Here is a 112851-nt window from a genome sequence, read left to right as displayed (position 1 = left end):
AAGACCGCGAGCGACATGCGCTCCTGGACGGCGAGGACGCGGCGGACGCTGCGCTCGCGCCACATCCAGTCCTTGGTCTCGGGCCGGTCGAAGAACGCGGGCACCGGGAACTCCTCGACGTCGGCGTCGAAGGCCCTTCCGAAGCGCCGCATGATCTCGCTCGCGTAGCCGAGTCCCATCGTCTGGGTGTTGGCGGCGCCGTTGAGCTGGACCACGGTCGTCCCGTGGGTGGGCTTGCGGTTGAGGTAGCGGCTCATGGCGCTCAGCGTCGAGCCCCAGGCGATCCCGATGACGGTCCTCGACGAGACGAAGGGGGTCAGCGTCCGGGCCGCGTACATCGCGACGCGGTCCAAGGTCTCCGCCTCGTTGAGGTTCTCGACCTGCGGGACCACGTGGACCGAGGACGGCGCCATGCCGAACTGCTCGGCCACCGCTGTCTCGAGCTCCACGGCCGAATCGATCGGGCTGTGGATCTGGATCTGGACGAGCCCAGACTCCCGGGCCAGCGTGAGCAGGCGCGACACGGTCGAGCGGGAGGTGCGCAGCTGGCGCGCGATGCCGTCCATCGTGAGGTCCTGCAGGTAGTACAGGCGAGCAGCGAGGAGAGCGTCCTGGTGCCGCCGGGAAATGGTCCCGGGTGAGCTTTGTCTCACAGACGCCCGGTGCGGATCGGTATCGGAGGGTCCCACGGCGGTCCTTTCTGCACGTTTGTGCAGACTGCTTGAACTTCTTTCGCAGCCCTTCCAAGAATAGCGGGAGCGCCACGCACAACCTAGGCCAAGGAGGTCCACGTGCCCCAGAATCCCCACCACGCCCAGCCCACCCCCCGAGCAGGCGTCGCATCGCTCAAGGCCGCGCCCCACGCGAAGGTCCTGATCATCGGCGGCGGCATCAACGGCGTCGGCACTTTCCGCGATCTTGCCCTCCAGGGCGTCGACGTGGCGCTGGTGGAGCGCGGCGACTACTGCGACGGCGCCTCCGGTGCGTCCTCGCACATGATCCACGGCGGCATCCGCTACCTCGAGAACGGCGAGTTCCGGCTCGTCAACGAGTCCGTGGTCGAGCGCAACCGGCTCCTGCGGATCGCCCCGCACTACGTCAAGCCGCTGCAGACCACGATCCCGATCTTCTCCACCTTCTCGGGCATCCTGAACGCCCCGCTGCGCTTCCTCACCCACCGCTCGGGGAAGCCGCAGGAGCGTGGCGCCGTCCTGATCAAGCTCGGGCTGAGCCTCTACGACGCCTTCTCGCGCAACGGCGGCACGGTGCCGCGCCACCGGTTCCTCGGCCGGAAGAAGGCCCTCGCGGAGCTCCCGCGCCTGCGGCCGGACCTGAAGTACACGGCCACCTACTTCGACGCCTCGGTGCACAACCCCGAGCGGCTCACCCTCGACGTCCTGCGCGACGGCCTCGCCGCCGGCGCCCACGCGCGCGCCACCAACTACGTCTCGGCGGTCGGCCTCACCAGGCGCTCGGCCGGTTCGGCGCACGACGGCGCGGCGGTGCGGCTCCGCGATGAGCTCACCGGCGAGGAGTTCGACTTCACTGCAGACGTGGTGGTCAACACCACCGGTGCCTGGGTCGACGCGACCAACGGCTCCGTCGGCGCCCCGACGAAGTTCATGGGCGGTACGAAGGGCTCGCACATCGTCCTCGACCATCCTGAGCTCCTGGCGGCCTGCGCCGGACGCGAGATCTTCTTCGAGCACAGCGATGGCCGCATCGTCCTGATCTACCCGATGGGGGACCGCGTCCTCGTGGGCACCACCGACATCGACGCGGGCGACGACCTCACGCCCACGTGCACCGACGAGGAGATCGCCTACTTCTTCGACCTCATCCACCACGTCTTCCCCACCATCGAGGTGGGCAGGAACAGCATCGTCTACACGTTCTCCGGCGTCCGCCCGCTCCCGCGGCACGACGACACCGCACCGGGGTTCGTCTCGCGCGACTACCGGATCGAGCGAGCACCCCTGCCGGGCGGCTCCGGGCAGACGATGCTGAGCCTCGTGGGCGGGAAGTGGACCACCTTCCGTGCGCTCTCCGAGCACCTCGCGAACGAGGTCCTCGGCCTGATCGGGCGCACCCGGAAGGTCAGCACCGGCGAGCTGCCGATCGGGGGCGGGCAGGGCTTCCCGTCGACGCCCGAGGCGACAGAGCGCTGGCTCAAGGCCCACACCGGCGAGGGGATCGACGCGGCCCGCGCCGAGGTCCTCCTCGCCCGGTACGGAACGCGTGCTTCGGAAGTCATTGAATTCCTCCGCGGTGGGGAGGACAGTCTGCTCCAGAGCACCAAGGAGCTGAGCGTCCGCGAGCTCGAGTGGATGGCGCTGCACGAGCAGGTGGGGCACGCCATCGACATCCTGATCCGCCGGACCTCTCTGGCCTTCCGGGGACTGGTGACGGCCGAGCTCATCGACGAGGTGGCCGGACACTGCGCCCGGTTCCTCGGCTGGGACGCGCAGCACACCCGGCGGGAGGTCGAGCGGGCCGTGGCCACGCTGGCCGACCGCCACCGCGTGGAGGTCGACCACCTGGTCGCCTGAGGCGCATCGCACCATGCCCCGGGCCGGCCGGCCCGGGGCAACACCTGAATACTGCAAGGAGTCAAAGATGTCTCTAGGGATCGTCTTCTTGTCCGAAGTGCTCGGCACCGGGATGCTCACCCTCCTCGGGTGCGGCGTCGTCGCGAACGTCGCGCTGAGGGGCACGAAGGGGAATGCCGGCGGCTTCCTGATGGTGACGTGGGGATGGGGAATCGCCGTGTTCTCCGGCGTCTACATCGCGGCGAAGTCGGGCGCGCACCTGAACCCCGCCGTCACCCTCGGCCTGCTGCTCAACGGCAAGGGCGAGTACGCCCCAGGTGTCAAGGTCGACGTCGCCTCGACCCTGACCTACTTCGGCGGCGAGCTGTTCGGCGCGTTCCTCGGCGCGGTGGTGTGCTGGCTTGCCTACAAGCAGCACTTCGACCACGAGGAAGACCCGGCCAACAAGCTCGGCACCTTCTCCACCGGCCCGGCCATCCGCAGCAACGGCTGGAACCTCATCACCGAGATCATCGGCACCTTCGTGCTCGTCGAGGTGATCCTCGCCTTCGGAGGGACCCCCTCGGGGCTCGGTCCGCTCGCCGTGGCCCTGCTCGTGGTCGGCATCGGCGTCTCGCTCGGCGGCCCGACCGGGTACGCCATCAACCCGGCCCGCGACCTGGGCCCCCGCATCGCCCACGCCGTCCTGCCGATCAAGGGCAAGGGCTCGAGCGACTGGGCCTATGCGTGGGTCCCCGTGGCCGGGCCCCTGATCGGCGGCGCCCTCGCCGGGCTCTTCGCCCGCGTCCTCCCGGACATCTTCGCGGTCGTCGCGAAGTAGCAAGTCCCCAGCACCCGTCACTGCAGACTCATCCAAAGGAGCCATGAATGTCTGATCAGGCGCAGAGCGCACAGCAGTTCGTCATCGCGATCGACCAGGGGACCACGAGCACCCGGGCCATCGTCTTCGACCACTCCGGCTCGATCGTCTCGACCGGCCAGCTCGAGCACGAGCAGATCTTCCCCCAAGCGGGCTGGGTCGAACACGACCCGAAGGAGATCTGGGGCAACACCCGCGAGGTGATCGGCCAGGCGCTCTCGAAGGCGAACCTCACCCGCCACGACATCGCCGCCGTCGGCATCACCAACCAGCGCGAGACCGCGGTGGTCTGGGACAAGAACACGGGCGAGCCCGTCTACAACGCGATCGTGTGGCAGGACACCCGCACCCAGAGCATCGTCGACGAACTCGCCAAGGACGGCGGCGTCGAGCGTTTCAAGCAGAAGGTCGGCCTGCCCCTGGCCACCTACTTCTCGGGCACGAAGATCAAGTGGATCCTCGACAACGTCGATGGAGCCCGCGCCAAGGCCGAGGCCGGAGACCTCCTCTTCGGCAACACGGACGCCTGGGTCCTGTGGAACCTCACGGGCGGCACCGACGGCGGCGTGCACGCCACCGACGTCACGAACGCCTCCCGGACGATGTTCATGGACCTCGAGACCCTCTCCTGGGACCAGGAGATCCTCGACGCGTTCGGGGTGCCGGCGTCGATGATGCCGGCGATCAAGTCCTCCTCCGAGACCTACGGCACGGTGCACGGCTCGCAGCTGCTGCGGGAGACGCCGGTCGCGGGCATCCTGGGCGACCAGCAGGCGGCCACGTTCGGCCAGGCGGCGTTCGACACCGGCGAGGCGAAGAGCACCTACGGCACGGGCAGCTTCCTGATCTTCAACACGGGCGAGGAGATCGTCCACTCGAAGAACGGCCTGCTCACCACGGTCGGCTACAAGCTCGGCGACGCGGCCCCGCACTACGCCCTCGAGGGCTCGATCGCGGTCACCGGCTCGCTCATCCAGTGGCTGCGCGACAACCTCGGGATGATCGGCAGCGCCCCCGAGGTCGAGACGCTGGCCAAGACGGTCGAGGACAACGGCGGGGTGTACATCGTGCCCGCGTTCTCGGGCCTCTTCGCGCCGTACTGGCGCCCGGACGCCCGCGGCGCCATCGTGGGCCTGACCCGGTACGTCAACAAGGGCCACATCGCCCGCGCTGCGCTCGAGGCGACCGCCTTCCAGACGCGCGAGGTGCTCGACGCCGTCAACGCCGACTCCGGCGTCCCCCTGGCCGAGCTCAAGGTCGACGGCGGCATGGTCGCCAACGACGCGCTCATGCAGTTCCAGGCGGACATCCTCGGCGTGGACGTGGTGCGGCCCAAGGTCATCGAGACCACCGCCCTCGGCGCCGCGTACGCCGCCGGCCTCGCCGTCGGGTACTGGAAGGACCTCGGCGAGTGCTCGGCGAACTGGGGCGAGGACAAGCGCTGGAGCCCGCAGATGGACTCGGCCGAGCGCGACCGCCAGATGCGGCTGTGGAAGAAGGCCGTGTCCAAGTCGATGGACTGGGTGGATGCCGACGTGAAGTAGCCCGGCGGCACCCTGCGCGCGGCGCACGGCGGCCACCCGCCGTCGTGCGCCGCGCCTGCGGTAGCATGGCTTCCATGCGCGGCGTCCTCCTGCTTCGATAGCCGCTTGCAGCGCGGGCCCCCGGTGTCCCGACAGCAAGCGGCCGCCCCTCCCTGTGCGAGGGGCTTTTGTGTGTCAGGGGAAGGAAGCAGGCGGACGCCTGGACGAAGAGAGACGTGGAGAGAGATACGGTGAGCGAAGAGCAGGTCGCTGAACAGTCGGCAGGGGCGGCATACAGCTTCGCCGCGATCGAGGCCAAGTGGCCCGCGGTGTGGGACGAGCTGGGGGTGTTCACCCCCAAGGACGACGGCAGCCGCGAGCGCCGCTACGTGCTCGACATGTTCCCGTACCCGTCCGGCGACCTCCACATGGGCCACGCCGAGGCCTTCGCGATGGGCGACGTCGTGGCGCGCTACTGGCGCCTCAAGGGCTACGACGTGCTGCACCCCATCGGCTGGGACTCCTTCGGCCTGCCCGCCGAGAACGCCGCCATCAAGCGCAACACCCACCCGGCCGAGTGGACGTACAAGAACATCGAGACGCAGGCCGCCTCCTTCAAGCGGTACGCGCTCAGCCTCGACTGGTCGCGCCGCCTGCACACCTCGGACCCGGAGTACTACCGGTGGACGCAGTGGCTGTTCCTGCGCTTCTACGAGCGCGGCCTCGCCTACCGCAAGAACCACCCGGTGAACTGGTGCCCCAAGGACCAGACCGTCCTGGCGAACGAGCAGGTCGTCAACGGCGCGTGCGAGCGCTGCGGCACCCCCGTGACGAAGAAGTCCCTCAACCAGTGGTACTTCAAGATCACCGACTACGCCGACCGGCTGCTCGAGGACATGGCCGAGCTGGAGGGTCACTGGCCCGAGCGCGTGCTGGCCATGCAGCGCAACTGGATCGGCCGGTCCGAGGGCGCCCACGTGCGGTTCGCCATCGAGGCGACCGACGCACGCCCCGAGCGCGAGGTCACCGTCTTCACGACCCGCCCCGACACGCTCTACGGGGCCACCTTCTTCGTCGTCGCGGCCGACGCCGAGCTCGCCGGCGAGCTCGTGGCGCCGGAGCAGGCGCAGGCGCTCGCGGACTACCAGGACCGGGTCAAGGCGCTGAGCGAGATCGAGCGGCAGAACACCGACCGCGAGAAGACCGGCGTCTTCCTCGGCCGCTACGCCGTGAATCCCCTCAGCGGCGAGAAGCTGCCCGTGTGGGCCGCCGACTACGTGCTCGCCGACTACGGCACGGGCGCGATCATGGCCGTGCCGGCGCACGACCAGCGCGACCTCGATTTCGCCAAGGCCTTCGGCCTGCCGGTCCGGGCCGTGCTCGACACCGGCGAGGAGGACCCGGCGGCCACCGGCGTCGCCACGAGCGGCGAGGGCACGATCGTCAACTCCGGGCCGCTGGACGGCCTGTCGAAGGCCGAGGGCATCGCCAAGGCCATCGAGGTGGTCGAGGCGGCCGGCACGGGCGAGGGCACGGTCAACTACCGGCTGCGCGACTGGCTCCTGTCCCGCCAGCGGTTCTGGGGCGCACCGATCCCGATCATCCACTGCCCGGCGTGCGGCGAGGTCCCGGTCCCGGACGACCAGCTGCCCGTGCGGCTCCCGGACAACCTGCGCGGCGAGCAGCTCGCGCCCAAGGGCACCTCTCCGCTCGCGTCCGCCGAGGACTGGGTCAACGTCACGTGCCCCGCGTGCGGCGGCGCCGCCCTGCGCGACACGGACACCATGGACACGTTCGTGGACTCGTCCTGGTACTACCTGCGGTACCTCTCGCCCGACTACACCGAGGGGCCGTTCGACCCCGAGGCCGCGCGGCGCTGGATGCCGGTGGCGCAGTACGTGGGCGGGGTCGAGCACGCCATCCTGCACCTGCTGTACAGCCGCTTCTTCACCAAGGTCATGAAGGACATGGGCCTGATCGACGCGGACGAGCCGTTCGCGGCCCTGATGAACCAGGGCCAGGTGCTCAACGGCGGCAAGGCCATGAGCAAGTCCCTCGGCAACGGCGTGGACCTCGGCGAGCAGCTGAACACCTTCGGGGTCGACGCCGTCCGCCTCACCATGGTGTTCGCGTCCCCGCCGGAGGACGACGTCGACTGGGCCGACGTCTCCCCGTCCGGCTCGGCGAAGTTCCTCGCCCGTGCCTGGCGCCTCGGACAGGACGTCACGAGTGCCCCCGGAGCGGACCCGGCCACCGGCGACCGCGCGCTGCGCGCCGTGACGCACCGGACGATCGCCGACGCCACCGAGCTGCTCGATGCACACAAGTTCAACGTGGTGGTCGCCAAGGCCATGGAGCTCGTCAACGCCACGCGCAAGGCGATCGACTCCGGCCCCGGAGGCGCCGATCCCGCTGTGCGCGAGGCGGTCGAGACCGTGGCCGTCATGCTCAGCCTCTTCGCCCCGTACACCGCCGAGGACCTCTGGGCGGCCCTGGGCCACGAGCCGTCGGTCTCGAACGCGTCCTGGCCCGCGCACGACCCGTCGCTCCTCGTCGAGGACACCGTGACCGCCGTCGTCCAGGTCCAGGGCAAGGTGCGGGACCGCCTCGAGGTTGCCGTGGACATCTCGGAGGAGGACCTGCGCGAGCTCGCGCTCGCCTCGCCGAATGTCCAGCGGGTCCTCGACGGCCGCGGGATCCGGACGGTGGTTGTCCGGGCGCCCAAGCTGGTCAACGTCGTCCCCGCCTGACGGATGACTCCGCGTGGCTGAGGGGCAGGCACAGGAGCTTCCGGCGATCGCGTGGCTGCGGCGGCGGTGGGGCAGGCTCCGCCCGGGGCCTGCCCCGGCCGCCCCGCCGGCGCCGCGGCCCCGCGTCGCGATCGTCACCGATTCCTCCGCCGCGCTGCCGCCCGCCTGGACCGAGGAGTTCGAGCGGGCGGGGTGCTTCGCCTGCATGGTCCTTCCGGTCATGGCCGGCGAGGAGATCTTCACCGAGGGCGAGGACGTCGACACGGCCCTGGGCCTCGCCCTCGCCGCGGGCCGGCAGGTGCGCACCTCGCGCCCCGCGCCGGGCCAGTTCGAGCGGGCCTACCGCGCCTTCGAGCAGGCAGGCTTCGAGGCGGTCCTCTCGCTGCACCTCTCCGGGAAGCTGTCCGGGACCGCCGACGCCGCGCGGATCGCCTCGGCGCGCGTGGGCATCCCCGTCGAGGTGGTCGATTCGCAGACCGCGGGCATGGCGCTCGGCTTCGCGGTCCAGGCGGCGGTGCTCTCCGCGGCGGCCGCTGCCGGTCCCGCCGAGGTGCGGCAGGCCGCCGAGGAGCGGCTGGCCGGGGCGGAGGTCCTCTTCTATGTGCCCAGCCTCGAGCAGCTGCGCCGCGGCGGCCGGATCGGGGCAGCCGCATCGCTCGTGGGGACGGTCCTCTCGATCAAGCCGATCCTGACCCTGCGCGACGGGCTGATCGTGCCGCTCGAGCGCGTCCGCACGGCGCCCCGCGCCGTGTCCCGGCTCCGGGAGCTCGCGGTGGCCAGCGCGGCCGCCCACGAGCCCGCAGTCCTCGCCGTGCACTACTTCGGCAACCGGCCCGAGGCAGAATCGCTCGCTCAGGCCCTCGCAACGGAGGTGGGCATGGCCCCGGACGCTGTGGTGGTCTCCGCCATGCCGGCAGTCCTCGCCGCGCACACGGGGCTCGGGGTGCTGGCCGTCGTCGTGTCCGGGCCCTTGGACGCGGCCGCCCTCCCGCCCGCCCCGGCTCCTGGCCCGCCGCCCCGCTAGCCCGCCGTCGCGGCGCTCGGCTGCGGGCGGTTACTGGCCCTCCACAGGGTCGCCCTCCGTGAGTCGTGCACATAGCGGGTCCGCCACCGCGGGCTGGCCACGGCCGGTGGCAGCGTGGAGACCGTGCGCGGATGGGGGAGGGGAACCAGCAGGCGGCGGGCGGCTGCCCACCGCTGGGACGCGCTCTTCCCGCCGGACGACGCCCCGCCCGGCCTCCTCGACCTGGGGGCCTCCGACGACGCGGCCGCCTCCGCCGAGCCTGCGGACCCGGCGGCGGACCCTGCAGCGGCCGATCCTGCAGCAGGAGCCGAGCCGGGAGATCCGGGCGGCACCCACGGGAGTGCCCGCGGACAGGCTGCCGATGCCCCGACCCGGGGGCGGGAGGACCGTCCGAGGCTGGCCGTCTCGGTGCGGCTCGGCGCGGTGCTGACACTGCTCCTCGCCGCAGCGTGCGCCAGCTGGTGGGGGATCGCCCACGGGGCCGCGCCCGCCGCCGTCCCGGTAGACGCGCCGCCCCCGCGCACAGGGAGCGCGGACCCGCGGGCTCCAGGCCCCCAGGCGCCGTCGGGATCTCCGGCGCCGGCGGCAAAGGATGGCCCGACGGTGCACGTCGCGGGCGCCGTCCTTGCCCCGGGCGTCTACCGCCTCGCCCCGGGGGCGCGCGTCCACGAGGCCATTGCCGCGGCCGGTGGCGCGAAGCCGGGGGCCGACCTGGACCGGCTCAATCTCGCTGCGCCGGTGGAGGACGGAACGCGCCTCAAGGTTCCCCTCCGCGGCGACCCCGAGGACGCGCAGGCCGGCGGCGGCACCCCCGCGGCACCGCGCCAGGCTGGTGGCGCCGCGGCCGGCGGTTCCGGCCCGGCAGGCAAGGTGGACCTCAACACCGCGACGGCCGAGGACCTCGGAGCGCTTCCCCGCGTCGGCCCGGTCCTCGCCCAGCGCATCGTCGACTACCGCACGGCACACGGCCGCTTCACGGCCCCTGAGGACCTCGACGCGGTGAGCGGGATCGGACCGAAGATGCTCGAATCCCTGCTCCCGCTGGTGACGGTCGGATGAGCTCCCGCCGCGGCGCCTGGGACCGCTACCGCGCTGCCGCCGTCGAGGGACCGGCACGGGAGCGGCCAGCAGGACCCGACGCCCGGGCGGGGCGCCTCCGGGCGCTCGCCTCTGACTGGTGGAGCGCGGATCCGGCCCCGCCCGTGGCGGCCGCCGGCCGCTGGAGGGACCTCAGGCTCGTCCCGCTGGGCGCGGCGGCGTGGCTCGGGGCCGCGGTGGGCCCGTTCGCAGTGGCACCGGGTCTCCTGACGGTCCTCCTCGCGTGCTGCCTGGCCGGGGCCGCCGCGGCGGCGACCCTGGCGCTCGGCCTGCGCAGGGTGCACCTGGCAGGGCGTGGTTCAGGCCCGCACCGTGGCGCCGGCCCGACCCAGGCCGGCCCGGCAGGGGTCGCTGTCCTCGCCGCCTGCGCCTGCCTGGCGGCCGCCGCGGGCCTCGCCGCGGCCGCCGGCCACGGGGCAGCAGAGCGCGCGGGACCCGTGGGCGAGCTGCTGGCCCACGGCGGCAGCACGGTGGCGACCGTCGAGGTCGTGGCCTCACCGACCCCGCTGCGGAGTCCGAGCAGGTTCGGGGCGGAGCCGCGCTTCACCGCGGAGGGGAGAATCCTGCGCGCCACCGACGCCGGGCGCAGCTTCGCGGCATCCTCCGCGGTCCGCCTCGTCGGCGGCAACGAGGTCGGCCGACTCCGCCCGGGCACGACCGTCGAGGTGGCTGGCCGAGTCGTCCCCGCAGCGCAGCCGGGACGCCCGCCCCTGCTGAGTGCCTCGTCCCGCCCGCGCGTCGTCGGTGGCAATCCCGCTGGCCTGCTGGTGGGGGGCGTCAAGGGTGCACTGCGTGCCTCGAGCGCGTGGCTCTGGCAGGACGCCGCGGGCCTCCTGCCCGGCATGGCCGTCGGGGACACGGCGGACCTGCCGCAGGAGCTCGGGGACGCCATGCGCCAGGTGGGGCTGGGCCACCTCACCGCGGTGAGCGGAGCGAACTTCACTCTTCTGTCGGCCAGTGTGCTCCTGGCCCTGCGCGCCGTCCGTGCACCGCGGGCGGTGGCGTCGTGCTCCAGCTGTCTGGTCCTCGCGGCCTTCTCGTTCGTGGTCGGGCCCGAGCCGAGCGTCCTGCGGGCGGCCGCCATGGGCGCCGTCGGCCTCGTGGCCCTCATCAGTGGCAGGGCCGGGAGGAGCTGCTCCGCGCTGTCCGGGGCCATCCTCGTCCTCGTCCTGCTCCAACCGGACCTCGCCCTGAGCATGGGCTTCCTGCTCTCGGTCTCTGCCACCCTCGGGATCGCGCTGTTCGGTGCGCCCCTCACCAGCATGCTCGCGGCGCGCATGCCCGCGTGGCTCGCCGTGGTCGTCGCCGTGCCCCTGTCAGCCCAGCTGATGTGCGGGCCGCTCATCGTGCTCATCCAGCCCGCGTTCCTGACCCTGTCCCTCGCTGCCAACATCGCCGTGTCGCCCTTCGTCCCGATCGTGACCGTGGCCGGGACGCTGGCCCTGGCCACGTGTACCTGGTGCCCGCCCCTCACGCTCGTGTGCACGGCGATCGGCGGCGCGGCAGCCCAGTCGGTCGCCACCCTCGCGCGCCTCCTCGCCTCGTTTCCGGGCGCCGCGCTGCCCTGGCCGGAAGGCCTGGTCGGAGCCGGAGCGATGGCGGTCATGTCCGCGGCCAACTCCGCCTTCCTGTGGGCTGCCTTCTCACCGGGAGGCCGGCGCGCGGCCCTCCGGCTCGTGCGCGGCCCCGCGGACTGCGCCCGCGGGGCCGCGGCCTCCGCGTCCGGAGTGGGTCCTGGGGCGCCCCGTGGGCCACGACGCCCTCCGGGTCGTGGCCCACGGGGCAGTGGGTGACGACGTACGAGCAGGACAGGGGAAGGGGGGAAGAGTCCGTGGCCCCGATGCTATGTCGGCCCTCCGACAGCGGGGACGCTCACCGACCAAGCGCTGTTCAGACCGCGGCGAGCGCGAGCTCTACAGCCAACTCATGGCGGGGCAGGCAGTCTTCACGTCCTCGTGCCCCAAGTCCGCGGGCGGATGAACGAGCCGAGCGGTCCGCGGGATCTGAACTCGAGCGGGTTCACACTGACCTTGAGGCGGATCAGTGGGATGGTGTCGCTGATGTCGTTCGAGAAGGCGGCGTCGCCGACTCGAGCTTCGGTGCGTGCGCGGCCGAATCTTTCCTCATGATCGGGGTGGAGGCCTTTGCCGTCCAATGCAATCGGCTCGAACCGCCGTAGGAAGTCTTGTTCAAGCCGCTCCGGATGCAGCGCCGGGGCGCAGGCGGAGCCTTTGCCCTCTCTCTGCTCGAGTGGGCGCTATAAGGAACCAGATCATCACGGCGGCGCTGGCCGCGCCAATGATCAGGTGCACGACGACCACGGCGGGGTCTGTGCGTATTCCTTCGAAGAGGTTGTCGGCGACGGCAGCGACGGCGAAGATCACTCCGCCGAGTGCGGACACCAGCAGCAGGCCGGGAGCGGCGGTGTAGCCGAAGGGGCGCTTGGCCCACAGCAGCACCCCGCCCATGATCAGAACAGGGGCGCCGAGGATCCAGTCGGCAACCCAGTGCCCGCGCCACGCTTCCTCTGTCGCGCTGTTGCCAAATGCGCCGATGGCGGTGGACACGAGGCCGGCGTATGCGAGCACGCCGATCACCGTCAGAATGGTGCCGACCGCCTTCGCCGGTGCGTGGGCGAACCGCTCGGCGAGGACGGTCCCGTCCGTCCCCGTGGCGAGCGATGCCAGGGCGTAGGCGGCCGCTAGGAATGCTACGACGTCGACGAACAGCAGTGGCGTGAAGGGAGCGCCGATGAGGTAGGGGACGTCTGCGTAGGTCATGTAGAAGAGGGCCCCGGGCCACAACAGAAGCGCATTGATCGACCCACGGTGCGCGAGCCAGAGGGCAACCAGCACGAGCAGGACGGCGATGAGGTTCGCTGCGTCCGCGCCCTGGGAGACCAGGACGGACTGTGATTGGAGGTACCTGTCCGACCCGGCCGCCAGCCCCATTGCCGAGGCCAGGACCACGGCTGCTGCGGCTACAGCGGATGCGACGGTTGCGGGCCCCAGCCCGTGCACAAGCGGAAGGGTGGAGCCGGGACCCACCGCGGGTGACGGCCGGGAGTGCCCGTGAGCGGGTGCCATCATCCCTCCTTCCCTCGAGGGATCCAATCCTTCTGACGAGTCTCCAGCGGCCTCGCAACGGGCCGCTAGAGCAGAAGGGCACCCGGACTAAGACACCTAGCCGATGACGATCCTGACGTGTGTCGTTCTTGTCCAGAACGTCAGAACCGTGTGTCCGGAACATCTGAAGGAGAGGGCGGTGGGACACGGCTCAGCGCGCCCATTGGACTCTATGAAGAGCGGCGAAACATCCGAGGAACGGCTCGAGGAGGTGTGCAACGCATGGTGGCGCTTCTTCCATCCTCGGTGCTCGGGCGGTCGACGGCGGGGCTGCCGCCCGGTGGGGAGGGGCGGCGGCGGCGGTGGTGTGGCGGGGTCAGTGGCGGTCGAAGGTGAGGCCGCCGGGGACTTGGAAGGTCGGCATGATCTCGAGCATGCCGATGTTGACGTGGCGCGGGGTCTCGAGGGCGTAGTCGATGGCGTTGACGATGTCGTCGGTCGTGAGGGACTCGTAGCCCTCGTAGTACGTCTTCCATGCCTCTTCCATGGCCTCGGGGGATCCGCCCAGGTTCCGGCCGAAGATCTCGGTCTCCACCCGTCCTGGGCAGATCTCGGTGACGCGGATCCGCTTGCCGACGGTGTCGTTGCGCAGCTGCCGGGAGATCTGGTGCACGGCGGCCTTGGTCGCGTGGTAGGCGGTGTGCCCGTAGAAGTTGTAGACGCCGGCGATGGAGCTGATGTTGACGATGTGGCCCCGGTCGCGCTCGACCATCCCGGGCAGGAGCAGGCGGGTGAGCTGGAGCAGGCCGCGCAGGTTCACGTCGATGATCTCGTCGAGGTCCTCCTCGGAGGAGTCGAGGATGTTGCCCGGCCGTGAGACGCCGGCGCAGTTGACGAGGACATCGATCTCGAGGCCTCCGAGTTCGCGGGCCACCGCTGGGGTGTCGGTGAGGTCGAGGACGTGGGGGAGGGCGCCGGCGCGGTCTGCGAGTTCCTTGAGGCGCTCTGCGTTGCGGGCCGTCGCGTGGACCTCGAGGCCGCGCTTGGCGAGGAGCTCGGTGATGGCTGCCCCCATGCCGGTCGAGGCCCCGGTGACGAGGGCGGTCTTGTAGTCGGCGAAGGTCATGGAATCTCCTAGGAAGGACGGGGCAGGACGCTAACGGCACGGCCGTGCGGGGTGGTGTGGTCAGTGGTGGAATCAGGTTGGGCGTCGCCCTGCAGAGAGCGTCTGGGAGACCCGCAGGGTCGACGCCGGCTCGAGACGCCGACGTCGACCCTGCTGACGGTCTGTGGGGTTGGACTCAGTTCAGGCCCTTCCCAAGCCTGGGTGGCAGGCTGTCACTCGAGGCCGGGCTTGGCGGCGAGGCGTCGTGGGGTCGGGTTCGGGAGGTCGATGGCGGCGGTGATGACGTCCTTCTCCCGTTCGCTCTGCTGCACCTCGTCGAGCTCCTTCAGCGTGTACTTTCCGGTCTCCTTGGCGGTGAGGGCCGCCACCCCCGCGAAGACCATGAACCCGATCGCGACCATGGACGGCCCGACCCAATCCTTGAGGTTGGCGCCCGCGAGTGCCGTCGCGAGTACCGGGCCGATGACACCCGAGAGGGCGAAGCCGATCTGGGTTCCAAGGGCGAGCCCGGAGACGCGCAGCCGGCCGGGGAACATCTCCGCGAAGAACGAGGGCCAGGACGCGTTCACCATCGAGTAGAAGAACGAGTAGTTGATGATGCCGAACAGGAAGATCAGGGCCCAGTTGCCGGTCGTGATCGACCAGAGGTAGGGCGCCATCGTGATGCCGACCCCGACCGTTCCGATGAGGAACATCGTCTTGCGGCCAATCTTGTCCACCAGGAACCCTGCCACGGGGGTGATGGCCAGGGCGATCACGGCAGAGACCGTCGTCGTCAGAAGCATGGTCGGCTTGTCCAGCTTGTACCCGGAAGTTCCGAACGCCACCGAGAACGTCTGCATCATGTAGCTGGTGCCGGCGATGAGTGCGCAGAAGACGATCCGGACCACGGCTCGCCAGTGGAAGCGCAGGACGTGCCTGAGCGGGGCGACGTTCACCTTCGTGGCCCTGGCCTCGATGAACTCCGGCGGCTCCTGGACGTGGCGGCGGATCAGGTAGGCGACGACCACCACGACGGCGGAGAACCAGAACGGAACCCGCCAGCCCCAGGACAGCAGCTGGGCCGAGGGCATCGCGGCGATCGGGATGAAGAACAGCAGCGTGAGCAGCGTCCCGGTGGCGGAGCCCAGGGTCGTGAAGCTCGTGATGAACCCGCGACGGCGCTCGGAAGAGTGCTCCAGGCTCATCGTGATCGCGCTCGGCTGCTCCCCGGAGAGGCACAGTCCCTGGACGACACGGATCGCCACGAGCAGGATCGGAGCAAGCGAACCGATCTGGGCGAACGTCGGCAGACAGCCGACCAGGAAGGTGCAGCCGCCGATGCCGAACAGAGTGAGCATCATGACGAATTTGCGGCCGAAGCGGTCGCCCATCGGGCCCAGGATGAGGGAGCCGAGAGGGCGCACCGCGTAGCCGACCGCGAAGGTGATGAGGGACAGCAGCACGCTGATGCCCGTGGGCAGCTGCGGCGAGAAGAACAGGACGTTCAGGACCAACGCCGACGAGGTGCCGTACACCGCGAAGTCGTAGTACTCGAGCGTCGTGCCGATCCAGGCCGCGACCGCCGCTCTGACCGGGGTCTTCCTGGGAAGTATGGTTTCAGTCATTTCGTCTCCATTGGCGATGGGTGAACAGCGGCCTACCGGCACACACGGGCTGCGGAAAGAGAACTCGAGGAGTGCCGAAGCAGCGAGAATGGCACACTATGCGATGCCATTTTGCGGGAGACTCCTCATACGTAAGCTGCTCTTTCTCCGAGCTCGAACGGATTCAGGCTGAAGTGCACTTGAAATACCGCGCTAAAGCGGCTGACTCCACATTAGATGATGAGACCCCCGTCACTCCAAGACCTAATCCATATCCCTGCATACGATACGGTTATGATCTTCTCCTCACTGGGTATTGCTCGACACTGGATTCACCGACACCGTGTGGACGGCCATGGTGGCCGCTGAGGCTTCTGGCTCGCCTCCGTGGGCGAGGACGCCCCTGCGGAGCGGTGGTCCGCCCAGCTGCCCCCGAGGAGCCTGAACCGCCTTTCCAGCAGAGGCCGGTGCGAGCAGTCATGATTTCCAAGACCCATATGCCCCAGGCTGCGGTCCCCGCTGAGGATGTGAACGTCGGCTCGCAGTATGTGCGATGAGGACATGGCGCGCGCTCTCATAGAAATGGGGTGCATATATTCTTCTTGAGCTGGTAGCCCAACGATAGGCGCATCCTCGGGAACTGGGAATTCCAACTGTTCATAGGAATTCCCCTGCCAAAGAATGTAGTGCAAGGATCGTTGACAGAAGCGTTCGCGTCGGGAATCGGACGTGAATGGGGCCACTGGTCAGAAGGGGCCCTGCTGGACGAGGTTGGCGGGGGTCCTCCCTTCGGCCAGGGCCGCGAGCTGGCTCGAGAGGAGCCGGCGGATGCGCGGTTCGAAGGCAGAGGCGTTCCCGCCCACATGCGGTGTGATGAGGGCGTTCGGTGCACCCCAGAGAGGGTGGTCACCGGGCAGCGGTTCGGGGTCGACCACGTCGAGGGCGCAGTGCAGCCGGCCCGAGAGGACCTCGGCCGTGAGCGCGTCGGTGTCCACGACCGGCCCGCGGCCGACGTTCACTACGAGGGCTCCGTCCGGCAGGGCTGCCAGGACGGTGGCGTCGATGAGGTGCCGGGTGGCCTCGGTGAGCGGGGTGACGGTGATGACGACATCGTGGTGCGGCGCCAGCGAGGGAAGTTCCGCGATGCCGTGCACGTTCCCCAGGGCGTCCTTCCGGGGCGCGCTGCCGACCCGGGTCAGTTCCACCTCGAAGGGCTCGAGCCTCCGGGCGATTTCGGTCCCGATGCCGCCCACCCCGATGAGGAGGACGCGCCGATCTGCGAGGGACGAACGGCGGCCGGGCCGCCAGATCCGCTCCTGCTGGGCGCGGACGGCGTCGTCGATCCCGCGGAGCTTGGCCAGGACGAGCCCGACGGCGAGCTCCGCGGTCGCTGCGGCGTGGACGCCGGAGGCATTCGCGACCCCCGCGGCGGGTCCGGCAGCCTCACGGATGCCGTCGAACCCCGTGGACTGCGACTGGACGAACTTCAGCCGTGGGACCTTGGCGAGCTCGGGGAGCACCTCGCCCGCGTTCAGGTAGGGGAGGATGACGGCCTCGACATCGTCGAGGCTGCCGGACGCCGGCGCGGAGCGCATGTCCCAGACAACCCCTTCGAGCTGGGGAGGGAGGGGGGAGAGGTCGGCCAGGAGCTCCTGGTCGGGGAAGGAGACGGTGCGGACAATCTGCATAGGTGGCCTCGTTCTTGGGTGGCTGGTCGTGGGTGTCTTCTGGTGGGGTCCGCGATGGGCTCAGACCACAGCCGTCATGCCGCCGTCGACGAAGATCGTCTGGCCGTTGACGAAGGCGGAGGCGGGGGAGGCGAGCCAGGTGACGGGGCCGGTGAGGTCCTCGACAGTCCCCCATCGGGCGGCGGGGGTCCTTCCGCAGATCCAGGCGTTGAACGCCTCGTCATCGACGAGCGGTTGCGTCATCTCGGTGTGGATGTAGCCCGGGGCGACCGCATTGACCTGGAGACCGTGCGGGGCCCATTCGGCGGCCATCGCCCGAGTCAGGTTGCGCAGGCCTCCCTTGGCGGCGGTGTAGGCGCCGATGGTGGGCCGGGCGAGATCGCACTGGACGGAGCCGATGTTGACGATCTTGCCGCGGCCGCGCTGCACCATGTGCCTGGCGGCCTCGCGGCCCACGAGGAACGCCGCGGTCAGATTGGTCGCCAGCACGCGGTTCCAGTCCTCGAGGGCGAGGTCGACGAGCGGGACGCGGTGCTGGACGCCGGCGTTGTTCACGAGGATGTCCAGAGGCCCGATGCGGGATTCGATCGAGTCCATGGCGTCCACGACCGAGGACTCGTCCGTGATGTCGAAGGGGACTGCCCAGACCCTCTCCTCTCCGTAACGGCCCGCGAAGTCCTCCCTCTGGGCCTCCAGCGCATCGGGGTCCCGGCCGTGCAGGACCACTGTGGCTCCGGCCTGGGCGAGCCCCGCGGCGAGCGCATTGCCGATGCCGCGGCTCGAGCCGGTGACCAGCGCGAGGGCGCCGGTCAGGTCGAAAGGGGAGGTGCTCATCAAGATCTCACTTTCTGCTGGAGGTCGGCAGGTTATGCGGAGCGCGGCGCTGTGATGTCCGCAGACACCCACCTCGAGGCTTCTGCTGCCAGGACCGTGGGCGCTTCGGCGATGTCGAGCACGATGCCGAGTTCGTCGGGCCCCAAGGGCTCAAGGGTCTCAATCTGGGACTCGAGGAGGGAACGCGGCATGAAATGGCCGGGGCGTGCCGACATGCGCTCGGCCAGCAGATCGCGCGTGCCGTGGAGATGCACGAAGCGGGTGCGCGGAGCGGCATCCCGGATGATGTCGCGGTAGGCCTGCCGGAGCGCACTGCACGCGATCACCAGCGGCCCCTGCGAGGAACGGAGGCGCTGGCCGACCTCGTGCAGCCACGGCTCCCGATCGCGGTCGGTCAACGCGGTCCCGGCCGCCATCTTGGCCACGTTGGATTCGGGATGGAGCTCATCGCCGTCGATGAACCTGCCCCCGACCGCGTGGGCGAGAAGGCTGCCGACGGTACTCTTGCCGCTGCCGGAGACGCCCATCACGACGATGGGCAGCACGGAGTGGATCATGGTTCTTCCTGTCCTGAATCTGAGGGCACGGTCTGGACCGCCCGAGGCCATGTCATCACTCTGCGCGCCGCCGGCACCGCAGGCTGCGGCGGACACTCTCGGCGGGAAGGCCGGCCAGGGCCGCGAGCTGCGCCTCGTCGGTGAACCCGAGGGCATACGCCTGCGCGACGAGGAGGTGGAGTTCGCGTTCGACGGCCTCCTTCGCCGAGGCCGCCGCTTCGAGCTCGGTCCTCACCGTCTGGAGCGCGCGGACGTGCTCGTCCCGCGACCGTACGGCCGACGGCGCCTCGTCAACGGCGAGGGCTATCCGGCGGATGCCCGGAACGCTCTCGCCGAGGATGTCGGCTGCGGCGGAGATCCGCAGGCCGCTCCCGACAGCCTGAGCGAGCGACACGTTCCTCTGCGCCGTCAGCGCACGGATGCGTGCGCGGACGTGCCCGAGGCGCTGCTTGTGGGCAGCGAGGGCCCGGAGGAGCCGTTCAGTCGGCGCGCTGCTGCGGCCCTGGCCCCGTTGAGCGGGCCCGTTTCGGTAGCGGTACCTGCCCGCGCTCTCAGGCGCGTTGCGGGGGCGGGGCGCCTCAGTCCTTTCGCGCATGGTGGCGCTTCTTCCATCCTCGGTGCTCGGGCGGTCGACGGCGGGGCTGCCGCCCGGTGGGGAGGGGCGGCGGCGGCGGTGGTGTGGCGGGGTCAGTGGCGGTCGAAGGTGAGGCCGCCGGGGACTTGGAAGGTCGGCATGATCTCGAGCATGCCGATGTTGACGTGGCGCGGGGTCTCGAGGGCGTAGTCGATGGCGTTGACGATGTCGTCGGTCGTGAGGGACTCGTAGCCCTCGTAGTACGTCTTCCATGCCTCTTCCATGGCCTCGGGGGATCCGCCCAGGTTCCGGCCGAAGATCTCGGTCTCCACCCGTCCTGGGCAGATCTCGGTGACGCGGATCCGCTTGCCGACGGTGTCGTTGCGCAGCTGCCGGGAGATCTGGTGCACGGCGGCCTTGGTCGCGTGGTAGGCGGTGTGCCCGTAGAAGTTGTAGACGCCGGCGATGGAGCTGATGTTGACGATGTGGCCCCGGTCGCGCTCGACCATCCCGGGCAGGAGCAGGCGGGTGAGCTGGAGCAGGCCGCGCAGGTTCACGTCGATGATCTCGTCGAGGTCCTCCTCGGAGGAGTCGAGGATGTTGCCCGGCCGTGAGACGCCGGCGCAGTTGACGAGGACATCGATCTCGAGGCCTCCGAGTTCGCGGGCCACCGCTGGGGTGTCGGTGAGGTCGAGGACGTGGGGGAGGGCGCCGGCGCGGTCTGCGAGTTCCTTGAGGCGCTCTGCGTTGCGGGCCGTCGCGTGGACCTCGAGGCCGCGCTTGGCGAGGAGCTCGGTGATGGCTGCCCCCATGCCGGTCGAGGCCCCGGTGACGAGGGCGGTCTTGTAGTCGGCGAAGGTCATGGAATCTCCTAGGAAGGACGGGGCAGCGCCCCGGGCGGGGCACGGCCGGCGGCGGAGCTACTTGAGCGTGGCGATGCTCTGGGTGGATGGCACTGGTCAGCCACAGGCGGCGGTTGGCAGATCCTGCCAGCCGGCCGAACCGTGGAGGCCGAGGAGGCCGAAGACGGTGTTGACGCAGTGCCGCAGAGTTTCGAGCTGGAGCATGGAGCGTCGGTAGGCCGCCGTTGCGTCGGCCACCGTCGTCGGTCTGAAGCGGACCCTGTCGCCGGGCCGGGCCTGGGCCAGGACGTCGAGCCCGAGGCTCGTGGCGACGGCGAGCACGGGGTAGCCTGCCGTCACTCCGCGGCCTCGGTGGAGCACGAGGAGTTCCTCGCGCGAGGGCACCTCGATCGCGCCGACGGGGACCCCGCGCGAGAGCACCTCGCCCGAGGAGACCCTCTCCGGCAGCCTTCCGCCCAGTCGCAGGCCGATGTGGTTGCTTCTCGGGCTCACGGTGTACTCGGAGCTGAACAGCAGGTCCGCCGAGGCACCGAATTCAGTGATGTCGGGCCCGTCGGTGACGTCGACGAGCACCTCCCGTCCCGCACGGGGGCGCTCCACGCCGAGGCGGAAGAGCGGCAGGTCGAAGTACGGCTGCCGGAGTGGCGCCACGGGGCGCTGCACCTTCAGGGCCGTCCCCTTCGCGAGCCGCACGCCGAAGCCGACGACGCTGTCCGGTGCGCAGCTTCCGAGAAGGCGTGGCACATCCACGGAACCGTGGACTGCAAGGTAGGCGCGCAGGCCGCCGTGGATGCCCCGCACCGCGACGGTCTCGCCAGCCGCGACAGAGACAGGTTCCCACTGCGGGTACGTGCGCCCGCCGACGGTCAGGTCGGCGGAGGCGCCCGTGACCGAGATCAGGAGGTCCGCCGTCGTCGTCATCCTGAAGTCCAGCGCAGTGAGCTCGATGAGCGGTGCGTCGTCCTCGTTGCCTACGAGGATGTTCGCAGCCCGAGCCGAGTACTGGTCGAGGGCGCCGTTCACGGGGAGCCCGAAGCGCGGGCCGCGGAACCTTCCGAGGTCGGTGACCACCGAGTTCCCGGGCTGCTGGACGAGGAGCTCGCTGCTCATGGCTGAGCCTCCATGAGCGTGCCGGCCAGCGCATCGAAGTCGCGTTCGGCGACGGGCCGGAAGCGGATCGTGTCGCCCGGACGGTAGGGGACGAGCGGGTCCCGCCCGGCGTCGAGCAGCGTGAGGGGCGTCTGTCCGATGACGCGCCATCCGCCCGGGGCCACGGCGGGCGCGATGACAGCCTGGCGCCCCGCGACCGCGACCGCTCCGGCGGGCACGCTCAGGCGCGGGTCCTTGAGGCGGGGCACGGGGTGGGGGAAGTCGGGGCCGTCCATCATGGGGGACCCCGCCGGGGCGCCGAGGCAGCGGATGGTGTACGTCTTCGAGGAGTGGAGGCGCACGACCTCGTCGGCCGTGATTCCCTGCTGCGAGGCGACGTCGTCCAGGTCCGGCCCGTAGTCTCCCCCGTACACGACGGGGACGTCGAAGGTGCGAGGGGCCCCTCCGGCTGGAGAGAGCGCGAGCTGCCGCATTCCCAGCCCGACGAAGGCCCGCATCTGGGCGGCAGACACGACGAGCACATCGAATTCCACCAGGACGGAGTCATAGGTGGGGACCGCCCCGTGGAGGCCTTCGGCGCCGCACGTCTCGAGCCATCCGGCGAGCCTGTGCACCGTTCTCCAGTCGCGCTCCACGTCGCCGGAGGTGGCCACGACACGCAGCGCCGCATCGCCTGATTCGAAGACCTCCACCGGGGAGGGGACGAGCGCGCCCATGTCAGGCCACCGGGTGCTTCGCGGCGAGCACTTCGCCCAGCGGGGCGATGCTGACGCCGGCGGAGGTCAGTTCGGAGCGGATGAGCCGCGCGAGCTCGACGGCGCCCTCGTTGTCGCCGTGCAGCAGGACCGTATCGGCCTCGACGTCGATGTCGACGCCGGTGACGGTGCGGACCTTCCCTTCGCAGACTATGCGCACGGTGCGGTCGACGATGTCCCGGGCATCATGCAGCACGGCCCCGTCCGTGCCGCGCGGCACGAGCGTGCCGTCCTCCTGGTAGGCGCGGTCGACGATGCCGACGACGGCGACCCGCAGCCCCCGGGCGCGCGCTGCGCGGGCCAGTTCGCCCTCCTGGGCGACGATGATGAGGTCCTCGTCGAAGCGCGAGGCCGCATCGGCGACGGCCGAGGCATAGTCCGGGCGCACGGCGACGAGGTTCCCCAGGCGGCCGTGGGGGGCGAGGTGCGCCACGCGGCGGCCGTGTGCTGCTGCGAAGGCCGAGAGGGCCCCGAGCTGGTAGAGGACGTCGTTGCGGACTTCGTCCTCGCTGAGGTCCATAGCGCGCCGGCCGAAGCCGCGCAGGTCCGGGAAGCTCGGGTGGGCGCCGATGCCCACGCCGCGGCGGACGCATTCCGCGACGGTCGAGTTCATGATGTCCGGGTCCCCAGCATGGAATCCGCAGGCGATATTCGCACTGGAGACGATATCCAGCAGCTCCGTATCGTTTCCGATCCGGTAGGCGCCGAATCCTTCGCCGAGGTCGGCCACGAGATCGATCATGGGATTCACGTGCTGCTCTTTTCGCGGTTTTGGACTGCTCTTTCGGGAAGGGAAGGGATTTCAGGATTCCGACCTCCCCGTGCTGTTCTTATGGGATCGTCTCATCGCGGCAAACCGGCGCGCAAAGACCTATCGCGTATCACGGGATAGGCCTGCGTTATGACCTAGGGCCCGCAACCGCGCGGCGACAGGTCCCCGGCGCCGACATAGCCTTCTGTCATGGGCCGGGCGCCGGAGGCACGCTCGGACAGAGAACTGCTAGGAGGCAGGACACGTGGATACACGGAAGCTCGAGTACTTCGTGAGGATCGTGGATGCGGGCAGTATCACGAGGGCCGCCTCGGCACTGCACGTCGCCCAGCCCGCACTGAGCCAGCAGATCTCCGCGCTCGAGAAGGACCTCAAGCAGCGGCTCCTGATCCGGAGCAAGCAGGGCGTCGAGCCGACCGCGGCCGGCACGGCGCTGTACCGGCATGCCCAGACCATCCTCCGACTCGTCGACGAGGCGAGGCAGGACGTGGCGACCTCGGGCGACGCCCCGGCGGGCCGGGTGTCGATTGCCATGGCGCCCTACTGCATGGCGTCCAGCCTCGCGCCCAGAATTGTGCGGGAAGTGGGGCAGCGGTACCCCGACATCACTCTACATCTGACCGAGATCTTCGGCGGCGTGCTGAGCGAGGCCATCAAGAACGGCAGGCTCGACATGGCGCTGATCTACGAGCCGCGCGAGCGCCGCGGCATCAGGTTCACCCCCATGATCGTCGAGGACCTGTACCTCGTGGCGAATGCCGAGGCGGGCGCGGATCTGGAGGGCAAGGGAAGCGTGACCCTGCGGGAGGCCCTGCAGCTGCCGCTGTTCCTTCCGGAGGACAACCACACTATCCGGAGGCTCGTTGACAAGGCCAGCGCGGACCAGGGCGTCGCCGTGCGCCTCGCCGGCGAGGTGGAGTCGGTCCCTTCCCTGTACCGGCTGCTCCAGGCGAACCTCGGTGCGACCGTCCTTCCGAGGTCCGCCGCCGATGCGCTCTTCCCGGACCAGGGCTTCGCGGTGCTGCGGATCGTCGACCCGGCCCTCCAAGTGAAGCTCGGACTGTGCACGGCGGACCACGAGCCGATGTCCGAGGCCGCCGCGGCCGTGCTCATCCTCCTGCGCGAGATGATCAAGGCCCAGCTGCTCACGCGGTACGGGATGGACGGGGACGAGACGTTGGTCCCGCATCCATAGCCACGGCTTATCGTGGCACCGGACTTAGGTCTTATTCAGGCTCCTCGACATTTCCTACGATGGTTTCAGCAGCTGAATCCGCAATCCCGCGGTTCTGTTCCCGAAGTGCAAGGAAGCCTGAAATGAAGAAGATCAGCAAGGTCAGCTGGAATTCGAAGAACCCGGCAATTCCGACGATCGCCCCCACGGGCGTGCATTGCCCGGTGAACGGCCTGTGGGAGCCCCTCGGCTCGTCAGCCGATCCGGTCTTCGTGTTCGAGGGAAGCGTCATGCCGCCGCACGCGGGAGCGGCCGTGGAGTGGCAGCTCGTCGAGGTCCACCGCAGGATGCCCGATCTGGTGTTCTAGCCGCACCGCGGCCAGGAGGCCGGGGGATCATAGGCCCAGCGACAAGAGGCACAGTGAGAGGAGGGAGGCGCCCGGACGGGGCGCCTCCCTCCTCTCACGCTGACTGAGCCGGCTTCGTCGGGTCAGTCCTCGACGAGGAGTCCCTTGGCCTTGAGCACCTCCGTGAGCCGGCACAGCTCGATGGTGGTGCCGCCCGCGTGGTAGGCCTTGATCAGCTCGTTCTCCGCGTCCACTCGGGCCTGGGACAGCGCGATGACCTCTTCGGCCTCCTCGCGCCGCACCACGACGACGCCGTCCGCGTCCCCGCGCAGGATGTCGCCCGGGTAGACGACCTCGTCACCGAACACCAAGGGGTGGTTGATGGGGCCGAGCGTTTCCTTCACGGTGCCCTTGATCGAGATGCTGCCGGAGAAGACGGGCAGCCCGAGCTCGATCAGGTCCGCGGTGTCGCGGACGCCCGAGTCGGTGACCATGGCGGCGATGCCCTTGGCCTTCATGGCGTTGCCGAGGACGTCGCCGAACGTGCCGGCCTCGGTGAATTCGCCGGCGCCCACGAGCACCACGTCCCCGCTGCGCGCGTAGTGGATCGCGACCTGGAGCATGAGGTTGTCCCGCGGGGCGCAGCGTACCGTGACGGCGGGTCCGCAGAAGGACATGGACCGGTCGATCGGCTTGATGCGTGAGCAGAGCGCACCCCGGCGGCCCTGGGCCTCGTGGATCGTCGCCGAGGAGAAGGCGGCGAGGCGTTCGACGACGTCCGCGTCCGGGCGCTCGAATCTGGTCTTGACGTGGATCATCTTTTCCATGGTTCTCTCGTGAATGACGTGGGTGGAATTAGCTGAGTGCTCGAACGGCTTTGTCGATGGCTTCGACGCCGGCCTTGATCACTTCGAGGGAGGTCGCAAAGGAGATGCGGAAATACGGCCCCAGACCGTAAGCGGAGCCTGGGATGACGGCCACGGACGCCGCGTCGAGCAGGTACAGGACGAAATCCTGGTCATTGCCGATAGTGGCGCCGTCCGGCGTCGTCTTTCCGACGGCGCCCGCGCAGTTCACGTAGGCGTAGAAGGCGCCCTCAGGAGTTCGGCACGACAGGCCCGGGACTGCGTTCAGCCCGGCCACGGCGGCATCGCGCCGCTCACGGTAGGCCTCGACGCATTCGGCCACGAAGGACTGGTCGCCGGTGAGTGCGGCGGCGGCGGCCGCCTGGCTGATCGAGGAGGGGCAGGAGGAGATCTGGGACTGCAGCTTGTTGACCGAGGCAACGAGCGGGGCGGGGCCCACGGCATAGCCCAGCCGCCAGCCCGTCATCGCGTACGCCTTCGACACCCCGTTCACCAGCAGCACGCGGTCGCGGAGCCGCGGGGCGGCGGCAACGAGGCTCGTGATCTGCCCCTCGCCGAAGTGGATCTCGTCGTAGATCTCGTCGGTCAGGACGTAGACCTGGGGATGTTCGGCCAGGACGGCGGCGAGCGCCTCGAGCTCGGAACGGGAGTAGACGACGCCGGTCGGATTGGAGGGTGTGTTGAGGATGAGCCACTTGGTGGCGGGGGCGATGGCGGCGGCCAGGGCCTCGGGGGTGAGCTTGAACCCCACGTCGTCGCCACAGGGGACGACCACCGGGGTGCCCTCATTGGCCAGCACCATGTCCGGGTAGGAAACCCAGTAGGGCGCCGGGACGATGACCTCGTCTCCCTCATCGAGCCAGGCCATGAGCGCGGTGAAGATGACCTGCTTCGCGCCGCCCGCGATGGTGATTTCCGAGGGGCTGTACCGGATGCCGGTGCGCCGCTCGACGTGGTCGAGGATGGCCGAGCGCAGCTGGGGGGTCCCGGTGACCGAGGTGTACTTCGTCTCGCCGGCGGCGATGGCGGCCACGGCGGCCTGCTTCACGTGCTCGGGGGTGTCGAAGTCCGGCTCGCCCACGGTGAGGTCGATGATCGAGCGCCCCTCCGCCTTGAGTTCGCGGACGCCTGCCGCGGCCTGGACGCTCGCCGATTCCTTGATGCGGGTCACCCGCGAGGCCGGCTGATAGTCGGGCATGTCTCCTCCAATGAATGCGCGGTATGCGGGTCTTCTTTCGACCCTATAGAGACGGGCGGTGTGGTGGATAAGACCTAAATTGCGTGGGCGGATAAGTACCTCTTATGACGGGAATTCGGCCGGGTACGCTTATCCTGTTTTCCAGCGCCCCTCATTTGCCGAGCAATTCCACGGGCCGGCAGGGCACACCATGTCTATCCAAGGGAACACAGAGAATGCAGACAGCAGCAGGCGTCCGCGCCGTCGTCGCCCATGGACGCGGCGACCTCAGAGTCGATCTCCTCGAGGAGCCAGCCCTCGCGCAGGATGAGTCCCTCGTGGCGATCGAGCTTGGAGGGATCTGCGGTTCCGACCTCCACTACTGGCTGCACGGCGCGGCGGGCGAATCCATCCTGCGGGATCCGCTGGTGCTGGGCCATGAGGTCATCGGCAGGGTGGTGCGCCCTGCGGCGGACGGCAGCGGGCCTGGGGAAGGGGTACGTGTGGCAGTCCACCCTGCAACTTCGGGCCCGGCGGGTGCCGGCAGGTTCCCCGCCGACCGCCCTCACCTCTCGCCCGGCGGCACGTACCTCGGAAGCGCCGCCACGCACCCGCACCGCGACGGTGCGTTCGCCGACCTCGTTGGCCTGCCCGCACGGATGCTGCGGCCTATTCCGGATGAGCTGGATCCGCGCGCTGCGGCGCTGATCGAGCCCCTGAGCGTCGCGTGGCATGCGGTCCGGCGGGCGGGCGACGTGGCCGGCAAGCGCGTCCTCGTTGTCGGCGCTGGTCCGATCGGCGCCCTCGTTGTGGCGACCCTGAGGCACCACGGCGCGGGTGAGGTCATCGCCACGGACCTGTTCGAGGAGCCCCTCCGGCGCGCCGCCGGGCTCGGGGCGGATCGGACCGTCTTCGCGTCGGAGCGGGACGTGGTGGAAGGCCTCGATGCGGACGTGGTGGTCGAGTCTTCCGGAAGTGTGCCCGGGCTCCGGACGGCGATCCGCGCGGCCACTCGTGGTGGCCGTGTGGTCATGCTCGGCCTCCTCCCACCGGGAGACCAGCCTGTCCTGATTGCGCTGGCGATCGCTCGAGAGCTCGAACTCGTCGGATCGTTCCGGTTCAACGACGAGATCGACGAGGTGATCGCAGCTCTGAGCGCCGGCGAGATCGATCCCTCAGCTGTGGTCACCCACGTGTTCGACGTCGACAGGGCCCTTGAGGCGTTTCACGTTGCCAGCGATGCGTCCACCTCGGGCAAGGTCCTGCTCAGTTTCAGCGGTGCGGAGGTTGAGGCCGACAGCGAGGACTAAGCCTGAGGCGTTGACGAACCCAGGCTCGCGCGGAACCGCGGCCTCCGCGTCCGGATTGGGCCCGGGTGCAGGACGTGGGAGAGTGGACAGGTGAAGTGCAGCAACACCGCCGCAGGGGGCCGCCCGTGACGCCGCCGGCCCGGACTGGCAGATCCCAGGCGCCCAAGGGCTCGGCAGGCGCCCGGAGCGCCGGGACAGTCGACTGGCGCGACGCCGCCCCCGCGCCCGTGGTCCTGGTCACCGGCCCAGAGGACTACCTCGCGGCGCGGGCCATGGATGCCGTGCGGGCCAAGGCCAGGGAGGCCGCGGGCGAGCTCGAAGTGACCCGGCTCGAGGCCGGCACGTACGCGGGCGGCGAGCTGCTGATGGCGGCCTCGCCCTCGCTCTTCGGCGAGAGCAAACTCATCGAGGTGCACGGGCTGGAGTCCATGAGCGAGGAGTTCCTCCGCGACGCCCTCGCCTACACCTCGGCCCCCGAGCCCGACGTCGTCCTCGTGCTCCGGCACGGCGGCGGGACCAGGGGCAAGAAGCTCCTCGACGCGGTCAAGGCCTCAGGGGCGCCCGTCGTCGACTGCCAGGCGCTGAAGAAGGACGCCGACAAGGCAGCGTTCGTCCTGGCAGAGTTCCGAGGTTCCGGCCGGCGGATCGAGCGCGAGGCGGTGGACGCCCTCGTCGCCGCCGTGGGCAGCAGCCTCGCAGAGCTCGCGGCGGCGTGCAGCCAGCTCATCCTCGACGCGTCGTCCACGGTGGACGCGGCGACCGTGGAGAAGTACTACGGCGGACGGGTCGAGGCCACGGCCTTCAAGGTCGCGGACGCCGCCCTCGCCGGCCAGAAGGCAAAGGCCCTCTCGGCCTTCCGGCATGCCGTCGAGACGGGCGTCGACCCGGTGCCGATGGTCGCGGCCATCGCCGCCAAGCTCCGGACCCTCGCGAAGGTCGCCGGGGCGCGCGGCTCCGCCCAGAGCATCGCCCGGGAGCTGGGCATGCAGCCCTGGCTCGTCGAACAGGCCCAGCGGGACATCCGAGGCTGGACCCCGCAGAGCCTCGCCCTGGCGATCCGGGCCGTCGCCGAGGCGGACGCCGAGGTCAAGGGCCTCGCCCGCGATCCCGCGTACGCCGTAGAGCGGGCCCTCTCGGCCGTGAGCTCGGCGGCCCGGGCCCGCTGACCCCCGGCCCGGGCCCGCCGAGACCGGGGCCAGCTGGCGCCACGGAGGCCGGAAACAGCAAGGGCCGGCATCCGTCGCGGATGCCGGCCCCTGCCGAGAAGAGCTGCTGGGTCAGCCGACCTTGCCGACCTTCTTCGCGATGCCCGACTTGCGGTTCGCGGCCTGGTTCTTGTGGATGACGCCCTTGCTCACGGCCTTGTCGAGCTTCTTGCTCGCGTAGGCCAGAGCGGAGACAGCGGCATCCTTGTCAGCGGAAGCGACGGCGGTGTTGACGGCGCGGATGGCCGTCTTCAGCTCCGACTTGACCGCCATGTTGCGCTGGCGGGCCTTCTCGTTGGTGAGAATGCGCTTCTTCTGGGACTTGATGTTTGCCACGTATGGAACTCTCTTGTTGATGCCAACAGGGTCTAGAGGGCGTTCGGACCGACCATCGACTGAGCGGCGTGGGGATGCCTATGGCAGCCGGTCGTCAGTGCCCGCCGACCTGCACGGACACACAGCAGACAATGCTAGCAGACTTCCGGGCGCGCGCTCCTCGCGGGCGCGGGAGCGGCGGACGCACCGCCTATGGGAGACTAGGAAGTCAGCAATCCACCGTGGGCAACCACGCCTCGACAGTATTGACAGTGAGGACCGTTCACCGTGTCTCCCATGGCCCGCACCGCGCCCGTGCCCGCCGCGACGGATCCGTCGATCATCCGCAACTTCTGCATCATCGCGCACATCGACCACGGAAAGTCGACCCTCGCGGACAGGATGCTCCAGTTCACGGGAGTCGTGCAGCCGCGGGACATGAAGGCGCAGTACCTCGACCGGATGGACATCGAGCGCGAGCGCGGCATCACCATCAAGTCCCAGGCGGTCCGCATGCCCTGGGAGGTCGACGGCACGGCCTTCGCCCTGAACATGATCGACACCCCCGGGCACGTCGACTTCACCTACGAGGTCTCGCGCTCGCTCGCGGCCTGCGAGGGCGCGGTGCTCCTCGTCGACGCGGCCCAGGGGATCGAGGCGCAGACCCTCGCGAACCTGTACCTCGCGATGGAGAACGACCTCACCATCATCCCGGTGCTGAACAAGATCGACCTGCCCGCGGCCCAGCCCGAGAAGTACGCGGAGGAGCTCGCCAACCTCATCGGCGGCAACCCCGACGACGTCCTGAAGGTCTCCGGCAAGACCGGCGTGGGCGTCGAGGGCCTCCTCGACCGGATCGTGCGGGACATCCCGGCACCCGTGGGCGACGCCAAGGCCCCCGCCCGCGCCATGATCTTCGACTCCGTGTACGACACCTACCGGGGCGTGGTGACGTACGTGCGCGTCGTCGACGGCTCCCTGAGCCCGCGCGAGCGGATCCAGATGATGTCGACCAAGGCCAGCCACGAACTGCTCGAGATCGGCGTCATCTCCCCGGAGCCCATCCCGTCCAAGGGGCTCGGCGTCGGCGAGGTGGGCTACCTCATCACCGGCGTCAAGGACGTGCGCCAGTCCAAGGTCGGCGACACGATCACGAACCTCTCCAAGCCGGCGTCGGAGTCCCTCGGCGGCTACCAGGACCCCAAACCCATGGTGTTCTCCGGCCTCTACCCGCTGGACGGCTCGGACTACCCGGACCTGCGCGACGCCCTGGACAAGCTCAAGCTCAACGACGCGGCGCTCGTCTACGAGCCCGAGACGTCCGCCGCGCTCGGCTTCGGCTTCCGCGTCGGCTTCCTCGGCCTCCTCCACCTCGAGATCGTGCGCGAGCGCCTCGAACGCGAATTCAACCTCGACCTCATCTCCACCGCGCCCAACGTCATCTACGAGGTCACCCTCGAGGACAAGTCCGTGGTGACGGTGACCAACCCGAGCGAGTTCCCCACGGGCAAGGTCAACGAGGTCCGCGAGCCCATGGTCTCCGCGACGATCCTCGCCCCGAACGAGTTCGTGGGCGCCATCATGGAGCTCTGCCAGGGCCGGCGCGGCCAGATGAAGGGCATGGACTACCTCTCCGAGGACCGCGTGGAGCTGCGCTACTGGATCCCGCTGGCCGAGATCGTGTTCGACTTCTTCGACCAGCTCAAGTCCAAGACCCGCGGCTACGCCTCGCTCGACTGGAAGGCCGACGGCGACCAGGTCGCCGACCTGGTCAAGGTGGACATCCTGCTCCAGGGCGAGCAGGTCGACGCCTTCAGCGCGATCACGCACCGCGACAAGGCCTATGCGTACGGGACGATGATGACCGCGAAGCTGCGCGAGCTCATCCCGCGCCAGCAGTTCGAGGTGCCCATCCAGGCGGCCATCGGCTCCCGCATCATCGCCCGCGAGAACATCCGGGCCATCCGCAAGGACGTCCTCGCCAAGTGCTACGGCGGCGACATCACCCGCAAGCGCAAGCTCCTCGAGAAGCAGAAGGAGGGCAAGAAGCGCATGAAGATGGTCGGCCGCGTCGAGGTGCCCCAGGAGGCCTTCATCGCGGCGCTCACCACCGACGAGTCGAAGGACAAGGCGAAGAAATAGTGCCCAGCACCCTTCCTCTGGGCGACCCGGCTCCGGCCGACGGCGCCCTGCCGCCCCAGGCGGCCGTCGCGGCGGGGGAGCGGGGCTTCTCGCTGTACGCCCACATCCCGTTCTGCTCCGTCCGCTGCGGGTACTGCGACTTCAACACCTACACGGCCACCGAGCTCGGCGGCGGCGCCTCGCAGGCGGACTACGCCGCGACGGCCGTCTCCGAGGTGCGCTTCGCGGCAGCCGCGCTGGACGCCTCCGGCGTGCCTCGCCGTCGTCTGTCCACGGTGTTCTTCGGCGGCGGCACGCCGACCCTCCTGCCCGCACAGGACCTCACCGCGATCCTCTCTGCGGCGGTCGCGGAATGGGGGCTCGAGCCGGGAGCCGAGGTGACCACGGAGGCGAACCCCGACTCGGTGACGCCCGCGTCCCTCCAGGCCCTCGCCGAGGCCGGATTCACCCGGGTCTCCTTCGGCATGCAGTCGGCGGTGCCGCACGTGCTCAAGGTCCTCGACCGGACCCACACCCCGTCCCGGGTGCCCGAGGCGGTCCGGTGGGCGCGCGACGCGGGACTCGACGTGAGCCTCGACCTGATCTACGGCACCCCGGGCGAGTCGCGCGACGACTGGCGCGCCTCGCTCGACGCGGCGCTCGCGTGCGAACCGGACCATGTCAGCGCCTACGCGCTCATCGTCGAGGACGGCACGAAGCTCGCGGCCCAGATCCGCCGGGGCGAGGTCCCCGAGGTGGACGACGACGACCACGCCGAGAAGTACGAGCTGGCCGACGCGGTGCTGGGCAGCGCGGGCTTCCACTGGTACGAGGTCAGCAACTGGGCCCGCGGCGCCGCGGGCCCGGGTCCGCAGAGCGCGCGCTTCGAATGCCGGCACAACCTCGCCTATTGGAACGGCGGCGACTGGTGGGGCATCGGGCCGGGCGCCCACTCCCATGTGGGCGGCGTCCGCTGGTGGAACGTCAAGCACCCCACCGCGTACGCCGGGCGCCTCTTTCAGGGCGTCTCGCCGGCCGCGGCCCGGGAGACGCTCGACGACGGCACGCGCCGCGTGGAGCGAGTCCTCCTGAAGGTCCGGCTCGCCTCCGGCCTGCCCACGTCCGACCTCGATGCCGGGGGCCGCGCGGCCGTGGCCGGCCTGATCGCCGATGGCCTCGTGGACGGGCCCAAAGCCCTGCGGGGCCGTCTGGTCCTCACGCTGCGGGGCCGGCTCCTCGCCGACGCGGTCGTGCGGGCCCTGCTGCCCTGACCCGGGCAGCAGGCATCACTTGATGAGGTGCAGGTTGTAGCGGTACTGGTACGGCTGCCCGCGGTTGACCTGGATGCCCGCCGTGACCGAGAACACGGTGAGCGCGATCCAGAGCAGCGTCGCGAGGACAGAGAACACGCTCCCGACGAAGGGAATGTACCCGAGCAGGTTGAGCACGACCGCCGCGACCGTGGGCGGCAGCGTGAAGTTCAGCGCTTCCTTCGATTCCTGCGCCGTGAAGGGGCCGCGGTCCTTGAAGACGAGGTAGATCAGCAGCGACGGGACGAAGCCGAGGATGCCGCCGAAATGCGCGAGGGTCGCCCATTGCCGGTCCTCGGACGCCGTCAGCGGCGCGGGGACCGTGGCACCGTTGTCCTGTCCGGCGGTGCTGCGGGGGTCCTTCGGGTACTCGGCCACTGATGAATCCTTGCCTGTGGTTCCTTGCGGTCTTGGCGCCCACGCCGGCCGCACGGCCGCCGGGAGCAGTCCAAGGATATCCAAGGTTGCCTCTTCAGGCGGTCAGGAAGTCGATGACCTCCTCGACGCGGCCCAGCAGGGAAGGCTCGAGGTCGGCGTAGGTGCGCACGGCTCCGAGGAGCTTCTGCCAGCCGAGCCCGACGTCCTCCGCGGTGCCGTGCGGCCACCCGAAGGCCTTGAGGATCCCGGTCTTCCAGTCCACGCCCCGCGGGACGGTGGGCCAGGCGGGGATGCCGAGCACCGAGGGCTTGATGGCCTGCCAGACGTCCACATAGGGGTGGCCGACGACGAGCACGTTCCCGGCGGCCCCGGGCACCGCCATCGCCTCGGCCACGATGCGCGACTCCTTCGAGCCCTCGACCAGGTGGTCGACGATGATCCCGAGCTTCCGGCCCGGTCCTGGGCCGAACGCCGCCACGGCCCCGGCCAGGTCGTCGACCCCATGCAGGGGTTCGACGACGATCCCCTCGACGCGGAGGTCGTCGCCCCACACCTTCTCCACGAGCTCGGCGTCATGCTTGCCCTCGACCCAGACCCGGCTCGCCTTGGCCACCTGCGCGCGCATCCCCTCGACGCGGACGGAGCCGGACGCGGTGCGGGCCGGGGGCGCGGGCTGGGTCCTCGGGGCCGGCGGTCCGACGCGGACGGGACGGCCGTCGAGGAGGAACCCGAACCCGAGCTGGAACGAGCGCGTCCGCCCGCGCCGGTCTTCGAGGCTCATCACGTGCATGCCCCCGGACTTCTCCACGCGGACCACGGCACCCACCCACCCGCTCTCGGCGTCCTCGAGGACGAGCCCGGGCTCGGCGGGGACGAGGGGCAGTTCGGCACGGGAGGGGGCAGCGAGGTCGGCCGGCCCCCAGGAGTCATAGCTGAGTCGGTCCACCCGCCGCATCCTACGGCGGGTCGCCCCGGAGGGCCCCGGGGACGCGCCGTGGCCGAGTGCACAGCACGGGGGTTCCCGCCGGACCCGGTGGGCGTACTAGACTTAGCACTTGATCCCAGAGAGTGCTAAGCCGCGGGTGTGCCGCCCGCCGTCGCAGCAGGAGGTGTGATGAACGAGCCCCGCAAGCTGGAGGTCCTGCGGGCGATCGTGGAGGACTACGTCCACTACCGCGAGCCCGTCGGGTCCAAGGCGCTCGTGGAACGCCACCGGCTCGGCGTCTCGAGCGCCACCATCCGCAATGACATGGCCGCCCTCGAGGACGACGGCCTCATCACGGCACCCCACACGAGCGCCGGCCGCGTGCCGACTGACAAGGGCTACCGGGTCTTCGTGGACCACCTCGCTGCGGTGCGGCCGCTGTCCGCCGCGGAGAAGCAGGCGATCCAGACCCTTCTGGGCGGTGCGGACGACCTGGACGACGTGCTCGAGCGCACCGTCAGGCTCCTGTCCCAGCTGACCAACCAGGTCGCCGTCGTGCAGTACCCCCAGCTGGGCCGCGCCAAGGTGCGGCACGTCGAAGCGGTGTCCATGGCCCCGCGCCAGGTCCTGCTCGTCCTCATCGCCGACACCGGCACCGTCGAGCAGCGGGTGCACACCCTCAGCGAGGACGTCGACCGCGACAGGCTCGCGTACCTGAGGCAGCGGTTCCTCGAGGGGCTGGCCGGGACGGCCGTGGGACGGCTCGCGGTCGGGGCGGCGGAGGTCGTCGCCTCGCTCGCTCCGCAGGACCAGCGGCTCGGCGCCGAACTGGCCCACGGCCTCGGCACCCTCGCAGAGGCGAGCCGCGAAGACCGCATGGTGATGGCCGGCACCGCCTACCTCGCAAGGTCCAACAGCGACTTCCTCCAGAGCATCTCACCCGTGCTCGAAGCGCTCGAGGAACAGGTGGTCCTGCTGCGGCTCCTCTCGGAGATGGCGGCCGATCCCCGCGGCGTCACCGTGACGATCGGCCGGGAGAACCCGTATGTCGGCCTGGCCGAGACCTCGGTCGTCGCGACCGGCTACGGGCAGGACGACGGACCGAAGCTCGGCATCCTCGGCCCCACACGCATGGACTATCCGGCCACGATGGCCGCAGTGCGGGCGGTCGCCCGCTACCTGTCGAAGATCATCGCCGGAAGCTGAGAAGAAAGAGAACTGTGAGCAGCCACTACGAAACCCTCGGCGTGCAGACCGACGCGACCCCCGAGGAGATCAAGAAGGCCTACAAGAAGCTGGCCCGCAAGCTCCACCCGGACATGAACCCGGGCGAGGACGCCGCGGACCGCTTCAAGGCCGTCACCCACGCCTACGAAGTCCTCTCGGACCCGCAGAAGCGCCGTGTCTATGACACGACGGGCAACGAGAACGGCACCGACAACGGCTTCTCCGGCGGCTACAACGGCGCGGGCTTCGCGTTCCAGGACATCTTCGAGACCTTCTTCGGCGGCGGGGCGGGGCAGTCGGGCCCGGCGTCCCGGGTGCGGCGGGGGCAGGATGCGCTCATCGCCGTCCGGATCGAGCTCAAGGACGCCGTCTTCGGCGTCAACAAGAAGCTCGAGGTCGACACCGCGGTCGTCTGCGGCCGCTGCGACGGATCGTGCTGCGAGCCCGGCACCGAGCCGGTCCGCTGCGGCGTGTGCGGCGGCTCCGGGCACATCCAGCGCCCCGTGCGCTCGATCCTCGGCCAGGTCATGACCATGGCCACGTGCCCCACCTGCCAGGGCTTCGGCACGGAGATCCCCAGCCCGTGCAACGAGTGCGGCGGGGAGGGGCGCGTACGGAGCCGGCGCTCGCTCACGGTCAAGATCCCGGCCGGGGTCTCCACGGGCACCCGCATCCAGCTCGCGGGCCAGGGCGAGGCCGGAACGGCCGGCGGTCCGTCCGGGGACCTCTACGTCGAGATCCGGGTGGCCGCGCACCCGACGTTCACGCGCGAAGGCGACGACCTGCACGCGACCCTCAGCGTCCCCATGACCGCGGCCGCGCTCGGGTCCGAGATGACCCTCGAGACGTTCGACGGCGAGCACAGCATCACCCTGCGGCCCGGGAGCCAGTCGGGTGACGTGGTGACCCTGCACGACCTCGGCGTGGCCCGGCTGCGCGGCACGGGCCGCGGGGACCTCCTCGTGCACGTGCGGGTCGAGACCCCGACCAAGCTCGACGCCGAGCAGGAGGAACTCCTGCGCCAGTTCGCCAAGCTCCGCGGCGAGCAGGTCGGCGAGGGCAAGCTCGTGGGCAGCGGCGGCATGTTCGCCAAGCTCCGCGACAAGCTCGGCAACCTCTGACGATGTCCCGGCCGCTCTTCTACGTCGCCCCCGGCGCGCTCGACGGCGCGGTCCCCGGAGGCACCATGACCGTGGACGGCGCCGAGGGCCGTCACGCCGTCGCGGTCCGGCGCCTGGGCGTGGGGGAGGGCGTCGACGTCTCGGACGGCGCCGGAACCCGCGCCGTCGGCACCGTCAGCAGGGCCGAGGGCTCCGTGCTCGAGGCGGTCGTCGACACCGTGCTGCACGAGGAGCGCCCTCCCTTCCGGCTCGTGCTCGTCCAGGCGCTGGCGAAGGGAGACCGGGACGAGCTGGCCGCGGAGACGGCGACAGAGCTCGGTGTGGACGCGGTCGTCCCGTGGCAGGCCGAGCGGTCGATCGTGCGGTGGAAGGGCGAGCGGGCCCAGAAGGCGCTCGCGAAGTGGCGCTCGGTGGTCCTCGCGGCAGCCAAGCAGGCCCGCAGGGCCTGGGTGCCGGACGTCGAGCCGGCGGTCGACGGCGGCCGCCTCGCCGAGCGGATCGCGCATGCGCGGCTCGCGGTGGTGCTCCACGAGGAGGCGAGCGAGTCGCTCACCGGCATCCTGCGGGGCGTGGCCCCGGGGGACGGCGAGGGCGAGATCCTGTTCATCGTCGGCCCGGAGGGCGGCATCAGTCGGGCCGAACTCGAGCGCTTCGTCCAGGCCGGCGCGCGCCTTGCGCTGCTGGGACCGCACGTGCTGCGCTCCTCGACGGCCGGGCCGGCGGCGCTGGCCCTCGCGGGCGAGCACCTCGGCCGGTGGGGGAGCCGGGACGGCCGCTAGCTAGCCGGTGACGGTGAACGACTTCGAGTCCCAGGCCGAGGTGCTCGAGGTCGCCGAGGGCGAGGCGTCCTCGGCCGGCAGGATCCGGACCTCGTAGTCCCCGGGCGGGAGGTTCACCGCGAAGGTGAATTCGCCCACGTGCCCGGCGTCATGGCCCGAGGTCACCGTCCCGCTGACGTACACCGACCGGTTCCCCTGCGCGTCGTGCCGCAGGACCTGCCACGCGAACGGCTTGTCCGGCTGGGTGGCCCTGCCGAAGACCTTGAGCGAACCCTTGAGCCTGCTGCCCTCCTGCGGATCGATGATCCATACCGGGGCGATCATCGAGGGGTCCCGCTGCATGAGCTGCCCCAGCTGGACGCGCTGGAACGCGAGCTGGGAGGTCCGGCCGTCGACCAGGAGCATGACCGAGATCGGCTGGCCGGCGTCGACGAGCCCCGAGCTGGCAGCCGCCGCTGTCGCGGTGTAGACCAGCTGCTGGACCGCGAGCTGGGCCGTCGGCTCGTCGACTCCGGTGTTGAAGGCGTCGTCCGAGACGTCGACCGTGATGTAGTTCCGCCCGGAGACGGACGCGGCAAGCTTCTTGGGCGACTGCCAGGGGCTGAAGTAGTGGGGGTCGAGCGGCTTCTGCGACATCATGATCCGCAGCGCGGTCGCGATGGGGTTGTCCCGGGAATCGGCGTCGCGGAACTCCCGGTAGAGGTAGACGCCGTCCCGGGCCCGGCCGAGCCAGTACACCGGCGCCTTCGCCGAGGTCTGGGACGTCTCGAGCGGGGCCGAGGCCGGGGTCATCCCGCTGGTGGGACCCGCCGTCGAGCCGGCCGCGATGCTCGGCTGCGGAGTGCCGGCGGCCGTGCAGCCCGTCAGCGGCAGGCCCGCGGCGAGGAGCGCGGCAGCAAGCGCCAGGGCGCCGCGTCGGCGCCGGCTCCCCAGCCCAGCTCGAAGTGCCATCGGTTCCCTTGCAGATCAGTCCGCGCCCCTCCGCGGGGCCACCGCCCAGCTTGGCACAGCATCTGCCCACGGTCCCGTGCAGGAGGCCAATAGAGTCCCAAGTGATGCACGATTGATATTTCCAACGGATGGGGCCGCCGCGGCCCCGCGGCCGGCGGACCCCTCGGCGGGCGCGGCAGTAGGATGGACTGGACGGTCGGCCACCGGGGCGGCCACGAGCGGCGGACGGCCGCACCGAGGAGGAGAGACACGCCTGTGACCGCGGAGTTCCCGCACACCACCCCTGCGGCCCGCACCGAGGTGCTGCGCTTCGGTTCGAGCGACGAGATGGTGCGTATCCTCGGCCCCCACGACGAAGCCCTGCGGTACGTCGAGGAGCAGTTCCCGGCAGTGTCGATCCACGCGCGGGGCAACGAGCTCACGATCGTGGGCCCGGCCGCCGAAGTCCCGCACATCCGGCGCCTCTTCGAGGAGATCTCGGCCATCGCCGCCAGCGGCGCCACGGTGACCACGGCGTCGCTCGAGCAGCTCGTCGCGATGCTCCGCACCCAGACTGTCGCGAGCCCTTCCGATGTCCTCACGCACAACATCCTCTCGAGCCGGGGCCGGACCATCCGGCCCAAGACGGCCAACCAGAAGGAGTACGTCGACGCGATCGACGCCAACACCGTGATCTTCGGGATCGGTCCGGCCGGCACGGGCAAGACCTATCTCGCGATGGCCAAGGCGGTGCAGGCACTCCAGCACAAGGACGTCAGCCGGATCATCCTGACGCGGCCGGCCGTGGAGGCGGGGGAGCGGCTCGGGTTCCTCCCAGGCACCCTCAGCGACAAGATCGACCCGTACCTGCGCCCCCTCTACGATGCGCTGCACGACATGATGGACCCCGAGTCGATCCCGCGGCTCATGGCCGCCGGCACCATCGAAGTCGCCCCGCTCGCCTACATGCGCGGGCGCACCCTCAACGACGCCTTCATCATCCTCGACGAGGCGCAGAACACCACCCCCGAGCAGATGAAGATGTTCCTCACGCGCCTGGGCTTCGGCTCGAAGATGGTCGTGACGGGCGATGTGACGCAGGTGGACCTGCCGACGGGCGCGGCCTCCGGGCTGCGGATCGTCCAGCAGATCCTCCAGGGGGTCGAGGATGTGAACTTCTCGGTGCTCGATGCCTCCGACGTGGTCCGGCACCGGCTCGTGGGGGACATCGTCGACGCCTACGGGCGGTGGGACGCCAAGGAGCGCGCCCGTGCGCAGCGCCGGCGGGACCAGGCCCGTGCGCAGGGCGCCTCCTCGCCGGCTGGCGGCGCGCCTGAGTCTAAGCTGGAACCGTGAGCATCGAAGTCAACAACGAGTCCGGCCTCGAGGTCGACGCCGAAGCCCTCGTCCGCCTCGCCCGGTTCGTGTTCGACCGCCTGTGGCTCCATCCGCAGACCGAACTCTCGATCCTTCTCGTCGACGAGGAGGCGATGGAGCGGCTGCACCTGGAGCTCATGGACGAGCCTGGCCCCACGGACGTGCTCTCGGTGCCCATGGATGAGCTCACGCCCGGCGCCCCGGGCCGGCCCACCCCCCAGGGCATGCTCGGGGACATCGCGATCTGCCCCCAGGTCGCGGCACAGCAGGCCGAGCGCGGGGGGCACGCGGCCGACGACGAGCTGCTCCTGCTCGCGACCCACGGCATCCTTCACCTGCTCGGCTTCGACCACGCGGAGCCGGAGGAGCGGGAGGAGATGTTCACGCTCCAGCGCGAGCTGCTCACCGAATTCCTCGGGCGGCCGGCACCGAGCGAGACGGTGGCGTGACGCCCGCCTTCCTCCTCGTCCTCGCCCTCGTCTTCGTCGTCCTCGCGGGATTCCTCGCCGCCGCTGAGGCAGCGCTCGCGTTCCTCCCGCGCCATGATGCGGAGGAGCGGATCGAGGAAGGCCACGCCGCCGCCCTCGCGAGGGTCCTGGCCGATCCGGTGCCGCACCTGCACGCCCTGCGGTTCTGGCGCATCTGGTTCGAGACGGCCGCGGCGGTGGCCGTCGCCGTCCTGGTTCACAGCTGGCTGGACAACGTCTGGCTCGCAGGCCTCGCGGCCACCGTCGTCATGGCGCTCATCGGCTTCCTGCTCGTCGGCGTGTCGCCGCGCCAGCTCGGGCGCCAGCATGCGCTGCCAATCGCCGCGGCGTCCGCGCCGCTCCTGAGCGGCCTCCGGGCGGTCCTCGGGCCTGTCCCGGGGTGGCTCGTCCGGCTCGGCAGCGCCGCCACCGGCACCGACCCGGGCCACGAGGAGGCCACCTACACCGCGACCGAGTTGCGCGAATTCGTCGAGCGCTCCAGTGACACCGAGGACCTCGAGGACGAGCAGGCCGAGCTGCTCCAGTCGGTGTTCGAACTGGGCGAGACCCTCGTGCGGGCCGTCATGGTGCCGCGGACCGACATCGTCGCGATCGAGTCCGGCTCGACCCTGCGCCAGTCGATGTCGCTCTTCCTGAGGTCCGGCTGCTCGCGGGTGCCGGTGTTCCGGGAGAGCCTCGACGACGTCAGCGGGATCCTCTACCTCAAGGACGTCGCTGCGCGGCTCCACGAGACCCCCGGCGCGGAGCGCGAGGCTGTCGACTCGCTGGCGCGAGCGCCGCGGTTCGTGCCCGAGTCCAAGCCCGTCGACGAGCTGCTGAAGGAACTGCAGCGCGAGTCGACGCATCTGGCCATCGTCGTCGACGAATACGGCGGCACCGCGGGCCTGGTCACGCTCGAGGACCTCATCGAGGAACTCGTGGGCGAGATCGTCGACGAGTACGACGACGACGAGCCCGAGGTCCTCGACCTGGGCGACGGCCGATTCCGTGTCACCGCCCGCATGGGCCTGGACGACCTCGGCGAGCTGTTCGACGTCGACCTCGAGGACGACGAGGTGGAGACGGTAGGCGGACTCCTCGCCAAGGGCCTGGGCCGCGTGCCGATCGTGGGCAGCACCGCCGAGATCCACGGAATCCGGCTGACCGCGGAGCGGAGGATCGGGCGCCGGAACAGGATCAGCCACATCCTGGCCGAGCGCGCCGAACCGACCACGACAACTGAGAACAACGACGAGGCAGGGAAAACCCATGGCTGAGAAGACCGAGGGGCACGGCGCCCCCGACTACCGCGCCGGATTCGCCGTGCTCGTGGGGCGCCCCAATGCGGGCAAGTCGACACTGACTAACGCGCTCGTGGGCCAGAAGGTGGCGATCACGTCGGCGAAGCCCCAGACGACGCGGCACACGATCCGCGGCATCGTCCACCGCGAGGACGGCCAGCTGATCCTCGTGGACACCCCCGGGCTCCACCGCCCGCGGACCCTGCTGGGCCAGCGGCTGAACGACCTCGTGGCCGAGACCCTCTCGGAGGTCGACGCGATCGGGTTCTGCATTCCCGCGAACGAGCGGATCGGCCCGGGCGACAAGTACATCGCCAACCAGCTCGCCGCCGTCCCGCGCAAGCCGATCGTCGCCCTCGTCACCAAGGCAGACCTCGTCGACCGCGCCCAGCTGACCGAGCAGCTCCTCGCCGTCGACGCCCTCGGCCGCGAGGTCCTCGGCGGCGAGGGCTGGGCAGACGTCGTTCCCGTGTCCGGGCAGGACGGGTACCAGGTCTCCACCGTGGCAGACGTGCTGATCGGCCACATGCCGCCGTCGCCGCCGCTGTATCCGGACGGTGAGCTCACGGACGAGCCCGAGGCGGTGATGGTCGCGGAGCTCATCCGCGAGGCGGCCCTCGAGGGGGTGCGCGACGAGCTCCCGCACTCCCTCGCCGTCGTGGTGGAGGAGATCGTGCCGCGGGAGGGGCGCAGCGAGGACAATCCCCTCCTCGATGTCCGGGTGAACCTGTTCGTCGAGCGTCCCTCGCAGAAGGCGATCATCATCGGCAAGGGCGGCGCGCGGCTGCGCGAGGTCGGGACCGCGGCGCGCCGCGGCATCGAGGCCCTCCTCGGGACGCGGATCTACCTGGACCTGCACGTCAAGGTCGCCAAGGACTGGCAGCGGGACCCCAAGCAGCTGGGCCGGCTCGGGTTCTAGCCCGGCGTGCCGCCCGCGCTGTGCCTACAGGGCCCACACAGGGCGGCCGGTTACCATATACCGACCTAGCCCCTCGCAGGAAGGCCTCTCCTTGGCTCGACGCGCCGACGCCGCGCCGGCTGCTCCCAGCAGCGCCCGACGCAGCGGCGTGCACCATGCACGCCCGAACGGATCCGCCCCGCTGCGCCACGCGCGTCCCCTCGGGAGGCGGCACCTCGCACTCAAGATCATCGGCGGCGTGGTGGCGCTGGTCCTCGTAGGAGTCATCGCCTTCGCCGGGTACTGGTTCATCCGGCTCGGGTCCAATCTGCACCAGGCCCCACTGAGCGCCGGCAACGCGACGGCGGACGCGACGAACGACGCGACCGACCCGCTGCAGATCCTCATCATCGGCACGGACACCCGCTCCGGCGCCGACGCGGCCTATGGCTCCCAGGCGGACAGCTCCGGGTACGGCAACTCCGACGTGATGATCCTCATGGACATCTCGGGGGACAACAAGGTCGTCTCGATGACGAGCTTCCCGCGCGACCTCATGGTGCCGATCCCGAAGTGCCACGATCCGAAGACGAACCGGGACTTCCCGGCGCAGGCCGTGGGCCAGATCAACTCCGCCATGGCGGAGGCCGGTCCGGGCTGCGCGGTCGACACGGTCAACCAGCTCACGGGCCTGAAGATCGACCACTTCATGGTCGCCGACTTCAACGCCGTCAAGGACCTCTCCAACACGATCGGCGGCGTGCAGGTGTGCGTCAACGCCCCGATCGACGACCCGGCGTCGGGGCTGAAGCTGAACGCGGGGAACAACATGGTCCAGGGCGAGCAGGCGCTGGCCTTCCTGCGCAGCCGCCACGGCGTGGGCGACGGCAGCGACCTGTCCCGCATCAAGTCGCAGCAGGAGTTCCTCGCGTCGCTGGCCCGGAAGGTGAAGTCGGACGGCACCCTCAGCGATGTCTCGAAGCTCCTCTCCATCGCCGACACGATCACCAAGAACCTCACGGTGGACCAGGGGCTCGGCAGCCCCCAGACGATGCTGACCATTGCCGGCCGGCTCAAGGCCGTGGACCTCGCCAAGGTCTCGTTCGTGACCGTGCCGTGGGAGCCCTACACGGGCGACCCCAACCGCGTCCAGGTCAAGCAGCCGGACGCGGGAGCGCTCTTCCAGGCGCTCCGGGAGAACCGCGACCTCACGGCGCCCGCGCCGACCCAGCCCGCGAGCGCCGCGCCGTCGACGTCGTCCCCGTCCACCCCCGCCCCGCCCGCTTATGACAAGTCGATCCAGCCCGTGACCGTCGCCGACGGTTCGGGGGTCGCCGGCCGGTCCGCCGAACTCGTGAAGTTCCTCGCCGGGCAGGGCTTCACCAAGACGACCCAGTTCACGGCCCCGCCCGTGGGCGCCACCAACGTCTACTACGGGGCGAACTTCGCGGACGTCGCGGCCGACGTCGCCTCCAGCCTGGGGATCCCCTCGTCCCAGGTCCAGCAGGCCCCGAATGTCTACGGCGTGCAGGTCTACGTCGGGCAGGACTTCACGACCGGCACCCACTACACGCCGAAGATGCCGGACAACCTCGTGGCCCAGACCGCAGCGCAGAGCACCTGCCAGGCGGCCTTCGGCCAGTAGGCGTCCGGCAGGGCTTCGGCCGGTAGGGCTGCCCGGCTTGGAGGCCCGTACGACGGCGGCCCCGGAATCCCTTGGGGGATTCCGGGGCCGCCGTGTCTGGGCCGGGGGCCTACCAGATGGTCACGCGCTCCTCGGGCGCGAGCCACATCGCGTCGCCCTCGGTGACGCCGAACGCCTCGTGGAAGGCGTCGAGGTTCTTCACGATCGCATTGGTGCGGAACTCGTTGGGGGAGTGCGGGTCGATCGAGAGGCGGCGCAGCGTCTCCTCCGGCCGGCACACCTGCCGCCATACGGTGGCCCACGAGACGAAGAACCGCTGCGCGCCGGTGAGGCCGTCGATCACCGGGGCCTCCTGCCCGTTCAGGCTGAGCCGGTAGGCCTTGTAGGCGATGCCGAGGCCCCCCAGGTCGCCGATGTTCTCGCCGAGCGTCAGCCGCCCGTTGACCGTGTGGCCGGGCGTCTCCGCCGGAGCCAGGGCATTGAACTGGTCCACGAGGCGGCCCGTGAGCCCCTCGAACGAGCTGCGGTCCGCGTCCGTCCACCAGTTCCGCAGGGCGCCGGTCCCGTCGAACTGCGAGCCCTGGTCGTCGAAGCCGTGCCCGATCTCGTGTCCGATCACGGCCGCGATCCCGCCGTAGTTCACGGCCGGGTCCGCGTCCGGGTGGAAGAAGGGCTCCTGCAGGATGGCCGCCGGGAAGACGATCTCGTTCATGAGCGGGTGGTAGTACGCGTTGACCGTCTGCGGGGTCATGAGCCACTTCACGCGGTCCACCGGCTTGCCGATCTCGTCCAGCAGGCGGTCGAGCTCCGCGGCGTGGGCGCGCCAGACGTTGCCGAGCAGGTCCGCCTCGTCGACCACGACATCGGAGAAGTCGATCCACTCGTCCGGGTAGCCGATCTTGGGCCGGAAGGCCGCGAGCTTCTCGAGCGCGCGCTCCCGCGTCTGGGCGCCCATCCACGGCAGGACGGAGATGCTCTCGCGGTAGGCCTCGACGATGTTGGCCACGAGCTCCTGCATGGCCGCCTTGTGGCCCTCGGGAAAATGGCGGGCCACGTAGAGGCGGCCCACAGCCATCCCCAGCCCGGCCTCGACCGCGCCGACGCCCCGCTTCCACCGCTCCTTGTTCTGGGGGGTGCCCGAGAGGACTGTGCCGTAGAACGCGAAGTGGCGGTCCACGAACACCGCCGAGAGGAACGGTGCGGCGGAGCCCACCAGGTGGGCGGTGAGCCAGAGCTTCCAGGTCTGCAGCGGGGCCTCGTCCAGGAGCCCGGCGATCCCCGCGAGGAAGTCGGGGTTGCCCACCACGAGCTCGGCCCGCGCATCGGCGCGGATGCCCGTGGCCTCTGCCCAGGCCGGGAAGTGCCCGAACGCCTCGGTCGCCTCGGCCTCGGTGCGCAGGTTGTAGGTCCGCTGCGGGTCGCGGAGGGCCACCCTGTCCCAGTGGAGGGCCGCGATCCGCCGCTCCAGGCCGAGCACCGCGGCGGCGTCCTCGGCCGCGGTGGCCGAGCCCAGCAGGGCGAAGACGTCGCGGAGGTAGTCCTCGTAGGCGGTGACCGTCTCGGCGAACTTCTCGTCGCGGTAGTAGGACTCGTCGGGGAGGCCGAGGCCGCCCTGGCTCGCGTACAGGACCACGCGCTCGGGGTTGCCGGCGTCGGGCGCGGCGTAGAAGCTGAACAGGCCCTCGGTGCCCCCGCGCCCGAGGCGCGCCGACGTCGTGACGAGGGAGTCGACGTCGTCCACCGCCGCGATCTCGGCGAGCAGCGGCTGCAGGGGGGCGGCGCCGAGTTCCTCGACGCGTCCCACATCCATGAACGAACGGAAGAACGCCCCGATCTTGGCCTCGTCCGAGCCCTCCGGGTGGTCGCCGCCGGCGAGGTCCTCGATGAGCGCCCGGACGTTCTCCTCGGAGAGGTCCCGCAGCTGCACGAAGGTCCCGACGAGCGCCCGGTCCGCGGGGATCTCGGTCGAGCTCAGCCACCCTCCGTTGACGTGGCGGTACAGGTCGTCCTGCGCCCTGACCCGGTCATCGAAGTACTGGCGGTCGACGCCGGACGGCGCGGCTGGGCTGGTCATGGTGCCTCCTGTCTGCGGACGCTTCATCTTAGGCGCCGCGGCGTCACCCGGGCGGGCGCGCCATGAGCGGATGCTATCGTGGGCCTGTGCCAACCGCGCTGCTTCTTCTTAGCTGCCGTGGCGGGGCCTTCTAGCCGCTGATCCTCTGGTGATCCGCCGCAGGCCGATCCCCGCCGCGGAGTTCCCTCGTGCACGGCCGCCGCGGATCACAGCAGCTATGAAAGGCCTACAGTAAAATCATGCGCAACGCTCAGAAGCCCTCGGGCATGCCCGTCCACCGCTACCTGCCCTTCCACGAGCAGATCACGGTGGAGCTGCCCGACCGGACGTGGCCGGAGAAGCGGATCGAGAAGGCGCCGCGCTGGTGCGCGGTGGACCTGCGGGACGGCAACCAGGCACTCATCGACCCCATGAGCCCCGCCCGCAAGCTGAAGATGTTCAAGCTCCTCGTCGACATGGGCTACAAGGAGATCGAGGTCGGCTTCCCCTCGGCGTCGCAGACAGACTTCGACTTCGTCCGCCAGCTCATCGACGGCAACCACATCCCGGACGACGTCACCATCCAGGTCCTGACCCAGGCGCGCGAGCACCTCATCGAGAGGACCTACGAGGCCCTCGCCGGTTCCAAGCAGGCGATCGTGCACCTCTACAACTCGACCTCGGTGCTGCAGCGGCGGGTGGTGTTCAACCAGGACGAGGACGGCATCCTCGACATCGCGGTGCAGGGGGCACTGCTGTGCAAGAAGTACCAGGAGATGATCCCGGACACGCACATCACGTACGAGTACTCCCCGGAGTCGTTCACGGGCACGGAGCTCGAGTACGCGGCCCGCGTCTGCAACGCCGTCGCCGAGGTCTTCGAGGCCAGCGCGGACAACCAGGTGATCGTGAACCTGCCGGCCACGGTCGAGATGGCCACCCCGAACGTGTACGCCGACTCGATCGAGTGGATGAGCCGCAACCTGCATCCGCGCGAGGGCATCATCCTGTCCCTGCACCCGCACAACGACCGGGGGACCGGGGTCGCAGCGGCCGAGCTGGGCTACATGGCCGGCGCCGACCGGATCGAGGGCTGCCTCTTCGGCAACGGCGAGCGCACCGGCAATGTCGACCTCGTCACGCTCGGGCTGAACATGTTCGTCCAGGGCGTCGATCCGATGATCGACTTCTCCAACATCGACGAGATCCGCCGCACGGTCGAGTACTGCAACCAGCTGCCGGTGGGCGAGCGGGTCCCCTACGGCGGCGATCTCGTCTTCACCGCGTTCTCGGGGTCCCACCAGGACGCCATCAAGAAGGGCTTCGAGGCGCTCGAGCGCGACGCCGCCGCCGCCGGCACCCCCGTGGACCAGTTCACCTGGCAGGTTCCGTACCTGCCCATCGACCCCAAGGACCTCGGCCGCAGCTACGAGGCGGTCATCCGGGTCAACTCCCAGTCCGGCAAGGGCGGCGTGGCCTACCTGCTCAAGAACGAGCACAGCCTGGACCTTCCGCGCCGGGCGCAGATCGAGTTCTCCGGCGTGATCCAGCGGCACACCGACACGGCCGGCGGGGAGGTCAGCGCCGCCCAGCTGTGGGCCATCTTCAGCGACGAGTACCTGCCCTCCACCGAGGACGGCAGGGCGTGGGGCAAGTACGCGCTCAGCCACGTCACCGCGGAGTCCGACGAGGACGGCACGATGACGCTCAACGCCACGCTCCGGATCGACGGGGAGCGCGTGGAGCGCACCGGCACCGGCAACGGCCCCATCGCCGCGCTGCTGGACATCTTCGCCCAGGAGGGCATCGACGTCCGGGTCCTGGACTACAGCGAGCACGCGCTGAGCGAGGGCGGCAACGCCCGCGCCGCCGCCTACGTCGAGTGCGCGGTGGGGGAGCGGGTCCTGTGGGGCGTGGGCATCGACCCGAACACCTCGATGTCCTCGCTCAAAGCCGTCATCTCGGCCGTGAACCGGGCGCTGCGCGACGCGGAGGCTGCCGCCTGAGGCACCCGCAGGCAGTGCGCACGACGGCGCCGGGCACCAGCCCGGCGCCGTCGTGCCGCCCGCGCGGCACTCGCGGTGGGAGAATGGGGCCCATGGCTGAGACGACGTTCGCATCCCGGAGCTACCGGGACGACGGCGTGGTGCTGCGTACCCACAAGCTCGGCGAGGCGGACCGGATCGTGGTCCTGCTGACCCGCTCCCACGGACAGGTCCGCGCCGTGGCGCGCGGCGTGCGCCGCACCCGCAGCCGCTTCGGGGCGAGCCTCGAGCCGTTCATGGTCGCCGAGCTCCAGCTCGTGCACGGCCGCTCGCTCGAGATCGTGAGCCAGGCCGCCGCCCGGGCCAGCTACGGCGCCCCGATCGCCGCCGACTACTCCCGCTACACGGTGGCGGCCGCGATGGCCGAGACGGCCGAGCGCCTGACGGCCTCGGAGGCCGACGCGGCCACTGCGCAGTACCTGCTCCTCGTCGGCGCCCTCGCCGCGCTGAGCAGGGGAGCGCACCCGCCGGGGCTCATCCTCGACTCCTACCTCCTGCGGGCCCTCGCGACCGCCGGATGGGCGCCGAGCTTCACCGACTGCGCCCGCTGCGGCGAGCCGGGACCGCACGGGGCCTTCAGCGCGGCCCTCGGCGGCATCGTCTGCGCGGCATGCCGGCCGCCCGGGTCTCCGGCCCCGGCCAAGGAGACCGTCCGGCTGCTCGCCGCGCTGCTGGCCGGTGACTGGGAGTCGGCCGACGCGTCGGAGGCCCTCCACCGGCGCGAGGCCGCCGGCCTCGTCGCCGCCTACGCGCAGTGGCACCTCGAACGCGCGGTGGGATCCCTCAAGCTCGTCGAGCGGGAGCCCGCCGACCCCTGACAGCCGGCCGCGCGGCGTCGTCCGCGGCCGAGAAGACCCCCAACCCGACCCGGACGGTGACCGCCCTCGTGACCCCCCTCTCCCCGCGCCGCGCCCGCACTGGCCGCCCCGCTCCGACCCCGCCCTTCCCGCACCCCTCGGGGGCCACCCCGCCCGACATTCCGCGCGAGTTCGTGCCGCGGCACGTCGCCATCGTCATGGACGGCAACGGCCGCTGGGCCAACCAGCGCGGCCTGCCGCGCATCGAGGGCCACAAGGCCGGGGAGCCCGCACTCCTCGACGTCATGGCCGGCGCGATTGAGCTCGGCATCGAGTACGTCTCGGTGTACGCGTTCTCCACGGAGAACTGGAAGCGCTCGCCCGAGGAGGTCCGATTCCTCATGGGCTTCAACAAGGACGTCCTGCGGCGCCAGCGCGACACCCTGGACTCGTGGGGCGTGCGCATCCGGTGGGCCGGGCGCCGGCCGCGCCTCTGGGGCTCGGTGATCAAGGAACTCGAGGAGGCCGAGGCCTACACGCGCCAGAACACGGTGTGCCACCTCACGATGTGCGTCAACTACGGGGGCCGTGCGGAGATCGCCGACGCCGTCGCCGCCATCGCCCGCGACGTCGAGGCCGGCCGGCTGCGCGCGAGCAGCGTGCGGGAGAGGACCATCCAGCGCTACCTCGACGAGCCGGACCTGCCGGACGTGGACCTCTTCCTGCGCAGCTCGGGCGAGCAGCGCCTGAGCAACTTCCTGCTGTGGCAGTCGGCGTACGCGGAGATGGTGTTCCTCGACACGCTGTGGCCGGACGTCGACCGCCGCACCCTCTGGGAGGCCGTGGAGATCTACGCGCGCCGGGACCGCCGGTACGGGGGCGCGGTCGACCGCGCCCCCGCGGGCTAGCTCTCCCGCCGGCTGAGCTCCTCGAGCCAGCGCCCCAGCCGGCCGTAGGCCTCGTTCCGGACGGGGGCCGGGGAGAGCAGCACATCGTGCAGCCCTCCCTCCACGAGGGCCTCCTCCAGGTCCACGCACAGCTCGGCCGCAGCGCGGCGCATCGGGGCGATCGGCAGCACCGCGTCGCGCTCGCGCATCCGCTCGCGCCACACGGGCCCCATGTCCGAGGTCGTGGACGCGAGCAGCAGGGACGGCAGCTCAATCCTGGGCCCGGACCTCAGGAGCCGCTGCCCCTGGAGGACACCGTGGAGCCAGCCCAGCCGCACGGGGAACGCGTTGCGCGGGCGCAGGTCCTCGCGCAGGTCCCACTCGCCCCCGGCCTCCTTGGCGACCGCCCGCCAGAAGTAGCCCCGGGAGGGCAGGGGTATCTGCTGGCGCGGCCAGCGCGCCGACGCCGGGCGCAGGGCGGCCTCGAGCACGCGCCCGGCAGCCGTGCCGCCGTGGGCCACGAGCCACGGGCTGCTGAGGACGAGCCCGGCGAGCTCGCCCGCCGACCGCTGGGCGTAGAGCGCGGCCGCGAGGCCCCCGGTCGAATGTCCCATGAGCACCGGACGGGCCCCCGAGTCGGTGTGGGCGGCGGCGACGGCCGCTGCGACGCTCTCGAGGTAGTGCTCGGCCGAGCCGACGAACCCGGGCAGCTCGCCGGCGGCGAGGCTCCGTCCGTGTTCGGGGAGGTCGAGGGCGTAGAACCGGTAGCCGTGGGTGTCGGCGAAGTGGGCGAGCTCGAGGTTGAAGAAGTAGTCGCTCCAGCCGTGGACGTACAGCAGCGCTCCCTCCGCCCGCAGCGGGGCCGCGGGGCCGCCGCCCCCCGAGTGCTCCTCCGCCGGATCGAACCGGATGAGCGTGCCGAGCTCGCCGTGCCGCCCGCGCCCGAGCGGAGCCGATTCGACGCCGTGGCCCAGGAAGTCCTGGGTCCAGTGGAGCGGCATGGGGCCTCCTGGTCTCGGCGTCAAGAACGAGAGTAGAGAGCGGCGGGCATGGGAGACTAGACCCATGCGCTTCTACCCCCTGTTCTTCCGTGCTGCCTTCTCCTGGATGGACGCCGAGCGGGCCCACCGGATCGGGTTCGGCGCGATCCGGGCCGTGCACGCGTGCGGTCTGGGCCGGGCCCTCGGCCGGTACACGGCGCCCGCTCCGTCGCTGCGGACCGAGGCCCTCGGCCTCACGTTCCCCTCGCCCTTCGGGCTGGCCGCCGGCTTCGACAAGGAGGGCCGGGGGATCGAGGCGCTGGCCGAGCTCGGCTTCGGGCACATCGAGGTCGGCACCATCACCGGGCAGGCGCAGCCCGGGAACCCGCGGCCGCGCCTCTTCCGGCTCATCGAGGACCGGGCGGTCGTGAACAGGATGGGCTTCAACAACGACGGCGCCGCCGCCGTCGCCCCCCGCATCGCCTCCGCCCGGGCCGCCCTCGAGGCACGCTACGGCGCAGGGCGGCCGGTCATCGGCGTCAACATCGGCAAGACCAAGGCCGTGGAGCTCGAGGACGCCGTCGACGACTACCGGGTGAGCGCGCGCGAGCTGGCGCCCGTGGCCGACTACCTGGTGGTGAACGTCAGCTCGCCGAACACGCCGGGGCTGCGCCTCCTGCAGAGTGTCGAGACCCTCCGGCCGCTCCTCGCCGCGGTGCGCGAGGAGTCCGAGGCTGCCGCCGGGCGCCGCGTGCCGCTGCTGGTGAAGATCGCCCCGGACCTCTCGGACGCGGACGTCGACGACGTCGCGCGGCTCGCCCTCGACATGGGGCTCGACGGCATCATCGCCACCAACACCACGATCTCTCGGGACGGCCTCGTCAGCCCCGCGGAGGCGGTCGAGGCCGCCGGCGCGGGCGGCCTCTCGGGCGCGCCGCTCAAGCACCGCTCACTCGAGGTGCTGCGCCGGCTCAAGGCCGTGGTGGGGGACCGGCTCGCCCTCGTCGCCGTGGGAGGCGTGGAGACGGCCGACGACGTCCGCGCACGCCTCGAGGCGGGTGCCACGCTCGTCCAGGGCTACACCGCGTTCCTCTACGAGGGTCCCTTCTGGGCGGCCGCCGTCAACCGCGGCCTCGCCCGCACGCCCGCCGCGGCGCCGGCCCCGCGGCCCTGACCCGGCCCGGCCGTCGGCCCTGCCGTCGGGGAGGGGGGACGGACGACGGCGGCGCGGCACCCGGGTGGGTGCCGCGCCGCCGTCGTCACGGGGGCAGCCAGGGGAGCGCCCGGGCTGCCGCGGGCCGTCAGCCCGGGTTCTGGCCGCGCTTCACGAGCGGCTTGGGCAGCCGCAGCGGACGGAACTGCAGGGCCCGCATGCTGCCGTACCAGACGGTGCCGCGCTCGACCTCGCCGAACTTGTTCTGGAGCGCGCGCTTGAGCCTGCGCGAGAGCCAGAAGGTGTCCGCGAACACCAGCAGGAAGACGATCCAGAAGGCCCCCAGGATGAACACCTGGGCCGCGGCCGCCTGGGGGACGATGAACGAGATGACCACGAAGGCCAGGGCCGCGAACATGAGGTACTCGCCGAGGTTGAAGCGCGCATCGACGAAGTCGCGCGCGAACCGCTTCTGCGGTCCCCGGTCGCGGAACGGCATGTTCCTTTCGTCGCCCGTCTCGAGGGCCCGGCGCACGCGCTGGCGCTCCTCCACTGCGGCCTGCCGCTCGGCGGCCCGGGACGCCTTGCGGTCCGTGGGGACGAGGGGGCGCCGGCGCGCCGCCTCCTGGTCTTTGCGCCTCGGGGTCGGGGTCCCCTTGCCCACGATCGGGACCTGGGGCTCGGCGGGCTGCGGGGGGCTGTCGGCAGCCGGCTCGTTCTTGCGTCCAAACACCCTTCAAGGATACCGGCCGGGGCCGCGTGCGGCCGCCGCGGCCGGCCGGGCGTGCGGGGCATTGATGGGACAGGTCCTCCCTTGTAATGTCAAGCCATGCCTTCACATCTACCCCAGCACGTGCCCGCCTCCGACGTCGCGGCGCTGCGGTCCGCCGTCGCCGGGCGGTTCGCCGACACGGTCGCCGAGCTGTCCCACCTCGTCGCGATCCCCGGCATCGCGTGGCCGTCCTTCCCGCCCGCCGAGATCGAGCGCAGTGCGCAGGCCGTCCTGGAGCTCGTCCGCGCCGCGGGCATCGAGGATGCCGAGATCCTGCGTGCTCCCCGCGCTGACGGCACCGAGGGCGGCCCTGCCGTGGTGGCACGCCATCCCGCGAAGCCGGGCCAGCCCACGGTCCTGCTCTACGCCCACCACGACGTCCAGCCGCCGGGGGACCTCGCCCTGTGGGAGACCGAGCCGTTCACGGCCACGGAACGCGACGGGCGGCTGTACGGCCGGGGGAGCGCCGACGACAAGGCCGGGATCCTCGTCCACCTCGCGGCCTTCCGCGCCGTCACCGAGGTCTTCGCCGACAGGTTCGGCCTCGGCGTGACCCTCTTCATCGAAGGCGAGGAGGAATTCGGCTCCCCGTCCTTCCGCGCCTTCCTCGAGGCGCACCGCGAACGTCTCGCGGCCGACGTGATCGTCGTCGCCGACTCGAGCAACTGGGCGGTCGGCCAGCCCGCGCTCACAGCCAGCCTGCGCGGCCTTGTCGACGGGACGTTCGAGGTGGCCGTGCTCGGCCACTCCGTCCACTCCGGCGTGTTCGGCGGCCCCGTGCTCGACGCCCCCACGATCCTCGCCCGGCTCATCGCCACGCTCCACGACGACGCCGGCAACGTCGCCGTGGCGGGCCTGGTGGCCCACGACGACGCCGACCTCGACTACCCGGAGGAGCAGTACCGCCAGGACGCCTCGGTGCTGGACGGCGTCCGCCTCGCGGGCACCGGCAGCATCGCCGCCCGGCTGTGGCGCCGCCCCGCGCTGTCGATCATCGGCATCGACGTGCCCGCAGTGGACGTCGCCTCCAACACCATCCAGGCCCGGGCGCGCGCCAAGTTCAGCCTCCGCCTCGCCCCGGGGCAGGACCCGGACGCCGCCATGGAGTGCGTGCGCGAACACCTCGAGGCCCACGTGCCGTTCGGCGCCCACCTCACCTTCACCCCCAAGGAGAAGGGGAGTGCCTACCAGGCGGACACGGACTCGGAGGCTGCGCGCACCGTGATGTGGGCGCTCGGCGAAGCGTGGCAGACCCCGGCCGTGCACACCGGCATGGGCGGCTCGATTCCGTTCATCGCCGACCTCAAGGAGGTCTTCCCTGCCGCCGAGGTGCTCATCACCGGCGTCGAGGACCCCGATTCGCGGGCCCACAGCGCCAATGAGTCGCTGCACCTCGGCGATTTCGAGAAGTGCATCGTGGCCGAGGCCCTCCTCCTGGCCGGGCTCCGCCGCGACGGAGTGTGAACTCGCCCTCAGGGGGTTGGCAGGGCCTGCCGCCTCGGTCGTAGCATGGATGGAAGGCCCTACGAGGCCGGTCGGGCACTCCGCCGGCCACGAGAGACGGCACGAGAGAAGGTATGGAATGAGCACTGCAATCAATGAGCCGGCCGAGGCCCTTGCCTCGCACGAGGTGCAGCTGACCGAGGTTGCCGCGGGCAAGGTCCGCAGCCTGCTGGAGCAGGAGGGCCGCACCGACCTGCGCCTGCGCGTGTCCGTCCAGCCCGGAGGCTGCTCCGGCCTCATCTACCAGCTGTACTTCGACGAGCGCCTCCTGGACGGCGACGCCGTGCGGGACTTCGACGGCGTCGAGGTGGTCGTGGACAAGATGAGCGTGCCGTACCTCGCGGGCGCCACCATCGACTTCGAGGACTCCATCTCGAAGCAGGGCTTCACGATCGACAACCCCAATGCGCAGGGTTCGTGCGCATGCGGCGACTCCTTCCACTGAGCCGCCTCGGGCACGGCATCGGCCGCGCCTCGACGGGACTGCCGACGGTCCCGTTGAGGCGCGGCCGACGCGTCTGCGGGACATGTGGGAGATTGGCTGGTGTTCGCTGTAAGCTCTACACCGAGTAGTAAAACTATGTCGCCCGGTCGCGTGCACGGGAGCTCGTCTGCCGTGCTGCCACCGGAGAGAAGCACCAAGAGGAAGGGCCGTCTGTGAGGTCGCAGAACCGAACCAGCAGGCAGCGCGCACGTATCATCACGGTCTCGGCAGTTGCCGCGGCCGGCGCGCTCGCACTGTCTGGATGTTCACCCGAGGTCCAGCGTGGCTGGCTACCCACTGATCGGGATACCACGAGCAATACGCCGATCATCACGGACCTCTGGGTGAATTCCTGGATCGCGGCCATGGTCATCGGCATGATCACGTGGGCCCTCATCCTCTGGTGCATCGTGGCCTACCGCCGGCGCAAGGGCACCAGGGGCTTCCCCCGCCAGACGAGCTACAACCTCCCGCTCGAGATCTTCTACACGGCCATCCCGCTGTTCCTCGTCTTCACGTTCTTCTACTTCACCGACCGCGACCAGCGCGCGATCGACACCCCGAACGCGAACCCGGACGTGACCGTCAATGTGGTCGGCAAGCAGTGGTCCTGGGACTTCAACTACAAGCAGGGCGGCGTCGTCAAGGACGATGTGCACGAGGCCGGCACGCAGGCGCAGCTGACGGGCCAGCCGATCGACCTCAACACGCTCCCGACCCTCTACCTCCCGGTGGGCAAGTCGGTGACCGTGGAGCTCACGTCCCGCGACGTCATCCACTCGTTCTGGGTCCCCGCCTTCCTCCAGAAGCGCGACATGATCCCGGGCAAGCCCAACTACATGTACTTCACCCCGCAGAAGGAGGGCACCTACGACGGCAAGTGCGCCGAGCTCTGCGGTGAGTACCACTCCGAGATGCTGTTCCGCGTGAAGGTCGTCTCCGAGGCGGAGTTCCAGGCGCATCTGGCGGGCCTCGACAAGGGCCTCCTGGACACGAAGTACGACCGCAACCCTAACCAGAACCAGAAGTAGGGACCATGGCTACCTATACCCAGTCGCCTTCTGCCGGTGCTGTAAGCGCACCGGTGGTGCCGACGTCCAAGGGGCGCATCGTCGTCAACTGGATCACCTCGACCGACCACAAGACCATCGGGTACATGTACCTGATCGCGTCGTTCGTGTTCTTCTGCCTCGGCGGCGTGATGGCACTGCTCATCCGCGCCGAGCTCTTCGAGCCGGGCATGCAGATCCTGCAGACCAAGGAGCAGTACAACCAGCTGTTCACGATGCACGGCACGATCATGCTGCTCATGTTCGCGACCCCGCTCTTCGCGGGCTTCACGAACGTGATCATGCCGCTGCAGATCGGTGCCCCGGATGTCGCGTTCCCGCGCCTGAACGCCCTCGCGCTCTGGTTCTTCCTCTTCGGCTCCACCATCGCGGTGGCCGGCTTCATCACGCCGCAGGGCGCGGCCTCGTTCGGCTGGTTCGCCTACGCCCCGCTGTCGAACACGACCTTCACCCCCGGCGTCGGCGGTGACCTCTGGGTCTTCGGGCTAGCGCTCTCGGGCTTCGGCACCATCCTCGGTGCGGTCAACTTCATCACCACGGTGATCTGCATGCGCGCGCCCGGCATGACGATGTGGCGCATGCCGATCTTCACCTGGAACGTCTTCATCACCTCGATCCTCGTGCTGATGGCGTTCCCCCCGCTGGCCGCCGCCCTGTTCGGCCTCGGTGCCGACCGCCGCTTCGGCGCCCACATCTTCGACCCGGAGAACGGCGGCGCCATCCTCTGGCAGCACCTGTTCTGGTTCTTCGGCCACCCCGAGGTGTACATCATCGCGCTGCCGTTCTTCGGCATCGTCTCGGAGATCTTCCCGGTCTTCAGCCGCAAGCCGATCTTCGGCTACAAGGGCCTTGTCTTCGCGACCATCGCCATCGCGGCCCTCTCCGTGAGCGTGTGGGCACACCACATGTACGTCACCGGCGCTGTGCTGCTCCCGTTCTTCTCGTTCATGACCATGCTGATCGCGGTCCCCACCGGCGTGAAGTTCTTCAACTGGATCGGCACGATGTGGCGGGGCTCGCTGACCTTCGAGACCCCGATGCTCTGGAGCCTCGGCTTCCTCATCACCTTCCTCTTCGGTGGCCTCACGGGCATCATCCTGGCGTCGCCGCCGCTGGACTTCCACGTCTCGGACACCTACTTCGTGGTGGCGCACTTCCACTACGTCGTGTTCGGCACCGTCGTCTTCGCGATGTTCGCAGGGTTCTACTTCTGGTGGCCCAAGTTCACGGGCAAGATGCTCAACGAGCGGCTCGGGAAGATCCACTTCTGGCTGCTGCTCATCGGCTTCCACGGCACCTTCCTCATCCAGCACTGGCTGGGCGTCATGGGCATGCCGCGCCGCTACGCCGACTACCTTCCCCAGGACAACTTCACCTGGATGAACCAGTTCTCCACGATCTTCTCGTTCGTGCTGGGCGCCTCGCTGATCCCGTTCTTCTGGAACGTGTACATCACCGCCCGCCACGGCAAGAAGGTGCTCGTGGACGATCCCTGGGGCTTCGGCGGATCCCTCGAGTGGGCCACCTCCTGCCCGCCGCCGCGGCACAACTTCACGTCGCTGCCGCGCATCCGTTCCGAGCGTCCCGCGCTTGACCTCCACCACCCGGAGCTCTCCAGCGTTGGAGCCGTCCAGCACGCGGGGGCCACGGCTGCCGTCGCGGCCGCCGACCGTAAGGACACCGCCAAGTGAAAATCGAGACGATGATCTTCGGGATCGTGGGGCTGTTCTTCCTCCCGGTCGCGATCGTGTACGGATTCATGACCCAGTGGACCGAATGGGTCGGCGTCATCGGGCTGCTGCTGGCCTTCGGGCTGGGCATCATGATCAGCTCGTACATCATGGTGACGGGGCGCCGGGTCGGACTCCGCCCGGAGGACCGCGAGGACGCCGAGATCCATGAGGGTGCCGGCGAGCAGGGGCACTTCAGCCCCTGGAGCTGGTGGCCGCTCATCCTCGGCGCCTCCGCCGCGATCAGCTTCCTCGGCGTCGCAGTCGGCTGGTGGATCCTGTTCATCGGCGCGGGCATCGCCATCGTGGCCCTCGTCGGCTGGGTCTTCGAGTACAGCCGCGGAGACCACGCCCACTGAGCTGCTCACAGCACATAGGCCGGTGGCCGGCACCCTTGTGAAGGGTGCCGGCCACCGGCCTATCTGCTGTGCCCCCGGGCAGCGGATCGCGGCACGCAGACGGTGTGGGGTGTGTCAGGATTGAAGCGACACCTGCCGCGTGCCTCTGCCGGGACGCGCCACGGCTCACGAGGAGGACTGTGCACAACGCCGAGGGCATCGACGGCGAACTCGATCGCTCGTCGAAGACCGCCATGTACATCCAGCTGCGGGAGATCCTCCGGTCCCACATCGCCGTCAAGCTGGCCCCCGGCGCGCCCCTGCCGTCCGAACGGGACCTCTCCCTCCGGTTCGGCGTGGCCCGGATGACGGTGCGCCAGGCGATCGACGCCCTCGTGGCCGAGGGTGTCCTGGACCGCGTCGTCGGGCTGGGGACCTTCGTCAGCCGCCCGAAGCTCGACCTGCAGATGAAGCTCACCTCCTACTCGGAGGAGATGCAGCGCCGGGGAATGGTCCCGGATGCCAAGGTGCTCAGCTTCGAGCAGATCGGCGCCTCCGCCTATCTGGCCCGGGAGCTGAAGGTGGACGAGGGGACTCCTGTGGTCCGCTTCCGGCGCCTCCTGCTCGCCGACAAGGAGCCGATGAGCGTCGACGAGAACTACATCGTGGCCAGCCGGGTGCCCGGGTTCACGGAGGGGCCGCCCCCGAACTCCCTCTACCAGGTGCTCAACGAGAAGTACGGCCTCGTCATGGAATGGGGAGAGGACACGATCGAGGCCACCGCGGCGTCGCCGTCCACGGCCCGCCTGCTCAACGTGGAGATGGGCTCGCCCCTGCTCAAGATCCAGCGCCATGCGTACGTGTCGAAGTCGATCGTGGACTACTCGGTGTCCTACTACCGGGCCGACCGCTACAAGCTCTGGGTGCCGCTCCAGCGCCCGGGAGTCCGCACGCCCCGCAGCTACTCGCCCAAGCGCTTCGGGGCCCTCTGAGGACCCACTGGGCGCCGCTCGCAGGTGCTCATACGGGAAGGACCCCGCACCGGCAGGTGCGGGGTCCTTCTGTCGGCGAGGCTGCCGGCGTCAGTGGGTGATGCTCTTGGCCTCGTCGTGCGACTCGATCGCCTCGTGGTGCCCGTGGGCGTGGGCCGCCTCGAGCTCGGCCGGGGTGACCGGAGCGATGCGGTCCTCGAAGAACCACTGGGAGAGCTTCGCGCGGCGCTTCTCCTTGCGGTCCACGACGCCCTTCGCGTTCGGCTGCGCCGGAAGGACCTGCGGGGACTCGAAGCCGACCAGGCGATAGCGCTTGTACTCGTCGACCGGGGCGTGGACCTCGATGAACTCGCCGTGGGGGAGCCGGACGATGCGGCCCGTCTCCCGGCCATGGAGGGCAATCTCGCGGTCCTTGCGCTGCAGCGCGAGGGAGATCCGCTTCGTGATGACGAAGGCGATGATCGGGCCTGCGAAGAACAGCGCGCGGAGCCAGTAGGTCACATCGTTGAGCGCCACGTGGAAGTGGGTCGCGATGAGGTCGGAGCTGGCTGCAGCCCACATCACGCAGTAGAACGTAAATCCGGCCATGCCGATCGCGGTACGCGTCGGGGCGTTGCGCGGACGGTCCAGGACGTGGTGCTCACGCTCGTCCTTGGTGATCCAGCGCTCGATCCACGGGTACGTGAACAGCACGGTGAAGACGATGCCCGCCGGGACGAGCGCCGGCAGGAGCACATTGAGCGTGAGCGTCTGGTTGAAGATCATGAACTCGAAGTGCTGCCGGTAGCCACCGATCGGGCCGAGGACACCCGGCATGAGACGCAGCGCACCGTCGACCCAGCCGATGTACCAGTCCGGCTGGGTGCCGGCCGAGACGGGGGAGGGGTCGTAGGGACCGTAGTTCCAGATCGGATTGATCGTGAACGCCGAGGCCATCGCGGCGATGACCCCGAACACGATGAAGAAGAAGCCGCCGGCCTTGGCCGCGTAGACCGGGCCGAGGGGGTAGCCGACGACGTTGCCGTCGTTGCGGCCGGGGCCGGGGTACTGCGTGTGCTTGTGCACCACGACGAACATGAGGTGCAGCGCGACGAACAGCAGGATCATCGCGGGGATGAGCAGGATGTGCAGCACGTACAGACGCCCGATGATGGCCGAGCCCGGGAACTCGCCGCCGAACAGGAACATCGAGATCCAGGTGCCGATGATCGGGATGGACTTGATGACGCCGTCGATGATGCGCAGGCCGTTGCCCGAGAGGAGGTCGTCGGGGAGCGAGTAGCCGGTGAAGCCGGCCGCCATGCCCAGGATGAGGAGCACGCCGCCGATGACCCAGTTCATCTCACGCGGCTTGCGGAACGCGCCGGTGAAGAAGACGCGCAGCATGTGCACGCTCATCGAGGCCACGAACAGCAGGGCGGCCCAGTGGTGGACCTGGCGCATGAACAGTCCGCCGCGCACCTCGAAGGAGATGTGCAGCGAGGACTGGTACGCAACCGACATCTCCATGCCGCGCAGGGGCACGTAGGCGCCGGCGTAGTGCGTCTCCGCCATCGACGGATCGAAGAAGAACGTCAGGAAGGTGCCCGACAGCAGAAGGATGACGAAGCTGTAGAGGGCAACCTCGCCGAACATGAACGACCAGTGGTCGGGGAAGACCTTGCGGCCGAACTCCCGCACCACGCTCGACGCGCCGGTGCGCTGGTCGACGAAGCTGGCGATCCGGCCGACCTTGGTCGGCGGCTGATAGGTGGAGGCGGTAGTGCCGCTCACGAGTACTCACGCTCCCAGTAGCTAGGTCCAACAGGTTCGTGGAAGTCCGACGTGGCCACAAGGTAGCCGTCGGCGTCGACCTCGATCGGGAGCTGCGGAAGCGGACGGCTCGCAGGACCGAAGATGACCTCGCACTCGTGGGTGAGGTCGAAGGTCGACTGGTGGCACGGGCACAGCAGGTGGTGGGTCTGCTGTTCGTAGAGCGCCACCGGGCAGCCGACATGCGTGCAGATCTTGGAATACGCGACGATGCCGTTGTAGTTCCAGCTCTCGCGGCCGGGCGAGACGTGCAGGTCCTCGGGGTTGAGGCGCATGAGAAGGACGACGGCCTTGGCCTTCTCGTTCAGCTTGCCCTCGGTGAGGTCGTTGAGGCCCTCGGGAATCACGTGGAACGCCGAGCCGATGGTGACATCCGAAGCCTTGATCGGCGTACCGTCCGGGTCACGCGTGAGTCGGACCTTCTTGCCGTCCTTGGGAGCCCACATCGTGTGGCGCAGCTTGTCGTTCGCGTTCGGCCCGAGATCGCCGAAGACTGCCAGGGCCGGCAGCGGCGCCAGCGCGAGCGCGCCGATGAGGGTGTTCCGGATGAGGGGGCGGCGCTTGATGCCCGTCTCCTCGATGATGTCGTCGACGATCTTGACCGCCGCGACGCGGTCCTCCTCGGAGCTGATCGCATGGCGGGACTCCGAGACCTCGTGGTCCGGCATGAGCGCCTTGGCCCAGTGGACGATCCCCGTGCCGATGCCGAGCATCGCGAACGTGGTGCCGAGGCCGAGCAGGATGTTCTGCAGGCGGATCGTCGGGATCGTCGAGTCACTGCCCAAGTCGATGGCGAAGTAAGCGACGAGGAACACGATCGTGCCGATCACCGAGATGATGAACAGAATCGTGACCTGGCGCTCAGCGCGCTTCGCAGCCCTGGGGTCGGTGTCAGCCAGGCGGAGACGATGCGGCGGGAGTCCCGGATCCGCGAACTTCTCTGTCTGACCAGCCGTAGCTACGGCGCCCCCGGTCTGGGGAGAACCGTCACTATGGTTGCCCATATTTCCCCTCATCCTTCCTGGCCCCCGGCGGTCCGGGGACGATGTTCAAATCTATGCCGCCACTGTCGGGCGGCCCATACTGCGATGCGCTGGCGCGTCAGGACGTGCGGGACGTGAGCCAGATCGTGAAGCCGATGATGACGCCGAGGCCGGCAACCCACACGAAGAGGCCCTCGGACACCGGGCCGAGCGAGCCGAGGGTGGCGCCGCCGGGCGAGCCCTGGGTCTCGATCGTCTTGAGGAACGTGATGATGTCCCGCTTGCTCTCGGGGGAGATGTTGGCATCGGAGAACACCGGCATGTTCTGCGGGCCCGTGGCCATGGCCTCGTAGATGTGCTTCTCGGTCACGCCGGCCAGGGACGGAGCGAACTTGCCCTGGGTCAGCGCGCCGCCGGCCGCAGCGGCGTTGTGGCACATGGCGCAGTTGACGCGGAAGAGCTCGCCGCCGTGGGTGGCATCGCCCTTGTCGTCAAGCATGGCCGCATCCGGCAGGGCCGGGCCGGGGCCGAGCGACGCGACGTAGGCGGCCAGCTGCTTGGTCTGATCGTCGTTGAACTGCACCGGCTTCTTCTGGGCCTGCGGGCCGTTCATCTGCATGGGCATGCGGCCGGTGCCGACCTGGAAGTCCACCGCTGCCGCGCCGACGCCGACCAGCGACGGGCCGGCGGCCGTGCCGGAGGCGCCCATGCCGTGGCACGTGGCGCAGTTCGCCACGAAGAGCTTCTGCCCCTCGCTGACGTCCGACGCCGAGAAGCTGGTGTCTGCCTTGGCCTGATTGGCAGTGCTGAACATTGCGTACATTCCGCCGGTCAGCAGCAGCCCCATGACCAACAGTGCGATGACTGCCATCGGGTGACGCCGCTTCTGCGAGAGTGCCTTCACGAATCCGTTCCTATCCGTTTGCTGCCGCCGCCGTCCGGGCGCGGTCCGAAATCTGGGGCTGTGCTCCTGGGACTACTTGAGGACGTAGATGACCAGGAAGAGCCCGATCCACACGACGTCCACGAAGTGCCAGTAGTACGAGGTGACGATGGCCGAGGTGGCCTCGTAGTGGCCGAAGCGCTTGGCTGCGAAGGCCCGGCCGATGATGAACAGGAAGGCCACGAGGCCGCCCATCACGTGGAGGCCGTGGAAGCCGGTCGTCATGTAGAACGCGGAACCGTAGGCATTGGCACTCAGAGTCACGTGCTCCGCGGTGAGGTTCGCGTACTCGGTGGACTGGCCGGCGACGAACCAGGCGCCCATGAAGAACGTGAGGATGAACCACTCGACCATGCCCCACTTGGCGAACGCGAAGAGGCCGCCGCTGCGGCGCGGCTGGAGCCTCTCCGCCGCGAAGACGCCCATCTGGCACGTGAACGAGCTCGCCACGAGGACGATCGTGTTCACAAGCGCGTAGGGGAAGTCGAGCTTGGCCGTCTCCTCAGCCCACAGGCCGCCCGAGGCGGCACGCAGGGTGAAGTACATGGCGAAGAGGCCGGCGAAGAACATCAGCTCACTGGACAGCCACACCACGGTCCCGACCGAGACCATGTTGGGGCGATTCAGCGTGGGATGTGCCGGGGTTGTCGGGGCATGAGTCGCTGTCGTCACAAGGACATTATGTCTACAAACCTCGGGTTCGCCCAACGCGAACCGCACCTTCTGGGAACTTTTTCTACAAACCCTCGAAAACATGCGGATCCGCAGCCGTACGCGGGTGCGGCCCGTCTCATCCGGGGACGTTTGGGCGCCACTCGCGCGGGGTCGATAGCATCGGAGGCGTGAACACCGAGGCTTCCGGCAGTGGATCTGCCCATGGGGATTCTGCCAATGTGACCGCGCCCACGTGGCGGTCCCTCATCGGCGCGCTCGTCGCCGGGCGCGACCTGACCCAGGCCGAGACGGCCTGGGCCATGGACACGATCATGTCCGGTGACGCCACCGACTCCCAGATCGCGGGGTTCCTCGTGGGCCTGCGCGCCAAGGGCGAGACCGTGGACGAGCTCGCGGGCCTCGTGAAGGGCATGGTGGCGCGCGCGACGCCCATCAGCATCTCGGGGGAGAAGCTCGACATCGTCGGCACCGGCGGGGACCAGCAGAACACGGTGAACATCTCGAGCACGGCGGCGCTCGTCATGGCCGGAGCCGGCGCCAAGGTCGTCAAGCACGGCAACCGGGCGGCATCCTCGTCTTCAGGCTCGGCCGATGTGCTCGAGGCCCTCGGGGTGCGGCTCGACATGGGCGTCGACCGCGTGGCGGCAGCCGCCGAGCAGGTGGGCATCACCTTCTGCTTCGCCCAGGTCTTCCACCCGTCCTTCCGGTTCACCGCGGTGCCGCGCAAGGAGCTGGCGATACCCACGGCGTTCAACATCCTCGGCCCGCTCACGAATCCCGCCCACGTCCAGGCCTCGGCAGTGGGAGCGGCGGATGCCCGGATGGCACCGCTCATCGCCGGCGTCCTCGCGGAGCGCGGCAGCCGCGGGCTCGTGTTCCGCGGCGACGACGGGCTGGACGAGCTCACGATCACCACCACGTCGCGCCTCTGGGAGGTCAGGGACGGGAAGCTCACGGAGTCCGTCCTCGATCCTCTCGACCTCGGCATTCCGAGGGCCACGCTGGACGACCTGCGCGGCGGCGATGCCGCCCACAACGCCGAGGTCGTGCGGCGCACCCTCGCCGGCGACCGCGGCCCGGTGCGCGACGCCGTGGTGCTCAACGCCGCCGCCGGCCTCGTGGCCTACGACCTCTCGGCGGAGCGCCCGCTGCTCGAACGGCTCGCGGCCGCCAAGCGGCGCGCCGAGGAGTCGATCGACTCCGGCGCCGCGGCTCGGGTGCTGCAGGCTTGGGTGGACTTCACCCGATCCTGATCGCCGCCCCGTGGGGCAGAGCAGGGGCCGGGCCACGCGGCCCGGCCCCTGCCGTTTTGCCCTGCGGGGCGTCAGGACGGTCGGTGCGTCAGGACAGTCCGAGGGAGAACGCCGCGTCGAGGTCGTGGCGCGAGTAGGCGCGGAACGCGATGTGCGTCGTCGTCTCGATGACGCCGTCGACCTTGGACAGCCGGTCCGCGACCACGTCGGCAAGCTCCTCGTGCTCCCGTACGCGCGCAATCGCGATGAGGTCCCAGTCGCCAGTGACCGAGTACACCTCACTGATGCCCGGGATGGCGGAGATCTGCTCGGCCACCTCGGGGATCTTCTTTGAGTCCGTTTGGATGAAGACGAATGCCGTGATCATGGTCCTCCGTTCGAAGAAGGGGCGTTCCCTGCCTTCAGCCTAGTGCGCTGTCCGCCGGTGCCGGGCAGCCCGCACCCCGAGGGCGGCCGCGCGCCACCCGACGAGTGCGATGCCGAGGACGCTCGCGGCCACGATGAGGAACGGCACCGCCGTACCCTGGCCGGTTGCGGCGCGCAGCAGCATCCCGACGGCGAAGGTGCCGAGCCACGCGAGGACGCCGGCGGGCCAGACGGCCAGGGGCCTGCGGTGGAGGAGGGGCAGGGCCCACGCGAGCGCGAGCCCCACGGCGAACGGCCATGCCGTCGCCAGCACGCCGGCCACCGCATCGGCCTCGCCGTGGCTCGCGCGTCCCGTCGCCGCGAAGGCGAGGACGATGACCAGGTCTGCGACGGCGGCGGCGATGGTGGGGCCGGCGGCGGGGCGGGCCGCCCGGGCCGCCGAGGGCGCGGAGGCTGAAGGGGAAGGACGCATGCCTCAAGCCTACGCGCGGAAGGCGCCCCGGCCGGCGTCGTGCGTGCCGTCACCGGCGCCGGCGGTCCTCGTGCCCTTCCGCCGCAGCGTGGCGCGCGCAAGAATGCGGGCAGCGAGGATGCCAGGACCCCCGGAGGAGCCATGCCCGAGATGAGGACCTGCCTGTGGTTCGACACCCAGGCCGAGGAGGCCGCCCGGTACTACACGGGCATTTTCCCCCATTCCCGCATCACGGGGATCGAGCGGTACGGCGAGGCGGGCCCGCGCGAGCAGGGGAGCGTGATGACCGCCGCCTTCGAGCTCGACGGGCGCCCGTTCCTGGCCCTCAACGGCGGCCCGGAGTTCACGTTCACCGAGGCGGTGTCCCTCCAGGTCTTCTGCCGCGACCAGGACGAGGTGGACTACTACTGGACTGCGCTCACCGCCGACGGCGGCGTCGAGAGCCAGTGCGGCTGGCTCAAGGACCGCTTCGGGTTCTCCTGGCAGGTCATCCCGACGCGGCTCGAGGAATTGCGCACCGATCCCGACCCGGCCCGCGCGCAGCGGGCCTTCGCCGCGATGCTCACGATGCGCAAGATCGTGATCGCGGACCTCGAGGCGGCGGCCGACGCCGGGTGAGCAGCGGGCGCGGCGGCTCCCCTCGTGCTCCTTCCGCGGGCCGTGTCGAAATCAGCGCCGTCCGTTCGTCCAGTAGGTGAGGGGCCGCAGGGGCCCCGACGACAGGAGGCGAGAGCCATGACCCAGTACCTGATCAGCATGTACCAGCCCGACGGCGTCGTGCCGCCGCCCGAGTTCCTCGCGCCGATCATGGCGAAGCTGGCCGAGCTGACAGCTGACCTCAAGGCGGCGGGAGCCTACGTGTACGGCAACGGGCTCGCGGACGCATCCTCCGCGACGGTACTGCGGGCGGACGGGGGAGACGTGCTCGTCACCGACGGGCCCTACCTCGAGGGCAAGGAGCACATGGGCGGCTTCGACATCATCGAGGCCCCGGACCTCGATGCAGCGCTGGTGTGGGGACGCAGATTCGCCCAGATCACCGGCCTTCCGATCGAGGTCCGGCCCTTCGCGGGCGTCCCCGCGCCGAGCACGGGTGGCTGAGGAGCGGGAGGCCGGGACCGTTGCTGCCGTGTTCCGCGAGGAGTACGGCAGGGCGGTCTCGGTCCTCGCGCGCACCACCGGGGACCTCGGCCTCGCCGAGGACGCGGTGCAGGAGGCCTTCGCGGCCGCGGCCGAGCGCTGGCCCGCGGACGGCATCCCCGACCACCCCGGCGCCTGGATCATCACGACGGCGCGCCGCCGCGCCGTCGACCGCTTCCGCCGCGAGGCGGTCCGGGGGAGCAAGGAGGCGGCCGCCGCAGCCCTCGCCGACGAGGAGCCGCGGCACGAGCCGCTGGGCGATGACCGGCTCGCGCTCCTGTTCGTCTGCTGCCACCCGGCGCTGGCCATGCCGGCCAGGGTGGCCCTCGCCCTGCGGATCATCGGCGGACTCACGACGGCGCAGGCCGCCGCCGCCTTCCTCGTCCCCGAGCCGACCCTGGCCCAGCGGATCTCGCGCGCGAAGGCCAAGATCCGCGACGCGCGCATCCCGTACAGGGTGCCGGCGGCCGAGGAACTGCCCGAGCGGCTCGCAGGGGTCCTGGCGGTGATCTACCTCATCTACAACGAGGGCTACTCCGCGGGGTTGGGGGAGCCGCCGGCACGGGCCGGCCTGTGCGCCGAGGCCGTGCGGCTCGCGCGCGTGCTGGTCCAGCTCCTCCCGGGCGAGCCGGAGGCCAGGGGACTGCTCGCCCTGCTGCTGCTCTCCGAGTCGCGGCGGACCGCGCGCTCGGGTCCCGGCGGGGCCCTCGTGCCGCTCGCGGAGCAGGACCGATCGCTCTGGGACGCGGACCTCATCGCCGAGGGCACCGCCCTCGAGCAGGAGTGCCTCGCGCGCGGACGGCTCGGCCAGTACCAGCTCCAGGCCGCCATCCAGGCAGTGCACGCCGCAGCGGCGTCGGCCGAGGCCACCGACTGGCGCCGGATCGTGCGGCTCTACGACCTGCTCGCCGAGCTGGCGCCCGGGCCCGTGGTGGCGCTCAACCGGGCGGTCGCGGTGGCCGAAGCCGAGGGACCCGAGGCCGCGCTGGCACTCGTGGACGCGCTCGACCTCACGGGCTACCACGTGTTCCACGCAGTGCGGGCCGACCTCCTCGCGAGGACGGGCCGTGCTGCTGAGGCCGCCGCCGAGTACGCGGAGGCCTCGCGGCTGGCACCGGCCGCAGGGGAGAGGTCCTATCTCGAGGGGCGCGCCCGCCGGCTGTCGGGGACGTGACGAGACCGCCCGTCAGCGGGATCCTGGGACCGAAACGCACAGGAACTACCACCTTCGGCTTCCCGCCCAGTTGACATAATCGACGGGCGCCGTGCGACGCGCCGGTCCCGAAGAAGCCCGAAAACCGAGAAAGGTACCTCTCGGCGATTTCTAGGTTTTCGGGCTGTGCGGTGGAATGCGCCTCGGCGGCCCGGGTTGCGCGGAGGTGCAGCAGCAGGCGCCGGGGAGGCGGCCCAATGTTCCCCGGAGCGCGCTCCGGTGCTTTAGTTGACATAATGTCGATTATCGGCCAAGCAAGCTGGGTTGCTGAGGAGGGCTACGGAGCCACATCCTTTTGACACCCAGTGCCGTCTCATCGCCGCCATGAGTCAGGTCCGCCGGCGCCCGGTCCACGCGAGGTAGGCCGCCAGCGAGCCGGAGGCGGCGATGCCGGCCCCTGTGAGGACCGCCCGCAGGCCCCGAGGGTGCCCTGGGGGCTGGGAGACGAGGATCTCCCCAACGCCCCGGACGAACGCCGCGGCAAGGGTGGCGGCGGCCACCAGACGGGCCGCCGAGTCCAGGTGCGAGATCAGTTCTTCCAGCTCGCCGGGGCGGAGGCTGACCTGGGCTCCCCCGCGCTCCAGGGCATCTTCCAGGGAGCGGAGCTGGCGGGGCAGGCGTTCGGCTGCGTCCAGCAACTCGCTTCCGGCGTGGCCCAGGCGGCGGAGGACGGCGGGCGGAGCGAGCCGCTCCAGGGCGAGGGATTCGGCCCAGGGCCCGATCACGGCGGCGAACTGGAACCCCGGATCCAGCGTGACGGCCAGAGACTCGACCATCACGAGCATCCGCAGCAGCAGGGCCAGTTCTCGGGGCAGTTGGAGGCGGTACCGGCGCACGACGCCCAGGAGCTCCCGGACGAACGCCCCGAGCGGCACCTCAGACAGCGGCCGCTCGGCATACAGGCGCATGACCGGGGTCAGGTCTTCGCTCAGGCGCCCCAGGTCCGGGCGCTTCCTGCCGGTGGAGGCGTCCGAGAGGGCTCGCGCCGCGGCGCGAGGATCCCGGCGCGCCAGCGCGATCAGCAGCGCAGAGAGGTGGGCGCGGAGCTGAGGATCCACCGTGCCCACCATGCCGAAGTCGATCAGCCCGATCCGCCCGCCCGGGCGCGCAGGGTCGGGCTCGACGAACAGGTTCCCCGGATGTGGATCGGCGTGGAAGAAGGAGTCCTCGAAGACCATCTTCGCCACGGCATCTGCGTAGCGGGCCGCCAAGGCCGGGCGGTCGATCCCCGCGGCGTCGAGCGCCGCCAGGTCGCTGATCTTGATGCCCCGGATCCTCTCGAGGGTCAGGACACGGGAGGTGGTGGTGTCCCAATGGACCCGGGGCACGTGGATCCCCGGGTCTGCGGAGAAGGCGGCGCGGAAGCGCTCCGCGTTGCGGGCCTCGGCCAGGTAGTCCAGCTCGGCCCGCAACGTCTGGGCGAACTCCTCGGCAATGCCGGGCACGTCGTAGTCCGCAGCGGCATCCCAATGCCGCGCGGCTTGGGCGGCGAGGTTGGCGATGATCTCCAGGTCGAGCTCGACCTGCTCCACCACCCCGGGCCGGCGGACCTTGACCACCACCTCCGTCCCGTCGGCCAGGGTGGCCGCGTGGGCCTGGCCCAGGGAGGCGCTGGCCAGCGGGGAGGGATCGAAGGAGGCGAACACTTCCTGCGGGGCTCCCCCGAGCTCCCGTTCGATGGCCTCCACCACGGCGGCCGCCGGGACGGGCGGAGCCTGGTCCTGGAGGCGGGCCAGTTCCTGCCGGTAGGGGCCCGGAAGGAGATCGTGCCGGGTGGAGAGGGCCTGGCCGAGCTTGATGAAGGTGGGGCCGAGCTGTTCGAGGGCCAGCCGCAGGTGCTCGGGGTTGGAATAGGGCTCCTGGCGGGCCTCGTGGCCGAGGAGCCCGTGCTGCAGCGGGACCCACCGCTGCAGCCCGGCGGCGCCGATAGCGAAACCGAGGCCGTGGCGCGCGAGGGTCTCGGCGATCTGCCGGTACCGCTCCAGGTGCCTGCCGGGCGCCGCCGGGCCTTGAGGATCCTGCGGGCCGCTGCTGCGGTGCATCGCTCACGACCCGGGCGTGGGGACGAGATCGTTGGGCTTCCACATCTCGGGGTATGCCTCCCTCACTCTGCTGGCGGCCGCTTCAGCAACGGCGGACCAGCGTCCCGGTTCCACTCTGGCACGGCAGCGTGCCCGGGCCTTAGAGCCGTTCGTCCCCCGCTGACCCCGCCGGAGCCCTCAGGCGCACCGGTGACCCAGGTCACCACGGCGCGTATCGTCGAGGCATGTGCCGGAACATCCACACCCTCCATAACTTCGAGCCCTCGGCCACGTCAGAGGAGATCCAGGCGGCCGCCCTGCAGTACGTGCGCAAGATCGCGGGCACCACGAAGCCCTCGAAGGCGAACCAGGACGCGTTCGACCACGCCGTCGCTGAGATCGCCCACATCACTGCGCACCTGCTCGACGATCTGGTGGCGACGACGCCGCCGAAGAACCGCGAAGAGGAAGCGGCGAAGGCTCGCGCCCGAGCGGAGCGCTCGGGACGATACGCGACGGCCTAGCGCCTGATCTCCCGCTCGCCCATCCTCTCGGCCATTACGCTCCGACGTATCGGGCGAGGTACTCCCCCGTCAGGGTCGACCGGACCGCCACGAGGTCGGCGGGAGTCCCCTCGAAGACGACCCGGCCGCCGTCGTGCCCCGCCCCCGGCCCGAGGTCGATGATCCAGTCGGCGTGGGCCATGACCGCCTGATGGTGCTCGATCACGATCACGGACCTGCCGGCGTCCACGAGGCGGTCGAGCAGGCCGAGCAGCTGCTCGACGTCGGCGAGGTGCAGTCCCGTGGTCGGCTCGTCGAGGACGTAAACGGTGCCCCTCTCCCCCATCTGCGCGGCGAGCTTGAGCCGCTGCCGTTCTCCGCCCGAGAGCGTGGTGAGCGGCTGCCCAAGCGAGACGTACCCCAGCCCCACGTCGGCCAGCCGCGTCAGGATCCTGTGCGCGGCGGGGATCGCGGCCTCGGGCTCGGAGAAGAAGCGCTCGGCGTCCTCGACTGGCATTTCCAGCACCTCGGCGATGTTCCGGCCTCCCAGCGTGAACTCGAGCACGGTCGGCTGGTAGCGCCTGCCCTCGCACTCCTCGCAGGGCGTCGTGACGGTGTCCATGAAGCCCAGCTCGGTGTAGATCACCCCGGCGCCGTTGCACACCGGGCACGCGCCCTCGGAGTTGGCACTGAACAGCGCCGGCTTGACGCCGTTGGCCTTCGCGAAGGCCTTCCGGATCGGCTCGAGCAGGCCCGTGTACGTTGCCGGGTTGCTGCGCCGGGATCCCTTGATCGCGCCCTGGTCGATGGTGACGACCCCCTCGGCGGGTGCGACCGAGCCGTGGATGAGCGAGCTCTTCCCGGAGCCTGCCACGCCGGTGACCACGGTCAGCACACCGAGCGGGACATCGACGTCGACGTCCTTGAGGTTGTTCGTCGAGGCGCCGCGCACTGCGAGATGGCCCTTCGGGGCTCGCACGGTGCCCTTGGGACGGGCCCTGTCGTCCAGGTGCCGCCCGGTGCGGGTCCCGCTCCCCCGCAGCGCCCCGACGGTGCCCTCGAAGCAGACCTCGCCGCCGGCGGAGCCTGCGCCAGGGCCGAGGTTGACCACGTGGTCCGCGATCTCGATCGCCTCGGGCTTGTGCTCGACGACGAGCACCGTGTTCCCCTTGTCCCTCAGCTGGAGGAGGAGCTCGTTCATCCGCTGGATGTCATGCGGGTGCAGGCCGATGGTCGGCTCGTCGAAGACGTACGTGACGTCGGTGAGGGACGAGCCGAGGTGGCGGATCATCTTGGTGCGCTGCGCCTCCCCGCCCGAGAGCGTGCCGGAGGCCCGCTCGAGCGAGAGGTAGCCCAGCCCGATGCCCACGAAGGAGTCGAGCAGGTGCTGCAGGCCCTTCAGCAGCGGCGCCACGGACGGCTCCTCGAGCCGGCGCACCCACTCGGCCAGGTCGGTGATCTGCAGGGCGCACACGTCGGCGATGCTGAGGCCCCTGATCTTCGACGAGCGCGCACCCTCGGCGAGGCGCGTGCCGCCGCACTCGGGGCATGGCTGGAAGGTGATCGCCCGCTCCACGAAGGCCCGGATGTGCGGCTGCATCGACTCGCGGTCCTTCGACAGCATCGACTTCTTGATCCTCGGGATGAGGCCCTCGTAGGTGAGGTTGATGCCCTCGACCTTGATCTTGGTCGGCTCGCGGCGGAGCAGGTCCTCGAGTTCCTTCTCGGTGAACTGACCGATCGGCTTGTCCATGTCGAAGTACCCGGACCCGGCGAAGATCCTCCCGTACCAGCCGTCCATGCTGTAGCCGGGAACCTTGAGCGCGCCGCCGGCGAGGGACTTCGAGGTGTCGTACAGGGCGTCGAGGTCGAAGTCGCTGACCTGCCCCGTGCCCTCGCAGCGAGGGCACATCCCGCCGACCACGGTGAAGGAGCGCTTCTCGGTCCGGCCGGTGGCCGTCCTGATCGCTCCGGCGCCGGTCACCGAGGGGACGTTGAACGAGAATGCCTGCGCAGAGCCGATGTGCGGATCGCCCAGCCGGCTGAAGAGCATCCGCAGCATGGCGTTCGCGTCGGTCACGGTGCCCACCGTGGAGCGCACGTTGGCGCCCAGGCGCTCCTGGTCGACGATGATGGCGGTGGTGAGGCCTTCGAGGAGGTCGACATCGGGGCGGGCCATGGTCGGCATGAAGCCCTGGACGAAGGTGGAGTACGTCTCGTTGATCATGCGCTGCGACTCCGCGGCGATGGTCGCGAACACGAGCGAGCTCTTGCCGGAGCCCGAGACCCCGGTGAAGACCGTGAGCCGGCGCTTGGGGAGCTCGAGGCTGACGTCCTTGAGATTGTTCTCCCGCGCGCCCTGGACGCGGATCACATCATGGGAGTCGGCTGGGTGCATGGGCCCAGTGTAGGCAGGGGCCGATCGGGATCGGCCTAGGAGAGGCGGTGCAGTGCGGCGTACTGGCCGAGGCTGTCGGTGCCGAGCGCCGACGCCACCGAGGCGATGCCCGCACGGTCGGCGATGACGATCGACTGGCCGTCCGGCGAGGTGCCCGTGCCGGACGTCGGCAGGGTGAAGAAGACGTCCGACGACGGGTCCACGCGCCGCAGTCCGTAGGCGAGCACGGCGAGCCCCTTGGCACCCAGGCCCTCGTCGGTGACGAGGTGCGGGGCGGCCGCCCCGATCAGGGCGAGGGTGCCGGCCGGATCCCCCACCCGGCCCTGGGCGAGGATCTGGGCGATCACGGATCGGACGAAGGCCTGCTGGTCGCGGACCCGCTGGTAGTCGCCGTCGGGGAAGGCGTAGCGTTCGCGCACGAATTCGAGGGCAGCCTGACCGTCGAGGTGGTTGGTGCCGCGGACGAAGCGGTGGTGGGTGTCGAACGTCGCGGTGAACGCGACGGGGGCGTTCACGTCGACTCCCCCGAGGGCGTCCGTGATCGCCTTGAAGCCGTCGAAGTCCAGCAGGATCCAGTGGTCGATGTGGACCGAGAGGATCGAGCCGACGGTGGCCGCCGCGAGCTGCGGGCCGCCGAGGGCAAGGCTCGCGTTGATCTTCGACTCTCCGTGTCCCGGGATCGTCACCCAGGTGTCGCGCATGATCGAGATCCCGAACACCCGGCGGTGGTCGGCCTGGACGTGCAGGAGCATCATCATGTCGGCGCGCTGGTCCACGGCTCCCCCGGAGGCGGCCTGGCGGGCCAGGGCGTCCCGAGCGCTGCCCCGGATGTCGCTGCCGAGCAGGAGGATGTTCATCGCGCCGGAGCCCAGATCGGGCAACGATGCCGCCGCGGTCGGGCTGGGGCCGGCGGTCGGGCCCGCGGAGGCCGTCAGGGGCGCGGCGGGGCCGGGTGCCGGCGGGCGGGCGAGGACGAGCCAGGCGGTGCCCGCGCCGATCACCACGGTAAGTGCCGCCGCGGCGAGCAGCAGGCGCGAGCGGATCCGGCGCCGTCGTGCGCCGCGGTCGCGGCCTGGGCCGGATTCCGTCATGCCTCCACCGTCGCCCCGGGCGGCCCGGCAGCAGAAGTGCCGTTGGCCCCGGAACAGAGGAAGGGCGCCGTTCGAGCGTTGCTGGCACGGCGCCCGGTCACGTCCTCTGGGAGGCTGCCCTCAGGCGAGGTCCCCGACGTGGACGGTGAAGACGTCCGGGCCGCTGCGGCTGACCTTGACGTGGTCGCGGTGCGCGCCGGCGAGCGTGGACACGTGTGAGATGGCCTCCTCGAGCGTGTGGTCGACGGTCGAGGGATCCCAGATCTTGAGGGTCACGGAGTGAGAGTCGAAAGTCATGCGCTGAATGCCTTCTCTGGTATCAGGGCCGGGCCCCGGCAGCCTCCTCGTTGAGCCTGCCCCGCCATCATAGCTAGACCGGTACGGGGACGCGGGCCTTCTGTGACAGACTCCACAGGCCGGGATCTGGACCGGTCTACCCCTCGCGCCAGGCGTCGTCGGTGAAGTGGGACCCCGCCTGGGGGCCCATCTGCAGCATCCCGCCGTCCACGGTCCAGGAGGCGCCCGTCACGTAGGCGGAGGCCGGCGAGGCGAGGAAGGCGATGACGGCGGCGACCTCGCGCGCGTCGCCGGGCCGGCCGAGGGGCACTCCTGGCCGGTGGACGGTGCGGGGGTCCTCGTCCTCCTGCCCGGTCATCGGCGTGGCGATCTCGCCGGGGGCCACGGAATTTGCGGTGATCCCCGCGGCCCCGAGCTCGAGTGCCATCGTCTTGATGAGGCCGCCGAGGCCGTGCTTGGCGGCGTCGTAGGCGGACGACCCGACCCGCGGCTGGTGCTCGTGCACGCTCGTGACAGCGATCAGGCGGCCGCCGGAGCCTTGGGCGACCATCCGCCGCGCGGCGCGCTGGAGGCACACGAAGGGCCCGTCGAGGTCCGTCGCGACGATGCCGCGCCAGCGCCCGTAGTCCATCTCGAGGAACGGGACGTTGGCACCGGTGCCGGCGTTGTTGACGAACACGTCGAGCCGGCCGAGCTGGTCGGCGAGCGCATCCACGGTGTCGGCGCAGCGGGGCGCATCGGCGGCGTCGAACTGCTCGACGACGGCGCGCCGTCCGGCGGCACGCACGGCGTCGGCGGTGCGCTCGGCGCCGTCTCTGTCGGTGTGCCAGGTGATGCCGACGTCGAGCCCGGCTTCGGCGAGGGCGACCGCGGTGGCCCGCCCGATCCCGGAGTCCGATCCTGTGACGATGGCGGTGCGGGGCTCGAAGGCCATGGTTCCTCCTGGTGGTGTGGGTGCCCCTCGGCTACCCCCGCGCGGATCACGGCAAACAGCAGATGGGAGGAATCAGCGGCGCCGCGACGTCCACTCGAGCAGCTTCGCCAGCGGCCAGGTCGTGACGATCCTCTCGGCCGGGACCCCGTTGGCCTCGGCGCGTGCGGCCCCGTACTGCAGGAAGTCCAGCTGGCCGGGGGCATGGGCGTCCGTATCGATGCTGAAGAGGCAGCCGGCGTCGAGCGCCGTCTGGATGAGGCGGTCGGGCGGGTCCTGCCGCTCGGGCCGCGAGTTGATCTCGACGGCGACCCCTGCGGCCGCGCAGGCCTCGAACACCCGCGCGGCGTCGAACTGCGACTCGGGGCGCGTGCCCCGGGAGCCGCGCAGGAGCCGCCCTGTGCAGTGGCCGAGCACATCCGTGTGCGGGTCGTCGATCGCGGCGAGCATGCGCCGGGTCATCGGACCGGGCTCCGAGCGCAGCTTCGAGTGCACGCTCGCGACCACGACGTCGAGCCGGCCGAGCAGTTCGGGCGTCTGGTCCAGGGTGCCGTCCTCGAGGATGTCCACCTCGATGCCCGTCAGCATCCGGAACCCGTCGCCTCCGAGGGAGGCATTCACCTCGGTGACGGCATCGATCTGGCGGCGGAGCCGCTCGGCGTCGAGCCCGCGCGCGATGGTCAGGGTCGGCGAATGGTCGGTGAGGGCCTGGTACTCCCTGCCCAGCCAGCGGGCGGCCTCGGCCATCTCGGCCAACGGGGAGCCGCCGTCGGACCAGTCGGAGTGGGCGTGCAGATCGCCGCGCAGCTGCCCGCGGATGCTCTCGCCGCCCTCGGCCAGGGGGGTCGCCGCGCGGTCGCGGAGCTCGCGCAGGTAGGCGGGGACCTCGCCGTCGACCGCCTCCCGGGCCACGCCAAAGGTGCGGTCCCCGATGCCCTTGACCCTGCGCAGGCTGCCGTTCTGCGCCCGCGCCGCCACGTCCTCGGGCGGCATCGCGGCCAGGATTCCCGCCGCCGTGCGGAAGGCCTTGACGCGGTAGGTCTCCGCCTGTTCCCGCTCCAGCCAGAACGCGATCTCCCGGAGCGCCTCGACGGGGTCCACCGCTATCCCTCCACCCTGAGCGGTTCCGGGCGCGCACGGCGCCGCGACCGGGCGGGAAGCGGCACCGTCAGCACCGCAAGGCACGCGACGATGAGGCCCATCCCGGCCCAGCCCGCGAGGGGGAGCCGCTCCCCCACCACCAGGACGGCGAGCGCGGCCGCGACGACCGGCTCGGCCAGGGACACCGTGGTCGCCGTGCTGGCCGGGACGCGGCTGAGGCCCCAGCCGAACAGGATGTAGCCCGCGAACATGGGCACCACGGCCAAGTAGGCGCCCACGGCCAGGTTCTGCCCTGAGTCGAGGAACGCCCTCCCCGTGAACCCGAGCACCACGAGGAGCCCGAGCGCAGCGGCGCCGAAGGTCGCGCCCACCGCGGCGCGGGACGCCGCGCCGGCACCGATGAGGCGGTGGCTGGTGAAGGAGTAGAGCGCGTACGACGCCGCGGCGAGGGCTCCCAGCGCGACCCCGGCGAGCGTCTGGGTCACCTGTCCGGGCTCGGCGCCGCCCCGTGCGAGGCACAGGACCACGGCGCCGGCGATGCCCAAGGCGGCCCCGACCGCCCATCTGCGGGAGAGCCGGCGGCCATCGACGAGGCGCTCGAGGAGGGCGGCCGCCACGGGCGCTCCCCCGATCGACACGGCCGTGCCGATGGCCACGCCGGCCAGCCGCATCGAGGTGTAGAAGGCGAGGGCGTAGACGAGCACCGCGGCCCCGCCGGTTCCGACGAGCCGCCACGAGCGCGCAAGGGCCGCGCGGTGGCGGCCCATCTGCGGGGCGGCCGTCGCGGCGAGGAGGAGGCCGCCGAAGCCCATGGACGCCGCGCCGACGGCGAGGGGCGTCACCCCCGGGGCAAGCGCTGAGGCCGTGCCCGTGGTCCCCCACAGGACGGAGGCGCCGAGGACGCAGACGACTCCCAGCCGGTGCTCGCGGGCAGCGCTCACCTCGGACCTCTTCCTCGTGGGGCCCCGCCGGTCGGACGGCCCATGGGCCCCTACGCTACGCCGCGATCACCGCAGATGTCGCGAGGACGGAGCCCTTCGCGTCGAGGGCCTGCACCGCCAGGTGTGCGGCCGTGGCCACGGCGGCGTTCGTCTCGAACCCCCGCTTCTTCACGTGGGCGGCCTCGGCGAGCGACTGCGGGCTGCTTCCCGTGAGGAACCGCCAGCTCGCCACCTCGGTGGCACCGTTCCAGCTGGCGAAGGCCTGCATCGTGGAGCCGTTGCCGGGAACGACGGCGACATCGGGCAGGGTTGTCGGCGTCGCGCTCCAGACGTGGCGGTAGGCCCGGTAGCAGCCGCCGCCGATCCCGGTGGCCTCGGCGACGGGGGTGCCGTCCGCCGTGAACTCGGTGGCGGCGGGGTCCGATCCCCAGCCGACGAGGTAGTGGCCGTTGTCGAGGAACTGCACGTTGCCCATGGCGTTGCCCCGGTGGCCGCCCCGCTGGAGGGCGAGCTTGAGCGTGACCCGGCGCGCGCCCTCGTCCACCGCGAGGATCAGGCCGCGGGAGGTCCCGGTCGTGCCGTCCTTGTAGTGGTTGTCGAACATGCTGATGACACCGCCCGGCCGCTGGCGGACGTCATGCTGCCAGGCGAACGCCGCCGAGTCCGGGATCGAGAACTCGTTCCGTACCCCGCCCAGGCGCCATCTCACCGCGCCGTCCGGGGCGACGAGGTACGCCGCGTGGGTGTGGCGCGCGGAGACGAGGTACCCGTCCGGGCGGCGGTCCACGGAGTTGACATGGAACGGGTCGAAGGCCGTCGCGGCGGTGGCCCCGTTGGCCGTGGCATCGTCCGCGGGCCTGACGAAGGACTCGGTCAGGTCGATGTGCGCGGACGCCGTCCAGTCGAAGAGCACGGCCCCGCTCGCGACGTCGACCTCCTGCACGTGGCAGTCGTACATGTATCCCGCCGCGGGGCCTCCGAGCGCGGTGAGGTCGGCCTGCACCGTGGGGTAGGAGGTCAGCAGCGCCGTGCCGGCGGCGGTGAGGGTGAACTCGTGCAGGTCGGCCTTGAGCCCGTTCCCGGCGGAGACCTGGGCGATGGTCGTGTAGGCCGTGTCCTTGATGACGCCGACCCCTTCGCCGTGGCCGCCGATTCCCGTCCCGGACCAATAGGTGAGGACGGGCTTTCCCCGGTACGTCTGCACGCGCAGGTCCGTGACCCCGGCTCCGGTCGGCTCCATCCATACCGGCGCCCCGGAGTTGTCCATGATGAGCCCGTTCGTCCCGTGCCCCATGGGGCCGGTGAAGAGCAGGCCCGGCGCCGTCGTGCCCGCGGTCCAGACGCTCACCCGCGCCGCGGTCAGCTTGGTGGTGACGAAGGTCCGGTCGGGAGGGCCGGCGGCCGCCGAGGCGGACGGGCTGGGCGCGGGCGTGGCGGCCGCCGCGCTCGGGGGGAGGGGGAAGATGCTCGACCGGGCAACCCCGGCGCCGGCGACAGCCCCGACGACGGCGATCCCCGCGCCCTGGAGGAAGTGGCGGCGGCTGACCCTGATCATGCCTCCAGTGTAGGAATCGGCACCTGTGCGCCACAGGGCTTCCACCTGTGCGCCCGCTGAGCGCGGGACAGCAGAACATATGCTGGCGATATGTCTGTGCAGGATTGGGAGCTGCGGCACTACCGGTTCCTCGCGGCGCTCGCCGCCGAGGGCAGCATCGGCGCGGCGGCCCGTGCCATCGGGATGGCCCAGCCCAATGCCTCGCGCCTGCTCGAGCAGATGGAGCGCCAGGCGGGGTTCCCCCTGGCCCGGCGCACCCCGCAGGGGACGCGGCTCACGGACCGCGGCCGGGTGATCGCGGGGCTCGCCGCGGAGGTCGTCGGCGCCGCCGAGAACGTGGGCCGGGCGGTCGGCGCGCTCGAGGGGGGCCGCGGGACCCTGCACCTGTGCGCGTCGCTCACGGTGGCCGAGCACCTCATGCCGGGGTGGCTCGCCGCGGCCCAGCAGCGCCTGGGCGGTGTGAGCACCACGCTCGACGTCGGGAACTCGGATGAGGTATTCGACCGGCTCCGCTCCGGGGCCGCCGACCTGGGCTTCGTCGAGGGCCCCACGGTGCAGACGGGATTCCGCTACCTGGATGTGGGCAGGGACGAGCTCGTCGTCGTCGTGCGACCGGACCATCCCTGGGCGGCCGACGCCGGGGTGTCCGCCGCCGCTGTCGCAGCGGCCGGGCTCGTGGTGCGGGAGCCCGGCTCGGGAACGCGGCAGATCACCGACCTGGCCCTCGCCCCGCACGGCTCCGGTGAGCGCTTCGAGGTCGGGAGCAACGCGGCGCTGGCGGCGAGCGTGGCGGCGGGCCTGGGCCCCGGGGTGGTCAGCAGGCTCGCCGTGCAGGCCGCGCTGCGCGGCGGCCGCCTCGTCGAGGTGCCGACGCCGGGGCTCCAGCTCGGCCGGGTGCTGCGCGCGGTATGGCGGGCGAGCGGGCCGCTCGATCCGGCCGCCGCCGACTTCCTGCGCATCGTCGAGGACCGGCACTAGCCGACGTACTCTGGGCGCATGGTCCGGTCAGCGGCGGCCGCCCGAGCGCTGTGTGCGCTCGTGGCCCTCGCCTGCGCGGCCGGCTGCTCGCCCGCTGCGTCTCCGTCCGCGCCGGGCTCTCCAGGGCCCGTGGGCGCCGCCGTCGACCAGTTCCGCGACGAGTACGCCTCCGGCTCCGTGGTCCTCCAGGTCACCGACACCGGCGGCGCGCCGTTCACGGTGGTCCGGGCCGAGCTGGACGACCCCCGGTTCCAGGATGGGACCGTGTGGTCCGGATCGGCGGATTTGACCGCAGGCCAGACCCTGAGCCTCCCCGCAGCCCTCGCCGCCGCCCGCTGCGACCTGGGGGCGTCCGACGCCGCGCCCTCCCTCCGCGTCCGGCTCGCCGACGGCACGGACCACACCGTGGCGGCGGCCGACCCGCACGCGGTGCTGCCCCGCCTCCACGGCGAGCAGTGCTTCGCCCAGCAGGCCGCCCTTGCCGTGCGGCTGCGGCTCGAGGACACCCTCGGCGCGGGGAGCACGCCGTCGACCGCCGTCCTGACCCTCGCCGCGGATGCCCCGGCCGAGCCGACCGGCACCTCAGCCGGACCGACCGGCACCCCGCCGCAGGGCATCCTTGAGGCGGTGGAGGGAACCACCCTCCTCGGCGAGGACCCGGGACGGCCGTGGCCGCACGGCGTCATCCTCGCGCCCGGAACGAGGGTCGCGCTCGCGGTGCGCCCGGCCCGCTGCGACCCGCACGCCGTCGCCGAGGACAAGGTCGGCACCCTGCTCCCGGTGGAGCTCGGGGTCGGGGACGCCACGGGGGTGGTCAAGGTCGCAGCCCCGCCGGCCCTCCGGGCCGCCCTCTACCACTTCGTGGCGCGGGCGTGCGGCTGGCCAGCGGGCTAGCGCCGCCGGCGCCGCCTAGGCTTGCCCCATGAGCACCCCATCCCCCTACCGCACCACGGCTCCGGAGAGTGACTGGACCGCGGCCCGCATCGCCGAGGCCGCCGCCGAGCTCGTGGCCACGGAGGGCATCCCGCCGATCGTGCAGGCGGGCCACCCCGCCCTGCGGACCCGCGCCGTGCCCTTCGACGGCCAGCTCGACGCCGAGCTCCTGGATGCGCTGGTCCTCCTCATGCGCCGGACCATGCATGCCGCGCCCGGCGTGGGCCTCGCCGCACCCCAGATCGGCCTGCCGCTGAGCCTGGCGGTGCTCGAGGACACCTGGGCCGCCGACGAGGAGTCGGCGCGCGCCCGGGACCGGGTGCCCCTGTCCTTCACGGCCATGCTCAACCCGGCCTACGCGCCGCTCGGAGACGGCCGCGCGGGCTTCTACGAGGGCTGCCTCTCGGTGCGGGGCTACACCGCCGTGGTGCGCCGGGCGGCCGCCGTCCGGGCGCAGTGGACCGCGCCGGACGGCAGCGCCCGCTCGGCCGAGTTCAGCGGCTGGCAGGCGCGCATCGTCCAGCACGAGACCGACCACCTCGGCGGCACCCTCTACCTCGACCGCGCGGAGCCGCGGTCGCTGTGCGCCAACGAGGAGTACACCGCCCGGTGGGCGCAGCCGACCCCTGAGCGGGCCGCCCGCGCCCTCGGCTTCTCGGCCTAGCCCGCTAGAGGTACTGCGCGAACCAGCGCAGGATGTGCTCGAAGCGTGCCCGGCGGTGGTGCGGGGTGCCGGCGCGGGAGAGCTCGTGGTTCTCCCCCGGGAAGACGAGCAGCTCCGAATCGACCCCGCCGAGGCGGAGCGCCGCGTAGTACCGCTGGGCCTGCTCGATCGGGCACCGCCAGTCCTCCTCGGAATGCACCACGAGGGTCGGCGTGCGGACCTCCCCCACGCGGGCCATGGGGCTCTGGGCGGCCATCGCTGCCGGGTCCCACCCCGTGTACTCGCCCGGGAAGAACCACCCGATGTCGCTCGAGCCCACGAAGCTGACCGGATCGAGGAACCCGCGCTCGACCACGGCGGCCTTGAACCGGTGGTCGTGCGCGATCGTCCAGGCGGTCAGGTACCCGCCGTAGGAGCCGCCGAGGATGCCGAGCCTGCCCTGATCGAGCTGCGGGTAGCCGGCGAGCGCAGCGTCGAGGAAGCCGAGCACGTCCTCGAAGTCCACCGTGCCCATGCGGCCGCGGATCGCGCGGGCGTGCGCCTCGCCGTAGCCGGCGGCGCCGCGCGGGTTGCACATCACCACCGCGTACCCGGCGCCCGCGTAGACCTGGGCCTCGTCGAACCAGGCGCCGGTGTACTGGGCGAAGGGGCCGCCGTGGATCATGAGCAGCGTCGGGTGCGGCCCGTCGCCTTCCGGGAGCACCACCCAGCCGTGCACGTCGCTGCCGTCAGCGCTCGTGCCGGTGAACTCCTGGGGTGCGCGCGGCGGTGCCGACTGGCGCAGCGGCGCGTTGACGTCGGTCAGCTTCTCGAGCCCCCCGTCGTCGGCGAGCCGGTACAGCTCGCCCGGCCCGTCGGCGTCGGCCGCCGCGAGCACGACGGCGCCGCGCGCCTCCCCTGCCCCCGTCACCACGAGGGGCCCGGACGTGAGCTGCTCGCGCCGGCCGTCGGGCGCGAAGGCGATCAGCTGCACGGTCCCGCACGTGCGGGCGAGGACGAGCGCCCGCCCGTCGCCGGTGACCTGCAGCGCCCCGGCGGCCTCGCCGAGGTCGTCACCGTCGGCGGTGAGCCGGAGCGTCGCGCCGTCGGCAGGAGTGTGCCAGAACAGGTGGGTCGCACGCCCCACGAAGTCGGCGCCCGTCTCGCCCAGCGAGGAGGCGAGGACGAACACCCCGGAGCCGTCGGGCGCCTCCGCGGCCAGGTCCACCGAGGCGGCCTCCTCGGTGCCGAGGTCGAGCGCCTCGCTCGGGCCGCCTGCGACGGGGGTGCGGACGGCGCGGCTCCCCAGGGTGTCGACAGCTGTGGGGTCGAAGCCGGACACCGTGTAGATCCAGGCGCCGTCGGCGCTGAAGCGGGGCTCGGTGTGGTCCACGCTGCCGTCCGTGAGCTGCCGCGCCTCGGGCAGGCCGGCCGGTGCACCGGCCCCCTTCGCCGCGGCCTCCTCCGCCGCGGCGCGCCCGCGCGCGGCCACGAACGGCTCGGCGTCCAGGGCCGGGACGTCGAGGACGAACAGCCGCGTGCGCTGGTCGCCCGTGTACCCCACGCCGTTGAGCCGGTAGTTGAGGTCCCGGATGAGCCGGGGGTCCTCTGCGCCCGCTGCCACGCCGTCGGTGGAGCCGTACCGCCCGGGTTCGGGCACGCGGGCCGTGTAGGCGATCCGGGCCCCGTCCGGCGAGAAGGCGAACTGGGCCAAGCCCAGCGGGGCGTCGGTGAGGATCCTCGGCTCGCCGCCGCGGGCGTCGACGATCGCGAGCTGCGGCATGCCGGCGGGGGCGGCGCGGAGGAAGGCGAGGACGGAGCCGTCCGGCGAGTACTGCGGCGCCGTGTCCCGGAAGCCGCGCGTGAGCAGCCGCGCGGGCCCGCTGTGCAGGGGCACCTCCCAGATCTGCCCGACCGCCGCGTCGGCCCGGAAGTCGGGCCGGGTGACGGCGACGGCGCAGCGGCCCGCGGCAGGATGCACCGAGGGGGCGGACAGGGAGCGGACGAGGTCAAGGTGTTCAGGGAGCATGCGCCGAATCCTACGCAGGGCGCCCCCGATACGATGGGAGCCATGCTCGCCGACGCCCTGGACCTGCTGATCTGCCCGCACTGCGGCGCCGACTGGGACGCGGAGGCGAGCAGCGCCCGAGCGCTCGTCTGTGCCGAGGGACACCGGTACGACGCCTCGCGCCACGGCTATGTCAACCTCCTGACCGGGCGCCCCAGCCGCTCCACGCCGGACACCGCGGACATGGTCGCCGCCAGGGACGCGTTCCTGGGCGCCGGCCACTACTCGCCGATCGCCGCTGCGCTCGCCGACGCGTGCGCGGCGCTGCCCGCGGACGCCGCGGTCCTCGACGCCGGAGCGGGGACCGGCTACTACCTGGCTGCGGTGCTCGACCGGCTCGCCGGCGGCGGTCCGCGCAGGGCCCGGGCGATCGCGCTCGATCTCAGCCCGCAGGCCCTGAGGCGCGCAGCCCGGCTGGAGCGGGTGGCCGCGCTCGTCTGGGACCTGTGGAAGCCGCTCCCCGTGGCCGCGGGCACCGTCGACGCCGTGCTCGACGTCTTCGCCCCGCGCAACCTCCCCGAATTCGCGCGCATCACCCGGCCGGGGGGCCTCCTCGTCGCCGTGACGCCCCTCCCCCAGCACCTCGCCGAGCTCCGGGCCCGGCTGCCCCTCCTCGAGGTGCCGGAGGGCAAGGCCGAGGCCCTCGAACTGGCCGCTGCCGGCGACTACGAGCCCCTCTCCCGCGCCCAGCTGACCTTCCCCCTCGTCCTCACCCCGGCCTCGGCCGCGGACCTCGCCCAGATGGGTCCCGCCGGGCACCACACGGGCCGCACCGAGCTCGAGCGGCTGGCCGGGGACGAGGAGCTCGCCGCCACGGCCGCCGTCGAGCTCAGCGTGCTGCGGCGCCGCTGACGCCGGGCTCCTCGGAGGCGCGGGCGTTCCCCGGGCTGCGGTCCGCCCGCGGCCCGAGGTCCACCCGCATCAGGCGCATCGCGGCCTGGATGAGCGGCCCGATCCCGAACGCGAACACCGCCGTGCCGATCCCGACCGTCCCGCCCAGCAGCCATCCGGCCAGCACGACCGTCAGCTCGATCGCGCAGCGCACCATCCACACGGGGCGCCCGGTCCGGGCCACGAGCCCGGTCATGAGTCCGTCGCGCGGCCCCGGGCCGAGCCTCGCGCCGATGTACAGGGCCGAGGCCAGGGCGAGCAGCACCAGCCCGCCGGCAAGGACAGAGCACTGCCAGAGGAGGTGGAGCGCCCCCTCGGGCGGCGCGGGGATCCACGCCAGCCCGAGGTCGGCGAAGACGCCGATGAGCAGTGTGTTCGAGAGCGTTCCCCACCCCGGCCTCTGCCTGAGCGGGATCCATGCCGCGAGCACGAGGACGCTCACCGCGACGGTGGTGGCCCCGAAGCTGAGGCCGACGGTGCGTGCCACGCCCTGGGAGAGGACGTCCCAGGGCGAGGAGCCGAGGCCCGAGCGCAGGAGGAGGGCGATCGCGAGGCCGTAGGCCGCGAGGCCGACGTAGAGGCGGACGAGGCGCACTGCCAGGTGGGGGCTGTCGAGGAAGGCGTTCACGGAACCAACCTCGCGCACCATTGGCATCACTGGACAGGGCCAATTCGGGTAGCGTGGCCCTATGGTCGCCGTCACCTCCCAACGCCTCGGCCGCATGCTGGGGCCCCTGCCGGGCCGCGGGCCCCTCTACGCCGAGCTGGCCGAGAGGCTCCGGCTCCTCGCCGTGGACGGCCGGCTCCCCGACGGCGTCCGGCTGCCGGCCGAGCGCGAGCTGGCGGGGGCCCTGGGGCTGTCCCGCACCACGGTGGCGGGGGCGTACGCCCTCCTGCGCGAGCTCGGGTGCCTGAAGAGCGTCCGGGGCTCCGGAAGCTACGTCGTCCTTCCCGAGCGCCCGGCCGGCGCCGCACCCGATGAGGCCGGGGTGCTCGACCTCACCAAGGCCGCCATGCCGGCGGCGAGCCCCGTGGCGGACTGCGTGCGCCGTGCCGCGGACGCGCTCGGCCCGGAGCTGGCCCGCTCCGGCTACGAGGTCATCGGCCTGCCGCGCCTGCGCATCGCCGTCGCCGAACACTATGCCGCCCGCGGGGTCCCCACCGACCCGGACCAGATCATGGTCACCACTGGCGTCCAGCACGCGATCGCGCTCGTGGCCCGCACCCTCCTGTCCCCCGGCGACCGTGCCGCCGTCGAACAGCCCACCTATCCCCACGCGATGGACACGCTCCAGGCCGCGCGGGCCCGGCTCGTGGCGCTGCCCGTCACACCCGCCGGGTGGGACCTCGAGGCCGCGGCCGCAGCCTTCCGAGCGACCTCGCCGGCGCTCGCCTACACGATGCCGGACTTCCACAACCCGACTGGCGCGAGCCTCGATCCCGCGGGGCGCGAACGGCTGGCCCGCCTCGCCGAGCGGCACCGCACGGTCCTCGTCGCCGACGAGACGACAGCCCTGCTGGACATCAGCCGCGGGCCGCTGCCGCCGCTCGCCGCGTTCGCCCCGGGCTCGGTGACGCTGGGGGGCCTGGCAAAGCTCGCGTGGGGCGGCCTGCGGGTGGGCTGGATCCGCGCCCCCCGGGCCATGGTGGGCCGGCTCGCCCAGGCCCGGACGAGCCTCGACCTCGGCACCCCGGTGCTCGAGCAGCTCGTCGCCGCCGAGCTGCTCGAGCACCAGGACGTCCTCGTGGCCGAACGGCGCCATCGCCTCGGAGAGGGTCTCGCGGCGCTCGGCGGGGCGCTCGCCGAGCACTTCCCGGGCTGGGCCTGGACTGCGCCCGGCGGCGGCATGTCCGTCTGGGCGGACTGTGCGCCGCTGTCGTCGTCGCAGCTGGTCGTGGCCGCCCGTGCGCGCGGGGTGGCCCTCACCGCTGGGCCGCGCTTCGGCATGGACGGCGCCTTCGAGCACCGCCTCCGCCTCCCCTTCACCGCGTCTCCCGACGAACTGCGCCAGGCCGTCGCCGCGATCGCGGACGCCGCCTCCGATGCGTCCTCGGGACCCGCCCGGCCGCCCCTCATAGCGGTGTGAGCCGCCCCGGGCGGTCAGGCCCGGACGGGTTGCCGAACCGCAACCGGCCGAGCGGCTCCGGGGGCCGTGGGCTGGGCTAGTGTGGGAGCACAGGGGCGTGCGTGAGGAGGGGCGGATGGACTGGTTCGACCACAACGCCTGGATGGTGTGGCTCGTGCTCGCGCTCGTGCTGGGGGGCATCGAGATGCTCAGCCTGAGCCTCGTGTTCGTCATGCTGTCCGGCGGCGCGCTCGCGGCGCTCGTCACGGCGCTGCTCGGCGGGCCGGCGTGGCTCCAGGGCCTGGTCTTCGCGGCCGTGTCCGTGGCGATGATCGCCTTTGTCCGTCCCGTCGCCGTCAGGCACATGCGCCCCGCCGTCGAGGACGTCCGCACCAACATCGACCGTCTGGTCGGGTCTCCGGCCACCGTCGTCGAGCCCGTGGACTCCGCCCGCGGGCTGGTCAAGATCGGCGGCGACGTCTGGACCGCCCGCGCGGAGCGCGGCGAGTTCCTCCCGGGCGACGTCGTCAAGGTCGTCGCGATCGACGGCGCCACCGCCGTCGTGGCCCCCAGCGGTAGGACATCGCCCTACCGAAGCTAGGCACACCACTACCAGTGAAGGGGGAAACCATGGACGCCGGAAGCATCCTTCTGCTCGTGGTCGTCATCGTCGTCATCCTGTTCGTGGGCACGGCGCTCGGCCGTTCCGTGCGGATCATCCCGCAGGCGCGGGCCGGCGTCGTCGAACGGCTGGGGAAGTACCAGCGCACGCTCAATCCCGGTCTGACGCTGCTCATCCCGTTCGTCGACAGGCTGCTGCCGCTGCTCGACCTGCGCGAGCAGGTCGTGTCCTTTCCCCCGCAGCCCGTCATCACCTCCGACAACCTCGTCGTCTCGATCGACACGGTGGTCTACTTCCAGGTGACCGACCCGCGCGCGGCTACCTATGAGATTGCCAACTACATCCAGGCGGTCGAGCAGCTCACCATCACGACGCTGCGCAACGTCGTCGGCGGCCTGAACCTCGAGGAGGCGCTCACCTCCCGGGACCAGATCAACGGGCAGCTGCGCGGAGTGCTCGACGAGGCCACCGGCCGTTGGGGCCTGCGGGTCTCGCGGGTCGAGCTCAAGGCCATCGAGCCGCCGCACTCGATCCAGGACTCGATGGAGAAGCAGATGCGCGCCGAACGGGACCGGCGTGCGCTGATCCTCACGGCCGAGGGCACGAAGCAGTCCGCGATCCTGACCGCCGAGGGTGAGCGCCAGGCGCAGATCCTCAAGGCTGAGGGCCAGGCGAAGGCCGCGGTGCTCCGGGCCGACGGCGAGTCCCAGGCCATCCAGAAGGTCTTCGAGGCCATCCATCGCGGCGACCCGGATCCGAAGCTCCTCGCATACCAGTACCTCCAGACGCTGCCCAAGATCGCCGAGGGAACGTCGAACAAGCTGTGGATCATCCCGAGCGAGATCGGCGAGGCCCTCAAGGGCGTCGGCGGTGCGATCGGGAACCTCGGCCAGGGCGTTCGGGGCGGGGCTCCCGCAGACCAGGCCCTTCAGGACGTGACGCACCCGGCACCCGGGGCCGAGGCCGAGCGGGACAGCCTTGAGGCGGATGCACGGGCCTTCGAGGAAGAGGCGGCGCGGCGCTCCGAGCTCGACACCGAGGCGGAACGGATCCTCCAGCACCATGCGGGAGTCACCGACTTGGGCGGTCCGGCCGCGGGCATCCCCGATCTGGAGGTTCCGGGCCTGGAGATTCCCGATGTCCCCGGTCAGTCCGCGGACGAGGATCCAGCGTCGGGCCAGGGGCGGCCCTGACGGGCGACGCGGCGCACGCCTATAATGGAAGGTCGGTTGACCGGATATCGGCGACCGGGCTGCGGGAACACCGCGCTCGCCACATGCGTTGGCATGGTGATCGGGTCGGTGCGCACGCCCGGCACAACGTGAGGGAGTATAGATGAGCGACCGCAGCCTGCGCGGCATGCGCCTGGGTGCACAGTCCATGGAGACCGAGGCCGGCGTCGAGCCGGCACCCCGCCAGCGGGTCGAGTACCGGACCGAGGACGGCGAACAGGTCTTTGTCATGTTCTCCTCCGAGGCGGAGATCCCCCCGGTCTGGACCTCCAAGACCGGCAAGGAGGCGTTCCTGGTCGACGGAGAGCGCCCCACCGACACCAACGAGAAGGCGGTCCGGACGCACTGGGACATGCTCCTCGAGCGCCGCTCGATTCCCGAGCTCGAGCAGATCCTGGCAGACCGCCTCGAGCTCCTGCGGAGCAAGCGCGGCGCCTGACGCCAGTCCGCCACGGGGCCGCACCCCGATCGGCACATGCGCCTGTGTAAGAGGGCGGGAACCGTTCCAGGTTCCCGCCCTCTCCTGTGTCTGCGGCGCAGCCGCGCCTAGCGCTGCCTGCCGCGGCGGGTGAGCTGGGACCACCGCTCCTTCAGGCCCCACCGCGTGACGTTGACCATGGCCTCCAGGACGATGTTCCCGCTCATCTTGGAGCTGCCGAGCTCGCGCTCCACGAAGGTCACGGGAACCTCGACGACAGAGAGGCCCATCTTGGCCACGCGCCAGGCGAGGTCGACCTGGAAGCCGTAGCCCTTCGACTCGATGGAGTCGAAGTCGAGCTTCTCGAGGGTGGTGCGCCGGAACGCCCGGTAGCCAGCGGTGATGTCGCGCAGCCCGAGCCCGAGCATGAGGCGGGCGTAGGTGCTGCCGGTGCGGGAGATGAGCTGGCGGTAGAAGGGCCAGTTCACCACCGATCCGCCGTGGACCCAGCGGGAACCGATCACGAGGTCGGCGCCGTCCTCCACGGCTGAGAGGAGCGCCGGCAGCTGCTCCGGCTGGTGGGAGCCGTCGGCGTCCATCTCCACCACGACGTCGTAGTCCCGCTCGAGGGCCCAGCGGAAGCCGGCAATGTAGGCTGCGCCGAGGCCTTCCTTGCCGCGGCGGTGCATGACGTGGACCTGCGGGTCCTCCGCGGCGATCCGGTCCGCGAGGGCGCCGGTGCCATCGGGGCTGTTGTCGTCCGCGACGAGGACGTCCGACGCCGGAACAGCCGCCCGCAGCCGGCCCAAGGTCTTGGGCAGCGAATCGAGCTCGTTGTACGTCGGAATGATCGTCAGGATGCGCACGAAGTGGGCCTTTCGGGGCGGGGTCGTCGAGCGCCTCGAAGGCGCAAGAGCCCATTATAGCCAGCCGACCCGGGCCACCCGGGGAACAGACAGGCCCGTGCGTCTTCGGGCCAGTCGCGCGGGGCCGGCAGCTGGTCGGTCCCCCGGACTGTTTTCTACGGACGCACGGGCCTGTCGTGACGCCTAATCCCCCGAATGCTCGGTGAACCGGGCCCTACCGGGCAGTTCACACCCGTTGCCCTCGATCCTACGGGGTCAGACTCAGGTGTCAACCGTCCATTCATCTGCGGTTTGCCGTGTTGCCCACGACGGCCGGGGGCGTGCCCGCGCGACCGGTCCTCCGGGCCCTCACGAGCCAGGGTGCCCGGAGGGGAAGTCACCGCTGCGGAACAGCTCGCGCCCCTCGTGCACGGTGAGGAGGCATTCGGGCAGCCGCTCGGTGTCCAGCGCGGGGAGGAGCGGCGTGCGGGCCCGGGGATCGGTGCTCCACGCCTGCACGCGCTCGTCCGCGACCTGCACCATCAGCTCGTCGGCGCTCCACACCGCGAAGCTCGCCGGGGCGCCCGGAGCGAGCTGGCCCATGAGCGGGTTGGGGTGTCTCGCTGCCCTCCACCCGGAGCGCGTGTGCCCGAGGAAGGCCGCGCGGGCGGAGATCCGCTGGGAGGGGTCCGAGTGCCTCAGGCACGCACGCACGCTCTCCCACGGGGACAGCGCGCAGACCGGCGAGTCGGACCCGAAGGCGAGGGGCACGCCGGCGGAGTAGAAGCGGATGAACGGGTTCATCCCCGCCCGGCGGCTGCCGAGGCGCTGCTCGTAGAGCCCTCCGGGATGGCCCCAGGCCGCGTCGAAGAGGGGCTGGGCGCTCACGGTGACGGCGTACTCGGCGAGGGCCGCAGCCTCTGCGTCACCGGCCATCTCGACGTGCTCGAGCCGGTGTCCGGCGGCGCGCACGGCGTGCTGGCCGACCCGGTCGGACGCGATGCGGAGGCCTTCGAGCGCGAGCTGCAGCCCGGCGTCGCCGATCACGTGGAAGCCGCCCTGGGCGCCGATCTCCGACAGCGCCGCGAGGTGGGCGCCGATCTCATCGGCGGACAGGAACGCCGTGCCGCGGTGGCCCGGGGCGTCGTCGTAGTCGGCGCTCAGGAGGGCGGTCCGGCTGCCGATCGAGCCGTCGATGTTCAGATCGCCCGCGAGCCCGCGCACCGGTACCCCGAGCCCGTCGAGGACCTCGCGGGCCTCGTCCGCCGAGGAGACGGCCTGGCCCCAGTAGGCCATCACCTCCGGTTCCGTGGAGGCCTCCCGGCCGAGGAGCAGCCGCAGGTCCTCGAGGCCGCCGAGCTGGGGCGCGGCCTGTTCCACGAGCGCGACGTAGCCCCGGGACGCGGCGTGGCGCAGCGCCAGGCCGTGCAGGCGTTCCAACTCCCCGGCGCTGGCCGGGCGCGTCTGCGCGCGGGCCGCGTGCAGCGCCTCGCCGACCACGAGCGCCGAGTCCTCCCCGTGCCCGACGGGGGTGCCCGCACTGCGTGCGAGGTCCGCGGAGACGAGTGCGGAGTGGACGTCCACCCGGGTGAGGAACATCCGCCGCCCACCGGCGGCGCGCGCGAGCTGCCCTGCGCCCGGCAGTGCGGGATCGGCCCACCGCGATTCGTCCCACCCGTGGCCTCGCAGCACGGCATCGTCGGGAAGTCCCTCCGCTGCCCGCGCCACGGCGTCGAGCAGGTCCGCCGCCGACGCCGCAGCGGACAGGTCCAGCGAGGAGAGCGCGAGGCCGGTGTCGGTGACGTGCACGTGCGAGTCCACGAAGCCGGGCGCCACGAGCGCGCCGTCGAGGTCCACCACCGTCATCCGGTCGTCGGCGAGCGAGGCCGCCGCCTGCTCGGAGCCGACCCAGGCGACCGTCCCGCCGTCCACCAGCATCGCCGAGGCGAAGGGGTCGGCGGCAGAGTAGACCGAGCCGTTGCGGTAGAGGGTGAGCGCGCGCTCCTCGGGCATGGATGGATCCCCTTGCATCGTTCGCGGTGTCGTTGGCCGTGAAGGCGGTCTAGTCGGAAAGGCTCGAGTACGCGACCACGCCGCGGCGCAGGAGGCCGATCGCCTCGTGGCACAGCCGCGAGAGCCGCCGGTCGATCGCCGGCACGTCGGCGAGCTGGTCGAGCAGGTCGATCACCTGGCGGACCCAGCGCACGAAGTCTCCGGCCGCCAGCTCGGTGCCGGAGAGGACGTTCTGCAGCTCACGGCCGCGGGCCCACTTGTAGATGGGCCAGACGAGGCCGAAGTCCGGCTCGGAGGTGCGCGGCAGCCGGTGCTGCTCCTCGGCGTCCTCGAGCTGGGACCACTCGCGCAGCACGACGTCCACGGCGACGTCCAGGGAAATGCTGGGCATCTTGGGCGTGAGGCCCCGCTCCTCGCGCTTGGCCTGGTACACGAGGACGCTCACGAGCGCGGCGAGCTCGGCGGCGTCCACGTCGTCGAAGGCGCCCTCGCGCAGCGCGAGCGCAGTGAGCATGTCCTTGTCGCCGTAGATGCGGCGCAGCTGCTGCCCGAAGGCGGTCACCTCGGGTCCCGCGGCGCCCTGGGCCAGCGCCCCGTAGGACTCGAGGACCTCGCACACCCGGTCGAAGGTCTTCGCGATCGTGTTGGTGCGGCCCTGGATCTGTTCGACGAGGCGGTCCGTCTCGCGGCGGAGCTTGATCCAGCGCTCGGCCCACCGCGCATGGTCCTCGCGCTCGGCGCAGCCGTGGCACGGATGTGTGCGGAGCTGGCGGCGCAGGTCGGTGATGCGCCGCTCGGTGTCCTGGTAGCCGCCGGCGAAGGCGAAATCCCTGCGCGACCGGCGCCCCTGGCGGCCCGCATCGGGACCTTCCAGGCGTGCCCGCTCGGTCGCGTGCCGCAGCGAGGCGGCGAGGTCGCGTCGGTCCTTGGGCCTCTTCGCGTCGAAGTGCTTCGGGATCCGGATCCGTGCGATCGGCTCAAGGGGGCCGTCGACGTCGTGCAGGCCGATGCGGCGGATGTTCCGGTCGAAGGTGAGGACCTGCGGCCTCGGCTCCCGGCCGTTCGGATCCGACATGAGCACCACGGCGCTTCCGGCGAGCCGTCCCTGCCCGATCTCGACGACGTCCCCCGGCGCCAGGCGTGCGAGCGAGTCCACCGTCATGGACCGCCGGGCGCGCCCCGCCTGCCGGGAGGCCGCCTTCTCGGCCTCCGAGAGCTCGTGCCGGAGCCTGGAGTACTCGGTGAAGTCCCCCAGGTGGCAGGTCATGGCCTTCTCGTAGCCCGCGAGCGACTCCTCGCGGCTGCGCACCTGCCGGGCGAGCCCGACCACCGAGCGGTCCGCCTGGAACTGGGCGAAGGAGCTCTCGAGGATCTCGCGCGCCCGCTCCCGGCCGAACTGGGCCACGAGGTTGATGCTCATGTTGTAGGTGGGGCGGAAGCTCGAGTTCAGCGGGTACGTGCGGCGCGAGGCGAGGCCCGCCAGGGCGGAGGGATCGAGTCCGGGGCGCCACTGCACCACTGCGTGTCCCTCGACGTCGATCCCGCGCCGGCCGGCCCGGCCGGTGAGCTGGGTGTACTCCCCCGCGGTGATGTCGACGTGGGCCTCGCCGTTGAACTTCTCGAGCTTCTCGATGAGCACGCTCTTGGCGGGCATGTTGATGCCGAGCGCGAGGGTCTCGGTCGCGAACACGACCTTCACGAGCCCTGCGGCGAACAGCTTCTCGACCGTCTCCTTGAAGGTCGGCAGGAGGCCGGCGTGGTGGGCGGCCAGACCGCGCTGGAGGCCCTCGCGCCACGCCCAGAAGCCCAGCACCGCCAGGTCGGCCGGCGGGATGTCGACGGCCGCAGCCTCGACGGCCGCAGTGATCTCGGCCTTCTCGGCAGGGGTCGTGAGGTCGAGGCCCGCATCGAGGCACTGCTGCACGGCGGCGTCGCACCCGGCCCTCGAGAAGATGAAGTCGATCGCTGGCAGCAGGCCGCGGCGCTCGAGCGCCTGGACCATCTGGGGGCGGCTGGCCCGCGTGCCGGGCAGGGGCGGTGCGTCGCCCGGACGGCCGGTCCGGGGGGACTGCTTCTCGCCCCGCTGGCGCTCCTCGCGCCGCCGTGCCCGGCCGCCGTGGCCGAACCGGCCGCGGTAGAGCTGCTGCGACTCGCGCCGGCCCAGCTCGACCAGCTCCGGGTTGACCGCGGTGAGTTCCGAGACGCTCGCCTCCGCGTGCGGCACCGCGGCGCGTTCGGACGACGCCGGTTCGGTCGCCTCGCGCTCGCCCCCGGCGTCGCGGTCGTGGACGTCGGCCAGGGCCTCGAACGACTGCCGGGTCGCGAACAGGTCCACGAGCTGGCGCCCGACGAGGACGTGCTGCCAGAGAGGAACGGGGCGGTGCTCGGAGACCACGATCTCCGTCTCGCCGCGGACGGTGTCGAGCCACGCGCCGAACTCCTCGGCGTTGGAGACGGTGGCGCTGAGGGAGACGACCCGGACATCGCGCGGAAGGTGGATGATGACCTCTTCCCACACTGCCCCGCGGAAGCGGTCAGCGAGGTAGTGGACCTCGTCCATCACCACGTAGCCGAGCCCCGCCAGCGTGTCGGAGTCCGCGTAGAGCATGTTCCGCAGGACCTCGGTGGTCATGACGACGACCGGCGCCTCGCCGTTGATGGTCGTGTCCCCGGTGAGGAGGCCGACCCGGCCCACCCCGTGGATGGCGCACAGCTCCGCGTACTTCTGGTTCGACAGCGCCTTGATGGGCGTCGTGTAGAACGCCTTCAGGCCCTGCCTGAGGGCCAAGTGGATCGCGAACTCGCCGACGATGGTCTTGCCGGCGCCGGTCGGCGCCGCGACGAGGACGCCGTGCCCCGCCTCGAGCGCGCGGCATGCCTCGACCTGGAAGGGATCGAGCGGGAAGGCCACCGTCGCGGCGAACGCTCCCAGTTCGGTCTTGGCCAACGCCCGCCGCCTCGCGTCCGCGGCGTAGCGTTCGGCCGGTGACATGCTCTCGGCGGGGGTGGACATGGGTCCAGCCTAGTCCCCGCCGGGACGTCAGAGGTTCTCCAGGTCCGCCCTGGACGTGGGGGTGTCCGCGATGGCGTCGGTCTCCGCCGCCACCTTCTCGAGGCGCCGGGCCCGGCGCCGGTCGTTGGCCATGCAGACGCCGATCGCCGCGAAGAAGAGCGCCAGAAGCGGGATCGCGAGCATGAACATCGAGATCGCGTCCGCGCCCGGGGCGGCCACGGCCGCGAGGACGAACACGAGGAACACGGTGATGCGCCAGGCCTTGAGGATGGTCCTGCCCGGCAGGATCCCGGCCATGTTGACCCCGACCAGGATGACCGGGACGAGGAACGCCACCCCGAGGAAGAGGAGCATGTGGGTGACGAAGTCGATGTACTCGCGACCGTCGATCATGTTGGAGAAGCCCGCGGGCGTGAACTGGGTCAGCGCGCGCACCACCTGCGGCACGACACTCCACCCGACCCAGACACCGGCGAGGAACAGCGGCACGGCCGCGACCATGAAGCCCAGCGTGTACTTGCGCTCCTTGGCCGTCAGGCCGGGCATGATGAACGCCCAGACCTGGTAGATCCAGATGGGGCTGGAGATGACCAGGCCGATCTGGATGGCCAGCTGGAGCTTGAAGTCGAACGGCGAGGCAATGGTGGAGAAGTTCACCGAGGACAGGCCACCAGTCTGGTGGGAGATGTTCTCGACGGGCTTCTCGAGTTCGCGGAGGATGGGGTCGTAGAGGAACCAGCCCGCGACGGCGCCGAGGGCAACCCCGATCGCCGCCTTGATCAGACGGTTCTTGAGCTCCCGGAGGTGCTCGAGGAGGGGCATGCGCCCCTCCGGGTTGGCCTTCCTCCCCTTCCCGGCGGCCACCTCAGGCGCGCGAGGAAGGACCGGCGTCCCCGTCGGCCCGGCCAGCGCCGTTCGGCGGGATGACCTTGCCCTCGACGGGCTGCTCGGCTGCGCTGGAGGACGACTGGCCGGACGCCGAGGTGTCCTTGCCGTCGTTCTTCATCTCCTTGACCTCGGAACGCAGGATGCGCATCGACTGCCCGAGGCTCCGCGCCATGCCCGGCAGCTTCGGCGCGGCGAACAGGAGCAGCGCCACGATGATGATGATGACGATGGGCCAAGGGCCATCGAAGAGTCGTCCCACGGGGAATCCTTTCGTTGCTACAAGTCTAGTTGAGGCCGAGGTCACTCAGGGACTGCATCTGGCCCCGCTCGCGCCGTCGGGCGACGCGCCGGTCGCGGCGCGCGAGGCGCCGCTGTTCGCGCCCCCGCTCGTACTCCTCGCGCATGCGCTCCGGGTCGGCGAACACGGCGCTGCCGGGAACACGCACGACGGCGGCCGGCCCGGCGTCGTCGGCCGTCTGGGCGGCGGGGGGCCTCGCCGTGACCCGCTCGAGGTCTTCGGCGGCGCCCCGCATGACGGCCATGCCCTTGCGGAACAGGTAGATCCCGCCCAGCAGTAGGCCGACGAGGGTGCAGGCCACCAGGGCCACCCACATGAGGATCCACGACCACCACGGCACGGGGTCCAGCCTATCGGGTCGGCGCGGCGGCCCCGTACAGGGCCAGGGCGCGGTCGAACCACGAACGGGCCGCCTCGACGGCCTCGGCGGGGCCCTCGAGGGCGGCGGCGCCCCCGAACTGGGCGAGGAAGGAGGGCAGCCACGCCAGGTCGAGGACGGTCAGGAGGACGCGGCGGCTCCCGTCCTCCAGGTCCCTGCCGTCGTGGGCGTCGAAGCTCGCCTCGGCCCAGCGCGCCTCGGGGGCGAGGCGCACCGTGACCTCGAGGTCGCTGGCGCGGCGCATGAACAGGGCCCCGTCGCCGGGCTCGAAGCCCTCGGGCAGCGGCTGCGGCTCGGCCGCCTCCACGGCTTCGATGCGGTCGATGCGGAAGACTCTGCGGTCCCCGGCACGGTGGCAGTAGCTGTTGACGTACCAGCGGTCGGCGTCGGAGAAGACCCCGAGCGGGTTGATGAGCCGCTCGGTGACCTCGTCCTTGGTCGGGTTGAGGTAGCGGAGCCGGAGCGTGCGGCCGGCGACGGCCGCCTCGGCGAGCACCGGGACGAGCTCTGCGTTGTGCTGGGGCTCGGACCTCAGGTCCACCTCGGGCAGGGCCCGTCCGCCCTCGACCGCCGCCGCTCCCACCCTGTCGGCCAGCCGCAGGATGGCCTCCGCCGACGCCGTGTCGGCGAGCGGCAGGAGGGCCTTGAGGCCCAGCTGGAGCGCGACCGCCTCGCCGGGGCTGAGCCGGCGCGGGCGGGAGAGCTCCTCGGCATTCGCGACCGTCACCACATCCTCGTCCACCGAGATCTCGATGTAGCTCTGGAAGCCGGCGGAGTCGATGGGACCGGCGTCCCGCAGGAGCTCGAGCTCCCGCAGCACGGCCTTCCTCGTCAGGCCGAACTCGTCGGCGATCTCCTGCACCGTCACCGGGCCCGAGAGGAGGAACGGCACGAGGTCCATGAGCCGTTCGAGGCGCTCCTGGCCGGTGGTCATCCGCCGGACCGGCTTCTGCCCGGGGGTCTCGGCAGCGCCCGCCGACCCGATGGCCTCGCGGGCTCCGCGCAGACGGCCGAGGACCTCGGCGACGAGGTCCTCGGGGCCGAGGACCTTCACGGCGTCGCCGAAGCCCGCGAGCCGCTCTGCGGCGACGGAGGCATCACGGAAGGCGTACTCGCCCGCGTCCCAGCCGGGCGGCCCGGCTCCGGCCGGCTCCCAGTGCCGCCGGAGGTCGAGCGCGCGGTCCTCGGCGACGAGGAGGCTCGCGCGCCGCTCGGCGAGGGCATCGAAGCCGTCGAGCGCCTCCCGCACGGCTCCTTCACCGGCAGGCTCGAAGCTGCCCGGCTCCCCCACGGCCAGGGTGCCGCGGATGCGGGAGAGCCGGAAGACGCGCAGGCCGCCGCGGTCCTCGTCGTTGCCGGCGAGGTACCACTGCCCGTAGCGCTGGCCGAGCCCCCACGGCTGGACCCGGCGCCGGCGGGTCTCGCCGGTGCTGGTCGCGTGGTAGTCGAAGGTGACCTCGGCGCCGCGTGCCGCCGCGTCGGTCAGGGCCACCCAATGGGTGTCGAGCCGCACCCGGGGCTGCACCTGGGACGGTGGGGTCTCGGGGAGGGCACCTGCGGCCTCGAGCCGGCGCAGCGCGCGCTGCGCGTCGGCGCCCGCCACCGCGTCGTCGCACGCGAGGGCTGCGAGGGCGAGCCACGTGGACTCCTCGGCGCTGAAGCGCTGGGGAGGCAGTCGGAAGCCCGCCGAGTCGATCCGGTACTTGGCGACCTCCTCGTCGCTCTCCATGCGCTCATAGCCGAGTTCCTCGATGATGACCGCGCCCATGGAGCGGAGATCGGCCTTGTCGCGCTCGAACTTGCGCAGGACAGCCTCGGTCTCGGAGTCGGCCTCGGCGCCGTCGCCGGCGGGGGCGGTGTGGCCGTAGACGTCGCGCAGGATCCTCTCACGGGAGATCCCCAGCTCGGTGTGGAGCAGGGCGATGAGGAGGTTCAGCAGGCGCGAGGTCTTGGCTTCAGACACAGTGAAGAGCCTAGACCGAAACGGGCGGCGACCAGCCGAGGCTGGTCGCCGCCCGCAGTGCGCGTGCCGAAGGCGGTCCGGTCAGCGGACTCCCACGAGGTCCACGACGAAGATGAGGGCCTCGTTCGGCTTGATGGCCCCTCCGGCGCCGCGGGAACCGTAGGCGAGGTCGGAGGGGATCTCGAGCCGGCGGCGGCCGCCGACCTTCATGCCGATGAGGCCCTGGTCCCAGCCCTGGATGACCTGGCCGACGCCGACGCGGAAGTCGAGCGGCGTGCCGCGGTTCCACGAGGCGTCGAACTCCTCGCCGGTGGACCAGGCGACGCCGACGTAGTGCGTCGAGACGGTGTCGCCCGCGACGACCTCGCGGCCGTCGCCCTCGATGAGGTCGACGATCTTGAGCTCGGTCGGGATCTCACCCTCCGGGAACTCGATCTCGGGCTTGCTGCGGTCGTACTGGCGCTGTCCGAAGGACATGGTGCCTCCTGAGGTGGATGTGATGGGTTACTTGACGCCGAGGATGTCGACCACGAACACGAGGTCGCCCTTGGCCTGGCCCTGGCCCTGGTCCCCGTAGGCCTGCGCGGCGGGGATCACGAGGAGCACGCGCGAGCCGACCGTCTTGCCGGTGAGGCCCTTCGTCCAGCCGGGGATGACGCCCTGGAGGCTGAAGGTGGCGGGCTGGCCCTTGTCGTAGCTCGAATCGAACTTGGTGCCGTCGGAGAGGTTCACGCCGACGTAGTTCGCGACGATGGTGTCGCTGGCCTTGACCTTGTCGCCGTGGCCCACGATGAGGTCCTGGGCGACGACGTCCTTGGGCTTGTCCGCGCCCTTGACGTCGATCTGCGGGACGCCCTTGCCGTCCACCGAGACCTTGGGCAGCCCTGCGGGGAGGTTGGTCACCGGGTCGCCCTCGGGCTTGCTGAGCGGAGTGGGCGTGTCCTTCACCGAGAGGATCTTGATGACCAGGAGGGTCGAGGCCGCGCCCTCCGGGTTCTCACCGGCGGACTGGGCGGGGGTCGCGTAGGCGAGGTAGGAGCCGACCTTGGCTCCGACGAGGCCGTTGTACACGACCGAGCTGCCCTGCTTGAGCTGGTCGGAGAGCTCGACCTTCTCGGAGGTGCCCTTGCTGAAGGTGTCCTCGAGGACCGATCCGTCGCTGCCGTTGAGGGCGACATAGCCGATCTCGACGGTCTGCCCGGCCTTGGCTGCGGGGCCGTCGCCGGCCTGGACCATCTTGATCGTCTCGTCCTTGACCGCGAGCGGCTTCGGGAAGTCCACCTTCGGCGCCTTGTCGCCGGGGGTGACCTTGAGCTGGTCGAGGGCCGCGACCTGCCCGGCGTTGGAGGGCGTGGGGTCCGAGGAGGACGGGGCTGAGCTGCCGCAGCCGGCCACGAACAGGGCGAGCGGCAGCAGCAGGGCGATGAGACGGCGCACTGGTCAACTTCCTGTGGGGGATCCCGCCACAGGTCTGTGGCGGCGGACGGGCCGCGCGGGCCTCGACAAGACTACCCGGTCAGCCTGTGAAGGGCCTGAGGCTGTCGAGCAGTTCGTCCACCCGCGGGTCCTCGTTGGCGAAGGGGTCCTTGCACAGGATCGTGTGGTGGGCCCGGTCGTTGAGCTTGAGGTGCACCCAGTCCACGGTGTAGTCCACGCCTGCTGCCTGGGCCGCCTTCACGAAGCGGCCCCGCAGGCGCGCCCTCGTGCTCTGCGGCGGATTCGCCACCGCGTCGGCGATGGCCGCCTCGTCGACGACCCGGGCGGCGGCCCCCCGCCGCTGGAGGAGGTAGAACAGTCCTCGGTCGGGGCTGATGTCGTGGTAGGTCAGATCGATCTGGGCCACCCGCGCCGAGTCGAGGTCGACGTCGTGGCTGCTGCAGTAGCGGTCGATGAGCTTCTTCTTGATCGCCCAGTCGACCTCGGTGTCGATCGCCCGCGTGTCCTGCGACTCGACGGCCTCGAGGGTGCGCTGCCACAGGTCCAGGATGCGCTCCACATGGGGGGTGTGGGCGCCGTTGGCCGCGACGAAGTCCTGGGCCTTCTCGAGGTACATCTGCTGCAGCGCGAGCGCGCTCGACTGCTGGCCGTTCGCAAGCCGCACCGGGGCCTTGCCGGTGTGGTCATGGGAGATCTCCCGGATGCTCCGGATCGGGTTCTCCATCCGGGCGTCGCGCATGATCGTGCCGGCCTCGATCATCCGCAGCACCAGGTCCACGGTGCCGAGCTTCATCATGGTCGTCGTCTCGGACATCGTCGAGTCGCCGACGATCACGTGCAGGCGTCGGTAGTGCTCCGCATCCGCATGCGGCTCGTCCCTCGTGTTGATGATCGGCCGGGAGCGGGTCGTGGCGGAGGACAGGCCCTCCCAGATGTGGTCGGCGCGCTGGGAGAAGGCGTAGACGGGGCCCTGGGCGGTGCGCAGCACCTTCCCCGCGCCGCAGAGCAGCTGCCGGGTGACGAGGAACGGGATCAGGACCTCGGCCAGGCGGGAGAACTCGGTGCGACGGGGAATGAGGTAGTTCTCGTGGCTGCCGTACGAGTTGCCGGCCGTGTCGGTGTTGTTCTTGAAGAGGTAGACGCGGCCGTCGAACCCCTCCTCGGCGAGGCGGTGCTCGGCCTCCGCGATCAGGTCGACGAGGATCCGCTCCCCCGCCTTGTCGTGGGCGACCAGCTGGGCCACGTCGTCGCACTCCGCGGTCGCGTACTCGGGGTGCGAGCCGACGTCGAGGTACAGCCGCGAGCCGTTGCCCAGGAACACATTCGAGGATCGGCCCCAGCTGACGACCTTACGGAAGAGGTACCGGGCCACTTCCTCCGGCGCGAGGGGCCGGCCCTGGGGGCTCGAGTAGGCGATGCCGAACTCGGTCTCGACTCCGTAGATGCGCCGGTCCATCGCTCAGCCCTGCCGTTCCGCGAGTCCGTCGAGGATGCCGGCGAGCTCGTCCGGGCCGATGCGGCGGAAGGCGCGCCGCGTGCCGCGGGTGGTCTCGGAGTCGCGGTCCAGCACCCCGACCTCCAGCGTGATCGGCTCGGTGCGGTCCTCGCGGAGGGCGCGGGCGGCGAGCCGGATCGCCTCCGGAAAGTCCGCCTCGGAGGTCCATCCGTCCATCACGGCCTCCGCCACGCGTTCGGCCGCGCCGCCCATGACCACGAAGCGCCGCTCGTCGGCGATGGAGCCGTCGAACGTGAGCCGGAAGAGGTGGTCGCCCTCGACGTCGCCGCCCACCTCGGCGACGATGAGCTCGACCTCGAAGGGCTTCTGCTCGGCGGTGAAGACGGCGCCGAGGCTCTGGGCGTACACGCTCGCCAGTCCCCGGCCCGTGACGTCCTCCCGGTCGTAGGAGTAGCCGCGCACGTCGGCGTACCGGACCCCAGCCTGGCGGAGGCTCTCGAACTCGTTGTACTTGCCGACCGCCGCGAACGCGATCTTGTCGTAGATCTCGCCGATCTTGTGCAGCGACGGGGACGGGTTCTCGGCCACGAGGGCGATCCCGGCGCGGCAGCTCAGGACGACGACGGAGCGGCCGCGGGCGATGCCCTTCCGGGCGAAGTCCGCCCGGTCCTTCATGAGCTGTTCAGGTGAGACGTAGAACTGCTGGGTCATGCTCAGGCCTCCCGTCCTGCGACACTGCGCTCCGCGATGATCGCGCCAGCGATGGCCGCCAGCTCCCGCTCGGCCACGCGCCGGCTCCCGAGGCGCGTGACCGTGTACACGACGGGCCAGAGCTGCCGGACCGGATCCGGACCGCCCGTGGCGGAGTCGTCGTCGGCGGCGTCGTAGAGCGCCTCCACCGCGACGCGCACGGCATCCTCCTCGGCGAGGCCGGGCCGCCAGAGCTTCTTCAGCGCGCCCCGGGCGAAGACCGAGCCGGAGCCGACCGAGTGGTGCTCCAGTTCCTCGTAGCGGCCGCCGGTCACGTCATAGGAGAACAGCCGCCCCACGGCGGTCTCGAGGTCGAAGCCCGCGAACAGCGGGATCGCCGCCAGTCCCTGGAGTGCCAGGGGAAGGTTGCCCCTGACCATGGCCCCGAGGCGCGTCGCCTTGCCCTCGAGGCTCAGGAGGGTGCCCTCGATCTTCTCGTAGTGCTCGAGCTCGACCTGGAACAGGCGGGCGATGTCGATCGCGATCCCCGCCGTCCCGGCGATGCCGAGCACGGAAAAGCGGTCCGCCGGGAAGACCTTCTCGATGTGGCGGCTGGCGATCATGTTCCCCATGGTGGCCCGGCGGTCCCCCGCCATGATGACGCCGCCCGCGAAGGCGAGGGCCACGATGGTGGTGGCGTGCGGGGCCACCGCCGAGGCGTCGGCCGGCAGGCTCCGATGGAACGGGAGGAGGTCCGGCCGGGTCGCTGCCACGTGCTCGGTGAAGGATGATGTGGCGGCGGACACGACACGCTCGGCGAGGAAATCGTTCATCTGGGTCCTACTGCCCGCCCTTCTGGACGAACCCGCGCACGAACTCCTCGGCGTTGGTCTCGAGGACGTTGTCGATCTCGTCGAGGAGATCGTCGACGCCCTGGGTGCTGGCAGTGTCCTGCGCTGAGGCCTCCGGCGCGGCGGGTGCCGGGACATCGACCTCGACGGCCTCGTCCTCGCCCCGCGGCTGGGTGCTCTTCTGCTCCTGACCGGCCATGGCCGCCTCCTTGCGTCGGGCGCCTTGAGGGCGCCGGGTCTGGATCCTTCTGATCCCTATACTGTCACTTTTCGACCGCGTGTCACGGGTTGTGCCCGCGGTGTCGGACGGCCGGGGCGCCCCCTAGGTCCTGCGCTCGCCGAGGAGGGCCGCGAGGAAGTCCTCGATGCGGGCGTGCTCGTCGAAGAGCCCCTGGGTCAGAGCCTTCGTCCCGCGCAGCGGCTCGCGGGTCGGGACCCGCTGGAGCCGGTAGCTTCCGGGGGCCGCGAAGACGACCGAGTCCCAGCTGGCGCTCACGACGCTGCCGGGGAACCGCTTGATGCTCGTGCCGCGGAACCAGGCACGGGTGTCGGGCGGCGGCTCGGTGACGGCGGCCGCCACCGAGCCCGGATCGACCATGGTCTCCAGCGATCCCCGGGCCGCCAGCCGCAGCGCGATCCCCCGCTCGGGCCGCACGTCCGACCACTGGATGTCCACGAGGCCCAGCCGCGCGTCGCCCCAAAAGAGGCCGTCCCGGCTGCGGTAGCCCTCGAGCACCCGCAGCTTCGCGAGCCATTCCACGTACCCGGCGGCCGCGTCCCGGTCTCCGCCCAGGTCGGTCAGCGCACGCTCCCAGCGGCCGAGGACCTCGGCAGTGTGCCCGTCGCCGCCGTCGGCCGACGCGACACCGGAGTCGGCGGCGAGCTTCGCCGCGGCCTCGAAGTACATCCACTGCAGCTCGAGCCCGGTGACCTGTCGGCCGTCGAGCAGGCGGACCTTCTCCCCGAGCGAGGTGTCGTGGCTCAGCCGGTGCATGGCCGAGACGGGCTCATGGACCTCGACCTGGGGCGCCCTGCCGGCCTCGATGAGGCTCAGGACGAGGGCGGTCGTGCCGAATTTGAGGTAGTTCGCCACGTGGCTCACGTTGGCGTCGCCGATGATCACGTGGAGGCGCCGGTACTTGTCCGCGACGGCGTGCGGTTCGTCGCGGGTGTTGATGATGGGGCGCCGCATGGTGGTCTCGAGGCCCACCTCCGCCTCGAAGTAGTCGGCGCGCTGGCTGATCTGGTATCCGGGGCCCTTGCCGTCCTGCCCCAGGCCGACCCGGCCGGAGCCGCAGACCAGCTGGCGCGAGACGAAGAACGGGGTCAGCCCCCTGACGAGGTCGGAGAACGGCACCGAACGGGGCACGAGGTAGTTCTCGTGCGAGCCGTAGGAGGCGCCCTTGCCGTCGGTGTTGTTCTTGTAGAGGTTGATGGGGCCGCGCGCCTCGTCCCCCGCGAGGGCGCGCACCGTGGCGAGGGCCACGGCATCGCCCGCGACGTCCCACAGGAGCGCATCGCGGGGGTTGGTCACCTCCGGGCTCGAGTACTCGGGGTGGGCGTGGTCGACGTACAGGCGCGCCCCGTTGCCGAGCACGAGGTTCATCAGCGCGGGCTCCTGGTCGCCGTCGAGCTCGATCTCGGCCGGCCCGTGGGCGAGCGCGACCGCTTCCGCGGTGAGCACGGGTTCCGCGTCCGTGAGCTGGTCCGGGTGCGCCTGGGACCGCGCGACGGACCAGCCGCGCGCGTCGCGCAGGGGTGTCTCGTCGGTGTAGTCCCAGCCCGTCTCGGCCCGGCTGGCCGAGCGGGTCAGCCGCGCATAGGCCGCGATCACCTGGGAGGAGAGGTACGTCGCATTGGCCCCAGGCGAAGTCGGCGCGTGGATGCCGAACTCCGTCTCGGAGCCCATGACGCGCTGGGTTCCCCCGGCCGCGAGGCCGGGGCTCGGGTCACTGCTCACTGGTCCCCCTTACAGGTACTGGCCGGTGCTGGGGGTCGTCTCGATGGTCCTGCCGGGCTCGGCGCCGCCCTTGCCCTGGACGATGGTGCGGATGTAGGTGATCCGCTCGCCCTTCTTGCCCGAGATGCGCGCCCAGTCGTCGGGGTTGGTGGTGTTGGGCATGTCCTCGTGCTCGCGGAACTCGTCCGCGACGGCCCGGAGCAGGTGGTCCATGCGCAGGCCCTTGGCACCGGTCATGAGGAGTTCCTTGATCGCGGCCTTCTTGGCCCGGTCGACCACGTTCTGGATCACCGCCCCGGAGTTGAAGTCCTTGAAGTAGAGGATCTCGGTGTCGCCGTTGGCGTAGGTGACCTCGAGGTACTCGGTGGACTTGTCCGTCGCGTACATCGCCTCGACGGTGCGCTGGATCATCATGGCGACCGTGGCCGCCGGGTCCCCGCCGCACTCGGCGAGGTCCGCGGCATGGATCGGCAGGTCGTCCGTGAGGTACTTCGAGAAGATGTCCGCGGCGGCCTCGGCGTCCGGCCGCTGGATCTTGATCTTCACGTCGAGCCGCCCCGGGCGGAGGATTGCGGGGTCGATCATGTCCTCGCGGTTGGAGGCGCCGATGACGATCACGTTGTCCAGCCGCTCCACGCCGTCGATCTCGCTGAGCAGCTGCGGCACGATCGTGGTCTCGACGTCCGAGGAGACGCCGGTGCCGCGGGTACGGAACAGCGAGTCCATCTCGTCGAAGAACACCACCACGGGGCTGCCGTCCGAGGCCTTCTCCCGGGCCCTGGCGAAGATCAGCCGGATGTGCCGCTCCGTCTCGCCCACATACTTGTCGAGCAGTTCCGGGCCCTTGATGTTCAGGAAGTAGCTCTTGACGTCCGCGCTGCCGGCGCGCTCCATGGCCCGCGCCGCGAGCGAGTTGGCCACAGCCTTGGCGATGAGCGTCTTGCCGCACCCCGGGGGGCCGTAGAGCAGGATCCCCTTCGGGGCCTTGAGCCCGTGCTCCCGGTAGAGGTCCGGGTGCAGGAACGGCAGCTCGACGGCGTCGCGGATCTGCTCGATCTGCGACGCGAGGCCGCCGATGTCCGCGTAGCTGATGTCCGGGACCTCTTCGAGGACGAGGTTCTCGACTTCGGACCGGGGCACCTTCTCGAGCGCGTACCCGGTCCGGTTGTCCACCGAGACCGCGTCGCCGACGCGGAGGCGCTCGAGCTGGAGGGGGCCGGCGAGCCGCAGCACGCGTTCCTCGTCGCCGCGTCCGATCACGAGCACGCGGTCCTGGCCGAGGAGCTCCTTGATGGTGACGAGCTCGCCCGAGCGCTCGTAGCCGAGGCCGGCGACCACCTCGAAGGCCTCATTGAGGAGCACCTCCTGGCCCACGCTGAGCTCAGACAGGCTCACGAGCGGGCTCAGCCCCACGCGCATCTTCCGGCCGCTCGTGACGACGTCGACGCTCTCGTCCGTCACGGCCGCGGAGGCGCCGCCGGCGGGGCGCCGGCGGTTGAGCTGGACGATGCTGCCGAAGGAGTAGGGCGGCTGTCCCTCGTGCTCGAGGGCGGCCTTGAGGCGCACGATCTCCGCCTTGGCGGTCTTGAGCATCTCCGTCATGCGGGTGTTGTTGCCCGTGGCGGCGGCGAGCTGGCGGTCGACCGCGCGCAGCTTGTCCCGCAGCACGTTGATCTGCCGCTCGGCGATGCTCAGCTGCTCTGCCTGGGCCGACGGAGGCGCCGCCTCAGGGCCGGTGCCCGACTGTCCGTTCTCCACCATCGCAACCACGTCCTCTTCGATCCGTGCCGCCCCTGCGGGCTGCCGGGGCGCCCGGCGCGGACGCCGGAGCCACTCCCCTCATGCATCGACACTAGCGCGGCATGCAGCTCACGTACCCCACCGACGAGCCTTGGAAACCGAAGAGTTACACGCCTTCCGCAGCGTGGAAATGGCGGGTTCAGGCCTCTTGGCTGCCCGCGCGGGCGTCCCGGGCAACGCGCCGGAGCCTGCGGTCCGAGACCGTGCGCTCGCCGACCGACTCGGGCGTCCAGGCGTTGAGGTCCTCCTCGCTGAACTCGGCCTTGTTGCGCTTCTTGCGCACGAGCGGAGCCACACCCTCGGCGAGGCGGCGCGTGGTGAGGAGGAAGCCGGTGTGGCCGACCATGCGGTGCTCGGGGCGCACCGCCAGGCCCTCGAGGTGCCATCCGCGCACCATGGACTCCCACGCGTCCGGCTCGGTGAAGCGGCCATCGGCCCGGATCGCCTCGGCGGTGCGGGAGAGCTGGGTCGCCGTCGCGACGTAGTTGATCCACACGCCGCCAGGGGCCAGGACCGTGGCCACGGCCTCGAGGCACTCCCACGGCGCGAGCATGTCCAGGACCACCCGGTCCACGCTGCCGGGCTCTTCCGCGGCGACGACCTCGTCCTGGAAGTCGCCGAGCGAGATGCGCCACGCCGGGTGCGGGCCGCCGAAGATGGTCTCGACGTTCCCGCGGGCGATGTCCGCGAACTCCTGGCGGCGCTCGAAGGAGTGGAGGTAGCCGCCGTCTCCCACCGCCCGCAGGAGCGAGATCGACAGGGCCCCCGACCCCACTCCGGCCTCGACCACGCGCGCCCCGGGGAAGATGTCCGCCATCGTGACGATCTGGCCCGCGTCCTTGGGGTACACCACCGCGGCGCCGCGCGGCATCGAGAGCACGAAGTCGGACAGGAGCGGACGCAGGGCCTGGTACTGGTGGCCCGCCGTGTTCGTCACGACCGAGCCGTCCGGCCTGCCGATGATCTCGGAGTGGTTGAGGAAGCCCTTGTGCGTGTGGAAGGCGCCGCCGTCGGCGAGCGTGATGGTGTTCATCCGCCCGCGCTCGTCGGTCAGCTGCACGCGCTCCCCGACGCGGAAAGGGCCTCGTCGGTATGCCGCACCGGTGGGTCCGTCCGCCGCGGCGGGCTGGGCGCTCAAGCTCATGGGTGTCCTCTCTTGGCCCCGTCGGCTCGCGACGGGGCGGTCAAAATGGGCTGCTACCTGGCCGGCCGCAGGGGCCGGCCCGAGATGACGGCGACGACGTCACGCTGGCTCAGGAGCCCCGTCACACGACCGGCGGCATCCACCACGGCATACTCCGAGCCGGCGAGCTGGGCGAGGTACTGGATGAGCTCCTGGCCCGCCGCGGTGTCCGGGACGTAGGCACCGGGGGCGAGGGCGTAGCCGACGGCGGTGACGGGAGTGGTCGCCCGCGCGGGGGCCGGCACACGCTCGATCGCCGACGGATCGACGACCCCCTGCGGCTTGCCCTCCGGCGAGCAGAGCACGACGGCGACCCCCGCCTCCGCGCCGGCCCGCACCGCCTCGTCGACGCTGGCGAAGTTGGGGATGCCCACGGCGGGGCGGGCGAGGCGTCCCGCGACGACCTCGGGCAGCCGCGAGCGGAATCCGGCGTGCCGGATCGAGGCGGACGCGCCCTGCCACAGGAACGCGGCGACGAGGAGGGTGACCATGGTGAAGGGCAGGTCGAGCTGTTCCCCCTGGGCGAGGGGCACCACGACGGCGAGGAGCACGATGCCCGCCACGATCGCCCGGCCGGTCCAGCCCGCGGCGATGGTGCCCTTCTCCTGCGAGCCCGTCGCCTTCCAGACGGCGCTCTCGACGATCCGCCCGCCGTCGAGCGGCAGGCCGGGCAGGACATTGAAGACGGCGATGAGGAAGTTCGCCCACATGAAGATGTTCACGAGGATGTCCGCGACGCCTGTGAGGTGGACGCCCGAGACGACGAGCCACGCGGCGCCGGCCAGCACGAAGTTCGCCGCGGGGCCGGCGAGGGCCACGGCGACTGAGCGCGCCGGGGTCGCGGTGAAGGCCTCGAACTGCGTGTGGCCGCCCCACAGGTTGAGGACGATCTTGTGGCTCGGCCAGCCGAAGGCGCGGGCGGTGAGGGCGTGCGCGAGTTCGTGGACGAGCACGGAGAGCAGGAGCAGGACCGCGTAGGCGAACGCCACGAGATAGGCGGCGACCCCGAGGTGGGGCTGGCGGAGCTGGAGCGTGGGCCCGTAGACGATGACGGTGAACGCGGCGATGACGAACCAGGAGTAGGCGAGGACGACGGGCACGCCCGCGATCCGTCCCAAGGGGATTCCCTCGCGTCGGTTCTCGGACTCGTGGCTGCCGGTCACGCGGCGCCCCCGGCCGTGGTGCCCGCGAGCGAGGCCTCGAGGGCCGCGGCGAGGTCGCCCGGCGTCCTGCCGGCGAGCGTCTCCCAGTGCTCCACGCCGAGGTGCACGGGGACGGCGAGGGCGTTCGGCACCACGACGGTGGCGAGCCCGGCGGCGTTGGAGGACGTGGCCCCCGGGATGGAGTCCTCGACGGCGAGGCACTCGGTGAGCGCGAGTCCAGGAAGGGCCTGGGCGAGCAGCTCGACGCCGCGGAGGTAGGGCTCGGGGTCGGGCTTGCCGCGGCCCACCACGTCGCCGGTGACGATGGCGGAGAACGTGCCCTCGGGGAGGTGGTCGACGATGCGGTGCGCCATGGGCTTCTCGGACATCGTCACGAGCGCGCAGTGGACCCCCTCGGCCCTCACGGCGGCGAGGAGCTCCCGCGCGCCGGGACGCCACGGCACGGCTGCCCCGAGCTGCTCGACGACACGGGCGGTGAGGGCGTCGATGATCTCGCGCACGCCCATCCGGACGCCGCCCTCCTGGAGCATGCGCGCGGAGGTCGTCAGGGCCTGGCCGACGAGGCGCATGGCCTGCTCGTGAGTCCACTCCCCGCCGAAGCGCTCGACGAGCTCGCGCTCCGCGGTGATCCAGTACGGCTCGGTGTCCACGAGCGTGCCGTCCATGTCCCACAGGACGGCTCGCAGCGGCGCGGCGCTGCTGAGGGCAGGGCTGGTGGCGGGATTCTCGGCCGGGGAACGCATATGCACCAGTCTAGGGTGCCAGCCGGGCGCGCACGGGCGTGCGCGCTAGTCTGGACCGATGAACGAGTTCGACGCCGATGCCCCGGCACCCCATCCCGGCCTCTTCCCGGTCCCAGCCGAGGGCGAGCGGGTCACGGTGATGCTCGCCGCGTTCGAGGGCTGGAACGACGCCGGCGAGGCCGCGAGCGATGCCCTGCGGTACCTGCGTCGCGCCTTCGGGGCCCAGCGGGTCGGGTCGATCGACGCGGACGACTTCTATGACTTCCAGTTCACCCGCCCGACCGTGCGCCAGACGGGCTCTGGGCGCCGGCGCATCAAGTGGCCCACCACGAAGATCTCGACGGCGCGCGTGGACGGCCACCCCGTGGACCTGGTGTTCGTCCAGGGCACCGAGCCGTCCTACCGCTGGCGGGCGTTCACGGACGAGCTGGTCGAGTACCTCGACGACCTCGAGGTGGACTACCTGATCGTCCTCGGCGCGCTCCTGGCCGATGTGCCGCACTCCCGCCCGATCCCGGTGACTGCCACGAGCGAGAACGACGAGGTGCGCGAGCGGCTCAACCTCGAGGCCTCCCAGTACGAGGGCCCGACGGGAATCGTGGGCGTCTTCGCGGACGCCGCGGACCGCCACGGGACGCCGACCGTGTCCGTGTGGGCGGCCGTCCCCCACTACGTGGCGCAGGCCCCCTCCCCCAAGGCCCAGCTCGCGATCCTGCACCGGATCGAGGAACTGCTCCAGATCCCGCTCGACACGAACGAGCTGGCGGAGGACGCCGAGGCGTGGGAGCGCGGGGTGAACGAGCTCGCCACCGAGGACCCCGAGGTCGCCGCCTACATCCACCAGCTCGAGGAGGCGAAGGACACCGCCGACCTCCCCGAGGCCTCGGGCGAGTCGATCGCCCGCGAGTTCGAGCGCTACCTCAAGCGGCGCGGCAAGGACAACCCGCCGGCCGGCGGCTGAGGCCGGCGCCCCCAGCCGCGGTCCGGCTACCCGAGGTCGATGCCCAGGAGGGCGTCGACCGCAGCGGCGACCAAGGCGCCGTCGTCCGCGCTCGCAGCGCTGCCCGCCAGCGCGTCCTCGGCCCACTTGTCCACGGCGGCCAGTGCGCGCGGCGCGTCGAGGTCATCGGTCAGGGCGCCGCGGATCTCGCCGAGGAGCGGCTCGGCCGAACCCGGCAGGGCGCGGGTGACGGCGTGCCGCCAGGTCTCGAGGCGCTGCACCGATGCGTCGAGCAGCTCGCCCGTCCACTCCCAGTCGGAGCGGTAGTGGTTGGCGAGGACGGCCAGGCGGATCGCCGCGGGCTCGACGCCGGCGGCGCGCAGGGTGGAGACGATCACGAGGTTGCCGCGCGACTTGCTCATCTTCTCGCCGTCGAGGCCCACCATGCCGGTGTGGGCGAAGTGCCGCGCGAGCGGCACGTGGTGGAGGCTCCACGCGTGTCCGGCGCCCATCTCGTGGTGCGGGAAGGCGAGGTCCGAGCCCCCGCCCTGCACGGTGAACGGGGCCGGAAGGAACTTCTGGGCGATGACGGTGCACTCGATGTGCCAGCCGGGGCGGCCGGGGCCGAGGGTCCCGCCGTCCCAGTGGGGCTCGCCGAGCCTGGCCTCCCGCCACAGGATCGGGTCGAGAGGGCTGTGCTTGCCGGGGCGGTCCGGATCGCCGCCGCGCTCGCCGAAGAGCTCGATCATCTCGGCGACGGTCAGGTGGGAGACGTCGCCGAGGCGCCAGGCCTCGGGGGCGTCCGCGCGGCGGGTCGCCTCGGTGACGTCATAGTAGACGTCGCTGTCCGGCTCGCCCTCGGCGCCGGCGAGCTGGTAGGCGAGGCCTTCCGCGAGGAGGCGCTCGACTTCGGGGACGATCCACGGGATCGACTCGACCGCCCCGACGTAGTGGTCCGGGGCGAGGACGCGCAGGGCCTCCATGTCGGACTGGAAGAGGTCGATCTGCTGGTGGGCGAGGGTCCGCCAGTCGACGCCGGTCGCGTCGGCCCGCTCGAGGAGCGGATCGTCGACGTCGGTCGTGTTCTGCACATAGGCCACGGTGCTGCCCGCGTCGCGCCAGACGCGGTTGAGGAGGTCGAACGCGAGGTAGGTGGACGCGTGGCCTAGATGGGTCGCGTCGTAGGGAGTGATCCCGCACACGTACATCGACTGCTCGGGGGCCGTCGGGATCTCCACGGTGTCCCGCAGCCGCGTGTCGAAGAGCCGGACCGGGCCGGCCGAGCCGGGCAGCTGTGGGACGGGTGTCTGCCTCCAGGTTTTCACCCGACCACTCTAGTGCCCGGCGGTGATGACCCCGAATCCGAGCAGGACATAGAGCGCCGCGCCCAGGCCGATGCGGTACCACACGAAGAGCCGGTAGGAATTGTGCGAGACGTACTTCAGGAACCAGCCGATGATGACGTAGCCGACGACGAAGGCCACCACGGTCGCGACGGCGGTCTCGCCGAGGCCGTACGGGCCGCCGTCGAACCCTCCCTTGAGGGACTTGGAGAGCTGGTACAGGCCGGAGCCGAACACGGCAGGGATCGCGAGCAGGAAGGAGTACCGCGCCGCGGCCTCGCGGGTGTACCCCATGTACAGGCCCGCCGTGATGGTGCCCCCCGACCGCGAGACGCCGGGGATGAGGGCGAGCGCCTGCGCGAACCCGTAGGCGATGCCGTGGCGGGTGCTGAGGTGGTCGAGGCTGCGCGCGTGCCGGCCGGCGGCGTCGGCCGCGGCGAGGATGAGGCCGAACACGATCAGCGTGGTCGCGGTGATCCAGAGGGAGCGGAGCACGGTTTCGATCTGGTCCTGGAACAGCAGGCCGAGGACCACGATCGGGATGCTGCCGAGGATCACGAACCAGCCCATCCGCGCGTCCGGGTCGGTCCGCGGGACTCGCCCCACGAGGGAGCGGGCCCAGGCCCCGATGATCCTGACGATGTCCCGCCAGAAGTAGATGATGACCGCGGTCTCGGTTCCCAGCTGGGTGATCGCCGTGAAGGCCGCGCCGGGGTCCTGGGCGTTCGGCAGGAACTCCCCCACGATCCGGAGGTGCGCGCTGGAGGACACGGGGAGGAATTCCGTCAGACCCTGGACGAGCCCGAGGAAGGCGGCTTCGAGGAAATTCACGCGTGCCACTCTACGTGGACGCCGGGGCCTGGCTGGGAATTCCCTGACAGTGGTGTCGGGGGCCTCAGCCGAGACCGTGTCCGGCTGTGGGCGCCTCCGCGGTCCTACTCCTCGTCCCGGTCGTCGTCCTCGTCCTGGTCCTCGTCCTCGTCGTCCTGGTCCTCGTCCTCGTCGTCCTCGTCGTCGTCCGAATCCACCAGGTCGAGCGGCAGCTCTTCGCCATAGGCGTCGTAGAGCGCATCGGAGTACGCCTCGAAGGCATCGGCGACCGCGAAGAAGGCGGCCTCGACGGCGGGGTCGTCGTCGCCGCGCCGCGAGGCTGCCGCGACGAGGTGCTCCTCCAATGCAGCTGTGAGCGAACCGAGGGCGACGCGCGGATCAATGCTCATGGAGGCAACGGTAGTCTGAAACCATCGGGCGCGCCTAGGTACCCGGTCGGGCACCCGCAGGCGCCCAGCAGCACGAGGAAGCGAGGGCCATGAAGGAGCGGATCCTCTCCACGACGCAGTCGCTCGCCGCGGGGGGCCGGCCCGCGGGGCCGGGGCGGCAGTACGAGTACCTGGTCCTGTCGGTGGGCCCCGGGGACTCGCTGGCCGATGCGCGCCAGCGGGTGCGCGAGCACTCCGAGTACGGCCGGTGGGAGCTCGAGCGGAGCCGCCTGTACATGGGCGGGGGCCGCCAGTACTGGCTGCGCCGCAAAGTGATGCTGGTCGAGCGGACGGCATAGCCGCAACCAACGTCCGTCCCCGGGCCCCGCTGTCAGGGACAGGCGGTCACGAGCGCGGGGCAACGTAGGGCATCGGCACCGCGATCTTCCCGTGGGACCGCGGGATCGTGATGCCCGGGGCGAGGGCATCGATCGTGCGGTCCGCATGGTCCAGGGCTGCGAGCACCTTCGCGTAGTCGGCCTCCGCCTGGCTTGCGTGCCAGGCATTGGCCGCGGCCTGCAGCTCGCCCTGGTCGCCCATGATCACGCTCCAGTCGTCCACCTGCTGGGGCTCGTTCCCCCCGTAGACGTCGGACGCGTCCCCGAACGCGGTCTGGGCGGTGGCGAGCAGGCTGCCCTGGTTCATGATGTTCCACCACAGCTCGAACCTGT

General features: G+C 71.1%; 105 protein-coding genes (2 of these 105 cut by a window edge). 46 read left to right on the top strand and 59 right to left on the bottom strand.

Annotated elements, in window-relative coordinates:
* Positions 1-566, bottom strand: the 5' portion of a protein-coding gene (locus ACVWWH_RS08230) for a sugar-binding transcriptional regulator (RefSeq protein ID WP_084249448.1). Its footprint begins 334 nt before the window's first position; the window shows 566 of its 900 coding nt (coding positions 1-566); the start codon lies at positions 564-566; its stop codon lies beyond the left edge, outside the window.
* A gap of 225 nt (positions 567-791) precedes the next feature.
* Here ACVWWH_RS08230 and ACVWWH_RS08225 point away from each other — a divergent pair, with 225 nt between their 5' ends.
* From ACVWWH_RS08225 to ACVWWH_RS08195, 7 genes are all read left to right on the top strand, one after another.
* The gene (locus ACVWWH_RS08225) at positions 792-2549 is read left to right on the top strand and encodes a glycerol-3-phosphate dehydrogenase/oxidase (RefSeq protein ID WP_457316232.1); all 1758 of its coding nucleotides are present in this window, start codon (positions 792-794) and stop codon (positions 2547-2549) included.
* Between the two features lie 67 nt (positions 2550-2616).
* Positions 2617-3369 carry an MIP/aquaporin family protein gene (locus ACVWWH_RS08220; protein ID WP_457316231.1) on the top strand — a complete coding sequence of 251 codons (753 nt, stop codon included), beginning with the start codon at positions 2617-2619 and terminating at the stop codon, positions 3367-3369.
* 47 nt (positions 3370-3416) lie between these two features.
* Complete coding sequence (glpK, locus tag ACVWWH_RS08215) at positions 3417-4952, top strand: glycerol kinase GlpK (RefSeq protein WP_457316230.1); 1536 nt, start codon at positions 3417-3419, stop codon at positions 4950-4952.
* Positions 4953-5167: 215 nt separating this feature from the next.
* Positions 5168-7681 (top strand): leucine--tRNA ligase, encoded by a 2514-nt coding sequence (gene leuS / locus ACVWWH_RS08210; protein ID WP_457316229.1) that lies wholly within the window; start codon positions 5168-5170, stop codon positions 7679-7681.
* 13 nt (positions 7682-7694) lie between these two features.
* The gene (locus tag ACVWWH_RS08205; protein ID WP_457316228.1) at positions 7695-8705 is read left to right on the top strand and encodes a DegV family protein; all 1011 of its coding nucleotides are present in this window, start codon (positions 7695-7697) and stop codon (positions 8703-8705) included.
* A gap of 123 nt (positions 8706-8828) precedes the next feature.
* Entirely contained in the window at positions 8829-9764 is a 936-nt protein-coding gene (locus tag ACVWWH_RS08200; protein ID WP_457316227.1) for a ComEA family DNA-binding protein, read from the top strand.
* Positions 9761-11596: a ComEC/Rec2 family competence protein gene (locus ACVWWH_RS08195; protein WP_457316226.1), complete on the top strand. Its 1836-nt coding sequence runs from the start codon at positions 9761-9763 to the stop codon at positions 11594-11596. The genes ACVWWH_RS08200 and ACVWWH_RS08195 overlap by 4 nt, the downstream gene beginning before the upstream one ends.
* 396 nt (positions 11597-11992) lie before the next feature.
* Here ACVWWH_RS08195 and ACVWWH_RS08190 read toward each other — a convergent pair whose 3' ends face one another.
* From ACVWWH_RS08190 to ACVWWH_RS08140, 11 genes are all read right to left on the bottom strand, one after another.
* A complete protein-coding gene (locus ACVWWH_RS08190; RefSeq protein WP_457316225.1) occupies positions 11993-12889 on the bottom strand; it encodes a hypothetical protein in 897 nt (298 codons plus the stop codon).
* Positions 12890-13244: 355 nt separating this feature from the next.
* Positions 13245-13994, bottom strand: a complete 750-nt coding sequence (locus ACVWWH_RS08185; protein WP_457316219.1) for an SDR family oxidoreductase — start codon at positions 13992-13994, stop codon at positions 13245-13247.
* A gap of 212 nt (positions 13995-14206) precedes the next feature.
* Entirely contained in the window at positions 14207-15601 is a 1395-nt protein-coding gene (locus ACVWWH_RS08180; protein WP_457316224.1) for an MFS transporter, read from the bottom strand.
* A gap of 725 nt (positions 15602-16326) precedes the next feature.
* Complete coding sequence (locus tag ACVWWH_RS08175; protein WP_457316223.1) at positions 16327-17268, bottom strand: 2-hydroxyacid dehydrogenase; 942 nt, start codon at positions 17266-17268, stop codon at positions 16327-16329.
* 60 nt (positions 17269-17328) lie between these two features.
* Positions 17329-18102, bottom strand: coding sequence for an SDR family oxidoreductase (locus ACVWWH_RS08170; RefSeq protein ID WP_457316222.1), 774 nt, complete (start codon positions 18100-18102; stop codon positions 17329-17331).
* A gap of 32 nt (positions 18103-18134) precedes the next feature.
* Positions 18135-18659 carry a gluconokinase gene (locus tag ACVWWH_RS08165; protein ID WP_457316221.1) on the bottom strand — a complete coding sequence of 175 codons (525 nt, stop codon included), beginning with the start codon at positions 18657-18659 and terminating at the stop codon, positions 18135-18137.
* A 55-nt stretch (positions 18660-18714) separates the two neighbouring features.
* The gene (locus ACVWWH_RS08160) at positions 18715-19053 is read right to left on the bottom strand and encodes a hypothetical protein (RefSeq protein WP_457316220.1); all 339 of its coding nucleotides are present in this window, start codon (positions 19051-19053) and stop codon (positions 18715-18717) included.
* A gap of 293 nt (positions 19054-19346) precedes the next feature.
* A complete protein-coding gene (locus tag ACVWWH_RS08155; RefSeq protein WP_457316219.1) occupies positions 19347-20096 on the bottom strand; it encodes an SDR family oxidoreductase in 750 nt (249 codons plus the stop codon).
* 96 nt (positions 20097-20192) lie between these two features.
* Positions 20193-21206 (bottom strand): 5-oxoprolinase subunit C family protein, encoded by a 1014-nt coding sequence (locus ACVWWH_RS08150; RefSeq protein ID WP_457316218.1) that lies wholly within the window; start codon positions 21204-21206, stop codon positions 20193-20195.
* On the bottom strand, positions 21203-21922 hold the full coding sequence (locus ACVWWH_RS08145; protein ID WP_457316217.1) for a 5-oxoprolinase subunit B family protein: 720 nt from the start codon (positions 21920-21922) through the stop codon (positions 21203-21205). The genes ACVWWH_RS08150 and ACVWWH_RS08145 overlap by 4 nt, the downstream gene beginning before the upstream one ends.
* Position 21923: 1 nt before the next feature.
* The gene (locus ACVWWH_RS08140; protein ID WP_457316216.1) at positions 21924-22712 is read right to left on the bottom strand and encodes a LamB/YcsF family protein; all 789 of its coding nucleotides are present in this window, start codon (positions 22710-22712) and stop codon (positions 21924-21926) included.
* A 265-nt stretch (positions 22713-22977) separates the two neighbouring features.
* Between ACVWWH_RS08140 and ACVWWH_RS08135 the strand changes: the two genes are divergently transcribed.
* The gene (locus tag ACVWWH_RS08135) at positions 22978-23928 is read left to right on the top strand and encodes a LysR substrate-binding domain-containing protein (RefSeq protein ID WP_457316215.1); all 951 of its coding nucleotides are present in this window, start codon (positions 22978-22980) and stop codon (positions 23926-23928) included.
* A gap of 122 nt (positions 23929-24050) precedes the next feature.
* A complete protein-coding gene (locus ACVWWH_RS08130) occupies positions 24051-24275 on the top strand; it encodes a hypothetical protein (protein ID WP_457316214.1) in 225 nt (74 codons plus the stop codon).
* A gap of 122 nt (positions 24276-24397) precedes the next feature.
* Here the strand turns inward: ACVWWH_RS08130 and ACVWWH_RS08125 are convergent, their stop codons facing one another.
* Together ACVWWH_RS08125 and ACVWWH_RS08120 are read right to left on the bottom strand one after the other, a co-directional pair.
* The gene (locus tag ACVWWH_RS08125) at positions 24398-25081 is read right to left on the bottom strand and encodes a 4-carboxy-4-hydroxy-2-oxoadipate aldolase/oxaloacetate decarboxylase (protein WP_457316213.1); all 684 of its coding nucleotides are present in this window, start codon (positions 25079-25081) and stop codon (positions 24398-24400) included.
* Between the two features lie 28 nt (positions 25082-25109).
* Positions 25110-26318 carry an aspartate transaminase gene (locus ACVWWH_RS08120; protein WP_457316212.1) on the bottom strand — a complete coding sequence of 403 codons (1209 nt, stop codon included), beginning with the start codon at positions 26316-26318 and terminating at the stop codon, positions 25110-25112.
* 215 nt (positions 26319-26533) lie between these two features.
* On the opposite strand from ACVWWH_RS08120, the gene ACVWWH_RS08115 reads away from it, so the two are divergent.
* Together ACVWWH_RS08115 and holA are read left to right on the top strand one after the other, a co-directional pair.
* A complete protein-coding gene (locus ACVWWH_RS08115; RefSeq protein WP_457316211.1) occupies positions 26534-27607 on the top strand; it encodes an L-idonate 5-dehydrogenase in 1074 nt (357 codons plus the stop codon).
* A 125-nt stretch (positions 27608-27732) separates the two neighbouring features.
* A complete protein-coding gene (gene holA, locus ACVWWH_RS08110; protein WP_457316210.1) occupies positions 27733-28773 on the top strand; it encodes a DNA polymerase III subunit delta in 1041 nt (346 codons plus the stop codon).
* A gap of 111 nt (positions 28774-28884) precedes the next feature.
* On the opposite strand, the gene rpsT is transcribed toward holA, so the two are convergent.
* Positions 28885-29148: a 30S ribosomal protein S20 gene (gene rpsT, locus ACVWWH_RS08105; RefSeq protein ID WP_066497849.1), complete on the bottom strand. Its 264-nt coding sequence runs from the start codon at positions 29146-29148 to the stop codon at positions 28885-28887.
* 267 nt (positions 29149-29415) lie between these two features.
* Here rpsT and lepA point away from each other — a divergent pair, with 267 nt between their 5' ends.
* A complete protein-coding gene (gene lepA / locus ACVWWH_RS08100; RefSeq protein WP_457316209.1) occupies positions 29416-31269 on the top strand; it encodes a translation elongation factor 4 in 1854 nt (617 codons plus the stop codon).
* Positions 31269-32519: a radical SAM family heme chaperone HemW gene (gene hemW / locus ACVWWH_RS08095; protein WP_457316208.1), complete on the top strand. Its 1251-nt coding sequence runs from the start codon at positions 31269-31271 to the stop codon at positions 32517-32519. Before lepA ends, hemW begins: the two co-directional genes overlap by 1 nt.
* A gap of 15 nt (positions 32520-32534) precedes the next feature.
* On the opposite strand, the gene ACVWWH_RS08090 is transcribed toward hemW, so the two are convergent.
* Both ACVWWH_RS08090 and ACVWWH_RS08085 read right to left on the bottom strand, forming a co-directional pair.
* Positions 32535-32936 (bottom strand): DUF4870 domain-containing protein, encoded by a 402-nt coding sequence (locus tag ACVWWH_RS08090; RefSeq protein ID WP_066497843.1) that lies wholly within the window; start codon positions 32934-32936, stop codon positions 32535-32537.
* Between the two features lie 94 nt (positions 32937-33030).
* The gene (locus ACVWWH_RS08085) at positions 33031-33882 is read right to left on the bottom strand and encodes a DUF3097 domain-containing protein (protein WP_457316207.1); all 852 of its coding nucleotides are present in this window, start codon (positions 33880-33882) and stop codon (positions 33031-33033) included.
* Positions 33883-34050: 168 nt separating this feature from the next.
* Here ACVWWH_RS08085 and hrcA point away from each other — a divergent pair, with 168 nt between their 5' ends.
* From hrcA to ACVWWH_RS08070, 3 genes are read left to right on the top strand one after another with little or no spacing between them, the layout of a single operon-like run.
* Positions 34051-35067: a heat-inducible transcriptional repressor HrcA gene (hrcA, locus tag ACVWWH_RS08080; protein ID WP_457316206.1), complete on the top strand. Its 1017-nt coding sequence runs from the start codon at positions 34051-34053 to the stop codon at positions 35065-35067.
* 14 nt (positions 35068-35081) lie between these two features.
* Positions 35082-36209, top strand: coding sequence for a molecular chaperone DnaJ (dnaJ, locus tag ACVWWH_RS08075; RefSeq protein ID WP_457316205.1), 1128 nt, complete (start codon positions 35082-35084; stop codon positions 36207-36209).
* 2 nt (positions 36210-36211) lie between these two features.
* The gene (locus ACVWWH_RS08070) at positions 36212-36988 is read left to right on the top strand and encodes a 16S rRNA (uracil(1498)-N(3))-methyltransferase (RefSeq protein ID WP_457316204.1); all 777 of its coding nucleotides are present in this window, start codon (positions 36212-36214) and stop codon (positions 36986-36988) included.
* Here ACVWWH_RS08070 and ACVWWH_RS08065 read toward each other — a convergent pair whose 3' ends face one another.
* Positions 36989-37939, bottom strand: a complete 951-nt coding sequence (locus ACVWWH_RS08065) for a GerMN domain-containing protein (RefSeq protein WP_457316203.1) — start codon at positions 37937-37939, stop codon at positions 36989-36991.
* Between the two features lie 255 nt (positions 37940-38194).
* Between ACVWWH_RS08065 and ACVWWH_RS08060 the strand changes: the two genes are divergently transcribed.
* From ACVWWH_RS08060 to ACVWWH_RS08040, 5 genes are all read left to right on the top strand, one after another.
* On the top strand, positions 38195-39274 hold the full coding sequence (locus tag ACVWWH_RS08060; protein ID WP_457316202.1) for a PhoH family protein: 1080 nt from the start codon (positions 38195-38197) through the stop codon (positions 39272-39274).
* Positions 39271-39744, top strand: coding sequence for an rRNA maturation RNase YbeY (ybeY, locus tag ACVWWH_RS08055; protein ID WP_066497835.1), 474 nt, complete (start codon positions 39271-39273; stop codon positions 39742-39744). The genes ACVWWH_RS08060 and ybeY overlap by 4 nt, the downstream gene beginning before the upstream one ends.
* Positions 39741-41039, top strand: coding sequence for a hemolysin family protein (locus ACVWWH_RS08050; RefSeq protein ID WP_457316201.1), 1299 nt, complete (start codon positions 39741-39743; stop codon positions 41037-41039). The genes ybeY and ACVWWH_RS08050 overlap by 4 nt, the downstream gene beginning before the upstream one ends.
* Positions 41032-41982, top strand: coding sequence for a GTPase Era (gene era, locus ACVWWH_RS08045; RefSeq protein ID WP_066497831.1), 951 nt, complete (start codon positions 41032-41034; stop codon positions 41980-41982). The genes ACVWWH_RS08050 and era overlap by 8 nt, the downstream gene beginning before the upstream one ends.
* A gap of 91 nt (positions 41983-42073) precedes the next feature.
* Positions 42074-43606: an LCP family protein gene (locus ACVWWH_RS08040; protein WP_457316200.1), complete on the top strand. Its 1533-nt coding sequence runs from the start codon at positions 42074-42076 to the stop codon at positions 43604-43606.
* Positions 43607-43715: 109 nt separating this feature from the next.
* Here ACVWWH_RS08040 and ACVWWH_RS08035 read toward each other — a convergent pair whose 3' ends face one another.
* Positions 43716-45680 (bottom strand): M13 family metallopeptidase, encoded by a 1965-nt coding sequence (locus tag ACVWWH_RS08035; RefSeq protein ID WP_457316199.1) that lies wholly within the window; start codon positions 45678-45680, stop codon positions 43716-43718.
* Between the two features lie 239 nt (positions 45681-45919).
* Here ACVWWH_RS08035 and leuA point away from each other — a divergent pair, with 239 nt between their 5' ends.
* The 3 genes from leuA to ACVWWH_RS08020 all read left to right on the top strand — a co-directional run bounded on the left by leuA (position 45920) and on the right by ACVWWH_RS08020 (position 49409).
* Positions 45920-47665, top strand: coding sequence for a 2-isopropylmalate synthase (leuA, locus tag ACVWWH_RS08030; RefSeq protein WP_457316198.1), 1746 nt, complete (start codon positions 45920-45922; stop codon positions 47663-47665).
* A gap of 92 nt (positions 47666-47757) precedes the next feature.
* Entirely contained in the window at positions 47758-48522 is a 765-nt protein-coding gene (gene recO / locus ACVWWH_RS08025) for a DNA repair protein RecO (protein ID WP_066497827.1), read from the top strand.
* A 68-nt stretch (positions 48523-48590) separates the two neighbouring features.
* The gene (locus ACVWWH_RS08020; RefSeq protein ID WP_457316197.1) at positions 48591-49409 is read left to right on the top strand and encodes an isoprenyl transferase; all 819 of its coding nucleotides are present in this window, start codon (positions 48591-48593) and stop codon (positions 49407-49409) included.
* On the opposite strand, the gene ACVWWH_RS08015 is transcribed toward ACVWWH_RS08020, so the two are convergent.
* Positions 49406-50389, bottom strand: a complete 984-nt coding sequence (locus ACVWWH_RS08015; protein ID WP_457316196.1) for an alpha/beta hydrolase — start codon at positions 50387-50389, stop codon at positions 49406-49408. The two genes, ACVWWH_RS08020 and ACVWWH_RS08015, sit on opposite strands and share 4 nt — an antisense overlap.
* 64 nt (positions 50390-50453) lie before the next feature.
* Here ACVWWH_RS08015 and ACVWWH_RS08010 point away from each other — a divergent pair, with 64 nt between their 5' ends.
* Entirely contained in the window at positions 50454-51542 is a 1089-nt protein-coding gene (locus ACVWWH_RS08010) for a quinone-dependent dihydroorotate dehydrogenase (RefSeq protein ID WP_457316195.1), read from the top strand.
* A gap of 127 nt (positions 51543-51669) precedes the next feature.
* On the opposite strand, the gene ACVWWH_RS08005 is transcribed toward ACVWWH_RS08010, so the two are convergent.
* Positions 51670-52254: a DUF3043 domain-containing protein gene (locus tag ACVWWH_RS08005; protein ID WP_457316194.1), complete on the bottom strand. Its 585-nt coding sequence runs from the start codon at positions 52252-52254 to the stop codon at positions 51670-51672.
* Positions 52255-52350: 96 nt separating this feature from the next.
* Between ACVWWH_RS08005 and ACVWWH_RS08000 the strand changes: the two genes are divergently transcribed.
* The 6 genes from ACVWWH_RS08000 (at position 52351) to ACVWWH_RS07975 (ending at position 58410) form a co-directional block, all read left to right on the top strand.
* Positions 52351-53757, top strand: coding sequence for a M20/M25/M40 family metallo-hydrolase (locus ACVWWH_RS08000; protein ID WP_457316193.1), 1407 nt, complete (start codon positions 52351-52353; stop codon positions 53755-53757).
* 118 nt (positions 53758-53875) lie between these two features.
* On the top strand, positions 53876-54241 hold the full coding sequence (gene erpA / locus ACVWWH_RS07995) for an iron-sulfur cluster insertion protein ErpA (protein ID WP_066497818.1): 366 nt from the start codon (positions 53876-53878) through the stop codon (positions 54239-54241).
* A gap of 212 nt (positions 54242-54453) precedes the next feature.
* The gene (ctaC, locus tag ACVWWH_RS07990; RefSeq protein ID WP_066497817.1) at positions 54454-55311 is read left to right on the top strand and encodes an aa3-type cytochrome oxidase subunit II; all 858 of its coding nucleotides are present in this window, start codon (positions 54454-54456) and stop codon (positions 55309-55311) included.
* A 5-nt stretch (positions 55312-55316) separates the two neighbouring features.
* Positions 55317-57041, top strand: a complete 1725-nt coding sequence (gene ctaD / locus ACVWWH_RS07985) for an aa3-type cytochrome oxidase subunit I (protein ID WP_066497813.1) — start codon at positions 55317-55319, stop codon at positions 57039-57041.
* Positions 57038-57439 (top strand): cytochrome c oxidase subunit 4, encoded by a 402-nt coding sequence (locus tag ACVWWH_RS07980; protein WP_066497812.1) that lies wholly within the window; start codon positions 57038-57040, stop codon positions 57437-57439. Before ctaD ends, ACVWWH_RS07980 begins: the two co-directional genes overlap by 4 nt.
* Positions 57440-57672: 233 nt before the next feature.
* Complete coding sequence (locus ACVWWH_RS07975; RefSeq protein WP_066502328.1) at positions 57673-58410, top strand: GntR family transcriptional regulator; 738 nt, start codon at positions 57673-57675, stop codon at positions 58408-58410.
* Positions 58411-58500: 90 nt separating this feature from the next.
* Here ACVWWH_RS07975 and qcrB read toward each other — a convergent pair whose 3' ends face one another.
* From qcrB to ctaE, 4 genes are all read right to left on the bottom strand, one after another.
* A complete protein-coding gene (gene qcrB, locus ACVWWH_RS07970) occupies positions 58501-60183 on the bottom strand; it encodes a cytochrome bc1 complex cytochrome b subunit (protein ID WP_457316192.1) in 1683 nt (560 codons plus the stop codon).
* Positions 60180-61226 carry a cytochrome bc1 complex Rieske iron-sulfur subunit gene (qcrA, locus tag ACVWWH_RS07965; protein WP_066497809.1) on the bottom strand — a complete coding sequence of 349 codons (1047 nt, stop codon included), beginning with the start codon at positions 61224-61226 and terminating at the stop codon, positions 60180-60182. The genes qcrB and qcrA overlap by 4 nt, the downstream gene beginning before the upstream one ends.
* 97 nt (positions 61227-61323) lie before the next feature.
* On the bottom strand, positions 61324-62109 hold the full coding sequence (qcrC, locus tag ACVWWH_RS07960; protein ID WP_066497806.1) for a cytochrome bc1 complex diheme cytochrome c subunit: 786 nt from the start codon (positions 62107-62109) through the stop codon (positions 61324-61326).
* A gap of 72 nt (positions 62110-62181) precedes the next feature.
* Positions 62182-62820: an aa3-type cytochrome oxidase subunit III gene (ctaE, locus tag ACVWWH_RS07955; protein WP_229710786.1), complete on the bottom strand. Its 639-nt coding sequence runs from the start codon at positions 62818-62820 to the stop codon at positions 62182-62184.
* Between the two features lie 221 nt (positions 62821-63041).
* On the opposite strand from ctaE, the gene trpD reads away from it, so the two are divergent.
* The gene (gene trpD / locus ACVWWH_RS07950; RefSeq protein ID WP_457316191.1) at positions 63042-64076 is read left to right on the top strand and encodes an anthranilate phosphoribosyltransferase; all 1035 of its coding nucleotides are present in this window, start codon (positions 63042-63044) and stop codon (positions 64074-64076) included.
* Between the two features lie 88 nt (positions 64077-64164).
* Here the strand turns inward: trpD and ACVWWH_RS07945 are convergent, their stop codons facing one another.
* Both ACVWWH_RS07945 and ACVWWH_RS07940 read right to left on the bottom strand, forming a co-directional pair.
* Complete coding sequence (locus ACVWWH_RS07945) at positions 64165-64443, bottom strand: Lrp/AsnC family transcriptional regulator (RefSeq protein WP_066497802.1); 279 nt, start codon at positions 64441-64443, stop codon at positions 64165-64167.
* 39 nt (positions 64444-64482) lie between these two features.
* The gene (locus ACVWWH_RS07940) at positions 64483-64914 is read right to left on the bottom strand and encodes a DUF3054 domain-containing protein (protein ID WP_457316190.1); all 432 of its coding nucleotides are present in this window, start codon (positions 64912-64914) and stop codon (positions 64483-64485) included.
* 141 nt (positions 64915-65055) lie between these two features.
* Between ACVWWH_RS07940 and ACVWWH_RS07935 the strand changes: the two genes are divergently transcribed.
* From ACVWWH_RS07935 to ACVWWH_RS07925, 3 genes are all read left to right on the top strand, one after another.
* Positions 65056-65532: a VOC family protein gene (locus ACVWWH_RS07935; RefSeq protein ID WP_457316189.1), complete on the top strand. Its 477-nt coding sequence runs from the start codon at positions 65056-65058 to the stop codon at positions 65530-65532.
* Positions 65533-65649: 117 nt separating this feature from the next.
* Positions 65650-66015: a YciI family protein gene (locus tag ACVWWH_RS07930; RefSeq protein WP_457316188.1), complete on the top strand. Its 366-nt coding sequence runs from the start codon at positions 65650-65652 to the stop codon at positions 66013-66015.
* Positions 66008-67228, top strand: coding sequence for an RNA polymerase sigma factor (locus ACVWWH_RS07925; RefSeq protein WP_457316187.1), 1221 nt, complete (start codon positions 66008-66010; stop codon positions 67226-67228). Before ACVWWH_RS07930 ends, ACVWWH_RS07925 begins: the two co-directional genes overlap by 8 nt.
* 368 nt (positions 67229-67596) lie before the next feature.
* Here the strand turns inward: ACVWWH_RS07925 and ACVWWH_RS07920 are convergent, their stop codons facing one another.
* Positions 67597-69309: an ABC1 kinase family protein gene (locus tag ACVWWH_RS07920; protein WP_457316186.1), complete on the bottom strand. Its 1713-nt coding sequence runs from the start codon at positions 69307-69309 to the stop codon at positions 67597-67599.
* Between the two features lie 224 nt (positions 69310-69533).
* Here ACVWWH_RS07920 and ACVWWH_RS07915 point away from each other — a divergent pair, with 224 nt between their 5' ends.
* The gene (locus ACVWWH_RS07915; protein WP_066497791.1) at positions 69534-69812 is read left to right on the top strand and encodes a DUF2277 domain-containing protein; all 279 of its coding nucleotides are present in this window, start codon (positions 69534-69536) and stop codon (positions 69810-69812) included.
* Positions 69813-69846: 34 nt separating this feature from the next.
* Here the strand turns inward: ACVWWH_RS07915 and ACVWWH_RS07910 are convergent, their stop codons facing one another.
* The 7 genes from ACVWWH_RS07910 to ACVWWH_RS07880 form a co-directional block, all read right to left on the bottom strand.
* Positions 69847-72189 (bottom strand): ATP-binding cassette domain-containing protein, encoded by a 2343-nt coding sequence (locus ACVWWH_RS07910; RefSeq protein WP_457316185.1) that lies wholly within the window; start codon positions 72187-72189, stop codon positions 69847-69849.
* A gap of 35 nt (positions 72190-72224) precedes the next feature.
* On the bottom strand, positions 72225-73280 hold the full coding sequence (locus ACVWWH_RS07905; protein ID WP_457316184.1) for an LCP family protein: 1056 nt from the start codon (positions 73278-73280) through the stop codon (positions 72225-72227).
* Between the two features lie 120 nt (positions 73281-73400).
* Entirely contained in the window at positions 73401-73577 is a 177-nt protein-coding gene (locus ACVWWH_RS07900; RefSeq protein WP_169803067.1) for a hypothetical protein, read from the bottom strand.
* A gap of 136 nt (positions 73578-73713) precedes the next feature.
* On the bottom strand, positions 73714-74511 hold the full coding sequence (locus ACVWWH_RS07895; protein WP_457316183.1) for an SDR family oxidoreductase: 798 nt from the start codon (positions 74509-74511) through the stop codon (positions 73714-73716).
* 72 nt (positions 74512-74583) lie between these two features.
* Positions 74584-75609: a PHP domain-containing protein gene (locus ACVWWH_RS07890; RefSeq protein ID WP_457316182.1), complete on the bottom strand. Its 1026-nt coding sequence runs from the start codon at positions 75607-75609 to the stop codon at positions 74584-74586.
* 2 nt (positions 75610-75611) lie between these two features.
* On the bottom strand, positions 75612-76550 hold the full coding sequence (locus ACVWWH_RS07885; protein WP_457316181.1) for a DMT family transporter: 939 nt from the start codon (positions 76548-76550) through the stop codon (positions 75612-75614).
* 55 nt (positions 76551-76605) lie between these two features.
* Complete coding sequence (locus tag ACVWWH_RS07880; protein WP_457316180.1) at positions 76606-78105, bottom strand: arylsulfotransferase family protein; 1500 nt, start codon at positions 78103-78105, stop codon at positions 76606-76608.
* A gap of 90 nt (positions 78106-78195) precedes the next feature.
* Between ACVWWH_RS07880 and ACVWWH_RS07875 the strand changes: the two genes are divergently transcribed.
* Genes ACVWWH_RS07875 through ACVWWH_RS07865 form a run of 3 tightly spaced genes read left to right on the top strand, consistent with a single transcriptional unit; the run spans position 78196 to position 80680 of the window.
* Positions 78196-79083 carry a LysR substrate-binding domain-containing protein gene (locus tag ACVWWH_RS07875; RefSeq protein ID WP_457316179.1) on the top strand — a complete coding sequence of 296 codons (888 nt, stop codon included), beginning with the start codon at positions 78196-78198 and terminating at the stop codon, positions 79081-79083.
* 18 nt (positions 79084-79101) lie between these two features.
* Positions 79102-79977, top strand: a complete 876-nt coding sequence (locus ACVWWH_RS07870) for a hypothetical protein (protein ID WP_457316178.1) — start codon at positions 79102-79104, stop codon at positions 79975-79977.
* A gap of 28 nt (positions 79978-80005) precedes the next feature.
* Entirely contained in the window at positions 80006-80680 is a 675-nt protein-coding gene (locus tag ACVWWH_RS07865; protein ID WP_066497769.1) for a peptide deformylase, read from the top strand.
* A 4-nt stretch (positions 80681-80684) separates the two neighbouring features.
* Here the strand turns inward: ACVWWH_RS07865 and ACVWWH_RS07860 are convergent, their stop codons facing one another.
* On the bottom strand, positions 80685-82688 hold the full coding sequence (locus ACVWWH_RS07860) for a S9 family peptidase (RefSeq protein WP_457316177.1): 2004 nt from the start codon (positions 82686-82688) through the stop codon (positions 80685-80687).
* A gap of 42 nt (positions 82689-82730) precedes the next feature.
* Between ACVWWH_RS07860 and ACVWWH_RS07855 the strand changes: the two genes are divergently transcribed.
* The gene (locus tag ACVWWH_RS07855; RefSeq protein WP_457316176.1) at positions 82731-83579 is read left to right on the top strand and encodes a methyltransferase domain-containing protein; all 849 of its coding nucleotides are present in this window, start codon (positions 82731-82733) and stop codon (positions 83577-83579) included.
* Here the strand turns inward: ACVWWH_RS07855 and yczE are convergent.
* The gene (yczE, locus tag ACVWWH_RS07850) at positions 83557-84246 is read right to left on the bottom strand and encodes a membrane protein YczE (protein ID WP_141305372.1); all 690 of its coding nucleotides are present in this window, start codon (positions 84244-84246) and stop codon (positions 83557-83559) included. The genes ACVWWH_RS07855 and yczE overlap by 23 nt on opposite strands.
* Positions 84247-84307: 61 nt before the next feature.
* Here yczE and yczR point away from each other — a divergent pair, with 61 nt between their 5' ends.
* The 4 genes from yczR (at position 84308) to ACVWWH_RS07830 (ending at position 87977) form a co-directional block, all read left to right on the top strand.
* On the top strand, positions 84308-85705 hold the full coding sequence (gene yczR / locus ACVWWH_RS07845) for a MocR-like transcription factor YczR (protein ID WP_457316175.1): 1398 nt from the start codon (positions 84308-84310) through the stop codon (positions 85703-85705).
* Positions 85706-85820: 115 nt separating this feature from the next.
* Positions 85821-86285, top strand: coding sequence for an NfeD family protein (locus ACVWWH_RS07840; RefSeq protein ID WP_457316174.1), 465 nt, complete (start codon positions 85821-85823; stop codon positions 86283-86285).
* 29 nt (positions 86286-86314) lie between these two features.
* Complete coding sequence (locus ACVWWH_RS07835) at positions 86315-87499, top strand: SPFH domain-containing protein (RefSeq protein WP_457316173.1); 1185 nt, start codon at positions 86315-86317, stop codon at positions 87497-87499.
* A 142-nt stretch (positions 87500-87641) separates the two neighbouring features.
* Positions 87642-87977: an RNA polymerase-binding protein RbpA gene (locus ACVWWH_RS07830; protein ID WP_066497761.1), complete on the top strand. Its 336-nt coding sequence runs from the start codon at positions 87642-87644 to the stop codon at positions 87975-87977.
* Between the two features lie 107 nt (positions 87978-88084).
* Here ACVWWH_RS07830 and ACVWWH_RS07825 read toward each other — a convergent pair whose 3' ends face one another.
* The 18 genes from ACVWWH_RS07825 to ACVWWH_RS07740 all read right to left on the bottom strand — a co-directional run bounded on the left by ACVWWH_RS07825 (position 88085) and on the right by ACVWWH_RS07740 (position 108638).
* On the bottom strand, positions 88085-88822 hold the full coding sequence (locus tag ACVWWH_RS07825) for a polyprenol monophosphomannose synthase (RefSeq protein ID WP_066497760.1): 738 nt from the start codon (positions 88820-88822) through the stop codon (positions 88085-88087).
* Between the two features lie 348 nt (positions 88823-89170).
* On the bottom strand, positions 89171-90814 hold the full coding sequence (locus tag ACVWWH_RS07820) for an amidohydrolase (protein ID WP_457316172.1): 1644 nt from the start codon (positions 90812-90814) through the stop codon (positions 89171-89173).
* A 49-nt stretch (positions 90815-90863) separates the two neighbouring features.
* Positions 90864-93827: a DEAD/DEAH box helicase gene (locus ACVWWH_RS07815; protein ID WP_457316171.1), complete on the bottom strand. Its 2964-nt coding sequence runs from the start codon at positions 93825-93827 to the stop codon at positions 90864-90866.
* Positions 93828-93854: 27 nt separating this feature from the next.
* On the bottom strand, positions 93855-94649 hold the full coding sequence (tatC, locus tag ACVWWH_RS07810; RefSeq protein ID WP_066497755.1) for a twin-arginine translocase subunit TatC: 795 nt from the start codon (positions 94647-94649) through the stop codon (positions 93855-93857).
* Between the two features lie 43 nt (positions 94650-94692).
* The gene (tatA, locus tag ACVWWH_RS07805) at positions 94693-94974 is read right to left on the bottom strand and encodes a Sec-independent protein translocase subunit TatA (RefSeq protein ID WP_066497754.1); all 282 of its coding nucleotides are present in this window, start codon (positions 94972-94974) and stop codon (positions 94693-94695) included.
* 25 nt (positions 94975-94999) lie between these two features.
* Entirely contained in the window at positions 95000-95353 is a 354-nt protein-coding gene (locus tag ACVWWH_RS07800) for a hypothetical protein (RefSeq protein ID WP_457316170.1), read from the bottom strand.
* Positions 95354-95363: 10 nt separating this feature from the next.
* On the bottom strand, positions 95364-97355 hold the full coding sequence (locus ACVWWH_RS07795) for a helix-turn-helix transcriptional regulator (RefSeq protein ID WP_457316169.1): 1992 nt from the start codon (positions 97353-97355) through the stop codon (positions 95364-95366).
* Between the two features lie 81 nt (positions 97356-97436).
* Positions 97437-97832: an FKBP-type peptidyl-prolyl cis-trans isomerase gene (locus tag ACVWWH_RS07790; RefSeq protein ID WP_457316168.1), complete on the bottom strand. Its 396-nt coding sequence runs from the start codon at positions 97830-97832 to the stop codon at positions 97437-97439.
* 27 nt (positions 97833-97859) lie between these two features.
* Positions 97860-98792, bottom strand: coding sequence for an FKBP-type peptidyl-prolyl cis-trans isomerase (locus ACVWWH_RS07785; protein WP_066497751.1), 933 nt, complete (start codon positions 98790-98792; stop codon positions 97860-97862).
* A gap of 79 nt (positions 98793-98871) precedes the next feature.
* The gene (pafA, locus tag ACVWWH_RS07780; RefSeq protein ID WP_066497750.1) at positions 98872-100248 is read right to left on the bottom strand and encodes a Pup--protein ligase; all 1377 of its coding nucleotides are present in this window, start codon (positions 100246-100248) and stop codon (positions 98872-98874) included.
* Between the two features lie 3 nt (positions 100249-100251).
* Positions 100252-100959, bottom strand: a complete 708-nt coding sequence (gene prcA / locus ACVWWH_RS07775; RefSeq protein ID WP_066497748.1) for a proteasome subunit alpha — start codon at positions 100957-100959, stop codon at positions 100252-100254.
* Between the two features lie 2 nt (positions 100960-100961).
* The gene (gene prcB / locus ACVWWH_RS07770; protein WP_066497747.1) at positions 100962-101771 is read right to left on the bottom strand and encodes a proteasome subunit beta; all 810 of its coding nucleotides are present in this window, start codon (positions 101769-101771) and stop codon (positions 100962-100964) included.
* Positions 101772-101778: 7 nt separating this feature from the next.
* A complete protein-coding gene (locus tag ACVWWH_RS07765; RefSeq protein ID WP_066497746.1) occupies positions 101779-101988 on the bottom strand; it encodes a ubiquitin-like protein Pup in 210 nt (69 codons plus the stop codon).
* A gap of 123 nt (positions 101989-102111) precedes the next feature.
* A complete protein-coding gene (gene dop / locus ACVWWH_RS07760; protein WP_457316278.1) occupies positions 102112-103698 on the bottom strand; it encodes a depupylase/deamidase Dop in 1587 nt (528 codons plus the stop codon).
* Positions 103699-103758: 60 nt separating this feature from the next.
* On the bottom strand, positions 103759-105510 hold the full coding sequence (gene arc / locus ACVWWH_RS07755) for a proteasome ATPase (RefSeq protein WP_457316167.1): 1752 nt from the start codon (positions 105508-105510) through the stop codon (positions 103759-103761).
* Positions 105511-105688: 178 nt separating this feature from the next.
* Positions 105689-106693 carry a tRNA (adenine-N1)-methyltransferase gene (locus tag ACVWWH_RS07750; protein WP_457316166.1) on the bottom strand — a complete coding sequence of 335 codons (1005 nt, stop codon included), beginning with the start codon at positions 106691-106693 and terminating at the stop codon, positions 105689-105691.
* 53 nt (positions 106694-106746) lie between these two features.
* Positions 106747-107895 (bottom strand): site-2 protease family protein, encoded by a 1149-nt coding sequence (locus tag ACVWWH_RS07745; protein ID WP_457316165.1) that lies wholly within the window; start codon positions 107893-107895, stop codon positions 106747-106749.
* The gene (locus ACVWWH_RS07740) at positions 107892-108638 is read right to left on the bottom strand and encodes an HAD family hydrolase (RefSeq protein ID WP_066497739.1); all 747 of its coding nucleotides are present in this window, start codon (positions 108636-108638) and stop codon (positions 107892-107894) included. Before ACVWWH_RS07740 ends, ACVWWH_RS07745 begins: the two co-directional genes overlap by 4 nt.
* A 58-nt stretch (positions 108639-108696) precedes the next feature.
* On the opposite strand from ACVWWH_RS07740, the gene ACVWWH_RS07735 reads away from it, so the two are divergent.
* The gene (locus ACVWWH_RS07735; RefSeq protein ID WP_066497734.1) at positions 108697-109599 is read left to right on the top strand and encodes a PAC2 family protein; all 903 of its coding nucleotides are present in this window, start codon (positions 108697-108699) and stop codon (positions 109597-109599) included.
* A gap of 26 nt (positions 109600-109625) precedes the next feature.
* On the opposite strand, the gene mshC is transcribed toward ACVWWH_RS07735, so the two are convergent.
* The 3 genes from mshC to ACVWWH_RS07720 form a co-directional block, all read right to left on the bottom strand.
* Positions 109626-110903 carry a cysteine--1-D-myo-inosityl 2-amino-2-deoxy-alpha-D-glucopyranoside ligase gene (gene mshC / locus ACVWWH_RS07730; protein ID WP_066497732.1) on the bottom strand — a complete coding sequence of 426 codons (1278 nt, stop codon included), beginning with the start codon at positions 110901-110903 and terminating at the stop codon, positions 109626-109628.
* A 9-nt stretch (positions 110904-110912) separates the two neighbouring features.
* Positions 110913-111752: an undecaprenyl-diphosphate phosphatase gene (locus ACVWWH_RS07725; protein WP_066497730.1), complete on the bottom strand. Its 840-nt coding sequence runs from the start codon at positions 111750-111752 to the stop codon at positions 110913-110915.
* A 104-nt stretch (positions 111753-111856) separates the two neighbouring features.
* Entirely contained in the window at positions 111857-112141 is a 285-nt protein-coding gene (locus tag ACVWWH_RS07720; RefSeq protein ID WP_066497728.1) for a hypothetical protein, read from the bottom strand.
* A gap of 89 nt (positions 112142-112230) precedes the next feature.
* On the opposite strand from ACVWWH_RS07720, the gene ACVWWH_RS07715 reads away from it, so the two are divergent.
* On the top strand, positions 112231-112479 hold the full coding sequence (locus ACVWWH_RS07715) for a DUF5703 family protein (RefSeq protein ID WP_066497726.1): 249 nt from the start codon (positions 112231-112233) through the stop codon (positions 112477-112479).
* Positions 112480-112525: 46 nt separating this feature from the next.
* On the opposite strand, the gene ACVWWH_RS07710 is transcribed toward ACVWWH_RS07715, so the two are convergent.
* On the bottom strand, positions 112526-112851 hold the 3' portion of the coding sequence (locus ACVWWH_RS07710) for a hypothetical protein (RefSeq protein WP_066497725.1). 385 nt of this gene lie beyond the right edge of the window; 326 of the gene's 711 nt are visible here — the last part of the coding sequence; its start codon lies beyond the right edge, outside the window; it ends in the stop codon at positions 112526-112528.

Source organism: Sinomonas sp. RB5, assembly GCF_054063535.1.
This window is presented reverse-complemented; position numbering and strand designations above follow the sequence as displayed.

Excerpts from the sequence above, each read along its gene's own strand:
- ACVWWH_RS08130 (WP_457316214.1), top strand. The coding sequence starts at position 24,051 with ATGAAGAAGATCAGCAAGGTCAGCTGGAATTCGAAGAACCCGGCAATT.
- ACVWWH_RS08190 (WP_457316225.1), bottom strand. The coding sequence starts at position 12,889 with ATGGCACCCGCTCACGGGCACTCCCGGCCGTCACCCGCGGTGGGTCCC.
- ACVWWH_RS08185 (WP_457316219.1), bottom strand. The coding sequence starts at position 13,994 with ATGACCTTCGCCGACTACAAGACCGCCCTCGTCACCGGGGCCTCGACC.
- ACVWWH_RS07915 (WP_066497791.1), top strand. The coding sequence starts at position 69,534 with ATGTGCCGGAACATCCACACCCTCCATAACTTCGAGCCCTCGGCCACG.
- ACVWWH_RS07820 (WP_457316172.1), bottom strand. The coding sequence starts at position 90,814 with ATGCCCGAGGAGCGCGCGCTCACCCTCTACCGCAACGGCTCGGTCTAC.
- ACVWWH_RS07715 (WP_066497726.1), top strand. The coding sequence starts at position 112,231 with ATGAAGGAGCGGATCCTCTCCACGACGCAGTCGCTCGCCGCGGGGGGC.
- dop (WP_457316278.1), bottom strand. The coding sequence starts at position 103,698 with ATGGGCTCCGAGACGGAGTTCGGCATCCACGCGCCGACTTCGCCTGGG.
- ACVWWH_RS08065 (WP_457316203.1), bottom strand. The coding sequence starts at position 37,939 with ATGGCACTTCGAGCTGGGCTGGGGAGCCGGCGCCGACGCGGCGCCCTG.
- ACVWWH_RS07940 (WP_457316190.1), bottom strand. The coding sequence starts at position 64,914 with ATGCGTCCTTCCCCTTCAGCCTCCGCGCCCTCGGCGGCCCGGGCGGCC.
- ACVWWH_RS07765 (WP_066497746.1), bottom strand. The coding sequence starts at position 101,988 with ATGGCCGGTCAGGAGCAGAAGAGCACCCAGCCGCGGGGCGAGGACGAG.
- ACVWWH_RS07895 (WP_457316183.1), bottom strand. The coding sequence starts at position 74,511 with ATGGCCTTCGAGCCCCGCACCGCCATCGTCACAGGATCGGACTCCGGG.
- ACVWWH_RS07735 (WP_066497734.1), top strand. The coding sequence starts at position 108,697 with ATGAACGAGTTCGACGCCGATGCCCCGGCACCCCATCCCGGCCTCTTC.
- ACVWWH_RS07920 (WP_457316186.1), bottom strand. The coding sequence starts at position 69,309 with ATGCACCGCAGCAGCGGCCCGCAGGATCCTCAAGGCCCGGCGGCGCCC.
- ACVWWH_RS07900 (WP_169803067.1), bottom strand. The coding sequence starts at position 73,577 with ATGACTTTCGACTCTCACTCCGTGACCCTCAAGATCTGGGATCCCTCG.
- ACVWWH_RS07945 (WP_066497802.1), bottom strand. The coding sequence starts at position 64,443 with ATGATCACGGCATTCGTCTTCATCCAAACGGACTCAAAGAAGATCCCC.
- glpK (WP_457316230.1), top strand. The coding sequence starts at position 3,417 with ATGTCTGATCAGGCGCAGAGCGCACAGCAGTTCGTCATCGCGATCGAC.
- ACVWWH_RS07870 (WP_457316178.1), top strand. The coding sequence starts at position 79,102 with ATGGTCCGGTCAGCGGCGGCCGCCCGAGCGCTGTGTGCGCTCGTGGCC.
- ctaD (WP_066497813.1), top strand. The coding sequence starts at position 55,317 with ATGGCTACCTATACCCAGTCGCCTTCTGCCGGTGCTGTAAGCGCACCG.
- pafA (WP_066497750.1), bottom strand. The coding sequence starts at position 100,248 with ATGGACCGGCGCATCTACGGAGTCGAGACCGAGTTCGGCATCGCCTAC.
- ACVWWH_RS07860 (WP_457316177.1), bottom strand. The coding sequence starts at position 82,688 with ATGCTCCCTGAACACCTTGACCTCGTCCGCTCCCTGTCCGCCCCCTCG.
- ACVWWH_RS08070 (WP_457316204.1), top strand. The coding sequence starts at position 36,212 with ATGTCCCGGCCGCTCTTCTACGTCGCCCCCGGCGCGCTCGACGGCGCG.
- leuA (WP_457316198.1), top strand. The coding sequence starts at position 45,920 with ATGCGCAACGCTCAGAAGCCCTCGGGCATGCCCGTCCACCGCTACCTG.
- ACVWWH_RS07905 (WP_457316184.1), bottom strand. The coding sequence starts at position 73,280 with ATGACGGAATCCGGCCCAGGCCGCGACCGCGGCGCACGACGGCGCCGG.
- ACVWWH_RS08115 (WP_457316211.1), top strand. The coding sequence starts at position 26,534 with ATGCAGACAGCAGCAGGCGTCCGCGCCGTCGTCGCCCATGGACGCGGC.
- ACVWWH_RS07830 (WP_066497761.1), top strand. The coding sequence starts at position 87,642 with ATGAGCGACCGCAGCCTGCGCGGCATGCGCCTGGGTGCACAGTCCATG.
- ACVWWH_RS08180 (WP_457316224.1), bottom strand. The coding sequence starts at position 15,601 with ATGACTGAAACCATACTTCCCAGGAAGACCCCGGTCAGAGCGGCGGTC.
- ACVWWH_RS08010 (WP_457316195.1), top strand. The coding sequence starts at position 50,454 with ATGCGCTTCTACCCCCTGTTCTTCCGTGCTGCCTTCTCCTGGATGGAC.
- ACVWWH_RS08015 (WP_457316196.1), bottom strand. The coding sequence starts at position 50,389 with ATGCCGCTCCACTGGACCCAGGACTTCCTGGGCCACGGCGTCGAATCG.
- ACVWWH_RS07750 (WP_457316166.1), bottom strand. The coding sequence starts at position 106,693 with ATGAGCTTGAGCGCCCAGCCCGCCGCGGCGGACGGACCCACCGGTGCG.
- ACVWWH_RS07865 (WP_066497769.1), top strand. The coding sequence starts at position 80,006 with ATGAGCACCCCATCCCCCTACCGCACCACGGCTCCGGAGAGTGACTGG.
- ACVWWH_RS07720 (WP_066497728.1), bottom strand. The coding sequence starts at position 112,141 with ATGAGCATTGATCCGCGCGTCGCCCTCGGTTCGCTCACAGCTGCATTG.
- ACVWWH_RS07930 (WP_457316188.1), top strand. The coding sequence starts at position 65,650 with ATGACCCAGTACCTGATCAGCATGTACCAGCCCGACGGCGTCGTGCCG.
- ACVWWH_RS07875 (WP_457316179.1), top strand. The coding sequence starts at position 78,196 with ATGTCTGTGCAGGATTGGGAGCTGCGGCACTACCGGTTCCTCGCGGCG.
- ACVWWH_RS08165 (WP_457316221.1), bottom strand. The coding sequence starts at position 18,659 with ATGATCCACTCCGTGCTGCCCATCGTCGTGATGGGCGTCTCCGGCAGC.
- ACVWWH_RS07880 (WP_457316180.1), bottom strand. The coding sequence starts at position 78,105 with ATGATCAGGGTCAGCCGCCGCCACTTCCTCCAGGGCGCGGGGATCGCC.
- ACVWWH_RS08220 (WP_457316231.1), top strand. The coding sequence starts at position 2,617 with ATGTCTCTAGGGATCGTCTTCTTGTCCGAAGTGCTCGGCACCGGGATG.
- ACVWWH_RS08000 (WP_457316193.1), top strand. The coding sequence starts at position 52,351 with ATGCCTTCACATCTACCCCAGCACGTGCCCGCCTCCGACGTCGCGGCG.
- recO (WP_066497827.1), top strand. The coding sequence starts at position 47,758 with ATGGCTGAGACGACGTTCGCATCCCGGAGCTACCGGGACGACGGCGTG.
- ACVWWH_RS08125 (WP_457316213.1), bottom strand. The coding sequence starts at position 25,081 with ATGGAAAAGATGATCCACGTCAAGACCAGATTCGAGCGCCCGGACGCG.
- ACVWWH_RS07740 (WP_066497739.1), bottom strand. The coding sequence starts at position 108,638 with ATGCGTTCCCCGGCCGAGAATCCCGCCACCAGCCCTGCCCTCAGCAGC.
- erpA (WP_066497818.1), top strand. The coding sequence starts at position 53,876 with ATGAGCACTGCAATCAATGAGCCGGCCGAGGCCCTTGCCTCGCACGAG.
- qcrA (WP_066497809.1), bottom strand. The coding sequence starts at position 61,226 with ATGGGCAACCATAGTGACGGTTCTCCCCAGACCGGGGGCGCCGTAGCT.
- prcB (WP_066497747.1), bottom strand. The coding sequence starts at position 101,771 with ATGAACGATTTCCTCGCCGAGCGTGTCGTGTCCGCCGCCACATCATCC.
- prcA (WP_066497748.1), bottom strand. The coding sequence starts at position 100,959 with ATGACCCAGCAGTTCTACGTCTCACCTGAACAGCTCATGAAGGACCGG.
- ACVWWH_RS07910 (WP_457316185.1), bottom strand. The coding sequence starts at position 72,189 with ATGCACCCAGCCGACTCCCATGATGTGATCCGCGTCCAGGGCGCGCGG.
- hrcA (WP_457316206.1), top strand. The coding sequence starts at position 34,051 with ATGAACGAGCCCCGCAAGCTGGAGGTCCTGCGGGCGATCGTGGAGGAC.
- ACVWWH_RS08035 (WP_457316199.1), bottom strand. The coding sequence starts at position 45,680 with ATGACCAGCCCAGCCGCGCCGTCCGGCGTCGACCGCCAGTACTTCGAT.
- arc (WP_457316167.1), bottom strand. The coding sequence starts at position 105,510 with ATGGTGGAGAACGGACAGTCGGGCACCGGCCCTGAGGCGGCGCCTCCG.
- ACVWWH_RS08170 (WP_457316222.1), bottom strand. The coding sequence starts at position 18,102 with ATGAGCACCTCCCCTTTCGACCTGACCGGCGCCCTCGCGCTGGTCACC.
- tatC (WP_066497755.1), bottom strand. The coding sequence starts at position 94,649 with ATGCCCCTCCTCGAGCACCTCCGGGAGCTCAAGAACCGTCTGATCAAG.
- ACVWWH_RS07835 (WP_457316173.1), top strand. The coding sequence starts at position 86,315 with ATGGACGCCGGAAGCATCCTTCTGCTCGTGGTCGTCATCGTCGTCATC.
- ACVWWH_RS08195 (WP_457316226.1), top strand. The coding sequence starts at position 9,761 with ATGAGCTCCCGCCGCGGCGCCTGGGACCGCTACCGCGCTGCCGCCGTC.
- ACVWWH_RS07975 (WP_066502328.1), top strand. The coding sequence starts at position 57,673 with ATGTACATCCAGCTGCGGGAGATCCTCCGGTCCCACATCGCCGTCAAG.
- ACVWWH_RS07840 (WP_457316174.1), top strand. The coding sequence starts at position 85,821 with ATGGACTGGTTCGACCACAACGCCTGGATGGTGTGGCTCGTGCTCGCG.
- yczR (WP_457316175.1), top strand. The coding sequence starts at position 84,308 with ATGGTCGCCGTCACCTCCCAACGCCTCGGCCGCATGCTGGGGCCCCTG.
- ACVWWH_RS07935 (WP_457316189.1), top strand. The coding sequence starts at position 65,056 with ATGCCCGAGATGAGGACCTGCCTGTGGTTCGACACCCAGGCCGAGGAG.
- ACVWWH_RS07815 (WP_457316171.1), bottom strand. The coding sequence starts at position 93,827 with ATGTCCACCCCCGCCGAGAGCATGTCACCGGCCGAACGCTACGCCGCG.
- ACVWWH_RS08155 (WP_457316219.1), bottom strand. The coding sequence starts at position 20,096 with ATGACCTTCGCCGACTACAAGACCGCCCTCGTCACCGGGGCCTCGACC.
- ACVWWH_RS08150 (WP_457316218.1), bottom strand. The coding sequence starts at position 21,206 with ATGAGCAGCGAGCTCCTCGTCCAGCAGCCCGGGAACTCGGTGGTCACC.
- ACVWWH_RS08145 (WP_457316217.1), bottom strand. The coding sequence starts at position 21,922 with ATGGGCGCGCTCGTCCCCTCCCCGGTGGAGGTCTTCGAATCAGGCGAT.
- ACVWWH_RS08120 (WP_457316212.1), bottom strand. The coding sequence starts at position 26,318 with ATGCCCGACTATCAGCCGGCCTCGCGGGTGACCCGCATCAAGGAATCG.
- era (WP_066497831.1), top strand. The coding sequence starts at position 41,032 with ATGGCTGAGAAGACCGAGGGGCACGGCGCCCCCGACTACCGCGCCGGA.
- ACVWWH_RS07790 (WP_457316168.1), bottom strand. The coding sequence starts at position 97,832 with ATGTCCTTCGGACAGCGCCAGTACGACCGCAGCAAGCCCGAGATCGAG.
- ACVWWH_RS07855 (WP_457316176.1), top strand. The coding sequence starts at position 82,731 with ATGCTCGCCGACGCCCTGGACCTGCTGATCTGCCCGCACTGCGGCGCC.
- ACVWWH_RS08175 (WP_457316223.1), bottom strand. The coding sequence starts at position 17,268 with ATGCAGATTGTCCGCACCGTCTCCTTCCCCGACCAGGAGCTCCTGGCC.